At 73.6% G+C, this 108,305-nt stretch carries 94 protein-coding genes, 2 tRNA genes, 2 pseudogenes and 1 riboswitch (1 of these 99 running past the window's edge); of the genes and pseudogenes, 33 read left to right on the top strand and 65 right to left on the bottom strand.

Annotated elements, in window-relative coordinates:
• The 7 genes from ACZ5D2_RS08560 to ACZ5D2_RS08590 all read right to left on the bottom strand — a co-directional run.
• Nucleotides 1-188 carry the start of a GTP-binding protein gene (locus ACZ5D2_RS08560; RefSeq protein WP_266843863.1) on the bottom strand. Its footprint begins 418 nt before the window's first position, so the window shows 188 of its 606 coding nt (coding positions 1-188); it begins with the start codon at nucleotides 186-188; its stop codon lies off the left edge, out of view.
• Nucleotides 166-585, bottom strand: a complete 420-nt coding sequence (locus tag ACZ5D2_RS08565; protein WP_468928194.1) for a DUF742 domain-containing protein — start codon at nucleotides 583-585, stop codon at nucleotides 166-168. Before ACZ5D2_RS08565 ends, ACZ5D2_RS08560 begins: the two co-directional genes overlap by 23 nt.
• The gene (locus tag ACZ5D2_RS08570) at nucleotides 582-1,019 is read right to left on the bottom strand and encodes a roadblock/LC7 domain-containing protein (protein WP_371675704.1); all 438 of its coding nucleotides are present in this window, start codon (nucleotides 1,017-1,019) and stop codon (nucleotides 582-584) included. The genes ACZ5D2_RS08565 and ACZ5D2_RS08570 overlap by 4 nt, the downstream gene beginning before the upstream one ends.
• 47 nt (nucleotides 1,020-1,066) lie before the next feature.
• Nucleotides 1,067-2,869, bottom strand: a complete 1,803-nt coding sequence (locus ACZ5D2_RS08575; RefSeq protein WP_468928197.1) for a sensor histidine kinase — start codon at nucleotides 2,867-2,869, stop codon at nucleotides 1,067-1,069.
• A gap of 275 nt (nucleotides 2,870-3,144) precedes the next feature.
• Entirely contained in the window at nucleotides 3,145-4,356 is a 1,212-nt protein-coding gene (locus ACZ5D2_RS08580; protein WP_371675706.1) for an MBL fold metallo-hydrolase, read from the bottom strand.
• A gap of 261 nt (nucleotides 4,357-4,617) precedes the next feature.
• A complete protein-coding gene (locus tag ACZ5D2_RS08585; RefSeq protein ID WP_371675707.1) occupies nucleotides 4,618-5,403 on the bottom strand; it encodes an SGNH/GDSL hydrolase family protein in 786 nt (261 codons plus the stop codon).
• 163 nt (nucleotides 5,404-5,566) lie between these two features.
• Nucleotides 5,567-6,586 (bottom strand): M23 family metallopeptidase, encoded by a 1,020-nt coding sequence (locus tag ACZ5D2_RS08590; protein ID WP_468928200.1) that lies wholly within the window; start codon nucleotides 6,584-6,586, stop codon nucleotides 5,567-5,569.
• A gap of 2 nt (nucleotides 6,587-6,588) precedes the next feature.
• A riboswitch (cyclic di-AMP (ydaO/yuaA leader) is annotated at nucleotides 6,589-6,755 on the bottom strand.
• Between the two features lie 316 nt (nucleotides 6,756-7,071).
• On the opposite strand from ACZ5D2_RS08590, the gene ACZ5D2_RS08595 reads away from it, so the two are divergent.
• Nucleotides 7,072-7,893 (top strand): tyrosine-protein phosphatase, encoded by an 822-nt coding sequence (locus ACZ5D2_RS08595; protein WP_468928202.1) that lies wholly within the window; start codon nucleotides 7,072-7,074, stop codon nucleotides 7,891-7,893.
• 110 nt (nucleotides 7,894-8,003) lie between these two features.
• Here ACZ5D2_RS08595 and ACZ5D2_RS08600 read toward each other — a convergent pair whose 3' ends face one another.
• From ACZ5D2_RS08600 to ACZ5D2_RS08670, 15 genes are all read right to left on the bottom strand, one after another.
• On the bottom strand, nucleotides 8,004-9,407 hold the full coding sequence (locus tag ACZ5D2_RS08600; RefSeq protein ID WP_371675710.1) for an aspartate aminotransferase family protein: 1,404 nt from the start codon (nucleotides 9,405-9,407) through the stop codon (nucleotides 8,004-8,006).
• Nucleotides 9,404-10,435 (bottom strand): adenosyl-hopene transferase HpnH, encoded by a 1,032-nt coding sequence (gene hpnH, locus ACZ5D2_RS08605; RefSeq protein WP_468928204.1) that lies wholly within the window; start codon nucleotides 10,433-10,435, stop codon nucleotides 9,404-9,406. The genes ACZ5D2_RS08600 and hpnH overlap by 4 nt, the downstream gene beginning before the upstream one ends.
• 5 nt (nucleotides 10,436-10,440) lie before the next feature.
• Complete coding sequence (locus ACZ5D2_RS08610; RefSeq protein ID WP_468928206.1) at nucleotides 10,441-11,085, bottom strand: phosphorylase family protein; 645 nt, start codon at nucleotides 11,083-11,085, stop codon at nucleotides 10,441-10,443.
• On the bottom strand, nucleotides 11,085-13,163 hold the full coding sequence (shc, locus tag ACZ5D2_RS08615; RefSeq protein ID WP_371675712.1) for a squalene--hopene cyclase: 2,079 nt from the start codon (nucleotides 13,161-13,163) through the stop codon (nucleotides 11,085-11,087). The genes ACZ5D2_RS08610 and shc overlap by 1 nt, the downstream gene beginning before the upstream one ends.
• Before the next feature lie 117 nt (nucleotides 13,164-13,280).
• Complete coding sequence (locus tag ACZ5D2_RS08620; RefSeq protein WP_371675713.1) at nucleotides 13,281-14,375, bottom strand: polyprenyl synthetase family protein; 1,095 nt, start codon at nucleotides 14,373-14,375, stop codon at nucleotides 13,281-13,283.
• A 56-nt stretch (nucleotides 14,376-14,431) separates the two neighbouring features.
• Complete coding sequence (gene hpnE, locus ACZ5D2_RS08625) at nucleotides 14,432-15,847, bottom strand: hydroxysqualene dehydroxylase HpnE (protein ID WP_468928209.1); 1,416 nt, start codon at nucleotides 15,845-15,847, stop codon at nucleotides 14,432-14,434.
• 256 nt (nucleotides 15,848-16,103) lie between these two features.
• Nucleotides 16,104-17,075, bottom strand: coding sequence for a presqualene diphosphate synthase HpnD (hpnD, locus tag ACZ5D2_RS08630; protein ID WP_468928210.1), 972 nt, complete (start codon nucleotides 17,073-17,075; stop codon nucleotides 16,104-16,106).
• Nucleotides 17,072-17,995: a squalene synthase HpnC gene (hpnC, locus tag ACZ5D2_RS08635; RefSeq protein WP_468928291.1), complete on the bottom strand. Its 924-nt coding sequence runs from the start codon at nucleotides 17,993-17,995 to the stop codon at nucleotides 17,072-17,074. The genes hpnD and hpnC overlap by 4 nt, the downstream gene beginning before the upstream one ends.
• Before the next feature lie 370 nt (nucleotides 17,996-18,365).
• The gene (locus ACZ5D2_RS08640) at nucleotides 18,366-19,148 is read right to left on the bottom strand and encodes an ABC transporter ATP-binding protein (RefSeq protein WP_266843843.1); all 783 of its coding nucleotides are present in this window, start codon (nucleotides 19,146-19,148) and stop codon (nucleotides 18,366-18,368) included.
• Nucleotides 19,141-20,070 carry an ABC transporter permease gene (locus ACZ5D2_RS08645; RefSeq protein WP_266843841.1) on the bottom strand — a complete coding sequence of 310 codons (930 nt, stop codon included), beginning with the start codon at nucleotides 20,068-20,070 and terminating at the stop codon, nucleotides 19,141-19,143. Before ACZ5D2_RS08645 ends, ACZ5D2_RS08640 begins: the two co-directional genes overlap by 8 nt.
• Before the next feature lie 96 nt (nucleotides 20,071-20,166).
• Nucleotides 20,167-21,039, bottom strand: a complete 873-nt coding sequence (locus ACZ5D2_RS08650) for a glycosyltransferase family 2 protein (RefSeq protein WP_371681108.1) — start codon at nucleotides 21,037-21,039, stop codon at nucleotides 20,167-20,169.
• Between the two features lie 8 nt (nucleotides 21,040-21,047).
• The gene (locus tag ACZ5D2_RS08655; RefSeq protein WP_468928213.1) at nucleotides 21,048-21,827 is read right to left on the bottom strand and encodes a CDP-alcohol phosphatidyltransferase family protein; all 780 of its coding nucleotides are present in this window, start codon (nucleotides 21,825-21,827) and stop codon (nucleotides 21,048-21,050) included.
• On the bottom strand, nucleotides 21,805-22,866 hold the full coding sequence (locus ACZ5D2_RS08660) for an iron-containing alcohol dehydrogenase family protein (protein ID WP_371675717.1): 1,062 nt from the start codon (nucleotides 22,864-22,866) through the stop codon (nucleotides 21,805-21,807). Before ACZ5D2_RS08660 ends, ACZ5D2_RS08655 begins: the two co-directional genes overlap by 23 nt.
• Complete coding sequence (locus tag ACZ5D2_RS08665) at nucleotides 22,854-23,606, bottom strand: phosphocholine cytidylyltransferase family protein (RefSeq protein ID WP_371675718.1); 753 nt, start codon at nucleotides 23,604-23,606, stop codon at nucleotides 22,854-22,856. Before ACZ5D2_RS08665 ends, ACZ5D2_RS08660 begins: the two co-directional genes overlap by 13 nt.
• Nucleotides 23,603-25,384, bottom strand: coding sequence for a DUF5941 domain-containing protein (locus ACZ5D2_RS08670; protein ID WP_371681109.1), 1,782 nt, complete (start codon nucleotides 25,382-25,384; stop codon nucleotides 23,603-23,605). Before ACZ5D2_RS08670 ends, ACZ5D2_RS08665 begins: the two co-directional genes overlap by 4 nt.
• A gap of 461 nt (nucleotides 25,385-25,845) precedes the next feature.
• Here ACZ5D2_RS08670 and ACZ5D2_RS08675 point away from each other — a divergent pair, with 461 nt between their 5' ends.
• On the top strand, nucleotides 25,846-27,093 hold the full coding sequence (locus ACZ5D2_RS08675) for a GNAT family N-acetyltransferase (RefSeq protein ID WP_371681110.1): 1,248 nt from the start codon (nucleotides 25,846-25,848) through the stop codon (nucleotides 27,091-27,093).
• 136 nt (nucleotides 27,094-27,229) lie between these two features.
• A complete protein-coding gene (gene idi / locus ACZ5D2_RS08680; protein WP_371675719.1) occupies nucleotides 27,230-27,829 on the top strand; it encodes an isopentenyl-diphosphate Delta-isomerase in 600 nt (199 codons plus the stop codon).
• Nucleotides 27,830-27,900: 71 nt separating this feature from the next.
• On the opposite strand, the gene ACZ5D2_RS08685 is transcribed toward idi, so the two are convergent.
• Complete coding sequence (locus ACZ5D2_RS08685; RefSeq protein ID WP_371675720.1) at nucleotides 27,901-28,431, bottom strand: ATP-binding protein; 531 nt, start codon at nucleotides 28,429-28,431, stop codon at nucleotides 27,901-27,903.
• Between the two features lie 283 nt (nucleotides 28,432-28,714).
• Between ACZ5D2_RS08685 and ACZ5D2_RS08690 the strand changes: the two genes are divergently transcribed.
• Complete coding sequence (locus tag ACZ5D2_RS08690; RefSeq protein ID WP_468928217.1) at nucleotides 28,715-29,461, top strand: enoyl-CoA hydratase/isomerase family protein; 747 nt, start codon at nucleotides 28,715-28,717, stop codon at nucleotides 29,459-29,461.
• A gap of 54 nt (nucleotides 29,462-29,515) precedes the next feature.
• Here ACZ5D2_RS08690 and ACZ5D2_RS08695 read toward each other — a convergent pair whose 3' ends face one another.
• Both ACZ5D2_RS08695 and ACZ5D2_RS08700 read right to left on the bottom strand, forming a co-directional pair.
• Nucleotides 29,516-30,139 carry a DJ-1/PfpI family protein gene (locus ACZ5D2_RS08695; protein ID WP_468928218.1) on the bottom strand — a complete coding sequence of 208 codons (624 nt, stop codon included), beginning with the start codon at nucleotides 30,137-30,139 and terminating at the stop codon, nucleotides 29,516-29,518.
• 275 nt (nucleotides 30,140-30,414) lie between these two features.
• Entirely contained in the window at nucleotides 30,415-31,377 is a 963-nt protein-coding gene (locus tag ACZ5D2_RS08700; protein WP_371675725.1) for a GlxA family transcriptional regulator, read from the bottom strand.
• Between the two features lie 112 nt (nucleotides 31,378-31,489).
• Here ACZ5D2_RS08700 and ACZ5D2_RS08705 point away from each other — a divergent pair, with 112 nt between their 5' ends.
• The gene (locus tag ACZ5D2_RS08705; protein ID WP_371675726.1) at nucleotides 31,490-33,127 is read left to right on the top strand and encodes an ABC-F family ATP-binding cassette domain-containing protein; all 1,638 of its coding nucleotides are present in this window, start codon (nucleotides 31,490-31,492) and stop codon (nucleotides 33,125-33,127) included.
• 99 nt (nucleotides 33,128-33,226) lie between these two features.
• Here ACZ5D2_RS08705 and ACZ5D2_RS08710 read toward each other — a convergent pair whose 3' ends face one another.
• The 7 genes from ACZ5D2_RS08710 to ACZ5D2_RS08740 form a co-directional block, all read right to left on the bottom strand.
• A complete protein-coding gene (locus ACZ5D2_RS08710; RefSeq protein ID WP_371675727.1) occupies nucleotides 33,227-34,669 on the bottom strand; it encodes an amidohydrolase family protein in 1,443 nt (480 codons plus the stop codon).
• A gap of 178 nt (nucleotides 34,670-34,847) precedes the next feature.
• Nucleotides 34,848-35,402: a hypothetical protein gene (locus ACZ5D2_RS08715; protein WP_371675728.1), complete on the bottom strand. Its 555-nt coding sequence runs from the start codon at nucleotides 35,400-35,402 to the stop codon at nucleotides 34,848-34,850.
• A gap of 12 nt (nucleotides 35,403-35,414) precedes the next feature.
• Nucleotides 35,415-36,194, bottom strand: a complete 780-nt coding sequence (locus ACZ5D2_RS08720) for an SDR family NAD(P)-dependent oxidoreductase (RefSeq protein WP_371675729.1) — start codon at nucleotides 36,192-36,194, stop codon at nucleotides 35,415-35,417.
• 7 nt (nucleotides 36,195-36,201) lie between these two features.
• Entirely contained in the window at nucleotides 36,202-37,398 is a 1,197-nt protein-coding gene (locus tag ACZ5D2_RS08725) for an MAB_1171c family putative transporter (RefSeq protein WP_371675730.1), read from the bottom strand.
• Entirely contained in the window at nucleotides 37,388-37,840 is a 453-nt protein-coding gene (locus ACZ5D2_RS08730; protein ID WP_371675731.1) for a M78 family metallopeptidase domain-containing protein, read from the bottom strand. The genes ACZ5D2_RS08725 and ACZ5D2_RS08730 overlap by 11 nt, the downstream gene beginning before the upstream one ends.
• A 314-nt stretch (nucleotides 37,841-38,154) precedes the next feature.
• Complete coding sequence (locus ACZ5D2_RS08735; protein ID WP_371675732.1) at nucleotides 38,155-40,647, bottom strand: Tex family protein; 2,493 nt, start codon at nucleotides 40,645-40,647, stop codon at nucleotides 38,155-38,157.
• A gap of 78 nt (nucleotides 40,648-40,725) precedes the next feature.
• Nucleotides 40,726-41,589, bottom strand: a complete 864-nt coding sequence (locus ACZ5D2_RS08740; protein WP_468928224.1) for an SCO6745 family protein — start codon at nucleotides 41,587-41,589, stop codon at nucleotides 40,726-40,728.
• A gap of 593 nt (nucleotides 41,590-42,182) precedes the next feature.
• Here ACZ5D2_RS08740 and ACZ5D2_RS08745 point away from each other — a divergent pair.
• Nucleotides 42,183-43,691, top strand: coding sequence for a M1 family metallopeptidase (locus ACZ5D2_RS08745; RefSeq protein ID WP_371675734.1), 1,509 nt, complete (start codon nucleotides 42,183-42,185; stop codon nucleotides 43,689-43,691).
• 31 nt (nucleotides 43,692-43,722) lie between these two features.
• Here ACZ5D2_RS08745 and ACZ5D2_RS08750 read toward each other — a convergent pair whose 3' ends face one another.
• Nucleotides 43,723-44,607 (bottom strand): oxygenase MpaB family protein, encoded by an 885-nt coding sequence (locus ACZ5D2_RS08750; protein WP_468928226.1) that lies wholly within the window; start codon nucleotides 44,605-44,607, stop codon nucleotides 43,723-43,725.
• 195 nt (nucleotides 44,608-44,802) lie between these two features.
• Between ACZ5D2_RS08750 and sph the strand changes: the two genes are divergently transcribed.
• Together sph and ACZ5D2_RS08760 are read left to right on the top strand one after the other, a co-directional pair.
• Nucleotides 44,803-45,792 carry a sphingomyelin phosphodiesterase gene (gene sph / locus ACZ5D2_RS08755; RefSeq protein ID WP_371681112.1) on the top strand — a complete coding sequence of 330 codons (990 nt, stop codon included), beginning with the start codon at nucleotides 44,803-44,805 and terminating at the stop codon, nucleotides 45,790-45,792.
• Nucleotides 45,793-45,867: 75 nt separating this feature from the next.
• Nucleotides 45,868-46,533, top strand: coding sequence for an HAD family hydrolase (locus ACZ5D2_RS08760; RefSeq protein WP_030224780.1), 666 nt, complete (start codon nucleotides 45,868-45,870; stop codon nucleotides 46,531-46,533).
• Here ACZ5D2_RS08760 and ACZ5D2_RS08765 read toward each other — a convergent pair.
• On the bottom strand, nucleotides 46,514-47,737 hold the full coding sequence (locus tag ACZ5D2_RS08765) for a transcriptional regulator (protein ID WP_468928228.1): 1,224 nt from the start codon (nucleotides 47,735-47,737) through the stop codon (nucleotides 46,514-46,516). The genes ACZ5D2_RS08760 and ACZ5D2_RS08765 overlap by 20 nt on opposite strands.
• A 192-nt stretch (nucleotides 47,738-47,929) precedes the next feature.
• Here ACZ5D2_RS08765 and ACZ5D2_RS08770 point away from each other — a divergent pair, with 192 nt between their 5' ends.
• From ACZ5D2_RS08770 to ACZ5D2_RS08780, 3 genes are all read left to right on the top strand, one after another.
• A complete protein-coding gene (locus tag ACZ5D2_RS08770; RefSeq protein WP_468928230.1) occupies nucleotides 47,930-48,253 on the top strand; it encodes a DUF6415 family natural product biosynthesis protein in 324 nt (107 codons plus the stop codon).
• 165 nt (nucleotides 48,254-48,418) lie between these two features.
• Entirely contained in the window at nucleotides 48,419-48,562 is a 144-nt protein-coding gene (locus ACZ5D2_RS08775) for a hypothetical protein (RefSeq protein WP_371675738.1), read from the top strand.
• Nucleotides 48,563-48,567: 5 nt separating this feature from the next.
• A complete protein-coding gene (locus tag ACZ5D2_RS08780; RefSeq protein WP_468928233.1) occupies nucleotides 48,568-48,900 on the top strand; it encodes a glycine-rich domain-containing protein in 333 nt (110 codons plus the stop codon).
• 379 nt (nucleotides 48,901-49,279) lie between these two features.
• On the opposite strand, the gene ACZ5D2_RS08785 is transcribed toward ACZ5D2_RS08780, so the two are convergent.
• A complete protein-coding gene (locus tag ACZ5D2_RS08785) occupies nucleotides 49,280-51,007 on the bottom strand; it encodes an ankyrin repeat domain-containing protein (RefSeq protein WP_468928234.1) in 1,728 nt (575 codons plus the stop codon).
• A 214-nt stretch (nucleotides 51,008-51,221) separates the two neighbouring features.
• Between ACZ5D2_RS08785 and ACZ5D2_RS08790 the strand changes: the two genes are divergently transcribed.
• Nucleotides 51,222-51,704 (top strand): hypothetical protein, encoded by a 483-nt coding sequence (locus ACZ5D2_RS08790; protein WP_468928236.1) that lies wholly within the window; start codon nucleotides 51,222-51,224, stop codon nucleotides 51,702-51,704.
• Here the strand turns inward: ACZ5D2_RS08790 and ACZ5D2_RS08795 are convergent.
• The 5 genes from ACZ5D2_RS08795 to ACZ5D2_RS08815 form a co-directional block, all read right to left on the bottom strand.
• Nucleotides 51,701-53,695 carry a hypothetical protein gene (locus ACZ5D2_RS08795; RefSeq protein WP_468928237.1) on the bottom strand — a complete coding sequence of 665 codons (1,995 nt, stop codon included), beginning with the start codon at nucleotides 53,693-53,695 and terminating at the stop codon, nucleotides 51,701-51,703. The genes ACZ5D2_RS08790 and ACZ5D2_RS08795 overlap by 4 nt on opposite strands.
• A 10-nt stretch (nucleotides 53,696-53,705) precedes the next feature.
• Complete coding sequence (locus tag ACZ5D2_RS08800; RefSeq protein ID WP_468928238.1) at nucleotides 53,706-54,044, bottom strand: helix-turn-helix domain-containing protein; 339 nt, start codon at nucleotides 54,042-54,044, stop codon at nucleotides 53,706-53,708.
• A 3-nt stretch (nucleotides 54,045-54,047) separates the two neighbouring features.
• Nucleotides 54,048-54,923: a tyrosine-type recombinase/integrase gene (locus ACZ5D2_RS08805; RefSeq protein ID WP_468928241.1), complete on the bottom strand. Its 876-nt coding sequence runs from the start codon at nucleotides 54,921-54,923 to the stop codon at nucleotides 54,048-54,050.
• Nucleotides 54,924-54,956: 33 nt separating this feature from the next.
• Nucleotides 54,957-55,118 (bottom strand): hypothetical protein, encoded by a 162-nt coding sequence (locus ACZ5D2_RS08810; RefSeq protein WP_468928243.1) that lies wholly within the window; start codon nucleotides 55,116-55,118, stop codon nucleotides 54,957-54,959.
• Nucleotides 55,119-55,393: 275 nt separating this feature from the next.
• On the bottom strand, nucleotides 55,394-57,232 hold the full coding sequence (locus tag ACZ5D2_RS08815) for an AMP-dependent synthetase/ligase (RefSeq protein WP_468928245.1): 1,839 nt from the start codon (nucleotides 57,230-57,232) through the stop codon (nucleotides 55,394-55,396).
• 85 nt (nucleotides 57,233-57,317) lie between these two features.
• On the opposite strand from ACZ5D2_RS08815, the gene ACZ5D2_RS08820 reads away from it, so the two are divergent.
• Both ACZ5D2_RS08820 and ACZ5D2_RS08825 read left to right on the top strand, forming a co-directional pair.
• Nucleotides 57,318-58,046: a MerR family transcriptional regulator gene (locus ACZ5D2_RS08820; RefSeq protein ID WP_371675742.1), complete on the top strand. Its 729-nt coding sequence runs from the start codon at nucleotides 57,318-57,320 to the stop codon at nucleotides 58,044-58,046.
• Between the two features lie 10 nt (nucleotides 58,047-58,056).
• On the top strand, nucleotides 58,057-58,725 hold the full coding sequence (locus ACZ5D2_RS08825; RefSeq protein ID WP_371675743.1) for a maltokinase N-terminal cap-like domain-containing protein: 669 nt from the start codon (nucleotides 58,057-58,059) through the stop codon (nucleotides 58,723-58,725).
• Nucleotides 58,726-58,774: 49 nt separating this feature from the next.
• Here ACZ5D2_RS08825 and ACZ5D2_RS08830 read toward each other — a convergent pair whose 3' ends face one another.
• The 6 genes from ACZ5D2_RS08830 to ACZ5D2_RS08855 form a co-directional block, all read right to left on the bottom strand.
• Nucleotides 58,775-60,946, bottom strand: a complete 2,172-nt coding sequence (locus ACZ5D2_RS08830; protein ID WP_371675744.1) for a 3-hydroxyacyl-CoA dehydrogenase NAD-binding domain-containing protein — start codon at nucleotides 60,944-60,946, stop codon at nucleotides 58,775-58,777.
• Between the two features lie 194 nt (nucleotides 60,947-61,140).
• On the bottom strand, nucleotides 61,141-62,355 hold the full coding sequence (locus tag ACZ5D2_RS08835; RefSeq protein ID WP_371675745.1) for an acetyl-CoA C-acetyltransferase: 1,215 nt from the start codon (nucleotides 62,353-62,355) through the stop codon (nucleotides 61,141-61,143).
• Between the two features lie 27 nt (nucleotides 62,356-62,382).
• The gene (locus ACZ5D2_RS08840) at nucleotides 62,383-63,525 is read right to left on the bottom strand and encodes an acyl-CoA dehydrogenase family protein (RefSeq protein WP_468928249.1); all 1,143 of its coding nucleotides are present in this window, start codon (nucleotides 63,523-63,525) and stop codon (nucleotides 62,383-62,385) included.
• 13 nt (nucleotides 63,526-63,538) lie between these two features.
• Nucleotides 63,539-64,564: an LLM class F420-dependent oxidoreductase gene (locus ACZ5D2_RS08845; protein WP_468928251.1), complete on the bottom strand. Its 1,026-nt coding sequence runs from the start codon at nucleotides 64,562-64,564 to the stop codon at nucleotides 63,539-63,541.
• Nucleotides 64,564-65,721 (bottom strand): CaiB/BaiF CoA transferase family protein, encoded by a 1,158-nt coding sequence (locus ACZ5D2_RS08850; RefSeq protein ID WP_371675749.1) that lies wholly within the window; start codon nucleotides 65,719-65,721, stop codon nucleotides 64,564-64,566. The genes ACZ5D2_RS08845 and ACZ5D2_RS08850 overlap by 1 nt, the downstream gene beginning before the upstream one ends.
• Before the next feature lie 114 nt (nucleotides 65,722-65,835).
• Entirely contained in the window at nucleotides 65,836-66,243 is a 408-nt protein-coding gene (locus ACZ5D2_RS08855) for an MmcQ/YjbR family DNA-binding protein (protein WP_371675750.1), read from the bottom strand.
• A gap of 106 nt (nucleotides 66,244-66,349) precedes the next feature.
• Here ACZ5D2_RS08855 and ACZ5D2_RS08860 point away from each other — a divergent pair, with 106 nt between their 5' ends.
• The gene (locus ACZ5D2_RS08860) at nucleotides 66,350-67,549 is read left to right on the top strand and encodes a saccharopine dehydrogenase family protein (protein ID WP_371675751.1); all 1,200 of its coding nucleotides are present in this window, start codon (nucleotides 66,350-66,352) and stop codon (nucleotides 67,547-67,549) included.
• Between the two features lie 93 nt (nucleotides 67,550-67,642).
• Here the strand turns inward: ACZ5D2_RS08860 and ACZ5D2_RS08865 are convergent, their stop codons facing one another.
• Nucleotides 67,643-68,320: an endonuclease V gene (locus ACZ5D2_RS08865; RefSeq protein ID WP_371675752.1), complete on the bottom strand. Its 678-nt coding sequence runs from the start codon at nucleotides 68,318-68,320 to the stop codon at nucleotides 67,643-67,645.
• A 25-nt stretch (nucleotides 68,321-68,345) separates the two neighbouring features.
• Between ACZ5D2_RS08865 and ACZ5D2_RS08870 the strand changes: the two genes are divergently transcribed.
• Complete coding sequence (locus ACZ5D2_RS08870; protein ID WP_371675753.1) at nucleotides 68,346-68,645, top strand: YciI family protein; 300 nt, start codon at nucleotides 68,346-68,348, stop codon at nucleotides 68,643-68,645.
• A 134-nt stretch (nucleotides 68,646-68,779) separates the two neighbouring features.
• The gene (locus ACZ5D2_RS08875; RefSeq protein WP_371675755.1) at nucleotides 68,780-69,274 is read left to right on the top strand and encodes a GNAT family N-acetyltransferase; all 495 of its coding nucleotides are present in this window, start codon (nucleotides 68,780-68,782) and stop codon (nucleotides 69,272-69,274) included.
• Here ACZ5D2_RS08875 and ACZ5D2_RS08880 read toward each other — a convergent pair.
• Nucleotides 69,255-70,340, bottom strand: a complete 1,086-nt coding sequence (locus ACZ5D2_RS08880; RefSeq protein ID WP_468928255.1) for a WD40/YVTN/BNR-like repeat-containing protein — start codon at nucleotides 70,338-70,340, stop codon at nucleotides 69,255-69,257. The two genes, ACZ5D2_RS08875 and ACZ5D2_RS08880, sit on opposite strands and share 20 nt — an antisense overlap.
• 95 nt (nucleotides 70,341-70,435) lie before the next feature.
• On the opposite strand from ACZ5D2_RS08880, the pseudogene ACZ5D2_RS08885 reads away from it, so the two are divergent.
• The 5 genes and pseudogenes from ACZ5D2_RS08885 to ACZ5D2_RS08905 all read left to right on the top strand — a co-directional run bounded on the left by ACZ5D2_RS08885 (nucleotide 70,436) and on the right by ACZ5D2_RS08905 (nucleotide 75,288).
• Nucleotides 70,436-70,848: pseudogene (locus ACZ5D2_RS08885) on the top strand ((4Fe-4S)-binding protein).
• 179 nt (nucleotides 70,849-71,027) lie between these two features.
• Nucleotides 71,028-71,444, top strand: a complete 417-nt coding sequence (ssgD, locus tag ACZ5D2_RS08890) for a spore wall synthesis regulator SsgD (RefSeq protein WP_468928256.1) — start codon at nucleotides 71,028-71,030, stop codon at nucleotides 71,442-71,444.
• Between the two features lie 256 nt (nucleotides 71,445-71,700).
• Nucleotides 71,701-73,341, top strand: a complete 1,641-nt coding sequence (locus ACZ5D2_RS08895; RefSeq protein ID WP_371675759.1) for an ABC-F family ATP-binding cassette domain-containing protein — start codon at nucleotides 71,701-71,703, stop codon at nucleotides 73,339-73,341.
• A 458-nt stretch (nucleotides 73,342-73,799) separates the two neighbouring features.
• On the top strand, nucleotides 73,800-74,150 hold the full coding sequence (locus tag ACZ5D2_RS08900; protein WP_468928258.1) for a hypothetical protein: 351 nt from the start codon (nucleotides 73,800-73,802) through the stop codon (nucleotides 74,148-74,150).
• Between the two features lie 166 nt (nucleotides 74,151-74,316).
• Nucleotides 74,317-75,288, top strand: a complete 972-nt coding sequence (locus ACZ5D2_RS08905) for an acyl-ACP desaturase (RefSeq protein ID WP_371675761.1) — start codon at nucleotides 74,317-74,319, stop codon at nucleotides 75,286-75,288.
• 117 nt (nucleotides 75,289-75,405) lie between these two features.
• On the opposite strand, the gene ACZ5D2_RS08910 is transcribed toward ACZ5D2_RS08905, so the two are convergent.
• From ACZ5D2_RS08910 to ligD, 3 genes are all read right to left on the bottom strand, one after another.
• Nucleotides 75,406-75,648: a WhiB family transcriptional regulator gene (locus ACZ5D2_RS08910; RefSeq protein WP_030224819.1), complete on the bottom strand. Its 243-nt coding sequence runs from the start codon at nucleotides 75,646-75,648 to the stop codon at nucleotides 75,406-75,408.
• A 46-nt stretch (nucleotides 75,649-75,694) separates the two neighbouring features.
• Entirely contained in the window at nucleotides 75,695-76,177 is a 483-nt protein-coding gene (locus ACZ5D2_RS08915; protein WP_285540583.1) for an HAD domain-containing protein, read from the bottom strand.
• Between the two features lie 262 nt (nucleotides 76,178-76,439).
• Nucleotides 76,440-77,459, bottom strand: coding sequence for a non-homologous end-joining DNA ligase (gene ligD / locus ACZ5D2_RS08920; protein WP_280913484.1), 1,020 nt, complete (start codon nucleotides 77,457-77,459; stop codon nucleotides 76,440-76,442).
• A 75-nt stretch (nucleotides 77,460-77,534) separates the two neighbouring features.
• Here ligD and ACZ5D2_RS08925 point away from each other — a divergent pair, with 75 nt between their 5' ends.
• Nucleotides 77,535-78,602: an ATP-dependent DNA ligase gene (locus ACZ5D2_RS08925; RefSeq protein ID WP_371675762.1), complete on the top strand. Its 1,068-nt coding sequence runs from the start codon at nucleotides 77,535-77,537 to the stop codon at nucleotides 78,600-78,602.
• A gap of 158 nt (nucleotides 78,603-78,760) precedes the next feature.
• Here the strand turns inward: ACZ5D2_RS08925 and ACZ5D2_RS08930 are convergent, their stop codons facing one another.
• On the bottom strand, nucleotides 78,761-80,233 hold the full coding sequence (locus ACZ5D2_RS08930; RefSeq protein WP_371675763.1) for an NAD(P)/FAD-dependent oxidoreductase: 1,473 nt from the start codon (nucleotides 80,231-80,233) through the stop codon (nucleotides 78,761-78,763).
• 162 nt (nucleotides 80,234-80,395) lie between these two features.
• On the opposite strand from ACZ5D2_RS08930, the gene ACZ5D2_RS08935 reads away from it, so the two are divergent.
• Nucleotides 80,396-80,971 carry a nucleotide triphosphate diphosphatase NUDT15 gene (locus ACZ5D2_RS08935; protein ID WP_468928261.1) on the top strand — a complete coding sequence of 192 codons (576 nt, stop codon included), beginning with the start codon at nucleotides 80,396-80,398 and terminating at the stop codon, nucleotides 80,969-80,971.
• On the opposite strand, the gene ACZ5D2_RS08940 is transcribed toward ACZ5D2_RS08935, so the two are convergent.
• The 4 genes from ACZ5D2_RS08940 to ACZ5D2_RS08955 form a co-directional block, all read right to left on the bottom strand.
• Nucleotides 80,937-81,599, bottom strand: a complete 663-nt coding sequence (locus tag ACZ5D2_RS08940; protein ID WP_468928263.1) for a GOLPH3/VPS74 family protein — start codon at nucleotides 81,597-81,599, stop codon at nucleotides 80,937-80,939. The genes ACZ5D2_RS08935 and ACZ5D2_RS08940 overlap by 35 nt on opposite strands.
• 80 nt (nucleotides 81,600-81,679) lie before the next feature.
• Nucleotides 81,680-83,740, bottom strand: a complete 2,061-nt coding sequence (locus tag ACZ5D2_RS08945; protein WP_468928265.1) for an MDR family MFS transporter — start codon at nucleotides 83,738-83,740, stop codon at nucleotides 81,680-81,682.
• 123 nt (nucleotides 83,741-83,863) lie between these two features.
• Nucleotides 83,864-85,219 (bottom strand): 6-phospho-beta-glucosidase, encoded by a 1,356-nt coding sequence (locus tag ACZ5D2_RS08950; RefSeq protein ID WP_371675766.1) that lies wholly within the window; start codon nucleotides 85,217-85,219, stop codon nucleotides 83,864-83,866.
• 199 nt (nucleotides 85,220-85,418) lie between these two features.
• Nucleotides 85,419-86,291: an MmyB family transcriptional regulator gene (locus ACZ5D2_RS08955; RefSeq protein ID WP_371675767.1), complete on the bottom strand. Its 873-nt coding sequence runs from the start codon at nucleotides 86,289-86,291 to the stop codon at nucleotides 85,419-85,421.
• Between the two features lie 334 nt (nucleotides 86,292-86,625).
• On the opposite strand from ACZ5D2_RS08955, the gene ACZ5D2_RS08960 reads away from it, so the two are divergent.
• The 3 genes from ACZ5D2_RS08960 to ACZ5D2_RS08970 all read left to right on the top strand — a co-directional run bounded on the left by ACZ5D2_RS08960 (nucleotide 86,626) and on the right by ACZ5D2_RS08970 (nucleotide 89,094).
• Nucleotides 86,626-87,294 (top strand): helix-turn-helix domain-containing protein, encoded by a 669-nt coding sequence (locus tag ACZ5D2_RS08960; protein ID WP_030234847.1) that lies wholly within the window; start codon nucleotides 86,626-86,628, stop codon nucleotides 87,292-87,294.
• Between the two features lie 64 nt (nucleotides 87,295-87,358).
• Entirely contained in the window at nucleotides 87,359-87,916 is a 558-nt protein-coding gene (locus tag ACZ5D2_RS08965) for a toxin-antitoxin system, toxin component (RefSeq protein ID WP_371675768.1), read from the top strand.
• Nucleotides 87,913-89,094 (top strand): MAB_1171c family putative transporter, encoded by a 1,182-nt coding sequence (locus tag ACZ5D2_RS08970; protein WP_371675769.1) that lies wholly within the window; start codon nucleotides 87,913-87,915, stop codon nucleotides 89,092-89,094. The genes ACZ5D2_RS08965 and ACZ5D2_RS08970 overlap by 4 nt, the downstream gene beginning before the upstream one ends.
• A 43-nt stretch (nucleotides 89,095-89,137) precedes the next feature.
• Here the strand turns inward: ACZ5D2_RS08970 and ACZ5D2_RS08975 are convergent, their stop codons facing one another.
• The 3 genes from ACZ5D2_RS08975 to ACZ5D2_RS08985 form a co-directional block, all read right to left on the bottom strand.
• On the bottom strand, nucleotides 89,138-89,914 hold the full coding sequence (locus tag ACZ5D2_RS08975; RefSeq protein ID WP_356223592.1) for a bestrophin-like domain: 777 nt from the start codon (nucleotides 89,912-89,914) through the stop codon (nucleotides 89,138-89,140).
• A 42-nt stretch (nucleotides 89,915-89,956) separates the two neighbouring features.
• On the bottom strand, nucleotides 89,957-90,550 hold the full coding sequence (locus tag ACZ5D2_RS08980) for a hypothetical protein (RefSeq protein ID WP_468928269.1): 594 nt from the start codon (nucleotides 90,548-90,550) through the stop codon (nucleotides 89,957-89,959).
• A gap of 394 nt (nucleotides 90,551-90,944) precedes the next feature.
• Nucleotides 90,945-91,451 (bottom strand): MarR family transcriptional regulator, encoded by a 507-nt coding sequence (locus ACZ5D2_RS08985; protein ID WP_371675771.1) that lies wholly within the window; start codon nucleotides 91,449-91,451, stop codon nucleotides 90,945-90,947.
• A gap of 307 nt (nucleotides 91,452-91,758) precedes the next feature.
• Between ACZ5D2_RS08985 and ACZ5D2_RS08990 the strand changes: the two genes are divergently transcribed.
• From ACZ5D2_RS08990 to ACZ5D2_RS09000, 3 genes are read left to right on the top strand one after another with little or no spacing between them, the layout of a single operon-like run.
• A complete protein-coding gene (locus ACZ5D2_RS08990) occupies nucleotides 91,759-92,403 on the top strand; it encodes a dihydrofolate reductase family protein (RefSeq protein ID WP_371675772.1) in 645 nt (214 codons plus the stop codon).
• A gap of 51 nt (nucleotides 92,404-92,454) precedes the next feature.
• The gene (locus tag ACZ5D2_RS08995) at nucleotides 92,455-93,759 is read left to right on the top strand and encodes a sensor histidine kinase (protein ID WP_371675773.1); all 1,305 of its coding nucleotides are present in this window, start codon (nucleotides 92,455-92,457) and stop codon (nucleotides 93,757-93,759) included.
• Nucleotides 93,747-94,409, top strand: a complete 663-nt coding sequence (locus tag ACZ5D2_RS09000) for a response regulator (protein ID WP_371675774.1) — start codon at nucleotides 93,747-93,749, stop codon at nucleotides 94,407-94,409. Before ACZ5D2_RS08995 ends, ACZ5D2_RS09000 begins: the two co-directional genes overlap by 13 nt.
• A 35-nt stretch (nucleotides 94,410-94,444) precedes the next feature.
• On the opposite strand, the gene ACZ5D2_RS09005 is transcribed toward ACZ5D2_RS09000, so the two are convergent.
• From ACZ5D2_RS09005 to ACZ5D2_RS09020, 4 genes are all read right to left on the bottom strand, one after another.
• Complete coding sequence (locus ACZ5D2_RS09005) at nucleotides 94,445-94,861, bottom strand: hypothetical protein (protein WP_468928272.1); 417 nt, start codon at nucleotides 94,859-94,861, stop codon at nucleotides 94,445-94,447.
• 130 nt (nucleotides 94,862-94,991) lie between these two features.
• Nucleotides 94,992-96,245, bottom strand: coding sequence for a glycosyltransferase 87 family protein (locus ACZ5D2_RS09010; RefSeq protein ID WP_468928274.1), 1,254 nt, complete (start codon nucleotides 96,243-96,245; stop codon nucleotides 94,992-94,994).
• A gap of 198 nt (nucleotides 96,246-96,443) precedes the next feature.
• The gene (gene metG / locus ACZ5D2_RS09015) at nucleotides 96,444-98,159 is read right to left on the bottom strand and encodes a methionine--tRNA ligase (RefSeq protein ID WP_371675777.1); all 1,716 of its coding nucleotides are present in this window, start codon (nucleotides 98,157-98,159) and stop codon (nucleotides 96,444-96,446) included.
• Nucleotides 98,160-98,592: 433 nt separating this feature from the next.
• Complete coding sequence (locus ACZ5D2_RS09020; RefSeq protein ID WP_468928276.1) at nucleotides 98,593-100,644, bottom strand: hypothetical protein; 2,052 nt, start codon at nucleotides 100,642-100,644, stop codon at nucleotides 98,593-98,595.
• Nucleotides 100,645-100,880: 236 nt separating this feature from the next.
• Between ACZ5D2_RS09020 and ACZ5D2_RS09025 the strand changes: the two genes are divergently transcribed.
• The 3 genes and pseudogenes from ACZ5D2_RS09025 to ACZ5D2_RS09035 all read left to right on the top strand — a co-directional run bounded on the left by ACZ5D2_RS09025 (nucleotide 100,881) and on the right by ACZ5D2_RS09035 (nucleotide 107,470).
• Nucleotides 100,881-101,483 (top strand): RNA polymerase sigma factor, encoded by a 603-nt coding sequence (locus ACZ5D2_RS09025; RefSeq protein ID WP_468928278.1) that lies wholly within the window; start codon nucleotides 100,881-100,883, stop codon nucleotides 101,481-101,483.
• An 800-nt stretch (nucleotides 101,484-102,283) separates the two neighbouring features.
• Nucleotides 102,284-103,003 (top strand): annotated as a pseudogene (locus ACZ5D2_RS09030) (IclR family transcriptional regulator domain-containing protein); the annotation flags it as partial.
• 501 nt (nucleotides 103,004-103,504) lie between these two features.
• A complete protein-coding gene (locus ACZ5D2_RS09035; RefSeq protein ID WP_468928280.1) occupies nucleotides 103,505-107,470 on the top strand; it encodes an AAA domain-containing protein in 3,966 nt (1,321 codons plus the stop codon).
• Nucleotides 107,471-107,615: 145 nt separating this feature from the next.
• Here ACZ5D2_RS09035 and ACZ5D2_RS09040 read toward each other — a convergent pair.
• Together ACZ5D2_RS09040 and ACZ5D2_RS09045 are read right to left on the bottom strand one after the other, a co-directional pair.
• Nucleotides 107,616-107,700, bottom strand: a tRNA-Leu gene (locus ACZ5D2_RS09040).
• Nucleotides 107,701-107,933: 233 nt separating this feature from the next.
• Nucleotides 107,934-108,021: transfer RNA gene (locus ACZ5D2_RS09045), tRNA-Leu, on the bottom strand.
• Nucleotides 108,022-108,305: the final 284 nt, after the last annotated feature.

Consider the following 108,305-nt stretch of genomic DNA (forward strand, 5'->3'; position numbering starts at 1 on the left):
TTCGCCTCCACCCCGTCGAGCGGGTCGCTGCCCTCGCCCACCCCGCTCAGCACCTCCTCCGTGCACAGCGGCTCGATCTCGCTGACCGCGCCCACGAAGGTGGTCTTCCCCGCCCCGAACCCGCCCGCGACCAGGATCTTCAGGGTCGCGGGCGGGGCGGGGGCGTCACAGTCGCCGGCGTAGGCCATCGAGCACCGCCCGGAGCAGGGTCTGGTCGTCGTCGGCGAAGGAATCCCCGCCGGGGAACCGGGGCGCCCGCACCGAGACGGCCCCGTGCTGCGTCAGATCGGACAGCAGCACCTTCACCACCACCGCCGGGAGCCGCAGCTGCCCGGCCACCTCGGCGACGGTCACCCCGGCCGCGCCCGCGCAGATCCGCAGCGCGAGGGTGTGCTCGGCGCCGAGCGGAACGCGCGGACGGACCCCGGTCGCGGTCACCATCGACAGCAGGTCGAGGTGGACGGCCGCCCGGGTGCGCCCGCCGCTGGCGGTGTACGGGCGCATCACCCGGCCCGCCGAATCGTCCAGCCACGGCGTGTCGCGCGCCGCACCGGATCCCCGTTCCCCCCGTGCCCAGACCCTCATCGCTCCGCGTCGACGGCGTGCGCGGGCCGGCGCGGCGGGGCCGCCAGGTACGGGCGGACGCTCTTGACCAGCATCGCCATCTCGTAGCCGAGGACGCCCGCGTCCGCCTCCCGGTCCGCGAGCACCGCCAGGCAGGTCCCGGACCCGGCCGCCGAGACGAACACCAGTGCCGTGTCCAGCTCGACCACCACCTGCCGGACCTCGGCCCCGTCCCCGAACCGGGATCCGGCGCTGCGCCCCAGCGAGTACAGCCCGGAGGCCAGGGCGGCCATGTGGTCGGCGCTGTCCGGGTCCAGTCCGTGTACGCAGGTGACGAGCCCGTCCGCGGTGAGCAGGACCGCGCTGCGCGTGTACGGCACGCGTTGGACCAGGCCGCCGAGCAGCCAGTCGAGGTCCGCGAGGCTGCCTGTCTTCGTCGCCGCTTCTCCGGCCATGGGGGTGTGCTCCTTGCTGGGGTGAGGGTCCGGGCCGGGGGCCCGGTTCATGCCTGCTGCTCCGACTGGGCGAGGCCGAAGCCGCGCTGGAAGGCCGCCATCAGGCCGGGGTCGTGCACGGGTTGCTCGGTTTCGGGTGCCCGGCGCGGGACGGGGGTCCCGCGCAGCTGGGGCGCGAGGTGGTGCTGGGCACGGCGCCGGGGCAGCGCCGGCCGCTCCGCCTCGGCGGGGGCGGGGGCGGCCGGCTGCGGCCGGGGTGCCGGTGCGGGCGACACGGCCGGGGCCGGTACGACCGCGTTCCCGGCCTCCGACGGCACCGCGGGCGACAGCCGTACGGGTACGGGTACCGGCGCGGGCTCCGCCGCTCCGGCCGGGGCGGGCGCGTCGGGGGTGACGGCCGCGCCGGGGGGCGGCGGTACGGAAGCGGGCACCGGCCCGCCCGCGGGGTGCTCCGGCACGGAGGGCGTCGCCTGCGCCCACCACCCGCCGGGCCCCCGCTCCGGCTCGGGATCCCGCTCCGGCTCGGGCCCCCGCTCCTGCCGGGAGCCCGGCACGCGCACGCGTACGGGTTCCAGCGGAGGCACCGCGCCGCCCTCGCCGGTCCCCCAGGAGGTGGCCCTCGACCCGTCCAGCGCGTCGGCACCGCTCGGCGCGTCCGCGCCCAGCAGCCCCTGGGGCAGCACCAGTACGGCGAGCACCCCGCCGTAGATGTTGGACTTCAGCTCGACGGCGATGCCGTGGCGGCGGGCCAGCGCCGAGACCACGAACAGCCCGATCCGCCCGTCGGCCAGCAGGTGCCGCACGCTGACCTGGTCGGGGTCCCCCAGCAGGGCGTTCATGCGGTGCTGCTCCCCGGCGGGCATGCCCAGTCCGCGGTCCTCGACCTCGACCGCGATCCCGGCGGTGACCCGCTCCGCCCGCACCACGACGTCGGTGTCGGGGGCGGAGAACACCGTGGCGTTCTCGACGAGTTCGGCCAGCAGGTGCACCACGTCGGCGACGGCGTGTCCGCGCACCGTGCCGCCCGCCGGCGGCACCACCTTGACCCGCGTGTACTGCTCGACCTCGGCCACCGAGGAACGCAGCACCTCGCTCAGGTCGATCGGCCGGGTCCACTGGCGCCGCGAGGCGGCCCCGCCGAGCACGGCGAGGTTCTCGGCGTGCCGACGGATCCGGGTGGCGAGGTGGTCGACGTGGAAGAGCTCCCTGAGCAGGTCGGGGTCCTCGACCGTGTCCTCCAGCTCGTCGAGGAGGGAGATCTCGCGGTGCACGAGCGACTGAAGCCGGCGCGCGAGGTTGACGAAGACCTCCACCTTGCGGTCGCTGTCGCTCGGGGCGGCCGGGACGGCGAGCCGCACCAGGGTCGCGTGCGCCTGTTCGCGGGCGCCGCGCAGCTCCTGCGCGAGCAGCCAGAACTCGTCCACCCCGGCCGGATCGGCGGCCGGCGGCGGACCGTTCGGCCCCCCGCGCACGGGCCGTCCCGGACTCTCCCCCCGCTCCAGCCGCTCGGCGGCCGTCCGCAGCTCCTGGCGGCCCCGCACGCTGGAGCGGCGCAGGGCCTCGCAGCGGTCGCCCACGGCCTTGGCCGCCCGCTGCGCCCCGAGCAGGGCGCAGGCGAGGGCGCCGACGACGAGCAGGGCGCAGCCCGTGAGAACGGGCCACAGCCGGGCGTCGCGCTCCCCGGCGCCCCCGCCGAGCTGGAGGGTGAAGATGACCGCGGCGGTGCCGCTGAGCCCGGCGGCGAGCGTGGGCAGTACGGCGGCGCGCAGCAGCTGGGGGCGTATCTGCCGGCCGGGTCCGGTGACGGCGTGTCTCGACGGGGCGTGGCGGGCGGCGCGGAATCCGGACATCGGCGTCCTCGGTACGTGGGGCCCGGCCACCGGCGGTCCCGGGCCCGGTATTGATCACCGGATACCCACGCTAGACCGCACGCTCCCGCCCCTGACGCCCGGTTGGGGAACTTCGGCGGGCTGCTTCCCGCTCCCGACGGAGCGCTCGTACGGGAGCCCGAATGCGCCGGGAGCGCGTACCCCGGCTCGGCCGGGGGGCGTGCGCCGCCCGGCCCGCGCTCCCCACGAACCCGGGGGCACGGGCGTCCCACCGGGCCCCCGGGCCCCACCGTCCGTTACGACCCCACGGCCTCCGGCTCGCCCTGTCCGGCCGGTGCCGGGGCGACGGGGGCCTCCGCGGGCCGCGCCCGTACGGGGGTGGCCGTCACCGGGGCCGGGGGCGCGGCCACGAAGGGGCGCCACCAGGCCTGGTCCGGGGCGTCGGCCGCACCCGGTTCGAAGGGCTGGCCCGGGATCGGCAGGGCGACGGCCGCCCCGGCCGCCTCCGCGGCGGCGACGGTCCCCTCGCCGGGCTCGTCCCACGGGTGCGGGGCCAGGTTGAAGGTGCCCCAGTGGATCGGCAGCATCGTCCCGTGCGGGAGTCCGCCCTGGAGGTCGAGGTGGGCCCGGATCCCCTCCGCGGGGGTCATGTGGATGTCCGGCCAGTACTCGGAGTAGGCGCCGATCTGGATCATCGTCGCGTCGAAGGGGCCGTGCGCGGCGCCGATCTCCCCGAAACCGGGGAAGTAGCCGGTGTCCCCGCTGTGGAAGATCCGGTGTTCCCCGCCCGTCACGACCCAGGAGGCCCAGAGGGTGAACTGCTGGTTGCGCAGCCCGCGACCGCAGAAGTGGCGGGCCGGGGTGGCCGTGAGGGAGAGCCCGGCGACCTCGGTCGTCTCGTTCCAGTCGAGCTCGCGCAGCCGGTCCGGTGCCACGCCCCAGCGCTCCAGGTGCGCGCCGACGCCGAGCGGGACGGCGAAGACGGTGTCCGTGCCGGCCAGTGCCTTGATGGTGGGCAGGTCGAGGTGGTCGTAGTGGTCGTGGGAGATCACCACGACGTCGACCTCGCCGAGGGAGGCCAGCGGCACGGGGACCGGGTGCAGCCGCTTGGGTCCGGCGAAGGGGAAGGGGGAGCAGCGCTCGCCCCAGACCGGGTCGAAGAGCACCCTGCGCCCGTCGATCTCGGCGAGCACGCTGGAATGCCCCATCCAGGTCAGGCGCAGCCCGCTGACCGGCGGTTTCGCCAGCTCGGCGAGGGTGGTGGGGTACACCGGGACGGGGGCGCCCGGGTTGCGCCGTACCCGCTGCTCCTTGTGGAAGTAGATCTTGGCGAACTCGACCATCGACCCGGAGGGCCTGGTCCGTGCGCCCACGGGGTTCTGGAAGACGCCGTCGGCGAAGTTCGGCGAGCGCAGGATCCGCTCCAGCCGTGCGCCGGAGGGGTCCGCGCCGAAGGCTTCGGGCCGCAGGGCGCGCAGCCGGGGACGCAGGGGAAGGGAGCCGGTCAAGGCGCCTCCTGGGAAAGGTGCAGGACGGTGGGACGGTCGTACGACTACGACCATCCCAACGCGCACCGGCCCCCGAGGATTCCGCGTACGGCCCGCGTGTCGGCCGGATCTCCCGGCCGGCCTCCCCCCGGCGCCCGCGCGGGCCTCCGGCGCCGGTCTCCCGTGCCGGCCTCCGGCGCCGGTCTCCCGGCGGGCGCCCCGGGCGGCCCTTCCCCGGCGGGGGAGCCCGCCGGGCCCCGTCGGTCAAAGCGGCGACCGGCCCTAGAGCGGCAGCAGGTCCGGCCGCTTGGCCTCGACGTGGTCGCCGGAGGACTCCCCGCGCAGCCGGCGGCCGATCCAGGGCACGAGGTGCTCGCGCGCCCACTGGATGTTGTCCCGGGTGACGTCCACCGACCCGCGCGGCGGGGTGGGCGGCCACGGCTGGTCCGGGTCGGCGGGGATCTCGTAGCCGAGGACCTGTGCGGCGCGGAGCGCGACACGGGTGTGGCCCTCGGGCGAGAGGTGCAGCCGGTCGCCGTCCCAGGCCCGGCGGTCCTGCACCGACTTCAGCGACCAGAGGTCGAGGACCGGGCAGTCGTAGCGGTCGGCGATGGCGCGTACGTGCGCGCTGTACGTCGCGACCTTGCCCCGCAGGTGCTTGAGGACGGGGACGCCCCGGGTGTCGAAGCCGGTGGTGATCATGACGAGGCCGACGGCCCCGGTGAGGTCGGCCACCGCCGCCTCGAACCGCTCCGCCACGTCGTCCGGGTCACTGCCCGGCCGGATGATGTCGTTGCCACCCGCGCAGAAGGTGACCAGGTCCGGAGCGAGGTCCTTGGCTCTGGGCACCTGTTCGGCCACGATCTGGTCGAGGAGCTTGCCCCGCACCGCGAGGTTCGCGTACCGGAAGTCGTGCTCGTCGCGCTGATCGGCCAACAGGACGGCGAGCCGGTCCGCCCAGCCGAGATACGAATCCCCGGGTCCCGGGTCCCCCACGCCTTCGGTGAAGCTGTCCCCGATCGCCGCGTACGAGCCGATGGTCTTGAGTGTCGTCTTCGTCGCTGCCACGGGACGACATCCTTCACCCCCGTCACCAACCTACGCCAACGTAATGAGGGGTTGACGGACCGTGATCTATACCACGCGGGGGATAAGGAATAAGTACACGTGGGGCCGGGACCCCCCTCAGGTCCCGGCCCCACGCGCGTCCGTGCCGCTGCCGCGGCTCCCGTCAGACGTTCACGCCCTTGGAGCGGAGGTAGGCCAGCGGGTCGATGTCCGAGCCGTAGGACGGGCCGGTGCGGATCTCGAAGTGGAGGTGCGGGCCGGTCACGTTGCCGGTGGCGCCGGAGAGGCCGATGCGCTGTCCGGCGGTGACGCTCTGGCCCACCGAGACGGACAGCTGGGAGAGGTGGCCGTACTGGGAGTACTTGCCGTCGGCGTGGCGGATGACCACCTCGTTGCCGTACGCACCTCCCCAGCCTGCGGAAACCACGGTGCCCGCGCCCACCGCCCTGACGGTGGTGCCGGTGCTCGCGACGAAGTCGACGCCGGTGTGGTAGCCGGAGGACCACATGGTGCCGCTCTGGTGGTACGGCGTGGAGGTGCCGCCGTCGACCGGGGCGACGAAACCGGAGCCGTTCGCGGGGGCCGCGGAACCGGCCGCGGCCGCGGGCGCGGAAGGCGCCGGGCTCTGGGCGGGGGTCTTGGCCGCCGGTCCGCGCGAGGTGCCGGACCGCGGTGCGGGGGTCGCGTCGGCGGTGTCCCCGCCGGTCGCGCCGGCGGCGGAGGGGGCCTCGTCGGCCGCCTGAGTCCCGCTGGAGGATCCCTCGGCCGCGGCCTCAGGAGCCTTCGGCGCGGGGGTCCCGGCGTGGCCGTCCAGGGTCAGCTTGAGGCCCGGGTGGATGAGGGAGGGGTTCGCGCCGACGGCCTCGCGGTTGTCCGCGTAGAGCCGCTCCCAGCCGCCCTGGAGGTGACGCTCGGCGGCGATCTTCGACAGGTAGTCGCCCGGCACGACGGTGTAGACGGCCGGGGCGGCGGAGGGGGCGGAGACCGGAGCGGAGGCCGGAGCGGAGACGGGGGCCCGGAGGGCCTGGGGCACCTGCGCGGGCGTCGCGGCCGGGGTGGCGGCGTGGGCACCGGCGGCGACCGTCAGCGGCAGCGCGAGGGCGGCGCCACCGGTGCCGGCCACGGCGAGACCGCGGGATATGGAACGGGACTTCGGACGGCGGTGCTTACCCTTTGCGGGCATGGCGAATTCCTCTCCGGCGCCTGCGAGGTGAGCTGTCGGGTTCGGACTGGAGATGTCCGGCCGCACCCGTGGAACACGCGTACGACTTCACCCCGAGCTGCCCGGAAGTGATCCGGAACGGCGACTTACCTGGTTCCCCCGCTCCTGCCGCGCGCGTCGATGGTCGGGTGCGGTTCCCGGGCGGCGGCAGGATGAGGCGGTCCACCCGGATCGATCGCGAAGGTAATCCAGCGGGAGTGCGCACAACAAGCCGTGAATTCCCTGACGGAATAGCAGGCATGAAGGATCAACGGAATTCCCGTCACCCTCCGTCCATTCCCGTGCGACAACAGCCGCCCTGGCAAGGGAATTCGGATTTCGCGATCAGGCACGGACGGTCACCGTATGATCTGGCTCACGGGGCCTGGCGCGATCTCGCCTCCACGTATGGCAAGTTGTTCCCAACCAGAGCAATTCGGACACGCAGGACACGCGGAGGAACGCACGTGACCCAGCAGATACCCCAGCCCCCGCCGAGCGGCCCGGAGCCGGAGCCCGCCCTCTCCGGGGTGCGCAATTTCCGTGACGTGGGCGGCCTGTCGACCGCCGACGGACGGAGGGTCAGGCCGGGACGACTGTTCCGAAGCGGACATCTCGCACATGCGACCGAAACCGATACGGAATTCCTCGAATCGCTCGGACTGCACACCGTCTTCGACTTCCGCAACGGAGCCGACCAGGCCCTGGAGGGCCCGGACGTCGAGCTGGCGGGCGTGCGCAACGTGAACATCCCGCTGTCGGATCCGGCCGACGGACGGGAGTTCTGGAAGATGGTCCGCGACGGGGACCTCGCCCGGCTCCGCACCGTCCTGGGCGACGGCAAGGCGGCCACCCGCATGAGGGACTCGTACCGGACGATCATCCGCACCCGCACCGCCGAGCACAGCCGGGTGGTGCACGCGCTCGCCGAGGACAGCGTCCCGGCGCTGATGCACTGCGCCGCGGGCAAGGACCGCGCGGGACTGTCGATCGCCGTCACCCTGCTCGCCCTGGGCGTCGGGCGCGAGGCGATCGTGGCCGACTACCTGGAGTCCAACGCCCCGCACAACCGCTACCGCGTCCGGCGCGGCAGCGACGCGCCCGAGGCCCGCTCCCCCGAGGTCATGGAGCTGCTGGCCCCGCTCTTCGAAGCGCGCGCCGAGTACCTGCTCGCGGCGTTCGACACCATCGACGGCCAGTGGGGCGGGGTGGAGGCCTACCTCGCCGAGGGACTCGACCTCGCGCCCGCCACGCTGGACCGGCTGCGCGACCGGCTCCTCGTCGACTGAGGCCCGGCTGAGGCCCGGCGGGGGCCGCGGCGGGGGCGCACGGGGGCGGGGGGCGTACGGGCCGCGCGGGGGGCCCGTACGGGGTCCCCGCACGGCCCCCCGCCGCGCCCTCAGCGGTTGCCGACCGCCTGCTTGACCAGGGTCCTGCCGAAGTCCCACATCAGGCCGCCCCCGCCGTGCGCTTCGTCCATGACCTCACGGAACGCCCCGACGAACCGGTCCACGTCCCCTTCGTCCACGATCAGCGGCGGGATGAGCTTGATGACCTCCAGGTGGTCGCCGGAGACCTGGGTCAGGATCCGGTGCCGGTTCAGCAGGGGCACCACCACCATCTGCGCGAACAGGCCCTTGCGGGCCGCCTGGAGCACGGCCCAGCGGCTGCGCAGCCCCAGGGAGGACGGCCGGCCGAACTCGATGCCGATCATCAGGCCGCGCCCCCGCACCTCGTGCAGCAGCTCGTACTCGTCCACCAGCGCCGCGAGCCGCCCGCGCAGCAGGTCGCCCATGGCGCGGGCGTTGGCCACCACCTGCTCGTCCTCCATCACCGCGAGGACCGCCAGCCCGGCCGCCATCGCCTGCGCGTTGGAGCCGAAGCTGGCGGAGTGCACCAGCACCCGGTCCATGGAGGAGTAGACCTTCTGGAAGATCCAGTCCTTGCCGAGGGTCGCCCCGACGGGGACGTAGCCGCCGGAGAGGGCCTTGGCCACGCACACCAGGTCCGGTTCCACGCCCGGCTCGTGCTGGTACGCGTAGAAATCGCCCGTCCGGCCGAGCCCGGTCTGGACCTCGTCCGCGATGAGCAGCGCCTTGTGGCGGTGCAGCAGTTCCTGCGCGGCGCGCAGGTACCCGGGCGGGGCCGCGAGCACGCCCTTGCCCTGGACCGGCTCGACGATCAGGGCGGCGACGTCCCCGCGCCGGAGCTCCGCCTCCAGGGCGTCCAGGTCCCCCATCGCGATCTTCGTATCGGGCAGCAGCGGCGCGAAACCGTCGCGGAAGCCGCCCTCCCCGTTGACCGACAGCGAGCCCGTGGTGAGCCCGTGGAAGGCGTGGTCGCAGTAGAGGATCCTGGGCCGGCCGGTGGCGTAGCGGGCGAACTTCAGGGCGGTCTCGACGGCCTCGGTGCCGCTGTTCCCGAAGAAGACCCGGTCCAGGTGGGGGCTGTGCCCGAGGAGCTTCTCGGCCAGCAGTCCGGGCAGCGGCTGGCAGTCGAAGCGGGTCAGGTCGGCGAGCTGGGCGTCCAGCACGTCGTGCAGGGCCCGGCGCACGACGGGGTGGTGCCGGCCCAGGCCCATCACGCCGAACCCGGCCAGCATGTCGAGGTAGTCGTTGCCCTCGTCGTCCCAGAAGTGGGCGCCCTCGGCCCGTACGTAGACCTTGTCGAAGCCGATGGTGCGCAGCATCCGGGGCAGCTGGTGGTTGAGGTGGCGGGTGTGCAGCTCGTACCGCTCCCCGCCGCGCTCGGCCAGCAGCGCGGCGAGGTCGAAGCCCCCGCCCCCTCCGGGCGCGGACGTCATGCCGAGCCGGCCCGGTTGCCGCCGATCGTCTCCCGGGCCGCGCGCAGGGACTCCTTGAGGGATCCCATCGTGGCGAGGACGGCGGTGGGCTCGTAGCCGCAGTGCGCCATGCAGTTCGCGCAGCGCGGGTCCTTGCCGCGGCCGTACTTGCTCCAGTCGGTGTCCTCGATCAGCTCCCGGTACGTGGGCACGTAGCCGTCGCTCATCAGGTAGCAGGGCCGCTGCCAGCCGAAGAGGGAGTAATTCGGAATGGCCCAGGCGGTGCAGGGGAAATCCGCCTTGCCTTCGAGGAAGTCGAGGAAGAGCGGGGAGTGGTTGAGCCGCCAGCGCAGCCGGTTGCCTCCGGCGAAGGCCTTCTTGAAGAGTTCTCTGGTCTGTTCGACACCCAGGAAGTGTTCCTGGTCGGGGGCCTTTTCGTAGGCATAGGCGGGCGAGATCATCATTTCGTCGACCTTGAGGTCGTCGTTGAGGTAGTTCAGCACCTCGATGATCGTCTGGGGTGTGTCGGTGTTGAAGAAGGTGGAGTTGGTGGTGACCCGGAATCCGCGGCGCTTGGCCTCCTTGATGGCCGCCACGGCTTCGTCGAAGACGCCTTCCTTGGCCACGGATTCGTCGTGGCGTTCGCGCAGCCCGTCGATGTGGACGGCGAAGGCGAAATACGGGGAGGGGGTGAACTTCTCGATCTTCTTGCGGAGCAGCATCGCGTTGGTGCAGAGGAATACATACTTCCGCCTGGCCACGAGCTGCCGCACGATCTCGTCGATCTGCGGGTGCATCAGGGGCTCGCCGCCCGCGATGGACACCATCGGGGCGCCGGACTCCAGGACGGCGCCGACCGCCTGGGCGACGGGCATGCGCTGCTTGAGCACCCCCGCCGGATGCTGGATCTTCCCGCACCCCTCACAGGCCAGGTTGCACGCGTAGAGCGGCTCCAGCTCGACGATCAGCGGGAACTTCTCGCGCTTGCGGAGCTTCTGTTCGAGAAGATAGGTCCCGACCCTGATGGACTGTCGCAACGGCATGGCCATCTGGCTCACCTCCTGGGGAGCAGCAACGAACGGTGCCAGTCATGGAACGCGGGCCGTACGGCACGCAGCACGCGGAAGGCCGATATTCCACCGCGCACCGTGCCGATACGGACGAGCTCGTGCTCCGGAGCGTCCACGATCACCCGGACGGCCGCAAGGGGACGGTCGGCGCCCCCGTGTGCGGTCCACAGGGTGGCCGCGGACTCCATGTCGACCGCGATGGCACCGGTGGCGCGCAGCTGCGCGCGCTCCTGCCCGCGGACGACGTGGTCGGATCCGGTCAGTGCGCCGAGGTGCACGGTCCGGCCGGGCACCGCCCGGGCCAGTGCCTCGGCGAGGAGGGCGGTGCCGGTGCAGGCGACCGCCCCGCGCGGGTCCCGGGTCTCCTCGGCGACGACCAGGTCGCCGGGGTGCATCCCGGGGACGAGGCCGGCGCAGAAGCCGGTCGCCAGGACGGCGGCCCGCTCCATGCCCGGCCGCCCCAGGGCGCGGGTGAGGGCGCGCTCGGCCGCGCGCGGGCCCATGCCGGTGCGCAGCAGCGCCCCGTCCGGTGCGCCGCCGCGGCCCGCGCTGCGCAGGGCCGCCTGCTCGATGCGCAGGGCGCAGGCGATCAGCAGCGGGGGCCGGGGCGGTGGCGCTCCGGCGGCCATCAGGACCCTCCGGCCGGCCGGTGGGCCCCGGCCGTGCGCGGACCGTCCGGGCCGAACGGTTCTCCGTGGAGGTAGCGGCCCAGCGCGGTGAGCGGGAACACCTGCCGGTAGAGGTGGTAGTTGATGGAGAAGTCCCAGGGGAAGCCGGTGCCGGTGAAGTACGGCTCGTCCCAGGTCCCGTCCGGGCGCTGGGTCCCGACCAGGTACGCCAGTCCCCGCTCGACGGCACCGCCGTCGCGCTCCCCCGCCGACAGCAGCGCCATCAGCGCCCAGGCGGTCTGGGAGGCGGTGGAGGCGCCCTTGCCGGCCCATGACCGGTCCTGGTAGGAGCGCTGGTCCTCGCCCCAGCCGCCGTCCTCGTTCTGTACGGATTCCAGCCAGCGCACGGCCCGCCGGACCGCGGGGTGCGAGGGGGCGATGCCGGCGGCGGTGAGGGCCGGGACCACCGAGCCCGTCCCGTAGACGTAGTTGGTGCCCCAGCGCCCGAACCAGGCGCCGTCCGGCTCCTGTTCGGCGAGCAGCCAGGCGATGCCGCGTCGGGTGCGGGGGTCGGCGGCCTTGCCCTCGAAGGCGAGCATCTCGACGACGTGGGCGGTGACGTCGGCCGAGGGCGGGTCGATGACCTCGCCGAAGTCGCAGAAGGGCAGCCGGTTGGGGAAGGGGCTGGTGTTGTCGGCGTCGAAGGCGCCCCAGGCGCCGTTCTTCGACTGCATGCCGAGGTTCCAGGACACCCCGCGGGCGATGGCGGCCTCGACCTTCGCCGGTTCGGGGTGGTGGATGCGGCGCAGGGCCAGGACGACCTCGGCGGTGTCGTCGATGTCCGGGTAGTTGTCGTTGTGGAACTCGAAGGCCCAGCCGCCCGGTTCGAGCCCGGGGCGGCGCACGGCCCAGTCGCCGCTGCGCCGGATCTCCTCGCCGAGCATCCAGTCGGCGGCCTTGACCAGGGCGGGGTGGTCGGGGCGCACCCCGGCGTCGGCGAGGGCGATCGCGGCGAGGCAGGTGTCCCACACCGGGGACTGGCAGGCCTCGATCATCCGGGCGCCGTCCTCGCGCCAGACCGCGAACCGGTCGAGGGACTCCAGTCCGGCCCGCATCACCGGGTGCCCCAGGTCGTAGCCGAGCAGGTGCAGGGCGATGACGGAGTACACCGCGGGTGGCTGGATCCCGCCCCAGCAGCCGTCGTTCTCCTGGCGCTCGACGATCCAGCGGCCGGCGGCCGTCATGGCGGCCTTGCGCAGCCGGCCCGGGGCGAACCGCCGGTAGACGTGCAGGGCCTTGTCCATCCGCTGGAAGGCCCCTTCCCAGGTGGCCAGCGGAGCGGTCGGCCTGGCCGGGAAGGGGGTGCGCGCGTCGGTGTGCAGCTCGTCGAGCGCGAAGGGGGCCGGGCGGACGGGCCGCAGGGCCGAGACGACGGTGAGCGGGACGATGGTCTGGCGGGCCCAGCAGCCGAAGTCGTAGATGTTCAGGGGCGCCCAGGAGGGCAGGAAGACCAGCTCGGGCGGGAGTTCGGGCAGGTGGTCCCAGTTCCACCAGCCGAACAGGGCGAGCCAGATCCGGGTGAACACCCGGGCGGCGGCGATCCCCCCGCGGGCCCGGATCCAGGCCGAGGCGCGGGCCATGTGCGGGGCTCCGGGGTCGTCCCCGGCGAGGCGCAGGGCGACGTACGCCTCGATGGTGGCGGAGAGTTCGGGCGGCCCGCCGTGGAAGGTGGCCCACGTCCCGTCCTCTCGCTGTTCACCCCGGATGAAGAGGGCGGCGGCGCGCGTGGTGGCCTCGTCCCGGATGCCGAGGAACTGCCGCAGCAGCAGGTCCTCGGCATCCATGGTGACGTTGGTCTCCAGGTCGCCCTTCCACCACCCGGCCGGGTCCTGGCGCTCCAGCAGCGCGCGGACGGCCTTGTCGGTGGCCTCCTGGACACCGCGCGGCGGGCCGCCGGGCCCGCCCCGGGCTCCGGGCGGCCCCGCGGGCGCGCCCGCCGGCGCGGCGGGCGGCGGGGCGGCCGTCGCGGCCGTCCCGCCCTCGTGTTCCGGATCCGCACCGCGGGCCATCGCACCGGCGCCGTCGGTCGTCGCTGTCATGGCTTCCCCTTAGAACAGTGTCCTCTGCTGTGCTGGGGTCTGCCGTCGGCCGGTGCGCTCTAGCAGGTGGCGGCGCCGGCCGGCGACTCGCGCTTCATATCCGCTGCCGGGTGGCGATCACCTCTTGCGCACGACGACGAAGTCGGCGAGGGCGACGAGCTGGTCCCGTACCCGCTGCGGCATGTTCACGTCGTCCAGGGCGCGGATCGCCACCGCGTGCTGGCGCCGGGCCTCGTCGGCGGTCCACTGGCGGCCGCCCGCCGCCTCGATGAGCGCGGCGCGGTGGGCGAACTCCTCCTCGGAGAAGTTCTCGAAGTCGTTGCTCTTGGCGTCGGCGGCGAGCAGCTGCGCGAGTTCCTCGCAGGCGGGTCCGCCGGCCGCGAGGGCGGCGACCACGGGCAGGGACTTCTTGCGCTGGCGCAGGTCGCTCCAGGTCTGCTTGCCGGTGGCGTCCGGGTCGCCCCAGATGCCGAGGAGGTCGTCGACGGCCTGGAAGGCGAGGCCGAGGTGGTAGCCGTACTCCTCCAGCTTGTCGGCGGTGCGGTCGTCGGCGCCGCCCAGGACGGCGCCGATGGAGACCGCGCAGGCGAGCAGGGCGCCCGTCTTGTTGCCCTCCATCTCCAGGCACTCCTCGACGCTGACGCTCTCGCGGTGCTCGTAGGAGATGTCCTGGGCCTGGCCGTCGATGAGCTTGCGGCTGGCGGTGGTCAGACGGCGGGCCGCGCGGCCCGCCTCGACGGTGCCCAGCTCCAGCAGGACCTCGTTGGCGAGGGCGAAGAGGGCGTCGCCGACGAGGATCGCCAGCGCCGGTCCGTGGACCTTCCAGACCGTGTCGCGGTGGCGGCGCTGTTCGTCGCCGTCCATCAGGTCGTCGTGCAGCAGCGAGAAGTTGTGGACGAGCTCCACGGCGACGGCGCCCGGGATGCCGACCTCCGCGGAGGCACCGGCGGCTTCGGCGGAGAGCAGGGCGAGGGCGGGCCGGACGGCCTTGCCCCCGTCGCCGTCCGCCGGGTTGCCCTGGGCGTCGATCCAGCCGAAGTGGTAGGCGGCGACCGTGTCCATGGGCGCCGCGAGCCGGTCTACGGCGGCGCGGAGCACGGGGGTCGACAGCGTGCGGCCGCGTTCCAGGAGGGCGAGCGTGTCCGCCTGCTCCCCGCCGGCCGTGCCCACACTGGCAGCCGTGTTCTCGACAGCCGGGTTCCCCGGGTTCACTGGCTCTCCTCTGGTTCCTGTACGTGCTGTGCCGGTTGTGCTGGTGGTCGTGGTCGTCATGCCGCCTCCCACGGAGGACGTCCGGCGGGGCGGCCCAGGGCGCTGAGTGCCTCCCGTGCCGCACCGGTGCCGCTGCGGACCGCGCTCTCCATGGTCGCGGGCCAGCCGGTGGCGGTCCACGCACCGGCGAGGTAGAGGCCCGGCGTGTCGGTCCGGTTGCCGGGGCGCAGCCGGCCGACGCCCGGACTCGGGGCGAAGGTGGCGGTGCGTTCCCGGGTGACGAAGAAGTCGCGCACCTTCGCGCCGCGGGCGGCGGGCAGCAGCCGCTCCAGCTCCGGCAGGTACTTGGCGCGCAGGACGGACACCGGTTCGTCGATGTCGTCCTGGGCCGCCGACTGGGACAGGGCCAGGTACTGGCCGCCGTCGGTGAGGCCGGAGGCGTCGGTGCGGTCGAAGACCCACTGGACGGGGGAGCCCAGGGCCGCGAAGAAGGGCTGCCTGAGCACCTTGCGGTCGTAGACGACGTGGACGTTGAGGATGGGCGCGGTGCCGATGTCGAGGAGCTTGTCCGGGTCGGCCAGCGCCCCCGGCGGCAGCAGCCCGTGGGCCTCGCGCTGCGGGACGGCGAGGACGACGGTGCCCGCCGCGAGGGACTCCTCCTCGGTGTCGACCCGCCAGTTCCCGTCGTCCGTACGGGAGACGCAGGTGACCCGGGTGCGCAGTTCGGTGCGCACGTCGGCGGCGTCGAGGGCCTTGCGGGCGAGGGTGTCGTGGAGGTCGCCGAGCGGGACGCGGGCCCAGCCGATGTCGGCGGCGCCGCTCTCGGAGAGCAGGCCGGTCTTGAAGACCATGGCGGCCAGGCCCAGCGAGGACTGGTCGGCGGTGGCGTTGAGGGTGGCGATGCCGACGAGGTCCCAGAGGGCCTCGACGGTGCGCGGGGACTGGCCGTAGCGGGCGAGCCAGGTGGCGAAGTCCAGGCCGTCGAGCGCCGGGTCGGCCGGGTCGAGGCGGCGCAGGGCGAGGGCGGCGCGTCCCACGGCCGCCCGCTCGGCGAGCGAGAGGTGCGGGTAGGTGGCCAGGGAGGCTGCCAGGTGCAGGGGGACGGGCAGGGCGCTGCGGCGCAGCCGGCCCAGGCGGGGTCCCCGGGGGTGGGCGACGTCGAGGACGGGGACGTCGAGCCGGTCCTGGACCGGGGCGAGGTCCGCGCCGCCGATGCGCTCCAGGAACCACCGGTAGGCCGTGCAGCAGCGCAGGTAGACGTGCTGGCCGTTGTCGACGGTCAGCTCGCCGCGCTTGAAGGAGAACGCGAGGCCGCCGAGCCTGGGGCGGCTTTCGAGCAGGGTGACCCGCAGTCCGGCGTCGGCGAGCCGGAGCGCGGCGGTGACTCCGGCGAGTCCGCCGCCGACGACGACGGCGTGCCGGCCGGCGTCCTGGCCGGCGTCCCGCCGCGCGCTCTGGTCGGCCGTGCTCATGCGTCCTCCCCCGTGGTGCGGTGGCCCTGGCGGGCGGTGGGGGCGGGCATGCCTCGGTGCGCCGCGGCCCGGCGCGGACCACGGCCTCCGCCCGCCCGGAGAGACGCCGCGACGGCTGCCGGGGTTGCCCGGCCGTCGGCCGGATCCGCCGCGGGGCGGGCCGCGGCCCGCCGGGGGGCCGGGTGGCCTGCGGCCGTGCGGGCGCCCCGGGGCCGGCGGGCGGCCGGGGCCGGGGCGGGGGTCCTCGTGCGCCGCATCAGACGCGCCTGCGCGTGCTCTGGCGGGAGATGGTGCGGGCGTCGAGGCCCGACAGGCCGCGCACGGCGACGTACGCCTTCTCGTGGGTCGGCAGCGAGACGCGTCCGCGCAGCACGGCTTCGGGCTCGCGCTCGATGCGGTCCAGGAGGCGGCGGTAGATGCCGGCCATCGCGGCCACGCAGGCGCCGCTGCGCCGGTCGAGCATCGGCAGCAGCCGGTAGCCCTCGACGAACAGGGCCCGCGCGCGCCGTACTTCGTGGTGGACGAGGCCGGCGAAGTCGGCTCCGGCGGGGGCCCGGTCGCCGTGGAAGCCTTCGGAGCAGCCGAACTTGGCGAGGTCCTCGGCGGGGAGGTAGGTGCGGCCGTTGGCCGCGTCCTCGCGAACGTCCCGCAGGATGTTGGTGAGTTGCAGGGCCAGGCCCAGGGTGTCGGCGTATTCGTCGGCGCGGGCGGCTTCGGACGCGCCGAGGCCGCCGGTGTGCACGGTGCCGAAGACGCCGAGGGAGAGCCGTCCGATGGCCCCGGCCACGCAGCGGCAGTAGGCCTTGAGGTCGTCCCAGGTCTCGTACTCCTCGCCGCGGACGTCCATCAGGACCCCGTCGATGAGTTCGTCGAGGCCGCCGAGGGGGATCGGGAAGCGCCGCGCGGCGTGGGCGAGGGCGACGGCGACGGGGTCGGTGTCGTCCTCGTCGACCTCCTCGGCCCGGATCCGGCCGAGCAGGGCGCGGGTCTCCTCCAGCCGTACGAGCTTGGCCTCGGGCGGGAGCGTGCCGTCGCCGATGTCGTCGACGCGCCGCGAGAAGGCGTACAGCGCCGACATCGCGTGCCGCTTGTCGGTGGGCAGCAGCCGGATGCCGTACGCGAAGTTGCGCGCCTGTGTTCCGGTGACGGCCTCGCAGTAGCTGTAGGCCGCGAGGACCGGAGCGGACGGAGCGGACGCGTGTGTGGGGCCCTCCACGTTCGGGCTCACCCCTTTCTCGGCGCTGTGCGCAGGACGGCGGCCACCTCGCGGAGCAGGAGGCTCCGGGTGGGCTTGGGCGGGCCGGGGAGCACGTCGAAGCCTGCGGCCGAAATCGCCCGCAGGGCGGCGCGCCCTCCTCCCACGAACCCCGCGAGCAACAGCCGTAGCCTGCCGTGCACGCTACCCACGAGGGGGGTGCCTTCATTCAGGAGTTCGCGTGCGCGTTCGCTTTCGAATGCGACCAGGGAGCGTACGGACGCTCCGGCGGACGGGGTCCGCAGGTCGTTCTCGGTGACGTGGAAGCGGCGCATGTCCTGCGCGGGGAGATAGATCCGGTCGCGGCCGAGGTCCTCGGCGACGTCCTGGAGGTGTTCGGCGATCTGCAGCGCGGTGCAGACGGCGTCGGAGCGGCGGATCCGCTCGGGGGTCGCGGTACCGGTCAGGGCGAGCACGAGGCGGCCCACGGGATTGGCGGAGAGCTCGCAGTAGGCGAGGAGGTCCGCGTACGTCGCGTACCGCGTGACGTGCTGGTCCCGGCGGTTGGCGTCGATGAGCCCGAGGAAGGGCTCGGGGGTGAGGCCGTGGTCGCGCACGACGGGGCGCAGGGCCAGCAGCAGGGGGTGGCGGGGCGGGCCGTCGGCGGAGCCGAAGACGCGCAGCAGGTCGGCCTCGAAGGCGTCGAGCATGGCGGGGCGGTCGTCCACCGCGGCCGGGTCGAGGCCCAGGAGCACGGCGTCGCGGCCGCCGGGGGCGAGGTCGCCGTCGCCGATGTCGTCGACGAGGCGGGCGTAGCCGTAGACCGCCGTCAGGCCCTCGCGCCAGGCGCGGGGCAGGAAGGCGGGGGCGACGGGGAAGTTCTCCGCCGCGGCCTTGGCGAGGGTGGCGCGGGCGTGGGGGTCGAGGACGGCGCCGGAGGTGCCGGGCCGGATGCCGGGCCCGGCGGTCACCGCCCGCCGCCCGCGGCGGGGACGGCCACTGCGCCTGGGGACCGCAGAATTCCCATAGCCATTGCCGTCACGTCTCCCGTTCTACACTGCCGACCCAAGTCATCCTATTTCGGACACGCCGCCGAAGTTTACCCGGGAGTATCCAGGGAGAACCAGTTGTGGGGAATCGTCCCCTCTTGGCGCGATTGAGAACTGGTCCAGCTTACGCTGTACAACGCCGCGGGGGCCTATCGGGTGTTCACGGCACCCCGGAATGTCGGCCCCCGGCCGGATCCCGCCGCACGGCGAGGCCCCCGGCGCGCGGAGCGACGGGGGCCTGCGACGGCCGGATCCGGCGGGCCGGAGCCCTCGGTCAGTGGCTGGTGGCCTTCTCGTAGGCCGAGACGACTTCCTCCGTGGGCCCGTCCATCAGGAGTTCGCCCTTCTCCAGCCACAACACCCGGCTGCAGGTGTCGCGGATGGAGTTGTTGTTGTGGCTCACCAGGAAGACCGTGCCGGCCTTCTCCCGCAGTTCGCGGATGCGCGCCTCGGAACGGACCTGGAACTTGCGGTCACCGGTGGCGAGGGCCTCGTCGATCATGAGGACGTCGTGGTCCTTGGCGGCCGCGATCGAGAAGCGCAGGCGCGCCGCCATGCCCGAGGAGTAGGTGCGCATGGGAAGGGAGATGAAGTCCCCCTTCTCGTTGATCCCCGAGAAGTCGACGATGTCCTCGTAGCGCTCCTTGATCTGCTCGCGGGTCATGCCCATCGCGAGACCGCCGAGGACCACGTTGCGCTCGCCCGTGAGGTCGTTCATCAGGGCGGCGTTCACGCCCAGCAGCGAGGGCTGGCCGTCGGTGTAGACCTTGCCGGACTCGCAGGGCAGCAGGCCCGCGATGGCGCGCAGCAGGGTGGACTTGCCGGAGCCGTTGGAGCCGATGACGCCGATGGCCTCGCCGCGGTACGCCGTGAAGGAGACCCCGCGCACGGCGTGGACCCGGCGGACGCCCGGGGAGTCGCCCTTGCCGCGGCGGAGTATCTTGCTCAGCGCCGCGGTGGCGCTGCCCTTGCCGGAGCTGCCGGTGTTGACGCGGTACACGATGTGCACCTCGTCGGCGATGACGGTGGGCACGAGGCCCCGGGTGATCTCAGCCACGGCCGTAACGCTCCTCAGCCTTCCAGAAGTACACGAAGCCGCCGGCGCCGATGAGGACGGCCCAGCCGACCGCGAAGAGCCAGACGTGGGGCGGCAGGTTGGACGCGCCGTAGTCCTCGATCAGGGAGAAGCGGACGAGGTCCATGTAGATCGCCGCGGGGTTCCACTGGAGGACGTCCGCGATCCAGGCCGGCTTGTCCTTCAGCATCGTGCCGATCGAGAACATCACGCCCGAGGCGTACATCCACGTGCGGGTGAGGAAGGGCATCAGCTGCGCGAGGTCGGGGGTCTTGGACCCCATCCGCGCGAAGACCAGCGCGAGGCCGGTGTTGAAGACGAACTGCAGGGCCAGCGTAGGGACGACGAGCAGCCAGGACAGCTGCGGGTAGTTCCCGAAGGCGACCGCGACGATGACCACGACGATCATCGAGTACAGCAGCTGCTGGAGCTGCTGCATGGAGAAGGAGATCGGCAGCGAGGCGCGCGGGAAGTGCAGCGCGCGCACCAGGCCGAGGTTGGTGGGGATCGCCCGGACGCCCGCCATCAGCGAGTTCTGGGTGAAGGTGAAGACGAAGATGCCCATCACCAGGAAGGGGATGTACACCCCCTTCTCCATGCCCCGGCCCGCGTTCAGGATGAGGCCGAAGATCAGGTAGTAGACGAGCGCGTTGAGCAGGGGGGTCGCCACCTGCCAGATCTGGCCGAGCTTCGCCTGGCTGTACTGCGCCACCAGCTTGGCCCGGGAGAAGGCCATGATGAAGTGGCGCCGGCCCCAGAGCTGCCGCACGTATCCGCCCAGGCTGGGCCGAGCGCCACTGACCGACAGGCCGTACTTCCTGGCGAGCTCGGCGGGGCTCAGGCCCGCGTCGTCGGACGGCGGCTTGCTCGTGGCGAGGGCGCCGTCGTGGGTTGTGTCACTCACAAGTTGAAACTTTCCGTCTTCAAGATGCGGCAGGAGGGGCATCGGGGCTGGAGCGCCGGACCCGGGATGGGGCCCATGCTCCCAGACGTGAGCTTGTCAGATGACAGGCGGTCGGCCCAGCCGGGTCAGCTTCCAGACCGTACGCCACCTCATGGGGCGCCGGGGACCACAGGGTGTGGTCCAGCCCTCCTTGAACCCGCCGAACCAGGCCTTGAGCGCCGGCGCCGAGGGCCTGCGCACGAGCGTCAGCGCGAGCCAGACGCCCAGGTAGACCGGGACCAGCGGGGCGGGCAGGTTGCGGCGGGCGAGCCACACCCGGTTACGGGCCACCATACGGTGGTAGACCGCGTGCCGGGACGGGGCGGTGGTCGGGTGCAGCAGCACCATGTCCGCGCGGTAGTCGATCAGCCACCCGGCGTCGAGCGCCCGCCAGGCAAGGTCGGTCTCCTCGTGCGCGTAGAAGAACTCCCCGGGCAGGGTTCCGACCTGCTGGAACACCGTCGTGCGGACGGCGTTGGCGCCGCCCAGGAAGGTGGTCACGCGGGAGGAACGCATCGGGTCCGAGGCGCGCAGCCGGGGCACGTGACGGCGCTGGGTGGCGCCGGTGTCCGGGTCGGCGATGCGGAAGCTGACGATCCCCAGCTCCGGGTCCTCGGCGAAGGCCTGCCGGCACAGCTCGGCGGTGTCGCTCCGCTCCAGCAGCCCGTCGTCGTCGAGGAAGAGCAGGACGTCCACGTCGGCGCCACCGGGGCCGAAGGCCTCGATGCCGACGTTGCGGCCGCCCGGGATGCCCAGGTTCTCGGGCAGCTCGACGGTGCGCACGCCCTCGGGCAGGCCGGTGACCGGCACTCCCTGGCCGACGACGACGACCTCGACGGGGTCGCCGTCCTGGCGGGCCACCGACTCCAGCAGCGCCTTGAGCTCGTCGGGGCGGTTGCCCATGGTGATGATCACGGCGCCCAGCCGCATCGGCGCGGTCACTTGAGCCTGCTGGAGGCCAGGATCGACACCAGGTGCAGCACGGTCTGGAGCAGCGCGATGCCGGCCAGGACGGCCACGCCGAGCCGGGAGACGAACAGGTCGCCGCGGACCTGGTCCAGGACGGCCAGCACCAGGATGAGCAGGGAGGCCTCGATGCCCAGCACCAGGCGGTGGAACTTGAGCGCGGAGGCGGCCCGGCGGGCCAGGGCCATGCCGGAGGAGCGGGGCTCGGAGGCGGCCTCCTTGACCGGCTCCTTGCCCGTCTGGTGGCGGGCGACGCCGACCAGGTCGGTCTCGGCCTTGATCAGGATCGCGCCGAGCGCCGCGAGGGTGCCCAGGAAGGCCCACAGCCAGTCGATGCGCCCGCTGCCCCACAGGTCGCTGGCGCGCAGGCCGAAGCCGACCAGGACGGCCGCGTCGCACAGGTAGGCGCCGACCCGGTCCAGGTAGACCCCGGCGAGCGAGTACTGCTTCTTCCAGCGGGCGACCTCGCCGTCGACGCAGTCGAGCAGCAGGTACAGCTGGACCATGACCACGCCGAGGACGGCGCCCCAGATGCCGGGCACCAGGAGGGCGGGCGCGGCGAGGACACCGGCGAGGGTCATCACGTAGGTCAGCTGGTTGGGCGTGACCTTGGTGGCGACCAGGAGACGGGTGATGCGCAGGGAGATCTCGCGCATGTACAGGCGGCCGCCCCAGTGCTCGCCACTGCGCCGGTCCTTGACGCCCGGCGGGTGAACGACGGGCCGGAGTTCAGCTACGGATGGTCTGGGCATAGTCGGCGTAAGCGTCCCTGATCTCGGCTGCGGACAGGTTGAGGTGCTCCAGGATGGTGAAGCGTCCCGGGCGGGTCTGGGGGGCGTAGTCGACGGCCGCGACGAACTCGTCCACGCTGAACCCGATCTCCTCGGGCAGCACGGGCAGCCCGTGGCGGCGCAGGACCTCGGTGAACAGCCCGGACTGCTCGGCGGCGCCGCGCAGGTGCATGGCGAAGGCGGCGCCGATGCCGACCTGCTCGCCGTGGAGGGCGGAGCGTCCCGGGTAGAGCAGGTCGAAGGCGTGGCTGATCTCGTGGCAGGCGCCGGACGAGGGCCGGGTGTCGCCGCTGATCGACATGGCGATGCCGGAGAGCACGAGGCCCTCGGAGAGCACGGTGAGGAACTCGTCGTCCCCGCATCCGCCGGGGTGGCGCAGGACCGACTCGCCCGCCGTGCGGGCCATGGCGGCGGCGAGGCCGTCGACGGCCTCGCCGGTGATCGCGTGCGAGAGCTCCCAGTCGGCGATGGCCGAGATGTTGGAGATCGCGTCGCCGATGCCCGCGCGGATGAACCGCACCGGGGCGTCCTTGATCACATCGAGGTCGATCACCATGGCGATCGGCGTGGGCACGCCGTAGGAGCCGCGCCCGTTGTCGTTGTCCAGGATGGACACCGGGGAGCAGATCCCGTCGTGCGACAGGTTGGTGGCGACGGCCACCATGGGCAGGCCGACCCGCGCCGCGGCGTACTTCGCCACGTCGATGATCTTGCCGCCGCCCAGGCCCACGACGGCGTCGTAGCGGCGGCCCTTTATGTCGTCGGCCAGCTTGACCGCGGAGTCGATGGTGCCGTCGACGACCGGGTACCAGTCGGCGTGCGGCAGGACGGGCTCCAGCTTGGCGCGCAGCGCCTGGCCGGAGCCCCCGCTGATCGCCATGGCGAGCTTGCCGGACGCGGAGATGCGCTGGTCGGCCAGGAGGCCGGCCAGGTCGTCCATCGCCCCTCGGCTGATGTCGACGACAACGGGCGAGGGGATCAGCCGCGTCAGTACCGGCATGCGATCGTCCGGCCCTTGGCGAGGTCGTCGTGGTTGTCGATCTCGACCCACGCGACGTCTCCGATGGGGGCGACGTCGATGGTGAAGCCGTCGTTGACGAGCTGCTGGTAGCCGTCCTCGTAGTAGAGGTCGGGGTCCCGCTCGAAGGTGGTCTTCAGCGCCTCGGCGAGCTGCTCGGCGGCCTCGGGCTCGATGAGGGTGACACCGATGTACTCGCCCGTCGCGTCGGCCGGGTCCATCAGCTTGGTGATCTTGCGCACGCCCTGACCGTCGGCGGTGACGACCTTCATCTCCTCGTCGGCCAGGTTCTTGACCGTGTCGAGGGCCAGGATGATCTTCTGGCCGTTGCCGCGGGCGGCGAGGAGGGTCTTCTCGACGGAGACCGGGTGGACGGTGTCGCCGTTGGCGAGGATCACGCCCTGCTTCAGGACGTCACGCGCGCACCACAGGGAGTAGGCGTTGTTCCACTCCTCGGCCTTGTCGTTGTCGATCAGCGTGATCTTGACGCCGTACTTGGCCTCCAGCGCCTCGCGGCGCTCGTAGACGGCCTCCTTGCGGTAGCCGACGACGACGGCGACCTCGGTGAGGCCGACCTCGGCGAAGTTGCCCAGGGTCAGGTCGAGGACCGTCAGGCTCTCCTCCTGCCCCTCGGGGCCGACCGGCACGAGGGCCTTGGGCAGGGTGTCGGTGTAGGGACGCAGGCGGCGTCCGGCACCGGCAGCGAGTACAAGGCCGATCATGCTGGTTCTCCTTCGTCATGTACGGCGGGTGCTCCGGAGGAGACCCAGAAGCGGATGCTCTCCACGAGCACCACCAGAGCCACGAACACGGCCGTGACCGTGAGCGCGACGGGGAAGTCCGCTGCGCGCGACGCCAGGACGGCGGCCAGCACCGCGGTGAGCAGCACCCGGCCCTCGTGCCCGCCGATCGTCCGCACCAGCCAGTGCGGGGGCGCGCCGGTGCCACCGCGGATGCGGTAGACCGTGTCGTAGTGATGGTAGGCGACCGCCGCGATCAGGCCGAATGCCGCCGGCAGCGCCCCGGGGACGTCCGCCTTGACGGCGAGGACCAGGACGGTGGTGTATTCGGCGGCCCGGAACAGCGGCGGCAGCAGCCAGTCCAGGGCCCCCTTGAGCGGCCGGGCGACGGCGGCGCCGCTCAGCATCGCGTACAACAGGGCCACCGAGACGAGGCTCACGCTCCCGAAGGGCTCGAAGAACGCGGTACCGACGAGGGCGAGCGCGGCGATGACCATGACGGGCAGCCACAGCGGCGCCGCGGGGCGGCCCGCGTGGCGGGCGATCAGCTCGGCGAGCGGCCCCGAGTCGGTGAGGTCCAGGAGCGCCCGGGCGGCCCGGTCGGTGCGCCGCGCCTTGCGGGTCAGGGAGCGCAGGACGCGGCCGGCGGTGGTGTAGAGGGCGCCGAAGGCGCAGCCGACCAGCAGGGCGTAGAAGACGATGCGCGGGGTGGTGAAGGCGGTCAGGACCGCGATCATGGCCCAGCGCTCACCGATCGGCAGGATGATCATCCTGCGGACCCAGACCGTCCAGCCGACGCTGTCGAGCCGCCCGGACAGGGCGGCCGTCGGACTGGTGTTGGCGGTGGCGTCGTGGTTGGCCTCGTTGAAGGCGAAGTCGACGACGTGCCGGCAGGTCATGAGGATCATCGCGCCGAGCGCGAGGGCCCACACGTCGTCGCCGTTCCTGGCGGAGCCGAGCGCGAGGCCCGCGTAGAAGGAGTACTCCTTCGCGCGGTCGAAGGTCGCGTCGAGCCAGGCGCCCATCGTCGAGTACTGGAGCGAGTAGCGGGCGAGCTGCCCGTCGGTGCAGTCCAGGACGAAGGAGACGAGCAGCAGGACGCCGGCCACGACGTAGCCCCAGCGGTCGCCGGTGGCCGCGCAGCCCGCCGCTATCAGGGCGGTGACCAGCGAGGCCGTGGTGACCTGGTTCGGGGTGAGGCCGCGGCGCGCGCACCAGCGGGCGATGTAGCGCGAGTACGGGCTGATGCAGAAGGTGGTGAAGAAGCCGTCGCGGGACTTCACGGCGGTGCGCAGCCGCACGGCTTCGTCGTCCACGGCGGCGACGGCGGCGACGGCCTCGGCGCGCTCCGCGTCGGTGCCGGGCACGGCGGCGACCAGGGTCCCGAGCTCGGGCCGCTGGACGGTGGTCCCGTCGGCCTCGACGGCGGCGGCGAGCCGGTCGGCGTAGGGGCCGCCGCCCGCGGGCGCGAGGGCCGCGGCCCGGTCGAGGGCGGCGCGGGCCCCGGGCTGCACGGTGAAAGCGCCGGTCACGGCGCAGGCGTCGAAGCGCGGGTCGGTCAGCGCGAGGCGCAGCGCGTGCGGGTGCCCGACGAAGGCGCTGTCGACGACGGCGACCCGCCGGTCGGCGGGTACGTCGGCCAGCGCGGCGGCGGTGCCTTCGGGACCGGTGACCGGGCGGACGTCGAACCCGAGCGACCGGAGCTCGTCTTCAAGCGGTGATCCGGGGACCGGCAGGCCGGTGAGGATGACGGTCGACAGACGGACTCACTCCTTGCAGCGAACTTCTCGACGGGGCGCCCGGTGGGGCGGCGCGGCACGTCGGCAGAGGCTATCGGATGAATGGAACGCCGTATTCATCAGCCTTTCGGCCCCCCTCAGGGGGCTTTGGCCTCGGATGTTAGGGTGGTCGGCGGCGTGTACGAATCCCGTGAGCACGTCCCGGAACGAGGAAAGAGGTGGACTGATGACCGTCGCAGTGGTCGCTGCCGAGCGCGGCGAACTCCGGTACGTCCCCGTTTCCTCCCTCCGGGCTTCCGGCCGGGCCTGAGCACACCGTTCGGTCCCGTCGGCCGGAGCCCCCTGTCCAAGGGCTCACGTTGACCGACCACACCGACCACACCCACATCTGCGACAGCACCGCCGCCAACGGCTCCCCCTCCGCCGCCCCCGGCTCCCCCTCCGCCGACTCCGGTCCCGACGGGGCCTTCCTCGCGGCCTTCATGGAGCTGCACCACGGCCTGCCCCGGCAGTCCCCCGGCTCCGACGCCACCACCCGCCACCTGCTGTCCCTGTGCGGACCGCTGCCCGAGCGGCCTCGCGTCCTGGACCTGGGCTGCGGTCCCGGCCGCAGCGCGCTGCTGCTCGCCGCCGAGGCGGGCGGGCCCGCCGGGGCCGGTTTCGCCGAGGTGACCGCCGTCGACCTCCACGAACCGTTCCTCGCCGAACTGCGCGCCGCCGCGGAGGCCCGCGGCCTCGGCGGCCGTGTCGAGGCGGTCCGGGCGGACATGGGCGCGCTCCCGTACGGGGACGGCTCCTTCGACCTCGTGTGGGCCGAGGGATCCGCCTACTGCATCGGCTTCGACCGGGCGCTCGCCGAGTGGAAGCGGCTGCTGGCACCCGGCGGCACCCTGGTGCTGACCGAGTGCGAGTGGACCGCCGAGGAGCCTTCCGCCGGAGCGCGGGCCTTCTGGGACCCGCAGTGCGCGCTGCGGTCCGCCGCCCGCAACACCGCCGCCGCCCAGGCGGCCGGGTACCGGGTGCTGGGGACCCGCCTGCAGCCGGACTCCGACTGGGCCGAGTACTACGGTCCGCTCACCGTCCGGGCCCGGACGGCGCGGGCCTCGACCCCGGCGGCCGGGGCCGCGCTGGCCGCCACGCGCGAGGAGATCGCCGTACGGGAGCGGCACGGCCACGAGTACGGCTACCGGGGCTACGTCCTGACCCCGGTGACCGCGGGGGACGGGGACCGCTGGCCGGCCCGGCCGGAGACCGCGGCGCAGGCGGCGGCCGTGCGGGCCGTCAACCTGGCGGCCTTCGACACCCCGCTGGAGGCTGATCTCGTGGACGCGCTGCGCGCCGACGGCGCCTGGCTGCCGGGGCTCTCCTACGTGGCCGTGCGTCCCGACGGCTCGGTGGCGGCGCACGCGCTGCTGACCCGTTGCACGGTGGACGGCGTACCGGCGCTGGCGCTCGCGCCGGTGGCCACCGATCCCCCGGCGCAGCGGTCGGGCGCCGGCAGCGCGGTCGTCCGGGCCCTGCTCGCGGCGGCCCGGGAGCGGGGAGAGTCGCTGGTCCTGGTCCTCGGGCATCCCGCGTACTACGCGCGCTTCGGGTTCGTGCCGGCCTCGCTCTTCGGGATCCGGGCCCCCTTCGAGGTGCCCGACGAGGCGATGATGGCGCTGGTCCTCGACGGTTCCGTGCCGGTGCCGAAGGGAACCATCCGCTACCCGGCCCCGTTCGGGATCTGACGGCGCGGCTCACCTGTCCGTCCCCCGCCGGGTGCCTAGCACGCGGCGGGGGGCGGACATGCGCTGATCTCCGAAGTGGGGACAAGACTCTTTTGTACGGCAGACTGAAGGCCGGAGTCCGAAGCGAAGGATGGGTATGCCGACCACACCAGCCACCGACGCCAACAGTGCGTCCGCCGGCACCGGAACTCAGGAATCGATCATGCTCGAACTGGTCGACGAGTCCGGCAACACCATCGGCACGGCGGAGAAGCTCTCCGCCCATCAGGCGCCCGGCCTGCTGCACCGGGCGTTCTCCGTGTTCCTCTTCGACGAGCGGGGCCGGCTGCTGCTCCAGCAGCGCGCCCTCGGGAAGTACCACTCCCCCGGCGTCTGGTCGAACACCTGTTGCGGCCACCCGTACCCCGGCGAGTCCCCGTTCGCGGCGGCGGCCCGGCGGACCCACGAGGAGCTGGGGCTGTCGCCCTCGCTGCTCGCCGAGGCGGGGACGGTGCGCTACAACCACCCGGACCCCGCGTCCGGGCTGGTCGAGCAGGAGTACAACCACCTGTTCGTGGGACTGGCGCAGGCGGCGCCGGATCCGGATCCGGAGGAGGTCGGCGACACGGCCTTCGTCACGGCCGAGGAGCTGGTGAAGCGGCATGCCGAGGCGCCGTTCTCGGCCTGGTTCATGACGGTCCTGGACGCGGCCCGGCCCGCGATCCGCGAGCTGACGGGCGATGCGGCGGGCTGGTAGCCGCGGCTCCCTCCGGCCGGGCCCGCGTACCGGCTCCGGCTCTTTCGCGAGCTCGTCCAGGGCGTGCTCGCTCAGAGCTCGGGGGCCGGTGCGGTGAGCGGCAGGGCGGCCCAGATCACCTTGCCTCCGGTCGAGGTGTGCTCGACGTCGCAGACCCCGCCGGCCTCCCGCGTGACCTCGCGGACCAGCAGGAGGCCCCGGCCGCCGGTCTGGCCGAAGTCGGCCTCCAGCGCCTTGGGCCGGTACGGGTGGTTGTCCTCGACGGCCACCCGTACCCATTCCCGGCCCACCGCCACCTCGACGGCGACCTCGGGGGAGAGCAGGGCCGCGTGCCGGACCGAGTTCGTCACCAGTTCGGAGACGATCAGCAGCAGGGAGTACACCAGGTCCTGCGGCGCCGGCACCCCCTGGCGGCCGAGCAGGTCGCGGACCGCACGACGGGCCTGCGGAACGGATTCTTCTACGGCCGGCGCGGTGAAGCGCCACACCCCCTCGTATGCGAGGGGGTCCGCCGGAGCCGGCGCCTCCCCCTCCCCGGCTGGCGGGACGCTCCCGCTGTCGTTCATCTTCCGGCCCCCGTCTTCGCGCTCGATCGTCTCCACGTGCCAAGAGTGGGGACGCGGCTGGTCCGGACCTCGTCGCTGACCAGAAGTCAGCGCCTATCGGACACTTTTTGACCGGTGGCGTATGACAGAGTCAGTTGTTCGACCGTTCTTGATCCGACGCGGAGTCCCGCGCAGCCGTCTCCCGCACCCCGTCCACCGCGCCCTGCCCGTGGCCCCGTCGCCCTCCCCGACCAGGACGGGAACGCGCCGCGCGCCCGTCACACCCGGGTACGGACTCCCCTTGATCGCAGCATCGGCCGACCGGGATAGCATCCGGCGCATGGACGCAGCCCTCCGCACCACCGTCGCCGGCGGCGTGGCCACCGTCGTCATCTCGCACCCGGCCAAGCGCAACGCCATGACCGCCGCGATGTGGCGGGCCCTGCCGGAGCTGCTGCCGCGGCTCGCGGCGGACCCGGACGTCCGGGTCCTGGTGCTGACCGGGGACGGTCCGACCTTCTGCGCCGGCGCCGACATCTCCTCCCTCACGGGTGACGACGATCCGCAGGCCCTGTCGGTCGCCGCGGAGGAGGCCCTGGCCGCCTTCCCGAAGCCGACCGTGGCGGCGGTCCGGGGCTTCTGCGTGGGCGGCGGCAGCCAGCTGGCTGCCGCGTGCGACCTGCGGTTCGCCGAGGAGGGCGCCTCCTTCGGGGTGACCCCGGCGAAGCTGGGCATCGTCTACCCGGCCTCCTCGACCCGCCGGCTGGCTTCCGTGGTCGGGCCGGCCTGGGCCAAGTACCTGCTGTTCTCGGCGGAGTTGATCGGCGCGGAGCAGGCGCTGCGGGCCGGTTTCCTGCACGAGCTGCTGCCGGCCGGGCAACTGGACAAGCGGGTGGCCGAGTTCGCCCGGATCCTCACCACCCGCTCGTGGCTGACGCAGGCGGCGGCGAAGGAGTTCGCGGACGGCCGCACCGACCGGGACGCGTACTGGGCGGACCGGGCGGCGGTGAGCGGCGACACCGCGGAGGGCGTCGCCGCCTTCCTGGAGCGACGGGCACCACGCTTCGACCGGCCGCCGGCGGACTAGGCCGCCTCTTCCGGATCCTGCCGGGCCCGCGGCACCCGGCCCCGACGACGGGGCTCAGCGCGCGGCGTGGCGCAGCCGGGTGACGATTGCGGCCGGGGCCTTGTCCGGGGACCCGGCGTCGTAGGGCGGCTGCGGGTCGTACTCGCACATCAGCTGCACGGTCTGGGCGTACTCGTCCCCGGCGATCCGGCCGAGCAGGCCGAGGCCCATGTCGATGCCGGAGGACACCCCGGCGGCGGTGACGTACTTCCCGTCGTAGACCACCCGCTCGCCGGTGGGCCGGGCGCCGAAGGGGGTCAGACGGTCGAGGTAGAGCCAGTGCGAGGTGGCCCGGCGCCCGTCCAGCAGCCCGGCGGCGGCGAGCAGGAGCGAGCCGGTGCAGACGGACGTGGTCCAGGTGGTGGTGGCGTCCACGGCGCGCAGCCAGTCGAGGACGGCGGGGTTCTTCATCTCCTCCTCGGGGTGCGGCCCCCCGGGCACGACGACGACGTCGGGCCGGGTGACCTCGTCGAGCGCCTTGTCGGCGACGAGCGCGAGCGACCCGTTGTCGGTGCGTACGGGTCCGGGCCGCTCCGAGACGAACACGGTTTCGGCGCCCTGGAGCCGGCCGAGGGTGTCGAAGGGGCCGATGGCGTCGAGTGCGGTGAATCGGTCGTAGAGCAGTACGGCGATCTGCATGGCTCCTCCGGAGCGGTCGGTGATCGGCCCCGCCGGGAAACCCCCGTCGGAACCACCCCCGGGCGGCGCCCGGGGGGACGGAGCCGCACCCGGGGTGAGCGGGCACGGCCAGGATGGACGGACACGCCCCGTCAGGCCGGGTACGACCCGTGCGGCCGGGGACCGCCCGGGTGATCGGGATCCCGGTGATCGGGATCGCGGTGGCTTGGGTCGCGGTGATCGGGATCGCGGTGGCCAGGATCGCGGTGGCCTGGGTCGCGGTGGCCTGGGTCGTCCTACCGGGGGCCGAAGCGGCGGCGGTATTCCGCCGGGGGCTGACCCAGGTGGCGGACGAAGGCGCGGCGCAGCGCCTCCGGGGTCCGGTAGCCGCAGGCCCGCGCGACCTGCGCGACCCCCTCCCCGCCCTCCTCCAGCAGCCTGCGCGCGTGCTCCACCCGCACCCGCTCCACGTACCGCCCCGGCGTCACCCCCGTCTCCGCCTGGAAGGCCCGCGCGAAGTGCCGCGGCGACAGCGCGGCCCGCGCCGCGAGCGCCTCCACGCTCAGGTCGCCGCCCGGGTGCTCGGTGATCCACTGCTGCACGTCCCGCAGCGGCTCCCGGCGCGCCGTCTGGGCGGCCAGCTGCGCGCTGAACTGCGCCTGGTTCCCCGGCCGGCGCAGGAACACCACCAGGTGGCGGGCGATCAGCAGCGCCACGTCCCGCCCGAGGTCCTCCTCCACCAGTGCCAGCGCCAGGTCGATCCCGGCGGTGACCCCGGCGGAGGTGGAGACCGGGCCGTCGCGTACGTAGATGGGGTCCGGTTCCACCGACACCCTGGGGTAGTCCCGCGCCATCTGCTCGCAGGAGTACCAGTGCGTCGTCGCCCGGCGGCCGTCGAGCAGCCCGGCCTCGGCCAGCAGCAGTCCGCCGGTGCAGACCGACACCAGCCGCTGCGCGCGTCCCCCGTACGCGCGCAGCCAGTCCGTGAGCCGGGGCTCGAAATCGCCCCGGTACCGGCCCCCCGGCACCAGCAGGGTGGTGCCGGGGCCCGGCCGGGCGCCCTCCAGGTCCCCGTCCGGGACCAGGGTCAGCCCGCTGTCGGTCCGGACCGGCGCCCCGCCCGGGGACACCGTCCGGATCGCGTACCCGCCCCGGCCGCCCGGACACCGCGCGGCCCCGGCGAACACCTCGACCGGCCCGGTGACGTCCAGGCTCTGGACGCCGTCGTAGAGGACGACCAGCACGTTTCGCAACGACATGCATCCATGGTGTGATCCGGCTCCGATGGCCGCAATGACGGGGATCCCACCTATCCGGACATCACCCGGCGGCGGCGGGCCCGCCCCGGCGCGCGGATAGGATCGGGGCATCATGACTGCAACCCTCGTCGCCAAGGACCTCACCGCCGCGCACGGTGAGCGCACGCTCTTCGCCGGCCTCGACCTCGTCGTCGCGCCCGGCGATGTCATCGGACTCGTCGGTGTCAACGGCGCCGGGAAGTCGACCCTGCTGCGGATGCTCGCCGGGCTGGACACCCCGGAGACCGGTGAGCTGCGGCTCTCCCCGCCCGGCGCGGCCGTCGGACACCTCCCGCAGGAGCCCGAGCGGCGCCCCGGCGAGTCGGTGCGCGAGTTCCTGGCCCGCCGTACCGGCGTCGCCGCCGCGCAGGCCGCTCTCGACGAGGCGACGCAGGGCCTGGTCGACGGTACCCCGGGCGCGGACGACGCGTACGCGGACACCCTTGACCGCTGGCTGAACCTGGGCGGCGCCGATCTCGACGAGCGGGCCCAGGAGGTCGCGGACGAGCTGGGCCTCGCCGTGAGTCTGGACCTGCCGATGGCCGCCCTGTCCGGTGGCCAGGCGGCCCGCGCCGGGCTGGCCTCGCTGCTCCTGTCCCGCTACGACGTGTTCCTCCTCGACGAGCCCACCAACGACCTGGACCTGGCCGGTCTGGAGCGGCTGGAGCAGTTCGTGAAGGGGCTGCGCGCGGGCACGGTCGTGATCAGCCACGACCGCGAGTTCCTGACCCGGACGGTCACCAAGGTCCTCGAACTCGACCTGGCGCAGCAGCAGATCAACCTCTACGGCGGCGGCTACGAGTCCTACCTGGAGGAGCGGGAACGGGCGCGCGGTCACGCCCGCGAGGAGTTCGAGGAGTACGCGGGCAAGAAGGCCGCCCTGGAGGGCCGGGCCCAGATGCAGCGCAACTGGATGGACAAGGGCGTGCGCAACGCCCGCCGCAAGTCGAGCGACAACGACAAGATCGGCAAGAACCTGCGCGGCGAGTCCAGCGAGAAGCAGGCCGCCAAGGCCCGCCAGACGCAGCGGGCGATCGAGCGCCTGGAGGTCGTCGACGAGCCGCGCAAGGAGTGGGAGCTGCGCATGGAGATCGCGGCGGCCCCGCGCTCCGGCTCGGTCGTCGCCACCCTACGCGAGGCGGCCGTCAAGCGGGGGGACTTCACGTTCGGCCCGGCCAGCCTGCAGATCGACTGGGCGGACCGGGTGGCGATCACCGGGGCCAACGGCGCCGGCAAGTCCACCCTGCTCGCGGTGCTGCTCGCACGGCTCGCCCCGGACTCGGGCTCCGCCACCCTCGGTTCGGGGGTGCTGGTCGGCGAAGTGGACCAGGCCCGCGGGCTGTTCCTCGGTGACGAGCCGCTGCTGGAGGCCTTCTGCGCGGCGGTCCCGGACACCGAGCCGGCGGAAGTGCGCACGCTGCTGGCGAAGTTCGGCCTGAAGGCCGCGCACGTGCTGCGCCCGGCGGCCACCCTCTCCCCGGGCGAGCGGACCCGGGCGGCGCTGGCGCTGCTCCAGGGCCGCGGGGTGAACCTCCTCGTCCTGGACGAGCCGACGAACCACCTCGACCTGCCGGCGATCGAGCAGCTGGAATCGGCCCTGGAGTCCTACGAGGGCACCCTGCTGCTGGTCACCCACGACCGCCGCATGCTCGACGCCGTCCACGTGACCCGCCGCCTGGAGGTCGCGGACGGCAAGGTCACCGAGCTCTAGGCCGGCCCTTCCGGATCTTGCCGGTCAGGCCGGGCGGCGCGGGTCGGGCACGATCCTGAAGAGAGGGCCTGGGCGGCGGGCCGCCCGGGCCGGACGCCGTCAGGCGGAGGCCCGGATGCGGGTGGCGGCGGCTTCGGCCTCGCGGACCACGCGGGCGGTGTCGACGTCCACGAGGCGGCCGTCGAGCTTCAGTGGCCGGCCGTCGACGAACACGGAGTCGACGTTCTCGGGGCGTCCGTTGAAGACGATCTGGCCGACCCAGTCGAAGCGGGGGGCGAAGTTGAGGGCGGCCGGGTCGAGGACGACCAGGTCGGCCCTCTTGCCGGGGGTGAGCGAGCCCACCCGGTCGGCGATGCCGAGGGCTTCCGCGCCGCCCAGAGTGGCCATCCGCAGGACGTCCTCGACCTGGGGGAAGACCCCGGCGTCGGTGGAGCGGGCCCGCTGGAGGCCGATGGCGGCCTTCATCAGGGCGTGGAAGTCCGAGGTGTCGTTGGTGCCGCCGTCCAGGCCGAGGGCGACCTTGACACCCCTCCTCCGCAGGCCGGGCAGCGGCATGATGCCGGAGGCCAGGCGCATGTTGCTGAGCGGACAGTGGACGGCCCGCACGTCGTGGGCCGCGAGCGCGGCGATCTCGTCCTCCGTGAGGTGGATCGCGTGGTTGACCAGGAGGCGCGGGCCCAGCGCGCCGATGTCCGCGAGGACCCCGAGCGGATCGTCGGCCCGCTGCTCGGGGCGTTCGAGGACGTGGGAGTTGAGCATGACGCCCAGCTCCCGGGCGGTTTCCCAGTGGGCCTGGTTGAGGCCGGCGAGGGAGCGTGCCGCGTGGGTGGCGACCTGGAAGGAGCCGAGCGGTACGGGGTCCACGAGTTCCCTCTTCACCCGGGCGGCCACTTCCCCGTCGGGCCTGGGCGGGAACATCGCGTACGTGAACCGGACACCGGTGCCCGCCAGGGCCCGTACGTAGCTCTCGACCAGGTCGTCCGCGAAGATGTCCACCCAGTCGACCAGGGTGGTCACCCCGCTCTGCACGGCGTCGAGGGCGGCGAGCCGGACGAAGCTGTGCAGGGCGGCGGGGGTGAGCCTGGCGCGCTGGCCGTCGGTACACCTCCGGAACCAGCCGAACAGGTCGCCGTCGGTGCAGCCGCCCCGGATGGAGGCCTGCCACAGGTGCGTGTGCGCGTCCACGAAGCCCGGCATCACCAGCTTCCCCGACACGTCCCGGACCCGGGCGTCCGCCGGAGCCCGCAGGCCCCGGCCGACGGCGGCGACGGCACCGCCCCGGACCAGCACGTCGGCGTCCTCCAGCATGCCCAGCGGGCCCGTCCCGGCGGCCGGGTCCATGGTGAGCACCAGGGCCGCCCCGCGGAGCAGGACCGTGCGCGGGGCGGCGGCGTGGGGCGTGGCGGGCCGAGCCGGCGCCGGGTCGGTCGTCGTACGCGGGGTGGCACCGAGCAGGAGCGGGGCGGAGGCGGCCACGCCGAGACCGGCGAGGAGCGTGCGGCGGCCGGGCGCCGGGGGCGTGGTGGGGGCTGCTGGCTGCATGGAGTGGTACCTCCCGGGACGAATGGCGGAAGGCCCGCCCGGGGCAGCGCCGTGACGCGGCGTCAGCCGGGGCGGGAGGTTGCCCGTACCATGCCCGGCGAACGGGATGTCGATAGCCGTTGGTGGAATTATTTTTCCGCTGGAGCCGTGTGGATGCCGTGGGCGGGCCACCTTCCGGTTAGGGTCGCGCGCCGCCCGGACCCCGCGCGGGGCGGTCGGCGATCTCCATGGCCCAGGCCCGGAAGGCCGCCCTGTCCCCCGGCGGGATCCGGAGGTGGCCGGGGGCCAGGGATCCCGCCGCGGCGGCGAGGAGGTCGTCGAGGCCGAGGGCGTGCCATTCCCAGAGCATGTGGTTGTAGGCGCGCATCAGCGGCTCGACCCGCTCGCGGATGCCCGCCACCTCGGCGCGCCCCACGCCGGCCCGGTCCAGCCGGTCCAGGGTCGCGGCCTCCTCCTCCGCAGTGAACCAGGTGTCCAGGAACGGGTCCAGGAGATCGCCCCACACGTCCGGCCTGCGCCGCAGCGGGATCCCGTTGCGGGCGCAGAAGCGCTCCAGCTCGGTGGCCCGGCCGGCCGGGACGAAGACGGTCTCCCCCGAGTGGGTGCGCAGCTCCGGCGGCGAGGCCTCGGGGTCGGCGTCCCTGACGGCAGCCGCGGCGAGCGTGCTTCCCGGGAGCCGGGCGTCCGCGGGGAGCAGGATGTGGTCGTCGGCGAAGTCGGGGTCACCGGCCACGGCGTCGTCCTCTCAGGCCCGGTCAGCCGGGGCGTTGCGCTTGCGGGGCATCCTGCGGGCCACGAAACCGCGCGGGAGGTGGCGGGCCGCGAGGGCGTACGCCTGGTAGTGCCGGCCGGTGATGCTGACCGGCCGGCGGCGGGCCAGGTCCCGCAGGGCCTTGGCCACGACCGCCTCCGGCTCCAGCCACACCGCGTCGCGCAGGGCGCTGACGTCCATCCCGGCGCGCTCCTGGAACTCGGTACGGGTGAAGCCCGGGACCACGGCCAGCACCCGGACCCCGTAGGGCTCCATGTCCACCCGCAGGGATTCGCTGAAGGCGGTGACCCAGGCCTTCGCCGCCCCGTACGTGCCGGTCGGGAGGAGTCCCGCGACGGAGGCGATGTTGAGCACGGCGCCCCGGCGGCGCTCGCGCAGGCCGGGCAGCAGGGCGTGGGTGAGCCGGAGCGGGACCTTGACCAGCAGGTCCAGCATCCGTTCCTCGTCCTCGACCGGGTTGTACGGGAAGGGCGCGGGCAGTCCGAAGCCGGCGTTGTTGACCAGCATGTCCACGGGCCGGGCCGGATCGGCGAGCCGTCCCTCGACGGTGGCGCACTGCTCCGGGTCCAGCAGGTCGGCGGGCAGCACCTCGCAGGCGGCCCCGAACTCCCGGCGCAGGCCGTCGGCCACGGATTCCAGGCGGGCCTTGTCGCGGGCGACGAGGACGAGGTCGCAGCCCTTGGCGGCGAAGCCGCGCGCGAAGGCCGCGCCCAGGCCGGCGCTGGCTCCGGTGATCAGAACGGTGGTGCTCAAGGGTGCGTCACTTCCTGTGCGGATCGGTGGTGAAGGCGGTGGTCTCGGGGGAGGCGTAGGCGCGGGCGACGTCGACCAGGAACCTGGCCTCGTCCTCCAGTCCGCCGCCCTCCTCGAAGGTCTGCATCGCGGCCGGGAGTTCCAGGGCCGTGGCCCGGCCGGGCTGTCCGGAGCCACCGGCGAGCTTCGCCCGTCGCGCCTCCTTCAGTACGCAGGCCAGCGCGGCGGCCGTGAGCCGCTGTTCGGGGACCAGGCTCCCGGCGACGTGGCGGCGGGCCCGTTCCGGCAGGCCCGGGGGCACGTACTCCCCGAGGATCAGGATCGCGTCGCGGGTCTCGATGACCTTGCGGTAGACCAGCAGGTTGCGCGGTACGGGCGGCCAGAGCAGCTCCAGGACCCGGCCGGTCCGGGGCTCGGAGAGGACGACGTGCGGGACGGCCTGGACCAGCTCCCGCCACAGGGGCCACAGCCGCCAGGCGATGACGGTGTCGGCGGTGGTGCGGCGCAGCGTGAACAGGGTGGGCACCACGATCGCGGCGGCGCGCAGCAGGCCGTGCAGGTTCATCATCAGCGGCAGGGCGGGCATCGCCCAGGTGCTGCCGAACAGGGCCTTGAGCAGGTACGCGAACCAGAACAGGCCGGCCAGTGCGGTGCCCAGCCCGAACAGCCGCAGCCCGGCCGCCAGGCCCCGGCTCTCGGCGCGCCGGCCGTAGCGCCAGCAGACGTACACGCAGACGGTGTTGGCGATGAGGTGGGCGGAGATCATGACGAGCCAGTACGCGAGCGAGGGCACGGGCGGTCCGGCGGGCGGGATGGTGTGCGTGCCGTGGCCGGGCGCGGCGCCGTCCAGGGCCACGAGGACGCCCAGCCAGAGGGCGGTGCCGGCCCAGGCGGCGAGCTGGAGCCTGCGGCCGCGGGTGGCGGCGGCGACGAAGTAGAGCACGGTGCCCGCCGACAGCACGCCGATGAGGTTGCGGACGAGGCCGACGGCGTGTGCGTAGCCGGGTTCCCGGCTCGTGGCGTAGGTGACGACGGCGGGCAGGTTCAGGGTCATCGCGGCGGCCGCGGTGGCGACCGCGAACCACAGTCCGCGCTGCTGCGGGGAGCGCAGGGCGCCGGGGGCGCGCAGCAGGACGGCGGCCCACAGGCACACCACGCTGGGGACGGCGAGCCAGTCGCCGAGGGCGGCGAGGTCAGCTGCCATCGCGCGGGCCCCGCTCGTACCCCATGGCGGATTCCAGGCGGGCGAGGGCTCCCCGGGGTGCGGGGGTCGTGCGCGGGTGGCCGGCGCCCGCGGTGCGGATGCGGATCATGCTCGCGAGCATCTCCGCCTCCTGCTCCTGGCGGGTGGTGTAGTTGGTGCGGCCGAGGACCACGGGGGCCCGGCCGTCGGTCTCCCGGCCTTCCAGGGAGTGGTGGCCGAAGAGGATGTGGCCGAGCTCGTGGAGCACGATGTGCTCCCGGTGCAGGGGGGTGGTGTGCGCCTCGTAGAAGACGTAGTCCACGGTCTCGGTTCCCACCCACAGTCCGCAGACGCCGGATTCGGCGGCCTCCGGGGGCAGCGGGTGCAGCCGGATCGGGCGGCCGCGCTGTTCGGCGATGCGTGCGCACAGGGTGTCCAGGGAGAACGGGCGCGTCAGGTCCATGTGACCGAGAATCGTCTCGCACCGTTTGCGCAGGCTGGGGTTCCGGTGCGGCATGTGTTCCCTCTTCGGACCCTTTCTCGGGCAGCGTCGATAGGCGTGGGGGGTGGGCATCGACATGGCGTCCTGTGCCTTGAGGCGGCCTCGGGAGGGCGGTTCCCGAGGCCGGAAATGCGGAAGCCCGTCCGCGGGTGACGAACGGGCGTTCCACCATGCCTACAGATCAACTACGGGGATTGGCAAGGCGCGTTCCCCGGTGAGGTACCTATCCGGCCACTCTTGCCGGTCTGCCGGAGCCATTCCTTCCGATCGCGGTCCTACGAGCGCCCCCGACGGTCGTCCGGGCCGGTGAGACCGGCGCGGCGCAGGGCGTCGGCCATGGCGCTGTTGGCGGGGGCGGGCGCGCCGGAACGCTGACCGCCGCCCTGGCCGCCCTGCGGCCGGCTTCCCTGGCCGCTCTGGCCGCGCCGGCCCTGGCCCTCGCCCTGCCGCTGGCCCTGGCCCAGGCCCTGCTTCTGTCCCTGGCCCTCGCCCTGCCGCTGGCTCTGGCCCTGGCCGCGCTGCTGCGGGGGCCGGCCACCGCCGCGGCGCTCCTGGCGTTCCTCACGGGGGCGGGGGGTGCCCGCCGTCCGCTCGGCCTCGTCCTCCAGCCGCAGCGTGAGCGAGATCCGCTTGCGGGGGATGTCCACGTCCATGACCTTGACCCGGACGATGTCGCCCGGCTTCACGACGTCCCGCGGGTCCTTGACGAAGGTCTTCGACAGGGCCGACACGTGCGCCAGCCCGTCCTGGTGGACGCCGATGTCGATGAAGGCGCCGAAGGCGGCCACATTGGTGACCACCCCTTCCAGGATCATCCCGGGAGCCAGGTCGCCGATCTTCTCCACGCCCTCCTTGAAGGTGGCCGTCTTGAAGGCGGGGCGCGGGTCGCGGCCCGGCTTCTCCAGCTCGCGCAGGATGTCGCCGATGGTCGGCAGGCCGAAGGCCTCCGTGACGAACTGCTCCGGCCGCAGGGACCGCAGGACGGTGGAGTTGCCGATCAGGGCGGCCACCTCGGCGCCCGCCGTCTTGCCCATCGCCCGGACCACGGGGTAGGCCTCGGGGTGCACGCTGGAGGAGTCCAGCGGGTCGTCCCCGTCACGGATGCGCAGGAAGCCCGCGCACTGCTCGTACGCCTTCGGGCCCAGGCGGGCCACGTCCTTGAGGCCCCGGCGGCTGCGGAAGGGGCCGTTGGCGTCGCGGTGGGCCACGATGTTCTCGGCGAGGGTGCCGCTGATGCCCGACACGCGGGAGAGCAGCGGCGCGGAGGCGGTGTTCACGTCCACGCCGACGCCGTTCACGCAGTCCTCGACGACCGCGTCGAGGGAGCGGGACAGCTTCATCTCGGACAGGTCGTGCTGGTACTGGCCCACTCCGATCGACTTCGGGTCGATCTTGACCAGTTCGGCGAGCGGGTCCTGGAGGCGGCGGGCGATGGACACCGCACCGCGCAACGACACGTCCATGCCGGGGAGTTCCTGCGAGGCGAAGGCGGAGGCGGAGTACACGGAGGCGCCCGCCTCGGAGACCATCACCTTGGTGAGCCCCAGCTCCGGGTGACGGGCGATGAGGTCCCCGGCCAGCTTGTCGGTCTCGCGGGAGGCCGTGCCGTTGCCGATGGCGACCAGCTCGACCGCGTGCTCCTTCGCGAGGCGGGCCAGGGTGGCGAGGGAGGCGTCCCACTTGTTGGCGGGAACGTGCGGGTGGATCACGTCCGTGGCCACGACCTTGCCGGTCGCGTCGACGACGGCCACCTTGACGCCGGTGCGGAAGCCCGGGTCCAGGCCGAGGGTGGCGCGGGTCCCGGCCGGTGCGGCGAGCAGCAGGTCGCGCAGGTTGGCGGCGAAGACCCGTACGGCCTCGTCCTCGGCGGCGGCGCGCAGCCGCGTGCGCAGGTCGATGCCCAGGTGGACCTGGATCTTGGTGCGCCAGGCCCAGCGGACGGTGTCGGCCAGCCACTTGTCGCCGGGGCGGTCGCGGTCGGCGACGCCGAAGCGGCGGGCGATCAGGCCCTCGTACGTGGACGGGCCGGGGGTGTCGGCCGGCGGCTCGGGCTCCAGGTCGAGGGTGAGCACGTCCTCCTTCTCGCCGCGGAGCATGGCGAGGACCCGGTGGGAGGGGAGGGCGGTGAAGGGCTCGGCGAAGTCGAAGTAGTCGGCGAACTTCGCGCCGGCCTCCTCCTGGCCGTCGCGGACCTTCGCGGCGAGCCGGCCGCGGGTCCACATGCGCTCGCGCAGGTCGCCGATCAGGTCGGCGTCCTCTGCGAACTTCTCGGTGAGGACGGCGCGGGCGCCCTCCAGGGCGGCCGCCGCGTCGGCGACGCCCCTGTCGGCGTCGACGAACGCCGCGGCGGCCACCGCCGGTTCGACGGAGGGGTCCGCCAGCAGGCCCTCGGCCAGCGGCTCCAGGCCGGCCTCGCGGGCGATCTGGGCCTTGGTGCGGCGCTTGGGCTTGAAGGGCAGGTAGATGTCCTCCAGCCGGGCCTTGGTGTCGGCCGCGTGGATCCGGGCCTCCAGTTCGGCGTCGAGCTTGCCCTGCTCGCGCACGGAGTCGAGGATCGCCGTGCGGCGGTCCTCCAGTTCGCGCAGGTAGCGCAGCCGCTCCTCCAGGGTGCGCAGCTGGGCGTCGTCGAGCATCTCGGTCGCTTCCTTGCGGTAGCGAGCGATGAAGGGCACGGTGGAGCCGCCGTCGAGCAGCTCGACGGCGGCCTTGACCTGCCGTTCCCGTACGCCGAGCTCCTCGGCGATCCTGCCTTCGATGGACATCGTCACTGTGCGGTCCCGCCTGCCTTCGTTTGCGTGGAAGGCTGCCAATTGTGGCAGGTGGCGGTGACGGACGGCGGGAGCCCCTCAGGCCTTTCCGGTGAGGTCGCGCGGGAAGGCGCCCGCGCCGACGGCCCGGCGGACGAATCCGCCGCCCAGTTCGTGGAGCCGGGCGAGGCCGTCCGCGCCGAGGTGCTCGTACGGGGCCGCGTCGAGGCGGTCGGTCTCGGCCTCCAGCCGCTCGCGCAGGGCGGTGCCCTCGTCGGTGAGCTCGCCGTCGGCGTCGAGGACCCCGCGGGCGCGCAGCCGGGCGGCCGCGGCGTCGAGGTCGTCCTGCTCCCAGCCCCGGATGGCCTTGTCCCACTTCGGGGTCATGCCGCGGCCGGTCGCGGCGTGGCTGACCAGGGCCTCCACGGGGTCGAGGCCGGTGAGGAGCAGCGCGGCCACGTGACCGTCGCCCCGGTGCTCGCGCAGCAGGGTGGTGGCGTGCCACAGGCGCAGGTGCGGCTCCTCGGGGACGGGGAGGTCGGCGTGGGCGGCGTAGAGGGTGCGGCCGGAGCGGATGCAGCCCTCCGTGGCGCGCATCGCGAGGTCGGCGGCTTCGGCGAGTTCGGGGGAGGCGATGGCCTCGGGGCCGAGGAGGCGGCGCAGGGTGGTGTCGGCGGCGCGCAGCCGGGCGGCGAGGGCCTGCTCCGGGGTGATGGTGTCCCAGACCGCGGGGAGGTGCGCGGTGACGTAGTCGTGGCGGTAGTTGTAGAAGGTCGCGGTCACCGCTCCGGGTCCGACGGCGCCCAGGGCGGCGGAGCGGCTGGCGAGGTTGACGGCGACCCGGTGGGTGACGCCGAGGGCCGCGAACTCGGTGGTGAGGTCGGGCGAGAAGTAGATCGTGGCGTGCAGGGGGTTGATCGCGGCGTGCCAGCAGTGCCGGGCGGCGTGCGGAGGAAGCGTCATGCGCCGCAGGTTACCGACTGCTCAGTATGCGGGGTACCCCCCGGCCCCCGCCCACCGGGGCGCGGGGTGCCCCCGGGCCCCCGCGCCGACGGGATGCACGGCAGCACCGGGGCGGTCGGCGGGGGCTACCCGACGCCGAGCCCGCCGAGCCCTGCCGTGCCGTGCCGTGCCGTGAGCGCGCGGCAACCGGTTCGCCCTCGACCGGGGTCGACTGCCGAAATTCGGCCAATGTGTTCCCGGCCGGTGACGGTACGACAGGAGCGGTCGGCCGACCGGAAGTCGCCCCCGGGCACACCCCCGGCCGCCTCCGCCGGCCGGGGCGGCCTGGTGCGCGTGCCCCCGTACCAGACCGCACCGGGGCGGCGCCGGACCGTTCGACGAGCTCCCGCCATCCGTGTGGCGGAGCCCCCACCGTGTCCGGATTTCGATGTACCGGTGCCCGTCCGGCCGGGCCATCGGCCACGGCTTCCTTGCGGCCGGATGGCGATCGTGTGACACCAGGGGCCATGGACATGACCTGAGCGGCCAGGGGTGAATACGGTCGGACGACCAGACCCGAACCGATCTGCCTCCCCTACCCCTTGGAGCTCTTCGTGCACCGCAAAGTCATCGCCCCGAGCGTGCTCGCCGCCTCCCTGCTGCTGGTGATCCCGGCGTCGGCGGCCAGTGCCGGTCCGGGTGCCCCGGGTATCGGCGACTCGTACTACCCGGCCAGCGGGAACGGCGGGTACGACGTCTCCCACTACGACCTGCGCCTGCAGTACCAGCCGAAGACCGATCTCCTGGAGGGCACGGCCACCCTCCTGGCCACCGCCAAGCAGGACCTGTCCCGCTTCAACCTGGACTTCGGCCTCAAGGTCAGCGAGATCCGAGTCAACGGCGTCAAGGCGAAGTTCGCCACCTCCGGGACCCAGGAGCTGGAGGTCACCCCGGCCCAGCCGCTGCAGAAGGGGAAGGAGGCCTCCGTCGTCGTCAAGTACTCCGGCAAGCCCTCGGAGTACAAGGTCGACGGCTGGTCCGCCTGGCAGCGCACCCCGGACGGCGGCATCGCCGCGCAGGAGCCCGACTCGGCGGCCTGGTGGTTCCCGAGCAACGACCACCCGCTGGACAAGGCCACCTTCGACGTCTCGGTCAACGTCCCGGACGGCACCCAGGCCATCAGCAACGGCGTGCTCCAGTCGCAGAGCTCCCGGCTGGGCTGGACCCGGTACAACTGGCGTTCCAACAAGCCGCAGGCCACCTACCTGGCCACCCTCGCGGTCGGCAAGTTCGACATCACCACCGACAAGACCGCGAGCGGCCTGCCCGTCCTGAACGCGTACAGCAAGGACCTCGGCGACAACGCGGGCGCGGCGCGCGCGAGCGTGGAGCGGACCACCGAGGTCGCGGAGTGGCTGGAGGGGGTCTTCGGCCCGTACCCGTTCAACGCGCTCGGCGGCTACGTCCCGAACGTGCCCTCCGGTTTCGCGCTGGAGACGCAGACGCGGCCGTTCTACAGCCCGCGCCAGTTCGCCAACGGGGCGAACGTCTCGGTGGTCGTGCACGAGCTGGCCCACCAGTGGTACGGCGACAGCGTGTCGGTCGACAACTGGAAGGACATCTGGGTCAACGAGGGCTTCGCCCGCTACAGCCAGTGGCTGTGGTCGGAGAAGGAGGGCGAGGGCACCGCGCAGGAGCTCGCCGACTGGACGTACGCCTCCCGTCCGGCCGAGGACCCGTTCTGGCAGGTCAAGCCGGGTGACCCGGGTGCGGAGAACCAGTTCCACGGGGCCGTGTACGACCGTGGTGCCATCGCGATCCAGGCGCTGCGCAACGAGATCGGCGACGAGAAGTTCTTCCAGATCCTCAAGGGCTGGCCGACCGAGCGCGCCTACGGGAACGCCAAGGTCGGGGACTTCGTCCGGTACGCGGAGAAGATCTCGGGCAAGCCGCTCGCCCAGCTCTTCGAGACCTGGCTGTACACCCCGGGCAAGCCCGCCTTCGCCCCGCCGACCGCGGCAGCCAAGGGTGCGGGCGCCCGTACCCAGGCCCCGGCCAAGCCCGCCGCGGAGCCGAAGTCCTGGAAGAAGATCGCCGCGACGAACAACCTCCACGAGCACTGATCCGGCCCGCGGACGAGCGCGCCGGTGCCCCTCAGCGGGTGCCGGCGCGCCGTCGTGCGCGGGCGGTGCGGGCCAGCGGCAGGTAGCGCAGCCGCTCGGGCAGCAACGGTACGAGGATCCGCAGGGCCGTGCTCATCCGCCGCAGCGCGCGCTCCTGGGCGGGGGTCCACTCCAGGCCGAGGACGGCCCGCGCGTCGGGCGGCATGTACCCGACGGTGACGAAGGCCCGGAAACGCAGGTACGCGGTGCGCAGCAGCGGCCAGGTGACCCGCAGCAGCAGCCGCAGGGCCGGGGAGGCGACCTCGGGGCGGGGCAGGTCGGTGTCGGTGGCGAGCAGTTCGCGGGCCACTTTGGTGGGCTCGATCTCCTCGGCCAGCATCCGCCGGTAGTACGGCCAGAACTCCTCGACCGTCTGGGGCATGTCCCGGTCGCGGAGCCCGAGGATCCGGCCCACCTGGAGCCACTCGCGGTAGAGCAGGCGCTCCTGGGCGGGGGTGATGCGGCGGAAGAGGTACCGGCCGGAGTGCAGGGCCACGGGGAAGCCGGTGGCGTGCACCCAGGCGTAGCAGGCCGGGTCGAGGGAGTGGTAGCGGCGCCCCCGGGTGTCGGTGCCCCGGATCTCCTTGTGCAGCCGGCGCACCCGGCGGCCCTCCGCGGCGGCCTCGTCCCCGCCGTACACCCACAGCTGGACGGAGCGCAGGGAGCGCTCGCCGCGTCCCCAGGGGTCGGTGCGGAAGACGGAGTACTGGTCGACGCCGGCGCCGACGGCCGGGTGGGCGACCTGGAGGGTGAAGGCGGCGGGCAGGGTCAGCAGGGACCGGATGTCCCCGGCGGTGGTCCACAGCACCCCGCCGGGCGGGGGCGGCTCGGGGTCGCTCCGAGGGCCCGCGGCCGTTTCCCTGGCGTGTGTGGTCATCCGTGTTCCCCCGGCATTCGTGCGTGGTTCTTCCTCCAGTATCGCCGCCGCGGGGCCGGCGGCCCGCCCGCCCGCACCCGGCCCCACGTTGTCGTGGCCCGGACAGAAAGTCTTGTCGCAGGTGTTACCCCGAAGTAACCGCGGCTGCTTGGATGACGGCGTCGATCTTCCCCCGCAGGAATGACGGAGACCTTCATGCTGCACACCTCGCACCGCCGCACCCGGGCCGCCGCCACGGCCGTCGCGGCGATCGCCGCCGGCACGCTGGCCCTCACCACCGCCCCCGCGGCCACCGCCGCCGAGACCGGCGCGACCCCCCGGCTCAGCGTCCTGACGTACAACACGTTCCTGATGAGCAAGAACCTGTACCCGAACTGGGGCCAGGACCACCGGGCTTCGGAGATCCCCAAGGCCTCCTTCTTCCAGGGGCACGACGTGGTGGTCCTCCAGGAGGCCTTCGACAACGGCGCCTCGGACGCCCTGAAGGCGGACGCGGCCGCGCAGTACCCGTACCAGACCCCCGTCGTGGGCCGCAGCAAGAGCGGCTGGGACGCGACGGGCGGCTCCTACTCCTCCACCACCCCGGAGGACGGCGGCGTCACGGTCCTGAGCAAGTGGCCGATCGTCCGCAAGGAGCAGGTGGTCTACAAGGACGCCTGCGGCGCCGACTGGTGGTCCAACAAGGGCTTCGCCTACGTGGTGCTGGACGTCAACGGCACCAGGGTGCACGTGGTCGGCACCCACGCCCAGTCCACCGACCCGGGCTGCGGCGCGGGCGAGGCGGCGGAGATGCGCGCCCGGCAGTTCCGGGCGATCGACGCCTTCCTGGACGCCAAGAACATCCCGGCGGCCGAGCAGGTGATAGTGACCGGCGACATGAACGTCGACTCGCGCAGCCCCGAGTACGCGAGCATGCTCGCCAACGCCGACCTGGCCGGCGCCGACAGCCGCACGGGTCACCCGTACTCCTTCGACACGGCGCTCAACTCGATCGCGAACTACCGCTACCCGACGGACCCCCGCGAGGACCTGGACTACGTCCTGTACCGCAAGGGCAACGCCCGCCCGGCGAACTGGAACAACAACGTGGTCAAGGAGCAGTCGGCCCCCTGGACGGTCTCCAGCTGGGGCACCTCCTACACCTACAGCAACCTCTCGGACCACTACCCGCTCATCGGCTCCTGACCCCGAAGCCCCCTCGCGCCTCCGGGCGGGAGGGGGCTCTGTCGAGCGTCCGGGGCCGTCACTAGGCTGGCCCGCATGACGATTCGCGCTGTGGTCTTCGACGTCGGTGAGTGCCTGGTGGACGAGACCCGGGAGTACGGCACCTGGGCGGACTGGCTCGGCGTCCCGAGGCACACGTTCGCGGCCGTGTTCGGGGCGGTCATCGCCCAGGGACGCGACTACCGGGATGTGTTCCAGGAGTTCCGGCCGGGATTCGACCTCACCGAGCAGCGCGAAGCGCGGGCCGCCGCCGGCAAGCCCGAGTGGTTCGGCGAGGACGACCTCTACCCCGACGTGCGGCCCACCCTCGCCCGGCTCCGTGCGGACGGCCTGTGGCTCGCCATCGCAGGGAACCAGACGGTTCGCGCCGGCGGGCTGCTGCGCGAGCTGTTCACGAAGGACGTGGACCTGATCGGCACCTCGGATGACTGGGGCGCCTCGAAGCCGGACCCCGAGTTCTTCGAGCGCGTCGCCGCCGTCGTCCCGGCCGAGCCGTCGGAGATCCTCTACGTCGGTGACCGGGTCGACAACGACCTGCGCCCCGGCGCCGCCGCGGGAATGCACACCGCGCTCGTCCGGCGGGGCCCGTGGGCCACGATCCAGTGGGACAGCGTCGAGGCCCGCGAGCTGCCGACCTTCCGCATCGAGAGTCTCGCCGAACTGTCGCCCCGGATCGCCGAGTTCAACACGCGAGAGCGCTGACCACCGCACCCCAGCCGTACAGCCGGTCATCGAGGTCGCGGACGTACTGCTCGTGCTCCCACGGGCCGAGCGCGCGCCGCACCTCGCGGACCCGCTCCAGTCCGGTGGCATACCAGTGTGCCTCCAGCAGTTCCAGCGCGCGAAGGGCGTACTGCGCCGCCTCCTCCGGATTCCTGGCAGCAGCCTCGACCGCGCCGAGGTCGCCGAGGATGACCGTGCGCTGCTTGTCAGCGTCCCCGGGAAGCTCGTCGAGCACGTGCAGCAGCGTCTCGCGGGCTTGCGGCAGGTGTCCGGCGGTCAGTTGGACGTTGCCCTTGAAGGCGGCGAGCCGGATCGAACTGAACCAGTCCATCCACTCGGGGGTCGGCTGGCCGGCAGTGTCCTCGACGACGGTCTCGCCGTGCGCGATGAGGTTGAGGGCGGCCCGCGTGTCTCCGCAGCGGGTGGCGCACTCGGCCTCTACGGCGTCGAGCCAGGCGATGACGTGGCCGTTGGCCTGCCCGCGGCGCGCGTAGGTGCGGGCTGCGGTCATGCGCTCCGTCGCCGCGGTGCGCTGCCCAGCCCACCCGGGAATGAAGGCCATGTGGGCGAGGATCGCAGCACCGAGCAGCGCATCGTCGGCCTCTCCGGCCGCCTGGAGTGCACGAACCCAGGTGTCGCCGGCACGATCGGGTTCGCGAAGGTCGAAGAACTCGATGCGGCCCGCCAGAAGCCAGCTCTCCGCGAGGGCGGCGGCAAGGGTCTGTCGGGTACGGCCTGTGGTCGCGTCGAGGAGTTGTCCGCCGAGGGTGGCGTGCGCGGCGGCGGCCGGGTGCAGCATCGCCGGGGCGACGGTCCAGTACAGCCGGCGATGAGCGCGGGTGACCGCGAGGAAGTCGACCCCGGCGGTGGCGGGCTGTGGTGCGCTGGACGTACGGAGTGGGCCTCGGTTCGCGGGCGCGATGAGGCTGGCGGTGACCTGAGGCCCGGTGCCGGGAGGCACGTTGAAGCCGAGTTCGTCGAGGGGCAGGCCGAGTAGGTCGACGAGGGCTTGCCGTACTTCTGGGTTCGGAAGGGGCGGATTCGCACCCTCGTAGCGGCGAGCCTGCCGTAGTCCGATGTGGAATCCGCGGGCCGCGAGGGCATCCACGAGTTCCTGCTGGGTCCGGTAGCCGGCGGCTTGGCGGGCTGCTTTGAACCGGGCGTTTCCGGTAGGTCGGCTCATTCCAACTCCCATAGTACGTAGGTGTCCTGACCTACTGTCTCAGGGAGCCCTCTTGACTGCCAGAGTTCACGGAAAAGGGACCCCAAAGCCCTATCAGAGGACCACAAAAGGCCGCTCCAAGGTCCTCGTAATGGGACTTCTACGGGTGCATGGTGTCTCTCACCACCCGCTGATGACGGTAGGGAGCACCCCATGAATTCCGGCGAAGCACAGATCGAGAAGCTCATCGGGCAGGCACTGGCCCCCTACTCGCAACGGCCGGGCGCCGAGGGCGTCGCCCGTCTCACCGCCGACTTGGTCGCGAGCGGGCAGGCCCTGCACGCCCTGGTCTCCGCCACCCCACACGGCCGGCGGACGGAGCGCGCCCACGCGGCCCTCACCGAGTGGTCGTACTTCGTCGACGCCGGCCCGACGGGGCGGGGTGACCACGCGGCCTGGAACCACGCGCGTGTCCTGGCCCGCATCCTGCGGAACATGCTCGCGGCTGTCGATCAACAGTCGAGCCGGGTTCGGTGACCGAGCGCCTGCGGCAACTGCTGTACGTCGTGATCCTGCTCGGCGCCCTGGCCGTCATCGTCGTCGGTACCCGCTGATCCCGGCCGCGGGCGCCACGAGCCCCACACCCTTGGCGCCCGCGGCCGGTCACACACCCGCATCCCGTCCAACCGAAAGGACAGCAGCATGACCACGCCCACCGCCCTGAAGCCGTTCGCCCACCACCTCCTCTCTGAGGAAGCGTTCGCCCGGGTGGTGTCCACCTCGTACAGCGCGACAACGACGGCGTCGAGGAGGCACTCGCCGTCCACATCGTCGAGGAGGCTCTGAAGTTCGTGGCCGCCGCGACCCGGGCCACGGGACGGCACCTGCGACCGTCCAAGCTGGTCGACCTCGGATGGCACGCCCTCATCCTCCACACGGCCATGTACCGGGAGCTGGGCACGGCGGGCGGCCGCTTCGTCGACCACCGCCCGGAGGGCCCGGACACGTTGCGGCGCGACGCCGACACGCCGACCCACACGATGGACGCGATCAGGGAGGCCGGCTACGAGCCGGACGCGTACCTGTGGGGGCTCCTGGCCGACACGGAGATCCACGCCGGGGACTGCATGCACAGCGAGTGCACGGAGGGTGGATCCGCCTGCGCCGCCCCGCCCGCGGCCTGACCCGCGTGGCCCGATCCCACTACAGTCGCCTACGTTCCGGAAGGAAGGAGTTGCGGTGAGTGAAGGTTCCCAAGGGCCCCGCGTGTGGGTCGATCCTCGGTTCCGTGAAGTAGTGGCCACCTGGGGTTCGCACCAGGTTGTGAGACGTCCCGGAGGGCGTCCACGCCGCGTTTGCCCGCATGGATCCGGGGTGACTCTGATGGTGGATCTCGAAACGGCCGCGCCTCGGAACGTCGAGTGCGGCGCGTGCTTCTCGCCGGAGGGCTGAGTCATCGAACGCCGCCCCGGCCGACAGTCCCCCTGTCGGCCGGGGTTCCCCGGTGCAGTGCGGACCGGGTCGGGAGTTGCCCCGCGCGGGCACCCCTCGGCGGACGTGGGCTCAGTCGCGCAACGGGCTGTCCGTGGGGAGTTCCACCCAACGGCGCGGCGGGCCGAGCAGGGGGCCCGGGTCGGTGATGGGCAGGCCCGCGCGGTCGCAGGCGTAGGCGAGGGAGCCCGTCCCGTACATGTCCCCGTACGGGCCCCACTGCCAGAAGCGGTGCAGCCAGAACTCCTCCGGCGAGTCCGCCCGGGCAATGAGGCCGATCTCCTCGTGGTGCACGGCGCCGCCGTCCACGGACAGGGACCCGAACGTGCCGCCCTTCGGGTTGAAGTAGACCCCGTACGCGCGTCCGCCCGGCGACACCGCGGCCAGGACGGCGGGCGAGGCCGCCAGGTGCCCGCCCGGATGCGTCAGGAGGCAGCCGTCCGGCACCCCGCTCACCCCGAGGAACCACCCGGCCTGCGGGCCGTACGGGTCGAAGCCGTCGGGGCCCGTCCCGTACGGTCCGGGCTCCGCGTCCAGGTCCAGGACCGGGACGCGGGCCGGGTCGGCCCCCAGCCGGCGGATCACCTCCTCCTCGTCCACCCCGGCGACGAAGGCGACCGCGAGCCCCTCGGTGTGCACGCCCCGGAACACCCGGGCCTGCTCGTCGGCCGCCCGCTGCGCCGCCACCCGCTCGGGGTCCGGGCGCACCGCACCCGGCAGGTCCGCGAAGAGCGGGGCCAGCTCGGTGGTGAGCGCGAGGCTCCCGGGCGAGCGGCCCGCGACGCGGGGCGTCCAGGCGTCGGCCCCGGCCGCCAGCAGTGCCGCGGCGTTGTCGGCCCGGCCGCGGGCCACCGCCTCCCAGAGCGGCGTCCTGCCCTCCTCGTCGAGCGCGTCGACGTCCCCGGCCAGGCGGGCCAGTTCGGTGACCGACTCCTCGGCGCCCCGCCCGGCCACCCGGTGCAGCGGCCTCTCCACGGGGTCCTGCGGGTCCGCCCCGGCGGCGAGCCGGGAGCGGATCAGCTCCGGGTCACCCCAGCCGTCGTACCCCATCCCCTGCCAGTCGGCACGGCCGGCGATGGGCGCGGGCCGGAGAGCGGTGGGGTGGGGCTTGGGCTGGGGGTCCGATGGAGCCCGGGAACAGGAGGGGGCGGCTTCGGCGCCGAGGGACCCCGGGTGCTCCCCGTCCCGCACGGCGGCCTGCGGCTGGCGTCCGGGCCAGACCTCGACCACCCCGGCGGCCGCGGCCCGCAGCCTCGTGGCGTCGAAGACGGTCCGCGTCTCGGGGACGCCCTCGGCGGGCCATTCGGTCACCAGGAGCAGCTCGCCGTCCGGCGGCAGTTGCGACAGGTGCAGGTCCACCCGCTGGTGGAAGGTGCCGCCGGAACCGCCGAGCGCGGTGAGGACGGGTCTGGGCCCCGCGTCCGTGGGCGGGGGCGCCGGCCAGGCCGCCCCGTCCAGGGTGGTGACGCGGCGCCCGTCCGCCAGCAGCAGGCCGAAGCGCAGCCCGTCGGCGCCGGGCCGGGGGTGGCCCGGCCCGCGGAGGCCGTCCCGGGCGACGCGGCGCCGGAACACCTCGACCCCGATCACCAGCGACCGGGGCCACACCTCCCAGCCGGTCAGCACGATCCGGGTGTCGGGCCCGGACCCCACCACCACGGTCTGCGGGATCCGGGCCGGGACGAACCAGTCCGAGGGCGGATGGCCCTCGACCGCCGGTGGTTCGTAGGCACCGAGGTGCCATTCCTCCGGTTCGGCCGCCCGTGGCGGGTCCGGCACGATCAGCCCTTCGAAGAAGCTCATGGGCCGATCGTGGCACCCGCCACTGACAACCGGTCAGGAACCGTGCCGGCGCCCGCCCGGGGCGCCGGCACGAAACCAGCGGGTTCGCAGAATCTGGTGGTAGTCGTGGCAGGAAATCGCTGGCGGGTCGTGGGTTCTGTAGTGAGAGGCCCTCGGGTTCGTGCGCGACGCGTCGGGCAAGATGAGGCTCCAATCGGTTGGGGAGGGGGCTGGGGTGGGTTACGTATTGCAGGCGGTGATCGCAGGGGACGAGCTGCTGAGTGCCGCGGCACGGGACGTTCTGGGAGCCCGAGTGGCGCCCCTTCGGCAGGGCCTGTCGCTGATGCCGATGACGGATGAGGTCTTCGACGGCGTCACGGACGGCAGCTCCTCAGGGGATCTTGGGTTTTGGCGGCTGCCGGGTGGCTTCGATCGACTGCTCGCTCAGTGGTCGGTCTCAGGGCCGGTTGCCTATGTGGAGGCCGAGTACTTCGGTGGCGTCGGCGAGCAACGAGCCGCCGTCTGGGCTGACGGGGCACTGGTGCTGGGGCCGCTGGATGTCCCAGCGAAGAAGTGGTTCTCCCGAACAGTCAGCCCGATTTCCCAGGCCCTGGGGCGGCTGGGCGCGCGAAGGAGCCTGGGTGAGGACGAGTTCGAGGCCGTGGGGCTGGACCGCCACCGTGACAACGAAGGATGGATCTCGTCCAGCGTCCGCTAGGCCTGCGTGGGATCGATGGTGAAGCGCTCGGGATGGGCGGCGCGGACGTAGTAGATCGCGGTGTGGGAGGTGATTCCGAACAGGCGCATCAGCCGGATCGGGTCCGCGGTCTCGCGGGCCTCGTCGAGGAATCGGTCCTGTCGAAGTTGTGTGGGATTGATCCCGATCCGGTCCCGCAAGGTCTGGAAGTTGGAGGCGGTGACCGCGGGCCGGTCGACGTGCATGGCCGTGATGGGGCTGACGAACAGGTAGGGGTTGGTGCTGTGCGGCCACCGGTGGTGACGTTCGACCAGCCAGTCCTTGACGAGCCGGAGAGCGAACTCGTCCAGGCAGACCTCGTGGTCGGCCCTGTGGGGTCTGCGGATCCGCAGGCGTCCGGTCGATCGGTTGAGTTCGTCGATGCGGATTTCTGCGACCTGCTTGGGGCGGATGGCATAGACGGCGATCAGGACGAGGGCGAGTTTGTCCTTGGTGCCAGGAACATGGTCCAGGAGCCCCCTGAGCCGGTCCGAAGGGATAGCGCGGGGGACTCTGACGGGTGCCTTGAGGTGCACGTTCCGCGCTGGGTCTCGGAAGATTCGGCGCTCGCGCCGCAAGGCTCTGAAGAGCGACCGCAGCCCTGTGAAGTAGGAGTAGTTGACGGCTGCTGTCTTCGCCTCCTTCTCGGTGACTTCGTTGAGCGAGGCGAAGTGGTTCCAGGTGTCCAGGACGGCCACGACGTTGAGCATGTAGCCGCGGACCGTGTTCCAGGGCATGGGCGGGGAGGGCCGTTTGCCGTTGCCCCGGAGCACCGCCACCCAGGCCTGGAGGTCTGCCTGGAACTGCGGCGGCGCCTGCGCCGTCCAGCGATGAACGGATGCTTCGTCGGCTCCGATCGCTTGTGAGTCCAGGGCCAGAAGGCCCGTGGTCTGGAGGAACCCGGCGACATGGACGGCGTTGTAGTACGGAGTCATGCGTCCGACCGCGTAAACGTCGCGTTCGAGGATCGGGGTCTGGGTTCCGAGCCAGCCCAGCAGCACGCGCAGGGTGCGAAGGCTCTTCTTGCGGGTCGCGGAGGTCCACGACTGGGCTCGGGCGAGCTGGTCGAGTTCGTCGACGATCGCCTGTGCCGCGGGGCTGATCTTCAGCAGCCCGGGGTCCTGGAGCTTCTTCCAGTCCCGTGCCGGAACGGGGAAGAGTCCAAGCTGGGCGGGATCGACCAGGTGCTCGGGCCAGTAGCGGCGGGCCGCCCTGGCCTGCTGGGCCTGGTGGCGGCGTGCAATGTTGAGGTCGCGGCCGATCTTGTTCGTGTAGATGTCGATCTCGCCGCCGAACCAGAGCTGGTCCGGAACAGGTGCGCCGGCCAGGGACTGCTCCAACTGGACGACGCGGCAGCGCCGACAGCGTCCCAGGGACAGCGGGAGGATGCGGTGGCAGCGCCGGCACTCACCCCGCTCGTTGAACTTCCGCCAGTTCTTGCAGGCTGAGCACAGTCTCGACGTGGTGCCGGACCAGGACAGGCAGTGCTCACAGCTGACGGGAGGCTGGTGGGGGTGGAGGGCGAGATGCCAGCTGTTGGGGCGCCGGCTCAGGAGCCGCGTGCGGCGCAACAGCTCAACCACCGGCCCGCGCAGTTGCGGGAGTTGCGCGATATCCTGCTCGCGCACCAGGGTCTGGCCCGGTTCCCGGCCGGCGAGCGCGCGACGGACCATGTGAAGAGCGAGCCTTTCCCACGCATCGCTCAGCTCCCGCTCGGACGCCATCTGCGTGATCGCCGCAGAGAGAGCCGGCAGTTCCACGAAAGCGCGGTCCGCGATCCGGTGTGCGTGCTCCACGGTCAGTGTCCGGGGCGGGGCCGGCCAGGCCAGCTGGCCTGGCACCTGCACCGGGCAGACCCGTTGATCATCCCGGACGGCAGGCACCCTTGGTTCCGGTGACCACGGGCGCCAGTGGGAATGGGGAATGGGCAGCTCATCGGTGAAGCGGAAGACCACCTGGCGCCAGTGCGTCATGTCGGGGATCTCAGTTGGGCGGCAGTCCGCGCAGGCCGCAGCCGGCGCCGGGAACGGGCCGGACCGCCGGGCCGTGATCGGGCCTGGCCCCCGCCACCTGGCGTTCACCCTGCTCCCGGGAGGCGAGGTAGGACTCCGGCTCGGCCTGCATCAGGTCAGCGACCGTGCAGTCCAGCGCCGCACAGATCTTGTCCAGGTCCTCCAGCCGGACCGTGACCGGCTTGCCGCTCCACAAGGCCGCAACCTTGCTCAGGGAGGGAGTGAATCCCACCCCGGCGAGGACTGTCTGCAGCTGCGTCGGCCGCCAGATGTCGCGCTGGGCGGCGACCATCCGCAGATTCCACTTCATCGTTCATGCCTCCATGCTCAGCCGGCGCACCGCCCGGCGTGCTGACTGCAGGGCGGCCAGCTCCGGGTCCGCCTGAACGGTCGAGAGATACCCGACCGTAGTGCTGGCCCAGATACGACCAAGGACCTTCTGGACATCCCAGAGCGCCATGCCGCTCTCATAAAGATGAGTCGCCCGCGCATGCCTCAGCAGATGAGGGATCAGGCAGGTCACCGGCCCCGGAAGGTAGAGCTCGCCGGCAGTCCTGAGCGCCTTGCGGAACGCGTCGGGCTGCACCGGCATACCCACGGCGATATTCATGGCAGCCAGGGCCTGCGGCCGCCGCTCGGAAGGGAACAGCGGCGCGGCCGGGTCCGAGACGTCGTCGCTGAACAAGCCGCGGATCTCTTCGATGTACCACCACAGCAGCTCGCGTCCCTCCGCGAACAGGTAGGCCTGCCTCTCGCGCTTGCCCGACCCGCCGGCCCCCTTGCCCTGGACGACGAACCGGCCCCACTGCCCCAGCTCCCAGTGAATGTCCCCGAGACGGACCGCGCACAACTCGCTCGCACGGACTCCCGAGACATAAGCGATCTTGGCCATCACGTAGTCCCGTACGGCCACCTGGTACTTGCGCGCCGTCGGCAGCGACGCCCGCCACTTGGTGAAGCACTCCGTCAGCGCTCGTTGCGACGGCGGGATCCGCAGTCCGAAGTCACCACGGTGAACCGGCCTGTTGAAGGAATCGACCGGCGACTCGACAACCGCACCGAACCTCCGGGCGATCTCCCCGGCATAGCGCTGCTCCAGGAACGCGAAGTAGCTGTCGACCTTGACCAGCTTGCTCCGCACCGTCGAACGGGCCCGCCGACGTTGTTGCCCGGCATAGAACCGGTCCACATGCCGCGGCGTGAGCCGCCACGGCACCAGGTCCTAGAAGGAACACAGCTCCATCACCGGCCTGACCAGCTTCTCCAAGGTGGTGGGAGCCAGTCCGGCGACGTCCCGGGCCCACAGATACTCGGAGACCGTGTCCAGGTAGAAGCCCTGCTCATCGACGGCATGTGTCTGCGCGGCAGCCCGGCGCTGCAGCACCTGCACGTCCGCCAGGCCGCTGCCCCCCGGGCCGCCGGGGCCTTGCGCATCTCCGTCCTCCGGCTGCCCAGTGAGCAACGTCAGACGGCGGCGACTTCCTGAATCCCGCATAGCCCCGCAAGTTACGGGCCGAACTCGCAGAATCTGCCAGTAACTCGGGAAACTCAACACGGACGGATGACAACCGCCAAGAAGGCCCTCACCTCCCCACTTGCCCTGATCCCCGTACAAGAAGCCATGACGAACCCGCGTGGACTCCAGTTGGGCCCCGCGTGCTACCGCGGGGGCTCGGGCGGGGCCTCGTAGAGCTCCTCGATCAGGGGGCCGTACTTCTCCCGGACCACCCGTCGGCGCAGTTTCAGCGAGGGGGTCAGTTCCCCGGTCCGCGGGCCCCACTCCTCGGCGAGCAGCCGGTACCGCTTGATCTGCTCGGTGCGGTTAAGCCGGGCGTTGGCGGCGGCCACCGCGCGGGCCGTCTCCTCCAGGACGGCCGGGTGTTCGGCGAGCTCGGCCAGGGAGGCGGTCCCGATCCCCCGGGCGGCCGCCCAGGCCGGGGCCAGTTCGGGGTCCAGGACCAGGAGGGCGACCAGGTAGGAGCGGCCGTCGCCGTGGACGAGGGCCTGGCCGATCAGCGGGTGCTCCTTGACGGTGTTCTCCACCAGGGCCGGGGAGACGTTCTTGCCCGTCGAGGTGATGATCAGTTCCTTCTTGCGGTCGGTCAGCCACAGGAAGCCGTCCTCGTCGAGCCGGCCCACGTCCCCGGTGGGGAACCAGCCCTCGGCGTCGTGGGCGCTCTCGACCGTCCCGTCCGGGCGCAGATAGCCGTCGAAGACGGTGGCCCCGCGGGTGAGGATCTCCCCGTCCTCGGCGATCCTCAGCTCCAGCCCCTCGATGGGGCGGCCGACCGAGCCCAGCCGGAAGGCGTCCCGCCTGTTGACGGTGCACACGCCGGAGGTCTCGGTCAGCCCCCACGCGTCCATGATCGTGATCCCCCAGCCCGCCCAGAAGCGGACCACGTCGATCGGCATCGGCGCGGTGGCGCTGGCCGTCCACACGAGCCGGTCCAGTCCGGCCATCCGGAGCAACGGGTCCAGCACCCGCTCCTTCGCCTCGGCGTACGAGGCTTCGAGCGCGGCCGGCACCTCCTCGCCGCGCTCCCGGTGGCCGGCCCTGGCGCGCGCCAGGGCGCCGGCCCCCTCGATGGCCCGCTGCTGCTCGTCGGGCAGCCCGGCCAGGACGGCCTTGACGCCGGCGGCGAGCTTCTCCCAGACCCGGGGGACCCCGAAGAACTGCACGGGGTGGCGTTCGCGGACCGCGGCGGCCACGGCGGTGGGGTCGGCGACGAGCCGGACGTGGGCCGCCCGCAGCAGCGGCAGGTAGATGCCGAGGATCCGTTCGGCGATGTGCGCGAAGGGCAGGTAGCAGAGGTGCTCGGCGTGTTCGGGCAGGTCCGTGTCGCGGTCGAGCCGCACCGACTGGAGCATGATGTTGCGATGGGTCAGCCGCACGCCCTTGGGGTCGCCGGTGGTGCCCGAGGTGTAGACCACCGTCAGCGGGTCCTCGGGGCGGGTCTCGCGCCAGCCCTTCTCGAAGGCGTCGGCCCGGTGCAGCCGGGTGCCGCTCGCCCGCACGGACGCGTACGCGGTGTGTGGGCCCGTCTCGGCGGCCTCGGCCACCACCAGCCGCTCCAGGGGCGCCGTGGGGTCCCTCAGCAGCGGCTCCCAGCGGGGCAGCTCGCCGGCGCCCTCGACGACCGCCACCCGGGCCCGGCTGTGGCGCGCTATGTGGGCGATCTGCTCGGGCGCCGAGGTTCCGTAGACGGTGACGGGGACGGCGCCGAGGTGGACGAGCGCCAGGTCGCTGAGCCAGTGTTCGGGCCGGTTGCCCATCATCAGCAGGACGTGTTCGCCGCGCTCGACGCCGAGGGCCGCGTAGCCCGCGGCGAGGACGGCGACCTCGTGGCGGACCTCGCTCCAGGTGAGGGTGCGCCAGTCGGCGGCCCCCTCGCGCCAGGAGAGGGCGGGCAGCTCGCCGTGTTCGGCGGCGTTGCGGACCAGCAGGGCGGGCAGGGTGAGCTCTTCGGGTCGTCCGGGCAGTCGCAGGTTCGTGGTCATGGGCAGCTCCTGGCCGTTTCACATCGTTGGTGCGACAGCAATACTGTTGAACCCAAGCTGTGGAGCAGAGAGCGAGGAGCGGACGATGGCCGACCGGGCGACCGAGCCGATGCTCACCGTGGACGAACTGGCGTCCCGGGCCGGTGTCACCGTCCGCACGGTACGGTTCTACAGCACGCGCGGGCTTTTGCCCCCTCCCGTGATCGGCCCCCGTCGGGTGGGCCACTACGGACCGGAGCACCTGTCGCGGCTGGCGCTCATCGAGGAACTCCAGCACCAGGGCATGACCCTGTCGGCGATCCAGCGCTACCTGGACGCCCTCCCCGACGACCTGAGCGCGCACGATCTGGCCATCCACCGGGCGCTGGTGGCCACCTGGGCCCCGGACGCGGCGCGGGAGTTCTCGCGGGCGGAGCTGGAGAAGCGGGCCGGGCGGAGCCTGTCGGACACCGACCTGGGCAGGCTCGCCGCGATGAACGTGCTCGCGGAGGCGGGCGAGGGGTTCCGGGTGGACGTGGGGCTGTTGCGGCTCGGGGTCGCGCTGCTGGACGTGCCGATCGCGCACGGAACGATCCTCGCGGCCCGTACGGTGCTGATGGAGCACGCGCGAACTGCGGCGCACGAACTGACCGCCCTGTTCCGGGACGAGGTGTGGGGACCGTTCACCGAGGGCGAGAGCGATCCGGAGCGGGTGGAGTCGATGAAGGCGCTGTCGGCGCACATGCAGCCGATGGTGGTGCAGGCCCTGGTGACGGCGTTCCAGCGCTCCCTGAAGGCGGAATTGCGGGCGGCGTTCGCCCCGGAGGGAGGGTAGGTTCGCGGCCATGGCAGTCATCCACCGCACCACGCTGACCCCGACCAAGCTCGAACTCCTCGCCGACTGGCTCCCCTTGAGGCCCTGGTACCGGGGCACCGGGGACGTCTCACGGCTCGCCCGCGCGGGCGGGTTCCGCCTCGACGACCCCGAGGGCGAGGTGGGCGTCGAGTTCATGGTCGTCACCGACGCCTCCGGGGACGGGCCGGTCGCCTACCTGGTCCCGCTCACCTACCGCGGGATGCCGCTGGACGGCGCCGGGGACGGTCTGGTCGGCACGCTCGAACACGGGGTGCTGGGCAAGCGCTGGGTCTACGACGGCGCCCACGACCTCGTCCTGGTCGAACAGTTGCTGGCACTGCTGGCGGGCCACGCTGCGGCGCAGGCTCAGAGCGAGAGCGACACCCCCGACCCGACGGTGGAGGTCCTGGCCGGGCGGACGGGCGTGCCGGCGCCGCTGGCCGGGCCGGGCAAGATCACCGATACCGCCGACTCCACCGTCATCGGGGTGGGACGGGCGGGCGAACCGGGTCCTCTCTTCGACCTCACGCTGTCCCGGGTGCTGCGTCCCGGCTCCGCCGCCGACGGGGTCCTCGGCCAGGTACTGGCCGGCTGGACCGCGCCGGACGGCTCCGCCGCGCGCGGGGTGTTCGCGTTCCTGAGCGACGCCGGCCGCTGAGCCGCGGGGCATCCCGGGCCCGCTCACGGGCGGGCCCGGGACGGCCCGGTCAGTCGCTGTACGTCTCGCCCCGCTCGGCCTTGGCCACGAGGGAGGCGGGCGGGGTGAAGCGCTCGCCGTAGCTGGCGGCCAGCTCGCGGGCGCGGGCGACGAAGCCCGCCGGGCCGCCCTCGTAGCCGTTGATGTACTGGATCACGCCGCCGGTCCAGGCCGGGAAGCCGATGCCCATGATGGAGCCGATGTTGGCGTCGGCGATCGAGGTGAGCACGCCCTCGTCGAGGCAGCGGACGGTGTCCAGCGCCTCGGCGAAGAGCATCCGCTCCTTCATGTCCTCGAAGGGGATGCTGGCGTCCGGCTTGGCGAAGTGCTCGCGCAGGCCGGGCCAGATCCGGGTCCGCCGGCCCGACTCGTCGTACTCGTAGAAGCCGCCGCCGCCGCTGCGGCCGGGGCGGCCGAACTCGTCCACCATCCGGTCGATGACGGTGTCGGCGGGGTGTTCGGTCCAGGTGCGGCCCTCGGCCTCGAAGGCCTTGCGGGTCTCGTTGCGGATCTTGCGCGGCAGGGTGAGGGTGAGCTCGTCCATCAGCGAGAGCACCTTGGCCGGGTACCCGGCCTGGGCGGCGGCCTGCTCGACGGAGGCGGGCTCCACGCCCTCGCCGACCATGGCCACGCCCTCGTTGATGAACTGGCCGATGACGCGCGAGGTGAAGAAGCCGCGCGAGTCGTTGACCACGATCGGGGTCTTGTTGATCTGACGGACCAGGTCGAAGGCGCGGGCGATGGCCTCGTCGCCGGTGCGCTCGCCCTTGATGATCTCGACGAGGGGCATCTTGTCGACGGGCGAGAAGAAGTGCAGGCCGATGAAGTCGGCGGGACGCTTCACGCCCTCCGCGAGCCCGGAGATCGGCAGGGTGGAGGTGTTGGAGCAGAGCAGCGCGTCGGGGGCGATGACGTCCTGGACCTCCTGGAACACCCTGTGCTTGAGGGCGGTGTCCTCGAAGACGGCCTCGATGACGGCGTCGCAGCCCGCCAGGTCGGCGGCGTCGGCGGTCGGGGTGATCCGGGCCAGCAGCTCGGCCCGCTTGGCCTCGGTGGTGCGGCCCCGGGAGAGCGCCTTGTCGAGGAGCTTCTCGGAGTACGCCTTGCCCTTGGCGGCGGCCTCGGCGGTGACGTCCTTGAGGACCACCTCGATGCCCGCGCGGGCGCAGGAGTAGGCGATGCCCGCGCCCATCATGCCGGCGCCGAGGACGGCGACCCGGTTGACCTTGCGGGGCTCGACGCCCTGCGGGCGGCTGCGGCCGGCGTTGACGGCCTGGAGGTCGAAGAAGAACGCCTGGATCATGTTCTTGGCGGTCTGGCCGGTGACCAGCTCGGTGAAGTACCGTGCCTCGATGGTCAGCGCGGTCTCGAAGTCCACCTGCGCGCCTTCGACGGCGCAGGCCAGGATGTTGCGGGGCGCCGGGTACGGGGCACCGTTCAGCTGCTTCTTGAGGTTGGCCGGGAAGGCCGGGAGGTTGGCGGCGAAGCGCGGGTTGGACGGGGTGCCGCCGGGGATCTTGTAGCCGGGTACGTCCCACGGCTGCTTCGACTCGGGGTTGGCGTCGATGAAGGCGCGGGCCTTGGCGAGCATCTCCTCGGGGGTGGCGGCCAGCTCGTGCACGAGGCCGTTGTCGAGGGCGCGCTGCGGGGTGTACTGGGTGCCCTGGAGCAGGACCTTGAGCAGGGCGTCGGCGATGCCCATCAGGCGGACGGTACGGGTGACGCCGCCGCCGGCCGGGAGCAGGCCGAGGGTGACCTCGGGCAGGCCGATCTTGGAGCCGGGCGCGTCGAGGGCGATCCGGTGGTGGGAGGCGAGGCAGATCTCGTAACCGCCGCCGAGGGCGGCGCCGTTGATCGCGGCGACCACGGGCACGCCGAGGGTCTCGATGCGGCGCAGCGAGCGCTTGATGGCGGTGCCGGTCTCGAAGGCGAGGCCCGCGTCCTCTGGGCGCAGCCGGATCATGTCCTTGAGGTCGCCGCCGGCGAAGAAGGTCTTCTTCGCGGAGGTGTAGACGATGCCCCGGATGGAGTCCTTCTCGGCCTCGGCGCGGTCGGCGATCGCCGCGATGGAGTCCTTGAAGGCCTGGTTCATGGTGTTGGCGGACTGGTCCGGGTCGTCGAGGACCAGCGTGACGATGCCGGTCTCGTCCTGTTCCCAGCGGATGGTGCGGGTCTCGGTCATGGGGTGGGTCTCTCCGTGGAAGTCTGGTTCGGCGGGGCCGGGCGGAAGGGGCCGGGCCCGGAGGAGGCCGGGAGGGTCCGGCTCGGGCGCACCGCGCGGCGGTCGGGCCCGGTGGCCGGGCCTTCGCCGCGCCGTGCTGCTGGGTCGTCCGGTTCGGATCCCGGCGGCGCGGGCGGGGCGGGATCCGGGAGGGACTAGAGGCGTTCGACGATGGTGGCGACGCCCATGCCGCCGCCGACGCAGAGGGTGACGAGCCCGTAGCGCTTGTCCTGGCGCTCCAGTTCGTCGACGACGGTGCCGAGGATCATGGCACCGGTGGCGCCGAGCGGGTGGCCGAGCGCGATGGCGCCGCCGTTGACGTTGACCTTGTCGAGGGACAGGCCCATGTCCTTGACGAAGCGCAGCACGACGCCGGCGAAGGCCTCGTTGATCTCGACGAGGTCGATGTCGTCGATGGTGAGCCCGGCCTTGGCGAGGGCCTTGCGGGTGGCCGGGGCCGGGCCGGTGAGCATGATGGTGGGCTCGGATCCGGAGACGGCCGCCGAGACGATCCGGGCGCGCGGGCGCAGGCCGTGGCGTTCGCCGGCCTCGCGGGACCCGATGGCGACGAGGGAGGCGCCGTCGACGATGCCGGAGGAGTTGCCCGCGTGGTGGACGTGGTCGATCTTCTCCACCCAGTGGTACTTCTGCAGCGCGACGGCGTCGAAGCCGCCGAGGTCGCCGATGTCGGCGAAGGAGGGCTTCAGCTTGGCGAGGGTGTCGGCGGTGGTTCCCGGGCGGACGAACTCGTCGTGGTCCAGGACCACGAGGCCGTTGCGGTCGGTGACCGGCACGACCGACCCGGCGAAGCGGCCGTCCTTGATGGCCGTCGCGGCGCGCTCCTGGGAGAGGGCGGCGTACTCGTCGACGTCCCGGCGGGAGAAGCCCTCGATGGTGGCGATCAGGTCGGCGCCGATGCCCTGCGGGACGAAGTTGACGTCCCAGTTCGTCATCGGGTCGTTGAACCAGGCGCCGCCGTCGGAGGCCATCGGGACCCGGGACATGGACTCCACGCCGCCCGCGAGGACCAGGTCCTCCCAGCCGGAGCGGACCTTGGCGGCGGCCAGGTTGACGGCTTCCAGGCCGGAGGCACAGAAGCGGTTCTCCTGGACGCCCGCCACGGTGTCCGGGAGGCCGGCGGCGATGGCCGCGACGCGTGCGATGTCGGAGCCCTGGTCGCCGACGGGGCCGACGACGCCGAGCACGATGTCGTCGATGCCGGCGGGGTCCAGGCCGGGGTTGCGCTCGCGCAGGGCGTGGATGAGGCCGACGACCAGGTCGATCGGCTTGGTGCCGTGCAGGGCGCCGTTGGCCTTGCCGCGTCCGCGCGGCGTGCGGATCGCGTCGTACACGTACGCTTCGGTGCTCACTGGTCAAGCCTTTCTGAAGGTCCGGCGTCAGCCGAGGAGGGAGCGGCCGATGATCTCTTTCATGATCTCGGTCGTGCCGCCGTAGATGGTCTGGATGCGGCCGTCGGTGAAGGCACGGGCGACCCGGTATTCGCTCATGTAGCCGTACCCGCCGTGCAGTTGCAGGCAACGGTCGGCGACGCGCTTCTGGAGTTCCGTGGCCCACCACTTGGCCATCGAGGCGTGGACGTGGTCCAGTTCGCCGTTCGCGTGGTCGGTGATGCAGCGGTCGAGGAAGGCCCGGGTGACCGCGCACTCGGTGGCCATCTCCGCTATCTCGAAGCGGATGTGCTGGAGCTTGGCGAGGGGCCTGCCGAAGGCCTCGCGCTCCTTCACGTACTGCGTGGTGATCTCCACCAGGTGTTCGGCGGCGGCGATCGCGGCCATCGCGATGCCCATGCGCTCCTGCGCGAGGTTGGTCATCAGGTGGACGAAGGCGCCGTTCTGCTCGCCGAGCAGGTTCTCCTTGGGGACGCGCACGTCGTGGAAGAAGAGTTCGGCGGTGTCCTGCGCCTTCTGGCCGATCTTGTCGAGGTTGCGGCCGCGCTCGAAACCCTCCGTGCCGCGCTCGACGACCAGCAGGGACAGGCCGTGGGCCCCGCCCTCGGGGGTGGTCTTGGCGACCACGATCACCAGGTCGGCGAGGATGCCGTTGGAGATGAAGGTCTTGGAGCCGTTGAGCAGCCAGTGGTCGCCCCGGTCCTCGGCGGTGGTGCGGATCCCCTGGAGGTCGCTGCCCGCGCCCGGCTCGGTCATCGCGATCGCGGTGATGGTCTCGCCGGAGCAGAAGCCGGGGAGCCAGCGCCCCTTCTGCTCCTCGGTCGCCAGCGAGGTGAGGTAGGGGCCGATGATGTCGTTGTGCAGGCCGATGGCGAGGCCGGGGGCCCCGGCCCGGGTGAACTCCTCGGCGATCACGGCCGCGTAGCGGAAGTCGGGGTTGCCGCCGCCCCCGTACTCCTCGGGCACGGCGAGGCCGAGGAGGCCCTGGCGGCCCGCGGCCCGCCAGGCCTCGCGGCTGACGATGCCGTCCTTCTCCCACTGGTCGTAGTGCGGCAGCACCTCCTTGTTCAGGAAGGTGCGGACGGTCTCGCGGAACGCCTCGTGGTCGGCGTCGAAGATACGGCGTTGCATCGGTCCGGTCCCCCTAGAGCCAGCTCTTGACGGTTTCGATCAGCCGGGCCGGCTCGGGGCCGACGGGCGTGACGTTGAGCATGGTGACGCCCGCCTCCCGGAACGCCTCGACGCGCTCGCGCACGTAGCCCTCGGGCCCGCACAGGGTCATGAGCTCGCAGAACTCGTCCGGGACGGCGGCAGCGGCGTCGCGCTTGCGTCCGGCGAGGTAGAGCTCCTGGATCCTGCGGGCCTCCTCGCCGTACCCGTAGGCGACGGCGAGGTCGTTGTAGAAGTTCTTTCCGGGCGCGCCCATGCCGCCGACGTACAGGGCGATCTGCGGGCGCGCGAGGTCCCGCGCGGCGGCCGCGTCCTCGCCGATGGCCAGCAGGCCGCCCGCCACCGTCTGGAGCGGACCCAGTTCCGGCGGCCTCCTGGCCGTCCCCTCGGCGAGCGGGCCGCCCCACACCGCGGCGGCCTTCTCCGGGATGAAGAGGGTGGGCAGCCAGCCGTCCGCGATCTCGGCGGTCATCCGCACGTTGGCCGGGCCGAGCGAGGCGATGTAGACGGGAACGGCGGAGCGCACCGGCCGGGTGAGGATCTTCAGGGGTTTGCCGAGCCCGCTGCCCATCGACGCCGGCAGCGGCATGTCGGTGATGCCGTGGTGGTCGATCGTCTCGCGGCGCCACACGCGCCGGCACAGCTCGACGGTCTCCCGGGTCCGGCCGAGCGGCCTGTCGTACGGCTTCCCGTGCCAGCCCTCGACCACCTGCGGCCCGGAGGCGCCGAGGCCGAGCAGCGCCCGGCCGCCGGAGACCGCGTCCAGTCCGGCGGCGGTCTGGGCGATGAGCGCCGGGGTGCGGGAGTACACGTTGAGGATGGCCGAGCCGATCTTCATCCGCTCGGTGCGGGCCGCCAGGTACCCCATGATGGTCGGGGAGTCGAAGCCCCAGGCCTCGGCCACCCACACGGCGTCGAGCCCGGCGGCCTCCAGCGCCACGGCCTCGTCGGCGGCCTTGCGGGGATCGCCCGCGTAGTCGAGCAGCATGGACAGTTCCATCAGGCGTCCTCGCCCTTCCCGGTTCCGGTTTCCGTCGCTGTTCCCGTCAGGCCCGGCACGTCCCAGTCCCGGGCCACCGCCGCGGTGTCGGCGCCCGGCAGGGCGGGGCCCGCGGTGACGGCCGCCGGGGTCGCGGAGAACCGGGGCGCGGGGGCGGGCTGGGTGATCCCGCCGAAGTCGGTGAAGGTGGCGCGGGCGGCGAGGTGCGGGTGGTGCGGCGCCTCGCGCAGGGAGAGCACGGGGGCCACGCAGGCGTCGGTGCCCTCGAAGACCTCGGTCCACTCGGCGCGGGTACGGGTCCTGAAGCGGGCGGCGACGGCCTCGCGCAGCGCGCCCCAGCGGGCCGGGTCCTTGCGGGCGTCGGCCTGGTCCCCGATGCCGAGGAGTTCCACGAAGGTGTCGTAGAACTGCTGCTCCAGCGCGCCGACCGCCATGTAGCGGCCGTCGGAGGTCTCGTAGGTGCCGTAGAAGGGGCAGCCGCCGTCGAGGAGGTTGGCTCCGCGCCGGTCCTGCCAGCCGCCGGCCGCGACCATCCCGTGGATCATGGCGGTGAGGTGCGCGGTGCCGTCGACGATCGCGGCGTCCACCACCTGGCCGGTGCCGCCGGGGGTGCGGGCGTGCTGGAGGGCGGCGAGGACGCCGATGACGAGGTAGAGGGAGCCGCCCGCGTAGTCGCCGACCAGGTTGGCGGGTACCGCCGGGGGCCCGTCCGGGTCGCCGATCATGCCGAGGGCGCCGGTGACGGCGATGTACGCGATGTCGTGCCCGGCGGCGTGGGCGAGCGGGCCCTCCTGGCCCCACCCGGTCATCCGGCCGTAGACCAGCTTCGGGTTGCGGGCGTGGCAGTCGGCCGGGCCGACGCCGAGCCGCTCGGCGACCCCGGGGCGGAAGCCCTCGATCAGTACGTCGGCCCGTTCGACCAGCTCCAGCACGCGGGCGGGGCCGTCGGCGGACTTGAGGTCGAGCACGACGGAGCGCTTGCCCCGGTTGGTGATGTCGTAGGCCGGGTCGATGCCCAGGGCGCCGCCGCCGGGCCGGTCCACGCGCACCACGTCCGCGCCGAGGTCGGCGAGGACCATCGCGGCGAACGGCCCCGGTCCGATGCCGGCCAGTTCGACGACGCGTACTCCCGCGAGCGGGCCTGCTGTCACTGCCATCGAGCCCCCAGCATCCTGGTGTGCGCGTCCGCGGCGCCTGCGCATACGTGTGACACAACTGATGTAACACCAGCGATGCTAGGAACGTGTTCCACGCAGCACAAGAGCAAGCGCTTAGTCGATTTCCCGTGTGGCCGGTTCCGGGCTCCGGGCGTCCAGTTCCCTGACGTGCCGCTTGAGGGCGACGGTCCGGTAGCTCTCCTCCACCCATTCGCACAGCACCTCGGCCGACGGGGCCCCCTTCTCCCCCAGCGGTACGGACACCCAGCCCGCCCTGCCGAGCCCGTACCCGGTGGGCGCCGCCCCGGGAGCGGTCATCGCGTGCCCGTGCAGGGCCTCGTCCTTCAGCTTCACGGAGAGGCCGGGCGGCCCGGGGCCGTCAGCGTTCCCCAGGAAGACGAAGATCTTCTTGTTGACCTTCACCACACCGTCCTCGGGCCCCCAGGGATGCTCCTCCACCGCCTCGGGCAGCCCTAGGGCAAACGCGCGCACCTTCTCCCACTTGCGCACCGCAGCCTTCATCGACGCTCCTCCTCACCGCCGGTCACACCGGCCCGTCACCCGCTCGCACGGGCGGCCGACCCCCACGCTAGCCTCAGCCACCGATACCAGCTGGGAGGAGCGGTTCATGAACGAGCACGTCCGGCGGAGCCGACCGCAACGGGCCTACGACATCGTCCTCTTCGGCGCCACCGGGTTCGTCGGGGCACTGACGGCCGAGTACCTCGCGCTGCACGCCCCGGCCGGTCTGCGGTGGGCGCTGGCCGGCCGCGACCTCGGCAAGCTGGAACGGCTGCGCGAACGGCTGGCCGCCCTCGACCCGGCGTGCGCCCGCCTGCCGCTGGTGCGGGCCGACGCCGCCGACACCGGCGCCCTGCGCGAACTCGCCGCCTCCACCGCGGTGCTGGCCACCACGGTGGGCCCGTACATCTGGTACGGGGCCGGGCTGGTCGCGGCCTGCGCCGAGGAGGGCACCGACTACGTGGACCTCACCGGGGAGCCGGAGTTCGTCGACCGGATGTACGTCGCGCACGACGCGCGGGCCCGGGAGACGGGGGCGCGCCTGGTGCACGCCTGCGGGTTCGACTCGATCCCGGCCGACCTGGGGGCGTACTTCACGGTGCGCCGGCTGCCCGCCGGGGTGCCCCTGCGGGTGGACGGCTTCGTCCGCTCCAACGCGCTGTTCTCCGGCGGTACGCTCGCTTCCGCCCTGACCGCGCTGGGGCGGGGCCCGCAGACCCTGGCCGCCGCGCGCGCCCGCGGACTGCACCAGCCGCGGCTGCCGGACCGCCGGGTACGGGGTCCCGTGGGCGCCCCGCGCTTCAGCCGGGAGACCGGGACCTGGGCCCTGCCGCTGCCCACCCTGGACCCGGCCGTCGTGGCCCGGTCGGCGGCGGCCCTGGAGCGGTACGGGCCGGACTTCCGCTACCGGCACTACGCCTCCGTGCGCCACCTCCCGGTCGCCATCGGCGGGACGGCGGCCATGGGCGCGACGGTGGCCCTGGCGCAGGTCCCGGCCGCCCGGCGGTGGCTGATGGGCCGCTGGGAGCCGGGCAGCGGGCCCGACGCGCAGCGCCGCGCTCGCAGCTGGTTCACGCTCCGGTTCGTCGGCGGGGGCGGCGGGCGGCGGGTCTTCACCGAGGTGTCTGGCGGGGACCCCGGCTACGGGGAGACCGCCAAGATGCTGGCCGAGTCCGCGCTCTGCCTGGCCCAGGACGCCCTGCCGGAGCGGGCCGGCCAGCTCACCACGGCGGTGGCGATGGGCGACGCCCTGCTGGACCGGCTCCAGAAGGCGGGGATCCGCTTCCGGGTGGCCGACGCGCGCTGACGCACCGTCCGGCCCCGGCCCCGGCCCCGGCCCGGCCCCGGCCCCGGCCCCGGGACATCGGCCGGCGTGTGTCCGGCGCCCGGCGACCGGCCGTCAGGAGGCCTCGCGCAGGGCGCGCCGGCACAGCGAGTCGGCGCGCCGGGTGGTCTCGGGGATCCGGTACGCGGGGCTCAGGGCGAGGGCGTGGGCGCAGGCGTTGTCCAGCGAGACCCGGTGGCCCACGGACACGTACACCGGCTTGACCCCGTCCCGGGTGCGCAGCGCCCGCCCGACGACGGCGCCGTCGGGTGCCAGGAGCGCGGAGGAGTCGCCGCGCCGGGCGCCCGGTTCCACGTAGGTGAACGTGAACGGGTTCTTGGCGACGCCCATGCTCGGCAGCCCGGTGACCACCCCGAGGTGGCAGGCGAGGCCGAAGCCGCGGGGGTGGGCGAGGCCGTAGCCGTCGCAGACGACGAGGTCCGGGACGACCGCGAGGGCGTCGAGGGCGGCCAGTACGGTCGGCAGTTCGCGGAAGGCCAGCAGCCCGGGTACGTACGGGAAGCTCACGTGCCCGACGGCGGTCGCCTCACCCACCGGCTCCAGGGTGGCGGCGTCGAGGACGACGGCCGCGGCGGCGACCAGGTCGCGCTCGTCGTCGTAGGCCACGTCCACTCCGGCGATCAGTCCCCGGCCGGGGAGCGGGCCGGGCTCGTCGAGCACGACCCGGTCGCGGAGTTCGTCCTGTATCGCGCGGGCCTCGACCTCGTCGGCGGGGGTCTTCACAGTCGTCATGGAGTGCGAGAGTAGCCTGGCGATCATGTTCGTCATGGAGCTCACCTACACCGCGCCCGTCGAGTCCGTCGAGGAAGAGATGGACGCCCACATCGCCTGGCTGGACGGGTACTACGCGTCCGGCGTCTTCCTCGCCTCGGGCCGCAAGGTCCCGCGCGAGGGCGGGATCATCCTGGCCGCGGGCGTCTCCCGCGCCGAGGTCGAGCAGATCGCGGCCGAGGACCCCTTCACGGTGGCGGGCGTCTGCTCCTACCGCATCACCGAGTTCATCGCCACGAAGACCTCTTCCGACCTGGCCGCGGTCCGCGAGACCCTGCCCGCCTGACGCTCCCCGCCCGCCCTCCCGCCACCCGGCCCGAGCCCGTCCGCCCGGCCGGCGGCGGGACGGTCCGGCGTGTGCGCCGACCGGTGAGGGCGGTTCGTTCCCGCACCACTCCCCGACGTACCGGAGGTACCGCCGTGCAGCCCCGTCCCGCCGAAGTCGCCGACATCCCCGAACTGATACGCCTGCGCGCCGTCGCACTGGACTCCCTCGGGACCGACCCCGGCCCCGGCGACGCACCCTGGCGGAAGGCCGCCGACGGCTGGTTCCGGGAGCGGCTGACCGGCCGGTCCGACGTGTACTGCATGGTCGTCGGCGGCGCTCCGGGCGAGCCCCTGCTGGCCGGCGGGATGGCCTGGGTCACGTACCACCTGCCGAACCCCGGACGGCCCGACGGACGGCGCGGCTACCTCGACGGGATCGTCACGGACACCGCCGCGCGCGGGCGGGGCCACGGCCGCCGGATCGTCGACGCCCTCGTCGGCCGGCTCGGCGACCTGGGCATCCACCACGTGCAGCTGCACGCGAGCGCCGACGGGGAGCCCGTCTACCGGGCCGCCGGGTTCACCGCCGGCCGCTACCCGGGCATGGACCTGTTCATCAAGGACCCGCTCACCGGCCCGGCGTCCTGAGCACCTCCAGCCGGGCCACCCGCCCCTTCTCCCCCGCCGCCCAGCAGCCGCCGTCGGCCGTGCAGTCCACGGTGTCGTAGGACCCCGCGTCCAGGGTCCGCCAGGTGCGGCCCGCGTCCGTGGTGACGTCCGTGCCCGTCGGGCCCACCGCCAGCGCGGTCGAGCGGCCGTACGGGAACCAGGCCGCGCCCGAGCGGTAGGCGGGCGGCGGGGTGGCCGCCCGGCTCCAGCCCCGGCCCGCGTCGGCGGTGCGGGCGGCGGCCTGCGGCGAAGCCTGGCCGGCGCGGTAGTCGCCGCCGACCGCGAGGCCCGTCGTACGGTCGCGGAAGGCCAGGGCGAAGACCCCGCGGGCCGGGTCGCCGGCCGGGACGGTGGAGTCGGCGGCCCGCCAGGTCAGCCCCCGGTCCGGGGAATGCAGCACCCGGGCGACCGGGCCACCGCCGGTGGCCAGCCAGACGTCGCGCGGCCCGGAGGCCACCAGGCACTGCCCGCTCGCCGCGAAGGCGGCCTCGCCCGGCAGGGCCGCCGGCATTCCCGTGTCCGGCAGCACCCGCCAGCTGCGGCCGCCGTCGTCCGTGGCCAGGATGCGGAACTTCCCGTCCACCGGGTCGCTCATCGCCAGTCCGTGCCGGGCGTCGAGGAAGGTGAGGCAGTCGTAGAAGGCCCGTGGATCGGGGTTGCGGAAGGTCTCGGTCCAGGTGGCGCCGCCGTCCTCGGTGCGCAGCACCCGCGAGGCCTCGCCCTCGCCGATGGACAGGGCGACCGCCCGCCGCGCGTCGAAGGCCTCGATGTCGCGCAGCTCCAGCCCCTCGGCGACCGCCCCCGGCGGTGACACGTCCTGCCAGCTGCGGCCGCCGTCGCCGGTGCGCAGGACGGTCCCCTTGGTGCCGGCCACCCAGGCCGTGGTGCGGCTGACGGCCGCGAGCCCGCGGAACCGGGCGTCCTTGCCGGTCGCCTTCAGTGCCCAGCCGGCGCCCCGTAATCCGGCACCGGGGCCGTCTCCCGCTCCGGTGTCCGCCTGCGCCGGCGCGACGGCCAGCCCCACCAGCAGGGCTGCCGCGCACATGCCAACTCCCAGAAGTCTCATGGCGCGGGAAGCTAACGCACCCCACATCCGCCGTCCAGGGTGCGTCGGGAGCCGCACGTTCCTACTGTGGGGCCATGCCCTCCAAAGGACCGAAGGCCTACGAAGGCAAGAGCGTCACCGTCACCTACGACTCCGGGCGGTGCCTGCACGCGGCGGAGTGCGTCCGCGGCCTGCCCGAGGTGTTCGACACCGGTCGGCGCCCGTGGATCGATCCCGACGGGTCCGGGCCGGAGCGGGTCGCCGAGGTGATCCGGCGCTGCCCGTCGGGCGCGCTCCAGTACCTGCTGTCCGGGGCCCGGCGGAGGAGGGGGACCGGCCGACCAGCGTCACGCGGTCCCCCGACGGCCAGTTGGTGCTGCGCGGGGAACTCAGCGTGACCACCCCGGACGGTCGTGCGCACCGGGAGACCCGGGTGGTCCTTTGCGCCTGTGGAGTGAGCGGTAACCAGCCTTATTGCGATCACTCCGGGGCTTGCGGCGCCGACTGATCACCCTGCATCCAGGCTGTTCCCGCCCTCACTCTGTGCGATCACACAGGGGAGATCAGGCCAGTCGGTGACACAGCTCACGTCATCCGCCGTGCACGGATTTGCCGATTCCGGCGTCTATCCGGTTGCCGGGTCCCACCCCACAGCCCGGCCGCAGATCCGCTGCAAGGGAGTGAGCCTTGATCACTGTCATCGAGCAGGCCGTGCAGGCCCGTCTGGTCGCCACCGCGCCGAAGGTCGAGACCGTGCCCGTCACCCTCTGCTACGACCGCGCGGATCCCTTCGCCGTCCGCATGGCCTTCCCCGCCCCGGCCACGCTGGAGGGCGTCGAGGTCTCGTGGACCTTCGCCCGCGAGCTGCTGACCTCCGGCCTCCATCACCCGGCCGGCTGCGGTGACGTGCGCGTGCGGCCGTACGACGGGGACCGGACGACGGTGGAGTTCCACGCGCCGGAGGGCGTCGCGATCGTGCTGATGCTGACGGCCGAACTCCAGCGGTTCCTGGAACGGGCCTCCGCCGTGGTGCCGCCGGGGCTGGAGCACATGTACCTCGACATGGACCAGAGCCTGGACGAGCTGATGCGGGGCTCCTGCTGATCCTCCCCCGTCCGTTCGAACCCGGGCCGTTGCCCGTGGACCGCGCCCGCCCGGCGCGGTCCACGGGGAGCGGCCCCAATTCGTTTGCGGACGCCCGCGGCCGTCCGTACCGTCGTGAACGCCCCATCCCCGCCGAAACGGAGTAGGACGTTGCTCTTCTGAGGTCCGAGACACCGACCGCCACCACATCCCTGTGACCGACACGTCGGCTGTCTCCCCGCGTTGCACTCACCACTCACGCAACCTGGAGGCCTCCATGAGTCACCCCTCTGCCTTTCTCTCCTGCTCCGCCCTGTCCTTCGACTGGCCCGACGGAACCCCCGTCTTCGACGGGTTCCAGCTGGCCGTCGGCCCCGGCCGCACCGGCCTGATCGGGCTCAACGGGTGCGGGAAGTCCACCCTGTTGAAGCTCGCCGCCGGCGAACTGACCCCGTCCGGTGGGCGGATCTCCGTCGCCGGGACCCTCGGCCACCTCCCTCAGGACGCCACCCTCGACACCGCCCTGCGCGTGGACGAGGCGCTCGGCATCCGCGCCACCCGCACCGCGCTGCACTCCATCGAGGCGGGCGAGGCCACCGAGGCGAACTTCGCCGCCGTGGGCGACGACTGGGACGTGGAGGAGCGCGCCCTGGCCACGCTCGACCAGCTCGGGCTCGCCCGGATCGGCCTGGACCGCACCGTCGGCGAACTGTCGGGCGGCGAGTGCGTCCTGCTGCGGCTCGCGGCGCTGCTGCTCGCCCGTCCGGACGTGCTGCTGCTCGACGAACCGACGAACAACCTGGACCTGAGGGCCCGGCAGCGCCTGTACGCGGCCGTCGAGTCCTGGTCCGGGGTGATGGTCCTGGTCAGCCACGACCGGGAGTTGCTGGAGCGGGTCGACCAGATCGCCGACCTGCACGACGGCGAAGTCCACTGGTACGGCGGCAACTTCAGCGCGTACGAGCGGATGCTCGCCACGGAACAGGAGGCGGCCGAGCGGACGGTCCGGGCCGCCGAGGCCGACGTACAGCGCCAGAAGCGCGAACTGTCCGACGCCCACCTCAAATTGGCGCGGCGCAAGCGGTACGGCCAGAAGATGTACGACACCAAGCGTGAGCCGAAGATCGTCATGGGTGCCCGCAAACGCGCCGCCCAGGAATCGGCCGGCAAGCACCGGATCCTGCACACCGAGCGGCTGGCGGACGCCCGCGAGCGGCTGGACCAGGCGGCGGAAGCGGTCCGCGACGACGCCGAGATCCGCATCGAGCTCCCCGCCACCGAGGTGCCGCCGGGCCGTCGGGTCCTCACCCTGAGCGATCTGCGGCTCGCGCACGGGGCCTCGGTGCCGGGCGAGTGGGAGGTGCGCGGACCGGAGCGGATCGCCCTGGTCGGCGGCAACGGCTCGGGCAAGACCACCCTGCTGCGGACCGTCGCGGGGCTGCTGCCTCCGGTGTCCGGCGAGGCGGTCACGCACGTACCGGCGCGCTTCCTGCCGCAGCGGCTCGACGTGCTGGACGACGACCGCTCGGTCGTTCAGAACGTGGCGCGGTTCGCCCCGCAGGCCACGGACAACCAGATCCGGGCGCGGCTGGCGCACTTCCTGTTCCGGGGCGCCCGGGCGGACCGGGCGGCCGGCACCCTCTCGGGCGGCGAACGCTTCCGGGCGACGCTGGCGGCGCTGCTGCTGGCGGAGCCGGCTCCCAGGCTGCTGATGCTGGACGAACCGACGAACAACCTCGACCTGGCGAGCGTCCGGCAGCTCGCCGGCGCCCTGGAGGCGTACGAGGGCGCCCTGGTGGTGGCGAGCCACGACGTGCCGTTCCTGGAGTCCATCGGCATCACGCGATGGCTGCTGCTCGACGGCACGCTGCGCCCCACCAGCGCCGAGGAGGTCAGGGAGTCCCGATGGCCCGGGTGAACCCCGACCGGGCCGCCGAACCGACGGACGGACCACCGGGTCCCCGGCCCCCGGCCCCCGGTCCTCAGCCGCCGGGGCCGGGCTCTGCGACCCGGCGCCGGGGCCGGGGGCTGAGGCCCGGGGACCACGGGCTGCGGCCCGGAGCCTGCGGCCGGGGGCCGGGGTGAGACCCGGGGACCGGGGGCCGGAGGCCCGGAGGCACGGGGCCGGACCGCGCGGGGCCGGGGCCGGACCGCGCGGGGCCGGGGCCGGACCGCGCGGGGCCGGGGCCGGACCGCGCGGGGCCGGACCGCAGGGCGCTCGCGGAGCAGCCGCGTTGCGCGGCCGGGCCGGGAGCGCCCGGCGTCGGGCATTCCGTTCACGGTCGGCGGCTTCCCTGGAGCCGGTGATTCCCTCGCGTGAGCCGTCGCGGCGATCGGCCCGACGGCCCGTGCGGTCCGACGCCGCGCGATTCGCACATGAAGCCGTCGCGCCACCGCGGCCCGGCGGAGCGCCCGCGCCCGCCGGCCCTGCCCGCCGCCGACTCGCGCGACGCCGTCCGCGCCACCGCCCCGGGACCCCCGAACGCTCGTCCCGACCGACGCGTGGACCCGAAGGGCACGCGTACGACCACCACCGCCGCGGGCCCCGCGCGGGCCGGCGCCCCGCTCGGCGGGAGCGCGGACCGTTTCCGCTCCGGCCGGGAGGGCAACGTCTCGGCCCACATCGGAACCACGGGCTCCGAGAACCGCGGCACCGGTCCGCCCGAAGTGCTCCGCGCGCCGCTCCCGACCGTCAAAGCGGAAGCCACCGACCACCTTCTGGCGTGAATCTCACCTTTCTGAAGCCCCGAAAGACCCTCGCAAACTGCGCAAATAACCGGACGTAACCGGACATACCGACGCGTGGGGCTTGGCTGGCCTTGATGTCGCGCTTAACCTACGACTCCGTAGGCTACGGAACCGTAGGTAATTCGCTTTGTCCCCAGGAGCACCCGTGACGATCACCTCTCCCCACCTCGGCAGCTCGGAGGCGTGGACCGACGCCAAGCTGCTGTACGCGCTGGAAGAGGTGGTCGAGAAGGAGCTCAACCGCCATCTGAAGGTCACCAAGGACTGGATGCCCCACGAGTACGTCCCGTGGAGCGACGGCCGCAACTTCCCCGGCTTCTTCGAGGACGGCGAGGCCTGGGACCCCCAGCAGTCCAAGGTCACCGACATCGGCAAGATCGCGCTGGTCGTCAACCTGCTGACCGAGGACAACCTCCCCAGCTACCACCACGAGATCGCGAGCCTTTTCGGCCGCAACGGCGCGTGGGGCACCTGGGTGCACCGCTGGACCGCCGAGGAGGGCCGCCACGGCATCGTGATGCGCGACTACCTGCTGGCCTCGCGCGCCGTGGACCCGGACAAGCTGGAAGCGTTCCGGATGCAGCACATGTCGGAGGGCTTCGAGTCCGACAACAGCCACTCGATGCTGCACTCGGTGGCCTACGTCGCCTTCCAGGAGCTCGCGACGCGCATCTCGCACCGCAACACCGGCCACCAGTCCGGTGACCCGGTCTGCGACCGGATGCTGGCACGCATCGCGCAGGACGAGAACCTGCACATGATCTTCTACCGCAACCTGCTGGGCGCCGCCTTCGAGATCGCCCCGGACCTGACGATGCAGGCCGTGCGGGACGTGGTCGTGAACTTCCGGATGCCCGGACACGGCATGCCCGGCTTCGAGCGGATGGCCGCGCAGATGGCGATCGGCGGGGTCTACAACCTGCGGATCCACCACGATGACGTGCTGAGCCCCGTGATCCGCTTCCTCAAGATCATGGACATCGACGGGCTGGGCCCCGAGGGCCAGAAGGCGCAGGAGGAGCTCGGGCTCTTCATGAACGGGCTGGACTCCGAGGCCCGCAAGTTCGACGAGCGCCTGGCCGCCCGCGCCGCGCGCCTGGCCGCCCGCAAGGGCTGACCGACACCGACGGCGGGCCCCTGAGGGGCCCCGGTCCGTACGCCCGTACGTGGTGAAGCCCCGGCAGGAGGACCTGCCGGGGCTTCACCACGTACGGGGCCGGACCGCGGGCGGCGCTCAGCGACGCGGGCGCAGGGCCTGCCGTTCCGTCTCCGAGAGGCCGCCCCAGACGCCGAACCGCTCGTCGTTGGCCAGGGCGTACTCCAGGCACGCCGCCCGCCCCTCACACGCCCCGCACAGCCGCTTCGCGTCCCGGAGCGAGGAACCGGGCTCCGGGAAGAAGAAGGCCGGGCCCGTCTGGGCGCACAGCGCGAGGTCGTACCAGGCGGGGGCGGTGGTGGCAGTGGTGTTCATCGACATGCCGCCGATCCTGCTGCGCCCCGATGGACGTCCGATCAACAGCTCATCAACAGCAGGTCAGCCACTGAGCGAGGGCGTCGAAGTCCGCGGGCGTGAGACCCGAACGGGGATCGACCCGGTGCAGCAGCGCGGGCGCCGGGTGACGGTCGGCGGCCCAGGCCCGGTCGGCGGCGGTGATCTCGTCGTCCACCCAGACGAAGGGGCGCCCCTGCGCGCGGGCGAGGAGCGGACGGGTCTTCCAGTGGAGGCCGCCGCGCCCCTCGTCCTCCGTGGGCTCCGGCCAGTCGACCACCGGCAGCCGCGGCAGCCCGATCCGCGGGGCGATGGTCTCGTTGGCCTCCTCGCCCCAGGTCGTGGCCCACACCAGCTCGCAGGGCAGCGCCAGCAGCCGGGCCCCGTGGCCCGGATCCAGCCGTCCCAGCAACGGATGACCGGCCGTGGCGGCCACGGGATGGCCCGTTCCCCCGAAGGGGATCAGGGGCCCGTCGACATCCAGGAAGAGCAGCGGCCGCGCATCGAAGGTCCTCACGGGCCCGAGCCTAGTGCGGCGACCGGAAGAAGCCACCGGGTTCCGGGTCTCGGGCGTGGTGCACCGCGGGACGGAGCGGCCCGGTGTCCGGCTACGGGACGAGGACGAGCCGGCCGCGCAGCCCGCCCCGCTCCAGACGCCGGTGCGCGCGGACGGCCTCCGACAGGCGCAACGTGCCGGCCACCCGAGGAACGGCCGTGACGGAAGGAGAAGGAGGCACTTCGAAGTGCGTATCGCACCCCGACGTAAGCGGACCGGCGGCTCAGTCCTCGTGCTTCGCCCGGCTCGGCTGCACCCGCTTGGGCTCGCCCGGCATCTTGGGATGGTCCGGAGGATAGGGCAGGTCGCCCAGCCCGTGCTCGTGCTCGTCCCGCGCGGCGAGTTCCAGCACGGCCTCCAGGCCGAAGGCGTGCTCGTCCATGTCGGCGTGCAGGTCGCCCAGTTCGGCGAAGCGCGCCGGCATGGTCACGATGTCGAAGTCGCGCGGTTCCGCGTCGTCCACCTCGTCCCAGCGCAGCGGCGCGGAGACCGGTGCGTGCGGGCGGGGGCGGACGGAGTACGCCGAGGCGATGGTCCGGTCGCGGGCGGTCTGGTTGTAGTCGACGAAGATGCGCTCGCCGCGCTCCTCCTTCCACCAGGCGGTGGTGACCTGTTCGGGCATCCGCCGTTCGAGCTCCCGCCCCAGGGCGATCGCGCACCGGCGTACCTCGGTGAAGGTCCAGCGCGGGGCGATGGGCACGAAGACGTGCAGCCCGCGCCCGCCCGAGGTCTTGGGCCAGCCGCGCAGACCCAGTTCGTCCAGCAGCGCCCGCAGTTCGTGGGCGGCGGCCACCGCGTGGTGGTAGTCGGTGCCCGGCTGCGGATCGAGGTCGATGCGCAGTTCATCCGGTCGGTCGGTGTCCGCGCGGCGCACCGGCCAGGGGTGGAAGGTGAGGCAGCCCAGGTTGGCGGCCCACAGGACGGCGGCCGGCTCGGTCGGGCAGATCTCGTCGGCGGTGCGCCCGCTGGGGAAGGAGATGTGGGCGGTCGGGATCCAGTCGGGGAGGTTCTTCGGGGCGCGCTTCTGGAAGAAGGACTCGCCCTCCACCCCGTCCGGGTACCGCTCCAGGGTGGTGGGGCGGTCGCGCAGCGCGCGGGTGATCCCGTCCGCCACGGCCAGGTAGTACTCGGCGACGTCCCTCTTGGTGAGGCCGCGCTCGGGGAAGTACACCTTGTCCGGACTGGACAGCCGTACCGCCCGCCCGCCGGCGTCGAGCTCGATCGCACCACCCGCAGCACCCATGAGCGCCACGGTAGGCGGGCCCGGCCGGGCGCGCACACCGGGCGGGTCCGCACGTACGACCGCAGAATCGAGGACATGGATCTGCCGGTGATGCCCCCCGTGAAGCCCATGCTCGCCAAGTCCGTGGCGAAGATCCCGCCCGGAATGCAGTACGAGGCGAAGTGGGACGGTTTCCGCGCCATCGTGCACCGCGACGGCGAGGAGCTGGAGATCGGCAGCCGCACGGGAAAGACCCTGACCCGGTACTTCCCGGAGCTGGTGGCGGCCCTCAAGGAGAACCTGCCGCCCCGTTGCGTGGTGGACGGGGAGATCGTGATCGTGCAGGGCGGGCGGCTCGACTTCGAGCGGCTCACGGAGCGGATCCATCCCGCCGCGTCCCGCGTGAAACTGCTCGCCGAGACCACCCCGGCCAGTTTCGTGGCCTTCGACCTGCTCGCCCTCGACGACGTGTCGCTCCTGGACACCCCGCTCGGTGACCGCCGTACCGCCCTGGTCAACGCCCTTTCCACCGCTCGGCCCCCCGTGCACCTCGCGCCCGCGACCACCGACCCCGCGCTCGCGCGGGAGTGGTTCGAGCGGTTCGAAGGCGCCGGACTCGACGGGGTCGTCGCGAAGCCCCTCGACCTCCCCTACCGGCCCGACGCCCGCCTGATGTTCAAGATCAAGCACGAGCGTACGGCGGACGTCGTCCTCGCGGGTTTTCGCTTCCACAAGAGCGGTCCGATTGTCGGATCGCTGCTCCTGGGCCTGTACGACGACCGGGGCGGGCTCCAGCACGTGGGGGTCTGCGCCGCCTTCCCGATGAAGCGCCGGGCGGAGCTGGTCGAGGAGCTGGATCCCCTGCGCATGCCCGACCCGGCGGGGCACCCCTGGGCGGCGTGGGCCGAGGAATCGGCGCACGAGAGCGCCCGGCTGCCGGGCGCGCAGAGCCGGTGGACCGGCAAGAAGGACCTGTCCTGGGTCCCCCTGCGCCCCGAGCGGGTCTGCGAGGTGAAGTACGACCACATGGAGGGCGACCGCTTCCGCCACACCGCACAGTTCGCCCGCTGGCGGCCCGACCGCACCCCGGAGAGCTGTACGTACGCGCAGCTGGAGGAGGTCGTCGGCTACGACCTCGCCGAGGTGCTGGGCACCGGAGGCTGACCGGCCCGGCGCCGCCGCGGGAGCCGCGCGGCCGTGAGGGCCGCAGAGGCAGGAGGGGCCTCAGGGACCACAGAGGCTGCAGAGGCTGCAGAGGCTGCAGAGGAGCCTGAGGGGTCTGAGAGGCGTCGCGGGGGCGTCGCAGGGGCCGCGCGCGGAGGTCAGCCGGCCGTCAGCTTCTCCCACTCGGCCCGGTCCGGCCCCACCGCGTTCGGGGCGTAATCCGGCCGGGCCGCGAGCCAGCGGGTGACGCGGGCCCGGATCAGGGGGTGCGCGTAGGCCCGTTCGGGCGGGTCGACGAGGTGGCGGACCCTGGCCCGGGCCCGCATCACCTCCGGGTCCTCCAGTGCGCATTCGAACAGCGCGGCCGCCTCCCGTGCCGTTCCGGTCCGGGAGGCCCGGGTCGCGAAGCGGTCCCCGATGGCCGCGTCGGCGACGACCTGGAAGTCGAACCAGGGCTTGATCGTACGGACGGCCCAGTCGTGGTATTCGGCGGCGAAGCGGTCGGACCCGGCCTCCAGGTGCACGGTCCGCGCCACCCGGTGCGCGGCCCACAGGGCGAGGGAGGTCCCCTGTCCCAGGGTCGGGTTGGTGTGCGTAAGGGCGTCCCCGACGGGCACCAGCCCGCTCACCACCGGGCCCCTCTGGTCGGCGAAGGCGCTCCACCGGTTGTCCAGGCCCGCGGTGGCCAGGACCCCCGACAACGGAGCGGCGCCCAGCCCCAGCCAGGCCTCGCCGGGCGGGAAGGACCGGGCCGCCGCCTCGAAGACGGCCGGTTCGCGCAGCGCCGAGCGGGTGGGGTCCTCGGTGTGGACGAACAGGGTCACGGCGAAGGTGCCGTTGTCGGCCGGGAACACGGCGCAGCCCGCGAAGCCCCCGCCGGTCACCGTCCACGGCCTGCGCGGCCCGTCCTCCATCCCGGCGGGCAGCCGGTACCAGCGGCAGAAGTACGCGAGGCCGGTGCGGTGCCGCTCGACGGTGCCGGGGCGGCAGCCCGCCGCGGCCAGCCACCGTTCGACGCCGCCCCGCCGGCCGCCGGCGTCCACGACGAGGTCCCCCTCGTACGCGCCGCCGGCCGTGGTCACCCCGGTCACCCGTATCCCCGCCCCCGCCCCCGTCCCCGCCCCCGTGGAGAGCCCCGTCCCGTACGCCGGTGCCCGCACCGCATCCGACAGGGCCGTCGCCGCGGACCCGGATACGGCCGTCAGCCCCGAGACCGGCTCCCCGTAGCGCACCACCGCCCCCGGCTCGGACCGCAGCGCGGTGGCCAGGGCGCTCTCCAGCACGATCCGGCGCGCCTGGAGCATGATCAGGTCCTCGTCGCCCGGCCGGGCCGGCGGGCGCACGTCGAACCAGTCCAGCTCGTGCCGCTCGCGCGCGCCGAGCCGGAGCATCTCCGCGTGTACGTCGGGCAGTTCGGCGACCAGCACCTTGCGGGCGGCACCGAGCAGGGCGTGCGGCTGGGCGGCCTGGGGGACGGCCGGGCGGCGCCAGCCGAAGAAGTCCCGGTCCAGGGCGGTACCGGGAGCACGGGTGTCCCGCTCGAACAGCTCGACGGTGTGCCCCCGACGGGCGGCGAGCAGTGCGGCCGCCAGTCCCGCCACCCCTCCGCCGATGACCAGCATGTGTGCCATTGCGCCCCCTGAGCCGACGGACCGTACGACGATCGGACCGCCCAGAGCCTGCACGGACAGCCCCTGACCGAAACCCGTACAGATGTCCGATTCCGTGCGCTCGTCGGCTTACGGGCCGGGCCGGGTTTGACAAACGATCGGGCGCCACCGGCAAATGGAGCCATGGCTACCGAAGAGCGGGCCGCCGCGAAGGCTCCGGCCGTACGGGCCGTCCCCCGACCCAACGCCGTGGTGGGCGTCGGGCTGATCGTCCTCGGCCCCGACGGCCGGCTGCTGCTCGGTCAGGCGCACGACGGCCGGTGGGAACTGCCGGGCGGCAAGGTCGATCCCGGGGAGGGCTTCGAGCAGGCCGCCGCGCGGGAGCTCGCCGAGGAAACCGCCCTGCGGGCCGCGCCCGGGGCCATCGAGGTGCTCGCGGTGCAGATCGACGCGGGCTCCGGCCTGACCAGGCTGACGGCCGCCGCCCTCACCCGGTCCGCCGAGGGCAGCCCCACCGTCACCGAGCCGCACAAGATCGCGCGTTGGCAGTGGTTCGCCCCGGCCTCGATCCCCTCCGCCCTCTACCCGCCGACGGCCGCCGTGCTGCGCAGCTGGCGCCCGGACCTCCCGATGCTGCCGCACGTGCCCTCGTACGACTACCCGACCGGCCCGGCCCCGACGGCCCCGACGGCCCCGCGGACCACCGCTTGGGACACCCCGCCGCTCAGACCGCCGCGGAGGCGGCCATCACCACCGTGACGGCGGCCACCGCGGCCTGCATGTCCCGGATGGCCGCGCGGACGCCCTCGCCCGCCCACTGCCCGGCGGCTATCTCCCCCATCCGCGGCGCCACCTGCCGGGCCGGCCGGCCCGGGAAGGCGAGCCGGTGCAGCTTGGCCGTGTGCAGCAGGGCGATGAGACCGGCCGTACGCCCGTCGGGGTCGGCGCCGTCCAGGACCACGGCCCCGAGCCGGTCCCTCAGCTCGCGCTCCGCGGTGGCGTCGGCCTCGGGGTAGCGGCGCTGTGGGAACACCCCGAGCACCTTGTGCACCTCCGACCCGACGATGCCCCGCTCACAGAGGCCGTCCAGCGCGGCACCGACCGCCTTGGCGTGGTCCTTCGTCAGCCAGTCCGTCACCCGCCGCTTGCTGCGGCCCCGCAGCCAGGACTCGATCATCAGGATCCGGCCGTCCAGCAGCCGCACCCCGGTGGGGGCGGTACTGCGCAGTTCCAGGTACTTGCCGGTCACCGAGACCCGCTCCGCCATGACCAGTTCGAGGAGTATGCCCCCCGCGGCGGCCCAGCCCGCCGCCTGCCGCTGACCCGCCGCCCCGGACACCCCGTCCAGGGACAGCAGCACGACCTCTTCCGCCAGTGTGATCGCCATGAGCGGTACCCCCCGCCTTGCCCGTACGCGACGCCCTTCGCCGGGAAGGACGACCGGCGACCGCCGCGAGTTCCCCGGCACTACCCCCGCTGGACCAGCCGTGGCGCGAAATTGCCGTCGCGCAGGTCCTCCGCGAGCAGCCGCTTCGCGATCGCGTCTGCCGCCACCCTCAGTTCCGCGCTGCGCGGCCGTCCCCGGTCCTTCTCCAACTGGTCGCCGAGCCACTGCGCCCACGCGGCGGAGATCACCCCCGCCTCCCGCTCCCCGCCCGAGGTCAGCGCGAAGTAGCCGTTGTGCCGCGCCAGGTAGCCCTCCTCGGTCATCCGGTCGAAGACCGGCAGCAGCACCTCGGGCGGGACCGACCGGCGCGCCGCGATCAGGCCGAGCCCGGCGTGGCCGACCGTCCGGGTCAGCAGGTCCACCTGCATCACGGCCCATGCGCCCGCGATGTCCAGCCGCGTGTCGGAGCCCTCGACGATCGCGCGCGCCGTGTCCTGCCCCATCCCCCTCACGATCTGGCCCACGGCCAGCTCCAGCAGTTTGGCCGAATCCCCCGAGGCCGTGGCCGGCGAGGCGAAGCCGTCGCCCATGTCCGTGGACGCGGCCCGCGCGGTGTCGCGCAGGTGGACCTCCTTGAGGAACAGCGCGACGACGAAGCCGACCAGCGCCACCGGCACGGTCCACAGGAACACCGTCTGCAGCGCCTCGGTGTACGCGTCGACGATCGGGCCGGCCGCCGCCGGGTCGAGCCCGTGCACCCCCTGCGGGCTCTGGGCCGCCGCCGCCAGCGCCGCCGGACCGGCCCCGGTGGCGCGGGCGGCCTCCGCCACGCCCGCCTTCAGCGCCGGCTCCAGGCTGTTGGCGTAGATGGTCCCGAAGACCGCGGTCCCGAAGCAGCTGCCGAGCGTACGGAAGAAGGTGACGCCGGACGTGGCGGTGCCGAGGTCGGCGTAGTCGACGGTGTTCTGCACCGCGATCGTGAGCACCTGCATGCACAGGCCGATGCCGACGCCGAGGACGAACATGTACAGGGATTCCAGCCAGGCGCCGGTCTGCGGCCCCATCCGCGACAGCAGGTACAGGCCGACGGCCATGACCGCGCTGCCCACGATCGGGAAGATCCGGTAGTGGCCCGTCTTGCTGGTGACGTTGCCGCTGAAGACCGACGCGATGAGCAGGCCGATGACGAGCGGCAGGGTCCGTACGCCCGAGACGGTGGCCGAATCCCCGTCCACGTACTGGAGGTAGGTGGGCAGGAAGGTCATCGCGCCGAGCATGGCGAAGCCGACGATGAAGCTCAGCACCGAGCAGACCGTGAAGACGGGGTTGCGGAACAGCCGCATCGGCAGCATCGGTTCGGCGGCCCGGGTCTCCACCAGGCAGAACAGCGCCAGGGCCAGCGCGCCCCCCGCGAACAGGCCGATGATGACCGGGGAGTTCCAGGCGTACTCGTTCCCGCCCCAGCTGGTGGCCAGGATCAGCGCGCTCGCGCCGGCCGCGACGAGCGCGATGCCCAGGTAGTCGATCACGGGCCGCCCGGCGGCCCGCACCGAGGGGATGGTCCGGGCGGCCGCCACGACCACCAGGATCGCGATCGGGACGTTGACGTAGAAGGCCCAGCGCCAGCTCAGGTGGTCGGTGAAGAATCCGCCGAGCAGCGGCCCGATCACCGTCGCGACGCCGAAGACGGCACCGATCGCGCCCTGGTACTTGCCCCGTTCGCGCAGCGGCACCACGTCGGCGATCAGCGCCATCGAGGTGACCATCAGGCCGCCGGCGCCGACGCCCTGCACGCCCCGCCACAGGATGAGCAGGGTCATGTTGGAGGCGAGGCCGCACAGGAAGGAGCCGGTGATGAAGACGATGGCGGAGACCTGGAAGACGAGCTTGCGTCCGAAGAGGTCGCCGAACTTTCCCACCAGCACCGTCGCGACGGTCTCCGCGAGCAGGTACGAGGTCACCACCCACGACATGTGGGCCGCACCGCCCAGGTCCGCGACGATGGTCGGCAGGGCGGTGCCCACGATCGTCTGGTCGAGCGCGGCCAGCAGCACGCCCAGCATGATCGTGCCGAAGACGACGTTGCGCCTGCGCCGGTCGAGCACGGGGGGCGCCCCGGCCGGGGCGGGAGCAGTGGTCACTCTCGCACTGTCACAGCGGACCGCCGCCCCCGCATGCCGCAAGCCGCCGTACGGGTGGGCCGCCCGCGCGCGAACCCCGGCCGCGGCCCCGCCCTCGCCCCGCCCCGTTCCCCCTCCCCGGCGTCAGCGCAGGTAGCCGAGCCCCGGGTGCTCCGTCGCGTATCCGTCCAGCAGCCGCCGGGCCACGGTCACGGAGTCCACCAGCGGGTGCAGGGCGAAGGCCTTGACGGCATCGGCCCGCGCACCGCTCGCCGCGGCGGCGAGGACCTCCCGCTCGGCGGCCTTCACCGAGGTCACGAGCCCCACCGCGTGCAGCGGCAGCGGGTCCACGGCGACCGGGTGGGCCCCGTTGGCGTCGACCAGGCAGGGCACCTCGATCACGGCGTCCGCGTCGAGCACCGACAGGGTGCCGCGGTTGCGGACGTTGAGGATCAGGGTGGCCCGCTCGTCCCGGGCGATGGCCCGCATCAGGGCGAGGGCCACCTTCTCGTAGCCGCCGGACTCCAGGTCGCTCTCCTCGCGCTCCCCCACGCCCGCCACCTCGCGGTTCTCGGACATGTACGTGGCCTCGCGCTCGGCCCGGGTCCGGTCCCAGGCGGCGAGCGCCGACCCGGGCGGCCCGTCCGGCCGTCCGGTCTCGGCGTAGAAGGCGCGCTGCTGGTCGCGCAGGAAGGCGCCGCGCGTCCGCTCGGCCTCCTGGTACGCCCGCACGGTGTCGCGGTTGAAGTAGTAGTAGTGGAGGTATTCGTTGGGGATCGCGCCGAGGGAGCGCAGCCAGTCGGCCCCGAAGAGGCGGCCCTCCTCGAAGGACTCCAGGGCCTTGTCGTCGGCCAGCAGCCGGGGCAGCTCGTCCCGGCCGCCCACCCGCAGGCCGCGCACCCATCCGAGGTGGTTGAGGCCGACGTAGTCGATCCAGGCGTCCTGGGGCCGGGCGCCGAGCAGCCGGGCGATCCTGCGGCCGAGCCCGACCGGGGAGTCGCAGATCCCGATGACGCGGTCACCGAGCACCTCGGCCATGGCCTCGGTGACCACCCCGGCGGGGTTGGTGAAGTTGATGACCCAGGCCTCCGGGGCCGCGCGGGCGATCCTGCGGGCGATCTCGCGCACCACGGGAACGGTCCGCAGCCCGTACGCGATCCCGCCGGCGCCGACCGTCTCCTGGCCCAGCACGCCCTCGGCCAGGGCGATCCGCTCGTCGGCGGCCCGGCCCTCCAGTCCGCCGACCCGGATGGCGGAGAAGACGAAGTCGGCCCCGCGCAGGGCCTCGTCGAGGTCCCCGGTGGCGGTGACGGCCGGGGCGTCCGCCGCGCCCGTCGCCGCGGCCTGGTCGGCGAGCACCCGGGCCATGGCGGTGAGCCGGCCGGGATCCTCGTCGTACAGCGTCACGTGGGACACCCGGCCCTCGCCGCGGTCCCCCAGGAGTGCTCCGTAGACGAGCGGGACGCGGAATCCGCCCCCGCCGAGGATGGTCAACCGCACGCCCCTACCGCCCTTCCGCCGTCACGACCGGTGCCACGGACCACGACCGCGCGCCGGGCGGGAGTCCGCCCCCGGCGCCGCAGCGGATGCCACGATCCGTGACATCCGCGCGATGACGCCGATCGTGGCATCCGCCCGGCGGCACCCCCGCCGGGGGTCCCGCGGCACACGCTTCAGGGCACCAGTGTCCCCCGCCCGCTCAGTCCACCGGCGACGGCACGGCCCGCAGGCGGGCCCCCTGCTGCTGCGGGAAGCCGGTGACACCGCGCACCGGACCCGTCCGCAGGCCCTGCGGGGCGGAGAGCACCAGGGTGATCCGGGTGAGTCCCATGCCCTCCAGCATTCGGCTGGATTCCGCCACCATGCGGCACCGCACCACGCCCTGTCCGGGGTCGGGATGACGGACCGTCCGGACGGCGCCGTCCTGTTCCGCGGCCGCTTCGCCGTGGGCGCTCAGCCAGTGCGGGACCCCGTACCGGTAGGCGGCCTCCATGAACGGGTCACGGGCCACCTCCTGACGGATGCTCCGCAGCCCCTCGTCGTCCGGGGCCGCGCCGAGCGCGGTGGCGAACTGCGCCAGCAGCGGTACGCACCAGGCCGGTTCGTGGTCCTCCAGCACGGCCGCGGCGTCCGGGTGGAAGAGCACGAAGCGCAGGAAGTTGTCGTCCGGCAGGGCCGTCGGATGCGGCCTGACCGACTGGAACAGCCGGTCGAAGGCCGAATTGGTGAGGGCCACGTCCCACCGGTGGTCCACCAGGAAGGACGGGTAGGGGACGGCCTCCATGAGGGCCGCGTAGTCGCACAGGTAGTCGCGCTGGGCCGGATCCTGCGGCAGCCGGTTCTCCTCGGCCGCGCGCCAGGTGGGCGGCGGGTCCCGGTCGACCATGACCCGGAAGAGCCAGAAGCACTGCCGCTCGCTCATCTCCAAGGCCTCGGCCAGGGCGAGGAGTTTGCGGTCCGTCCATTCCTTGACGAGCCCGCGCTCCCAGTTCCCGTACGCCCGCACACTGATGCGCAGTCGCGACGCGAGGTCTTCCTGGCTCAGGCCCAGTTCCTCGCGACGCTGGCGCAAAATCTCCTTGCGCCGCTCCGACCGCACTGCGCCACGGGCGGACTCCTCGCCCGCCAGGCGTTCCTCACCGGCTCGGACGAGGCCATCAGACGGGCCCACCGCTGCGAGATGTGGCACCGAGAGCTCCCCCTCCTCACGGTCTGGATCTTCATTTCCGTGTGGCGATCCTGCTACCGACTTCATTCGAGTGTCAACTATTGTGGCAATTCCAGCCTTGCGACAGCTCATTCCCGCCACAGCTGTGGCAAGTTCTAGCTCTCCCAAAACAAACCGGATAGATTCCCTGAGGCCGACCACGTGCCCACTGACCTCGCGCGATCTAGGAGAACCACTGGTGACAGACGGCTTCCCGGCTCCCGTCGCGGTGGCCAACGCGCCCCTGGCAGCGACCGTCACGCGGGTCGCCGAACTCGCGAATAAATTGGGCCGCGCCCGGAACCAGGTCTTCGACCTCCGGCGGCTCTCGGAAGCCTCCGGGGTCCCCGCCGACGTGATCAAGACCCTGCTCGACGGGCGCCCGGCCGGCGAACCCGATCTCCAGGCGCGTTTCCTCCAGCGCCTGGACCTGCTCCGGCGGACCCGGGTGAAGCCCAACGGGCGCCGCTACACCCAGCAGGAGATCGCGGACGGCGCCGGAATGTCGCGGCAGCAGGCCGGCGCCCTGATCAACGGCGACCGCCGCCCCACCATGGAGCACTGTGACGCCATCCAGCGCTTCTTCGGGGTGCACGCGGGCTTCCTCACCGCCCACGACGCCGACGCCCTCACCGACGCGCTCCAGCGGACCGAGCAGCAGCTGCTCCAGGACTTCGCGGGCCGCGAGCGGCAGCCCGTACCGGCCGAGACCGCTTCGGCGGGCGATCCGCTGGCAAGACTCCTGCAGAACCACGGCGTACGCGGCATCGCGTGGCGGGCCGCCCAACTGCCCAGCGACAAGCACCGGGACAAGGTGACCGAATGGCTGGACATGCTTCTCGAAAGCGTCAAACCGAACGAATCATGACCCAGTCGAAAGTCTGGATCTGATCCTTGAGTCCTGGTCCGGATCCGCGCCGACGGGGAGAACGGTGAGCATAGGCAGAGCACAGCGGCGTTTGTGCGGGGAGCTGGTGGCCGGCATCAAGCTGCCCGCCCCCGTGGAGCCCCTGGACCTCTACGCCGCCCTCTGCGAGGGCATGAGCCGGCACCGCGCCCGCCCGGTGGAGTTCCGCATGGCCGCCTTCCCGCAGGGCACGGCCAGCGGCCTCTGGCTCGACATGGCGGACCGCGATCTGGTGGTCATCGAGGAACGCACCGCACCCGACCACCAGCTGGTGATCCTGGGCCACGAGCTGTGGCACATGAAGGCCGGCCACTGCAGCCACCACGTCGACGGCGCCGCCGTCGCCGCCCGGCTCCTGGCCGACGGCGCCGACCTCGGCGAGACGGTCCGCAGCGTCGCGGCGCGCACCCGGGCCGACGTCCAGGAGGAGACGGACGCCGAGACCTTCGGGCTCCTGCTGGGCAGCAGGTGCCGCACCTGGCTCGCCGGCTCCTCCGGCCTGCGGGCCCCGGCCCAGCGCGACGAACTGGCGGGCCGCATCGAAACCTCCCTCGGCTACCGGGGGCACAGGAACGACCGTTGAACGGACAGGACTACTACATCCCGGCAGCCGCGATGGCGGTCTCCCTCGTCTGCAAGCTGCCGGCCCTGCGCGCACACTGGCGCGATCCGCTCCTGAGGTCCGTCTGCGTACTGCTGGTCCTGGCCACCGCGGTGTTCACCTTCGCCGCCCCGCCCACCATCGAAGCCGTCAACCGCTGGACCGGGATCCCCAACTTCTCCGCCCCGCTGGTGTACTGCCTGATGACGGCCTTCAGCGCCTCGTGCCTGGTGCTGATGTTCAACTGGCGCGGCGGACCGCCGCAGGAGATCCGGCGCACCTCGGCGCGCCTGATCATGGGCTACTCCGTCGTGGTCGTCGCGATCGTGGTGTTCTTCCTCCTCGGCGAGGCGTCCGTCGAGCGGCTGCGCGACTTCGACACGTACTACGCCAACACCCCGTACGTCCGCCTGGTGATCGTCTCCTACCTGCTGGCGCACAGCGTGGCCGCCGCGACCATGGTCGCCATGTGCTGGCGCTGGTCGGTCCAGGTCCACGGCTGGCTCAGGGCCGGGTTGGTGATCATCGTGTCCGGGTACTCCATCAGCCTCACCTACGACGCCACCAAGCTGTCCGCGGTCTGCGCGCGCTGGGCCGGTCACGACCTGGACTTCCTGAGCACCTACGTGGCCCCGCCCCTGGCCTCCACCGCGGCGCTGGTCAGCGCGGTGGGCTTCGTGCTGCCCCTGGTCTGCCAGCGGGTGTCGGACAGCTGGCAGACCTGGACCACGTACCGGCGCCTGGGCGCGCTGTGGCGCGAGGTGCGCAGCACCGCCCCCGGCGGCAGTCCCTGCGTGCGGATGTCCTGGTGGTCCCCGGCCGAGATCCGGGTGATCCAGCGGGAGTCCGACATCCACGACGGGTTCCTGCGGCTCGGCCCCAGCTTCGACCGCCGCCACCGCGACTCCGCCTACGAGCGGGCGCGCGCGGCCGGCGCGGACGAGGAGACCGCCCGGGCCGTCGCGGACGCGGCGATGGTGGCGGCCGCCGTCCGGACGAGCTCCGCCGCCCCCGGGGGGACGGCGGACGGCGGGACGGACGGGGACCGGGTGCTGGTGACGGCCGACGGTCCGCGCGACCTCGTCCGCATCTCCGACGCCCTGCGGCACTCCCCGCTGGTGGCCGCGGCCCGGCACCGGGCGGCCCCGGCCGGGGGCTGACCCGGGCCGGGACCGCGCGGGAGCCCCCCGGTGTACGAACCCCTCAGCGGGAGGCGGTCACCGTGACGGCCGGGAACAGGTCCTGGAAGGGCCCCGCGGAATCGGTCCCGTCCCGCCCGTACGGGGCGTCGAAGCTCCAGACCATGAAGAGCAGGAACACGATCAGCGCGCTGAAGAGGCCCGCCAGCAGCAGTTCCCGGCCGGAGCGCCGGATCTGCAGGGTGAAGATCAGCCCGATGGTGACGAGGCCGCCGACCACCAGCCCGACCCAGACCACGCTCGGCAGGGTGGACTCGTCGCTCTGGGTGCGCGAGTGGCGGGCGTCATCGGCGGCCGCGATGTGGTCGAGCAGCGGCTGGTAGGCCTGTGCCTGCAGCTCGTTCGCGGGGCTCTGGTGGGTGACGTCGCCGCGCAGCTTCCCGAGCAGTTGCGCCCCCTCGTCGGAGGCGCCCTGCCCGGAGACCAGCCGCGGCCAGTCCACGTTGACCGTGTGGGAGACGTACGCGTCCACCTCGCCGCGGATCCGGTCGCGGACGGGCGCCGGGTAGACGTCGGCGCGCTGGGTGACCTCGTAGAGGGACTGCGCCTCGCGGCGCACGCTGTCCTCCGCCCCGCCGCGCGCCTCCCAGACTCCCGCGATGGCCAGACCCAGGACGATCGCGTAGACCACGCCGACCATCATCGTCATGTACTCGATGACGTCAGGGGTTTCGCTGGTGTCCTCGTCGGCCGCGACCCGGCGGTGCCGGATCGCGGTGATGGCGAGGACGACGGCGCAGACGAGCGCCATGGCGATGGCCAGGACCAGCCATTCGGACACGAGAAATCTCCCGTTCGTGGGTGCGTGGGTGCATGGGGTGCGTCAGCCGCGGCTCTTGGAGCGGGGGCGCAGCGCGGCGGCCGCGAGCACGGCCGGGGTGGTGACCACCACCATGAGCATCATCGTGCTCAGGCCGTTCGGGCCGCGCCGCTCCAGGGCCGCGGAACGGTACGGGCGCACGTGGAAGGCGCGCGCGGGCGTGGCGGCCCTCACCGTAGGCGGGGCGGGAGCCGCCGCGGGGACCGGCTCCGGTCCGGGTCCGGGCGCCGGCGGAGCCGGGGGCGGCTGCGCCGGGGCGTCCGGCACCGGGACGTCGGGCGCGGGCGTCCCCGGAAGGCCGGGGGCCTCCCCGGGGTGGTGCACGGTGGGCCGCTGCACGCCGGGCAGGGTCACCCGCACGGAGGGAACGGCCACGGGCGGCCCCGGCACCTCGGGCGGCGGCGGGCCGGGCGGGCGCACCACGGGCGGCTCCGGATGCCCGCCCGGCACGCACACGTCCACCCGCGCCCCGTGGCCGTGACCGTGGCCGTGGCCGTGGCCGTGGCCGTCGGTTTCGCCCGCGACCGCCACGTGGCCGTGCAGGGGGCAGAGCACCGCCACCAGACCCGCCCCGGCGAAGTACTGCCAAGCCGTCACCGCGCTCCTCCCGATTCGGCAGCCGATATGAGGGTTACGGCTGAAGAAACGATCAAGGCGCCGGTTCGACACGCGGCAGAAAGGTCAAGATCCGCCCTCGGAGGGTGACTTCGGGACGGCGGGAAGGACGCGGGGTCGCCTGATCGCCCGTCAGGCCGGTCCCGGAGGCCCCGGTCGGTCGGATCCGCCCCACGGGCGCAGGCGCGGGCCCCGCGGGCGCGGGCGCAAGCCCCGCGGGCGCAAGCCCCGCGGGCGCAAGCCCCGCGGGCGCAAGCCCCGCGGGCGCAAGCCCCGCGGGCGCAAGCCGGCCTCCGGGTCGGCCCACCGGTCCTGCCCGACCCGTCCGCCCACCCGTCGGCCCACAGCTCGGCCCCGGCAGGCCACCGGCGGGGAGTCAGGCCCCGTCCGCGCGCTCCACGTTGGCGATCATCGTGCGCAGCACCCGGAGCGCGGCGACGTACTCCTCGTCGGCGATGCCCTCGTGGACCACCGCGCGCAGTTCGGTCACCACGGCCCTCACCCGCGCCCTGGCCGCCTCGCCCGCCCCGGTGAGGTACAGCCGCTGCCCGGCGTCGACGCACAGCCATCCCCGGTGCACGAGCCGGTCGACGACCCGGGCGATCTCGTCCGGCCCGTCCGCGAGCGGCGTCAGCTGGACGACGGCCTCCGTGCGGGTGGGAGCCGCCGGGCCGCCGTGGACGCGGTTGAGCACCCAGTACTCGGGCTGGGTGACGTCGATCCGGGCCAGGGCGTCGCGCAGGTGACGGGTGACCTTCGCGTGGGCCAGGCCGCTCCAGTAGCCGATGGGCTGGGTGGCCAGGGCCTCGTCGGTCGCGGCCGGGTCTGCGGGGGCCTGGTCTGCGGGGGCCTGGTCTGCGGCCGGGCGCGTCGCGGATGTCATGGCCCCCACGCTAGCCGCCGCAGTCGGCGCGGCCCTCGGGTCGCGCCGGAGCCCCGTCCCGGGTTGCGCCCCGGTACGCGCACCCGCGTCGGGGACCCCCGACACGAGGATCCGCAGGGCGGCCTCCGAGCGCGAGTCGGCCTCCGCCGCGCACGCGATGAGGGTCCGGTCAGGGGTTCCCGAACCGCCCGAACCTCATGAGTCCGGACACCGCGTGGCCCGGTTTCCGATCGGTCACGGACGCGGCGATGAGTTTTCCCCGCCCGGAGAGTCTCACTGCCGTCGTCCGACAACACAGGAGGAACGCGTGGCTCAGCTCTTGAGGGTCCAGAACTTCAACGTCTCGACCGACGGCATCGGTGCCGGCGAGGATCAGAGCTTCGAGAATCCGTTCGGCCATGTCGATCCCGGGAGGCTGTTCGCCTGGGCCGGCGCCACGGCGAGCTGGCCCATGCGTACGGATCCCGGGGGCAGCCGGGGCCTCGACGACCACTTCACGCGGGACTACGCGGTCAACATCGGTGCCGAGATCATGGGCCGCAACAAGTTCGGGCCCCAGCGCGGGCCCTGGAACGACCACGAGTGGCGCGGCTGGTGGGGGGACGAGCCCCCGTTCCGCACCCCCGTGTTCGTCATGACCCACCACCGGCGTCCGTCGTTCTCGCTCTGCGACACCACCTTCCACTTCGTCGACGGCGACCCGGCCACGGTCCTGGAGCAGGCGCGGGAGGCGGCCCGGGGCAAGGACGTCCGACTCGGCGGCGGGGTCACGACCGTCCGGGCGTTCCTCGACGCCGACCTCGTCGACACCCTGCACGTGGCGGTCTCGCCGGTGAAGCTCGGGTCCGGACTGCGGCTGTGGGAATCACCCGATGAACTGCTCGACCGGTTCCACCTGGAGGTCGTGCCCAGCCCGAGCGGCGTCACGCACCACCTGTTCTGGCGCAGGTGACCGTTCCCCGGGCCCGTCGGCCCGCGCGCCACAGCGCTTAGGCTGGGGCGCATGTCCGGTGCCACCACCCCGCTCCCCGCTCCTCCGGTGGCCGTGTGGGCGGTGGGGCGGCGGCCGTGGCGGTTCCTGCGGTCCTGGTGGCCGTGGCGGTGCTGGGCGTACCTGGGCAGCGGGTTCCCCCTCGGGTACGCGGTACTGGTCGCCCTGGTGCTGCTCGTGGGCCTCGGGGTGGTGCTGGCGGTCGCCGGGGTCGGACTCCTGCTGCTGCTCGCCGCCGTCGCCGGTGCCGTGCCGCTGGCCGAGCTGGAGCGGCGCAGGCTCCGGTGGGTCGAGCCCGCTCCCGTCGCCGATCCGCACACCTCGCTCGCCGGGGCCGGCGCCGCCGCCTGGCTGCGCACCCGGCTGCGGGAACGGGCCACCTGGCGGGAGTTGGGCTACGCCGCCCTGCTGGGGGCCGTGTTCGGCGCGGCCGGTTTCGGGGTGCTGGCGCTGGTGGCGTTCTCGCTGCTCCTCGTGGTGTCACCGGTCGTCGTGTGGGCGCTGGCCCCGGAGCCGGTGATGCTGATACCCGGCCGGGCCGTGACGGGGCCCCTGGAGGCGCTGGGCGGGACGGCCGCCGGGCTGGCGGGGCTGGTGCTCGCGGCGTACGCGGGGGCGCTGATCGCCGGGGCGCAGGTGAAGACGGCCCGGCTGCTGCTCGGGCCGCGCGAGGAGGACGGCCGGGTGCTGGAGCTGACCCGGTCGCGGGTCCGGCTGGTGGAGGCCTTCGAGGCGGAACGGCGGCGCATCGAACGGGACCTGCACGACGGCGCCCAGCAACAACTGGTCGCCCTCAGCATGACCCTGGGCCTCGCGGAGCTGCGGCTGCGCGGGATCCCGGACGCGGCGGAGGCCACGGCCCTGGTCGGCCGGGGGCGCGCCGAGGCGAAGCTGGCGCTGGAGCAGCTGCGGGACCTGGTGCGCGGCATCCACCCCCAGGTGCTGACCGACCACGGCCTGGCGGCGGCCGTCGCCGAGGTGGCGCTGCGCCATCCCGTCCCGGTCACGGTGGACCTCGGCGGCCTGCCGCGGCTGCCCGAACCCGTGGAGACGACCGCCTACTTCACCGTCACCGAGGCCCTCGCCAACGCCGCCAAGCACAGCGGCGCGGCGCACGTCGGCGTCGCCGGTAGGGTCGAGGGGGACCGGCTCACTCTCACCATCACGGACGACGGCCGCGGCGGGGCCGATCCCGGCGCGGGAGCGGGCCTGGCGGGTCTCGCGGACAGGGTGGCGATGTTGCAGGGCAGGCTGACGGTGTCCAGTCCGGTGGGCGGTCCGACGGAACTGCGCGTGGAGGTCCCGTGCTCCGTGTGATCCTCGCGGAGGACTCCGTGCTGCTGCGTGCCGGCCTGACCGAACTGCTGGCCCTCGGCGGCCACCGGGTCCTCGCCGCCGTGGGCGACGCCCCCGCCCTCCTGGAGGCGGTGGAGGCCGAGCGGCCCGACGTGGTCGTCACGGACGTCCGGATGCCGCCCGGACTGAGCGACGAGGGGCTGCGGGCCGCGCTCGAACTGCGCTCCCGGGACGCCTCGTTGCCGGTCCTGGTGCTCTCCCAGTACGTGGCGACGGCGTACGCGGCCCAGCTGTTCACCGGCGCGTCGGCGGCCGGGCTGGGCTACCTGCTCAAGGACCGGGTCGGCGAGGTGACCGAGTTCCTCGACGCCCTGGAACGGGTCCACGGCGGCCAGACGGTCATCGACCCGGAGGTGGTGCGCGTCCTGCTCGCGCGGCCATCGGCCCCGGACCGTCCGCTGGCCCGCCTCACCCCCCGCGAGCGCGAGGTGCTCGCGCTGATGGCCGAGGGGCTCAACAACCAGGCCCTGGCGGCCCGCCTGTTCATCACCGAGGCCTCCGTCGTCAAGCACGCGGGCAGCATCTTCACGAAGCTGGACCTGGACCCGACGGAGGGCAACCGCCGCGTCCTGGCGGTCCTGGCCCACCTGCGCGGGCTGGAGGCCGCATAGGGGACCGGGCCGCCGCGCGGCCCGCCCCGGTCGCCTCAGTCGAACGGGTCGATCTCGACGTGCCCCGGGGAGGCCGAGCAGACCTGCCACGTCTCGCCCGTGCGGTGCAGGTCGAGGGAGTGGGCGACGGCGGGGCCGTCGCCGGGCCTGAGGTCGATGTTGACCGTGGCCTCTCCGCCGCCCTCGGTGGAGGAGATGATCCGGTGCCCGAACCGCGCTCCGTGACGGCGCAGTTCCGCCGCCGGGTCGGCCGTGCCCGCGCAGGCGCCCGGGGGTGCGGCGCCGCCCGCGCCGACGGTGTCCAGGTACGCGTCCACGGCACGGTGCAGCGGGCTGCGGGCGGGATCGCCCGCCCGCACCGCCGCCGTCACCCCGACGGTGGTCGCCGCCAGGATCAGCAGCACGCCCCGGACGAGCACCCTGCCGGTGCGGACCGGCCGTCCTGCGAACACGATGCCTCCGTGGGCCCGCCGAGAAGTCCTTGTCCCCTGGGGGACGCCGTACGGCCCGCAGCCGTTCCCCGGCGAGCGGTGCGGCCTCGGGGCGCCGCAGGTGGAACCGCGCGGTCCGCCCACGCCGGGGTCACCGTGCGCGCAGCGTTCCCCCGGAGCGCCCGGCCCCCTCGCCGGCGGCCGATGAGCGGGCCACGACCCGCGAGGGGCCGCCGGTGGCCGGCGGGGTTGCGCAGCGCGCCCACACCACGAGCAGCAGCGGCAGTGCCAGGTAGCCGAAGCGGCCCGCCGGGGCCAGCAGGAAGGCCAGGGTCAGCCCCAGCGCGAGCCGGTCGGCGGCGGCGACGACCGTGCGCGGCGGGCGCGCCCACAGGGAGAGCGCCACCCCCAGTCCGGCCAGGGCCAGCAGGGCCACCGTCGCGTACCAGCCCCACGGTCCGAGTCCGGCGAGCAGGTGCCCCGGCAGGGGACTGCTCGCCGGGGTCGGCACGTCCGCCCGGCCCGTCGGGAAGGCGAAGACCTGCCGCCACAGTTCCGCCGGCTGGAGCAGCACCCCCGGGAGCACCAGCACCGCCGTGCCGGACACCGCCACCGCCGCGCAGCGCACCGCCGCCCGCGGGCCGCGACAGGCCCCGAGCACGGCGACGGCCACCGCCACCGCGGGCAGCGCGGTCCACTTCATGGCACACGCCGCCGCGAGCGCCGCCCCGGCCACCGCCGGACGGCCGGAGACGGCCGCCGCGAGCGCCAGGCAGCACAGCCCCGCCAGCGGCAGGTCCACCCCGCTCACCACCAGCGGAAGGGCCACCACCGGAGAGGCCACCAGCAGCGGGAGCAGCGGCGAGGGGCGACTGCCGAGCATCCGGCGGCCGGCCCACAGGGAGGTGAACAGGGCCGCCGCGCACCACATCCGGGCGTCGCCGAGGAGGCGGACCGCCCAGCCGTCGCCGCCGCCCAGCAGGGCGCGGGGGAGGCCGAGGAGGGCCGTGCCGGGCAGGTAGGGGGTGTACTCCTCGACTCCGGAGGGCCGGTCCACGTAGAGGCGGCCGGAATCCAGCAGGAGCCGCCCGGACCGTTCGATCACCCCCACCTCCGACTGGCCCTGACCGGTGAGGACCAGGTACAGCAGCGGCAGGACGACGGCTCCGGTCAGGGCCGCGGCCAGCGCCGAGCGCGGGCGGCCCACGGCGGTGGCCCCGGCGGCCACCAGGTATCCCGCGGCCGCGCAGCAGCCCCACAGCCGGTGCGGGCCGAGCGGGGAGAACAGGGGGAACGCCAGCGCCCAGACGGCCGCGAGCAGCCAGCCTGCGGTCCACCGGGCGGTGGACGAGGCGGGCAGGAGACGGGGGGCCACGGGCGGGCGCGGGCGGGCGGAAGGGGTCATGGACCCATTCCAGCCGCGCGGCCCCCCTCGGGTCTGCACGCCCAGGCGGAGCCTTCGTGGTGGGGTTTTCCCTACCCCGGCGGGTCCCGGGCCGGATCCCTCGCCCCGGCCGGGCCCGCGGGCCGCGGCCGCCGTGCACGCCGAAGGGCGCGACCTCGGCGGGTCGCGCCCTTCGGGGAGCCGTTGGCGGCGGGGCCGTCAGGCCTCCGGGGAACCGCCGAAGCGCTCGCGGTAGGACTCCAGGTCCTCCTCGGTGATCCTCGCGAAGAGCACCGGCGGCACGGTGAACGGGGTCCCGGCCGGGACCGCGTCCAGCGCCTTGGCCTGCTCCGGGGTCACCCACACCGCCGTGTCGTCCGCGAGGTCGAACGCGGAGCGCATGGCGCGCGCGGAGGCCGGGATGAAGGGCTCGGAGACCACCGAGTAGAGGTGGATGAGGTTCATCGCGGTGCGCAGGGTGAGGGCCGCGCCCTCCAGGTCGGTCTTGACCTCCAGCCAGGGGGCCTTCTCGTCGAGGTACGCGTTCCCGGCCGACCACAGGGCGCGCAGCGCGGCCGCCGCCTTGCGGTACTGGAGGGCCTCCATGTGGCCCTCGTACTCGGCGAGGAGCTCGGCGATCTGCTCGCCCAGCTTGGCCTCGGCCGCACCGGCGGCGGTGCCCGCGGGGACCTCGTCGCCGAACTTCTTGCGGGAGAAGGTCAGCACCCGGTTGACGAAGTTGCCGAGGGTGCCGCCGAGGTCCTTGTTGACCGTGGCGGCGAAGTGCTCCCACGTGAACGACGAGTCGTCCGACTCGGGCGCGTTCGCGATGAGGAAGTAGCGCCAGAAGTCGGCCGGGAGGATCTCCAGCGCCTGGTCGGTGAAGACGCCGCGCTTCTGCGAGGTGGAGAACTTGCCGCCGTAGTACGTCAGCCAGTTGAAGGCCTTGACGTAGTCGACCTTCTTCCACGGCTCGCGGGTGGCCAGCTGCGTGGCGGGGAACATCACCGTGTGGAACGGGACGTTGTCCTTCGCCATGAACTGGGTGTAGCGGACGTCCTCGGCCTCGTACCACCAGGCCTTGTAGTCGCGGTTCGCCGGGTCCAGGTCGGCCCACTCCTTGGTGGCGCCGATGTACTCGATCGGGGCGTCGAACCAGACGTAGAAGACCTTGCCCTCGGCGGCCAGTTCGGGCCACGTGTCGGCGGGCACCGGGACGCCCCAGTCGAGGTCACGGGTGATGGCGCGGTCGTGCAGGCCCTCGGTCAGCCACTTGCGGGCGATGGAGGAGGCGAGCTGCGGCCACTCCTCCTCGTGCTCGGCGACCCAGGCCTCGACCTCGTGCTGGAGCGCGGACTGGCGCAGGAACAGGTGCTTGGTCTCGCGGACCTCCAGCTCGGTGGAGCCGGAGATGGCCGAGCGGGGCTCGATCAGGTCCGTGGGGTCCAGGACGCGGGTGCAGTTCTCGCACTGGTCGCCGCGGGCCTTGTCGTAACCGCAGTGCGGGCAGGTGCCCTCGACGTAGCGGTCCGGCAGGAAGCGGCCGTCGACCGGCGAGTAGACCTGCCGGATCGCCCGCTCCTCGATGAAGCCGTTCTCCTGGAGCCTGCGCGCGAAGTGCTGGGTGATCTCGCGGTTCTGCTCGGAGGAGCTGCGGCCGAAGTAGTCGAAGGACAGCTCGAAGCCGTCGTAGACCGCCTTCTGGGCGTCGTGCGCCTGCGCGCAGAACTCGGCGACCGAGATCCCGGCCTCCTTGGCGGCGAGTTCGGCGGGGGTGCCGTGCTCGTCGGTGGCGCAGATGTACAGGACGTCGTGGCCGCGCTGGCGGAGGTACCGGGAGTACACATCCGCCGGAAGCATCGACCCGACCATGTTGCCCAGGTGCTTGATCCCGTTGATGTAGGGAAGCGCGCTGGTGATCAGGTGTCGAGCCATCCTCGGATGCTCCATTCGTTTCATTTGTACGGGTTCATGCGTAACGGCGTGCCGTGACGGATTGTGATGCGGTTCATCGTATCGAACCGCCGAAAGGGCACGCGCCCGCATTTCGTCCGGGTGGACGTGACGCAAAAACAGCGAGGGCGGTGACCTCTCCGTCACGGCCCTCGCAATGGGCCCATGCTACAGCCGCGGTACGGGGCCCCCGACCGGTGTCCGGGGGACGGGCACCCCGCGCCGGGCGGCGCCCGCCCGGCCGCGCCGGGTGCCGCTTCCGAGCCCGCCGGGTGCGGCGTCCGCCCCCGCCGGGTGCCGCCGGCGGCCCCTCAGTCGCGGCCGCCCGCCCCTCCGTCGAGGGCGGTGATCCGGGCGCCGCCGGTGAGCCGGCCCGTCAGGGAGACGGGGGCGCCCTCGGGTCCGGCGGGGGCGGTCAGGCTGCGGCCGTTCGCCTCCGCCCGGACGGCGCGCCGCTCGCGGTGATGGCGGCGACCTCGCGGCTCCCCGCGGCGAGCTGGTACCAGCGGCCCGCCGGGGAACGCCACCGGGTGCCCACGAGGAGGTGCTGGCCGAAGCGGCCGCAGGCGGCCGTGGACCGCGCCCGGACCACCTCCTGAGGGGGCCCGGCGGGCGGGCGCAGCCGTACGAGGACGTCGCCGGGGCCGGCCCAGCCGGAGGCCCGGGTACAGCTCCAGGTGGCCCGGCCCGCGCCGTCGGGGAGTTCGGTTTCGGCGAAGTCCCAGACGTTCACGGCCCGGACGCCGCCGCCGCTCAGCTCGCGCAGCCCGCAGGCGCCCGGAGCCCAGGCGGCGCGGGCGGCCGGGCCGGTGGCCTCGCGGGGCTGCCGGGCGGGCACGGCGGCGGGGCCGTCGGGGAGCGGGGTGTGGGTGAGGTGGACGGGGGTGAGCCCGCCCAGGTCGGCCAGGACGAAGGAGTGCTTCTCGACGATGCGCCGGGAGGACGTCAGTTCGAGCGCGGGCCAGGCGTCGCAGGCCCCGGTGCCACGGGGGACGGCGGCCGGGGCCGTGACCCCGTCGGCGGCCACGGCCAGGGGCCGGGCCGGGTCCCCGGCGCGGAGCAGGTCGACGGTGGCGGCGGTGGCGATCCAGGGCGCGAGCAGGTAGCGCGCGGCCGGGCCGGCCCGGTCCCGGGTCAGGGCGAGGGCGGCCGCGGTGGTGACGCCCGCCTCGTCGGTACGGGCGAAGTCGAGGGTGCGCGGGCCGCGCGGGCCGCGCGGGGTCTCGGTGTAGCGCACCACGCGGTCGCCGTCGAGCAGGACCACGACCACCGTCGCGGGGCCGGGCCCGTCCCCCGGCCCCGCGACGGCGGCCGCTCCTCCGGGCGCCTCCGCTGCGGTCGCCCCGGCCGTCGACGCCGCCGCCGCGCCCGCCGCCACACCCGTCCCCCGCTCCGCGCCGGGCACGTTCCCGGCGTACAGCAGCTGGGGCGGGTGCCCCGGCGGATCGGTCGGGGTGCCGGGCGCGGCCGTCGTCCGGACCCCGCCGGGCCGGGCCGCCCAGGCGCCCAGGGCCCGGGTGAGCAGGGCCCGGTCGCCGGTCCGGGCGCCCCGGGCGGGCCAGGCGGTGAAGTCCACGCGGGCGGTGTCGGCCCAGGCCCCGGCCGGGACCCTGCCCAGCCGGGCGGGGTCGAGCACCCCGGCGGCGACCGGTCCGGCCGACGGCGCCGCTTCGGTGCGCGGGGGCGAGGAGTCGGCCGCGAGGACCCCGTAGACCAGGGCCGGCACGGCCGCCGCGGCCCACCCGGCACGGACCCCACGACGGCGGCGCAGCAGGTCGGTGGGGCGGGCGCTGACCACGCTGGCGTCGAACTCCGGGTTCCGCAGGGCCGGCAGGAGCGTTTCCCCCACGGGTACGGCCAGCGCCTCGCGCACGGCGTCCGCCGCTCCGGCCGCGCCCGCGGACCCGGCCGCGCCCGCCGCGCCCAGCACCCGGGCGACCGCCTCCTCGGGCAGTCCGTCGATCCGGTGCAGGACGAAGGCGGCCCGGACCGGGCCGGGCGCCTCCCCCAGCAGCCGGGCCGCCTCGTCGATGCCGCCCGCCGGGGGCCACAGCCGCAGCCCCCACACGAAGGGCGGGGTGAGCGGCCGGCCGGTCCGGGCCAGGAGGCGGCGGGCCCGCCCGGTGGGGGCGAGGACGGCGCGCAGGACGCGTACGCGCAGCTCCTCCAGGGGCCCGCCGGGGCTGTCGGGGCCGCCCGGTCCGCCGGGGTCGCGGCCGCCGGGCCCTCGGGGCAGGGCGTGCTGGACGGCGCGGTGCGCGAGGAGGACCCGGGTGTGCCGGCCCAGGGAGGGCGGGAGGGTCACGTAGGCGAGGCGGACCAGCCGGGGGTACTGCTCGACGAGTAGCGCCTCGGCCCGTTCGAGGGCCGTCCGCCCCGGGGGCGCGGGCGGCGCCGGGTACGGAGGGGACACGGGCTCGGCCGGCCGGCCGGGCTGCCCGGAGCCGGAACGCGGTGTTGTGGCCACGGTCGGACAAACGAGTGAATCATGGGATGGTCACACGCCGTGTCCGCGGCGGGCGCCCGCCGCACGTCCGCCCCGCGCTCCGGCATATGCGTACGCACTGGCCGGACCGCCGATCGGTCGATATCGATCACCAATCGATCATCACCAAACGTAATATTTCCAGGTTTCTTCTCTGCGCCCTCCGAGTGCGCCCGCGCTGCTTCCATGGACCCGCACAGGGGATGAGGTGGGGAACGGTGAGCGATGGCGGACCGGAGGAGTCCGGCGGGGCCGTGGGACTGCCCAGCCGCAGGCGGCAGCCGACGCCCATGAGCCAGTGGGATCCGACCGCGCGCCTGTCGTACTGGGCCTTCCACGCCAACCGGCGGCCCGCGTACATGCGCTTCGCGTACCTCCAGCTCGGCTCCGACACGGCCGCCGAGGACGCCGTGGACGCCACCTTCGAATCGATCATGAACGAGTGGCTCCCCATGCTGCACATGGACCGGCTCGACGCCTACGCCTGGACCGTCCTCAAGCAGCGGATCGTCGACTGGCAGCGGCGCCGCGACCCCCGCCACCACCGGCCCGAGCCGATGGACACCAGCGCCTTCGAGGCGGCCCTCAAGGAGGCCCACGCCGATCAGTACGAGGTGCTCACCGACACCATCCGCTTCTACTCGGCGGTCTCCCGCCTCGCCGAGCGCCAGCGGGACGCCGTGATGCTGCGGTACGGACTCCAGTGCACCCCCGGCGAGGCCGCCTCCGTGATGGGCGTCGACGAGGCCACCGTCCGCTCCCAGCTCGGCCAGGCCCACCGCCGCCTCGCCCGGCTCCTCGACGCGTCCGCCGGATCATGAGGCCACGCGAGACCGACGCCGACGGCGCCCCCGCGGGATCCCCGCGCGCGCTGGCCGAGTTCCTGGCACGGGCGGGCGTGCGCGACCGCTACCCGCACTACGACCTCGGCGCGGCCGAGTCCCGGCTGCTGCGCGCCCCGCGCGCCCCCGGCGCGACCGCGGCGACGGTCAGGAACCGGCGCCGCCCCTTCGGGTGGAGCGACCCGGCCCGGGACTGCCCCCTCGACTCCGAACGGGCGCGCCGGGACCTCAAGGCCGCCTGCCTCGCCGTGGTCTGCGACCCGCGCGCCGCGCACGACCTCGGGCGCTTCACCGACGGCCGGCACAGCGACCTGCCCGGGGCGGTGGTCTTCGGCTGTCTGCTGCACCTCGCGGGGCTGCGCGAGGGCTCCCGCTTCTGGTGGCAGTTCGCCGCGGGCTCCGGCAGCCCCCGCACCGCCCCCGCCGCGTACTGCCTCTTCCTCGACCACTCCCGCCGCGGCGAACACCACGACGCCCGGCTCTGGGCACGGGAGCTGGGGCGGCGGGGATTCCGCCCCGGCGGCCGCCGCGAGCTGCGCGAGGTACGGCTGTGCGCCCAGGCGGCCGTCCTGCGCTACGTGGACCAGCCCGACGACCCCGACCTGGGCCCGGTGCCGCTGCCCCGGGCGGGGCTGCCCGCGGTGCTCGCCGCGTTCCTGCCGCCGCCCCCGTCCCCGCCCCCGGCGCGCGGGCCCGGCCCCGGACCCGGCCCGCTGCGGCACCCCGCGCTGACGTCGGCCGCGCGGGGGACGGTCGTCCAGACCGGCACGGGCGGGGCCCTGGCGGAGGCACGGCGCGCACTGGCCGTCGTACGGGTCCTGGAGCGGCACCCCCTGGGGGTGCGGACCGCCCGGCTCGCACGCGACTCCGGCCTGACCGAGGCGGCGCTGCGCCCGCTCCTGGCCATGCTGTGCGAGGAGCAGTACGCGTACCGGCCGGGCGCGGGGGTGTACGCGCGCGGCCCGGCCCTGGACCGGCTCGCCGCCCCCGGCGGCAGGGGCCTGGCGGGGCAGCTCCAGCGCACCCTCGCCCTGGCCCGCGACAGCGCGGGCGCCGCCGTGTACCTCAGCCGGTACGCGGAGGGCGAGGTCCGGATCACCCAGATGGCGGACGGGCCGGGGGCTCCGCCGGTGCGGGAGTGGGTGGACTTCCGGGCGGCCGCGCACGCCAGCGCGGTCGGCAAGTGCCTGCTGACCCAGCTGGGCCACCGGGACCGGGCCGACCACGTGGCCCGCCACCGCCCGGCCCGGCTGACGGCGCGGACGATCACCGACAGCCGGACCCTGTTCGGCGCCCTGGACGCGGTGGCTCCGGGCGCTCCCGTCTTCGACCTGCGCGAGTACTCCCCCGGGGTCGTCTGCGCGGCGGTGCCGATCGCCACCGGCGGCGCCGCGGGGAGCCTGGCGCTCTCGCTGCCGGCGAGCCACGCGCACCGGCTGCGCTCCGCGACCGAGGCCCTGCGCCGCAAGGCCGTACCCATCCTCCTGGCCCTCCTCCTGTCCGGCGCCATCCCCCCCGACCCCACCCCTGACGCCACCCCGGTTCCCGCCCCCGCGACCGCTCCGGATCCCCCGCCCGCCCGCTCCGCCGCCCCGCACGCGCCGGCCACCCCGCCCGGCCCGGCCTCCGCCACCCGCATGACCCCGGAGACCCTGCGCCTGCTGGGCCGTCTCTTCCGCACCCCACTCACCCGAGCCACCGCACCGGAGGGCCCCCACCTGGTCAGCGACCCCGCGACGGCGGCGGCCTACCTCTTCGAGGCCGACGCCCCACCGGACCCCGACCATCCCCGCCTCGCCCTCCCCCGCACCTTCACCCAGGTCACCCCGGGCACCCTCCCCGCCCCGAACGGCCTGGTGGTCCTCCACATGTGATCCCTCCTCCACGACAGCGACCGGCGAGCTTGCCGGGACCCGGTCGGCCGGGGTCCGGTAGATTCGATCAACAGCCGATCGGCGAGAGAAGCGGCCGGGTGCCGCGCACGTCACAGGGGGCGGGGAGTGCGGAGCCGACAGGGGCAGGACCACCGCCGGGAAGCGCTGCTGGAATGCTGGCGCGCCATCGAGCTGTTCGGTCCGCCCGGCATCCCGGCATTACCCCGACGGCGTCCCGCCGCACGGTCCGGGCCGCGGAGCGAGTACGTCGTCGACCTGACGCCGCTGCCCGGACGTGTGACGCCGCAGCTGCCGTGGGACGCCGACCATCCGGATACGGGCGCGCGACGTGCACCGGCCGGCCGGATGTGGCGGCACGAAATCTACTGCGGCGTCTTCGATCTGGAGCTGCTCCGCCAGGCGATGATCGCCGTACTGCCCGCGGGGACCGATCCGGATCCCGGTGTGCCGCAGTCCGAGCTGACGCTGCCGGGCCAGAGCGCGATGTTCGCCTTGGTCGTGGACGATGAGGGGCGACCGGTGGAGGACACGTCCGTGATCTCCGCCTGCGCCTGGGCGACCGGCCGCCTCTTCGATCCGGGACCCTCCGCACCCGGTTGGCTGGACGGCTTCGAGGACCTCGACGAGGCGTTCGGCGCGGCGATCGACGAGCTGACGGCCACCGCGATCCCCTACGGCTCCGCCGCCCCCGACCCCGGCACGGCGTACGAGCGGCGGCCCGGCTCCGGCCATGGGCCGGGAACCACGGCCGGGGCCGACCGCGTGAGCTGGCAGCGCCTGCTCGGCGAGATCCTGGGCGGCGCCGCCGTCGGCGCGGTCGGGGCCCTGTTCGGCGAGGTCGCCGGCGCCGCCCTGCAGGGCGCGGCCGAGCCCCTGGTGCGCCGCGCCGCCGACTGGGCCGCGGCCCGCCGACCTGCCGGGGACCAAGCGGAATCCGAGCATCCGGACGATGGCGGGAGCATTCCCGAGCGGGCACCGGCCGGCTCCGCGGACGTGTTCGAGGCGTACGGGGGCGACTCCGGTCCCCGTGCGCTCGGGTTCGCCGATCTCGTCGCCCTGACCGCGCAGATCGCCGACCTGTGCGGGGTGCAGGACCGTCTGCGGCCCCGGGTGGTCCGGGTACGGAGCAGGCTGGTCCCCCGGCCTCGGGACCCACGGGCGAAGGCGGCCGCGGCGGCGCCTTTCCTGAACAGCCTGCTCCCTCCCGACCTCGCGCGCGTGGCCGAAGCTGTCGGCAAGGGGATCGGACCGGCTCTGGGCGCGTATCTGTCCGAGCACGATGCCGTTGCCGCGGGGATGCGGACCGATGTGCGCCGGGAGCGCGGAGCCGTCCTGGCCGGGGTGGATCCGGAGCTGGTTCCGACCGGGCGGTGGCCCGCACCGGCGGATCGCCCGCTCGCGCTGAGCCAGCAGTTCGCGGTCGACCGGATGCTCGCCGACCGCGCGGGCACCGAGGGCGGGCTGTTCTCCGTGAACGGCCCGCCCGGCACGGGCAAGACGACGATGTTGCGCGACCTGGTCGCCGCACTGGTGGTCGAGCGGGCGGCGGTGCTGGCCACGTTCGACCGGCCCGGACAGGCATTCACCGGTCCGGCGTGGCGGGGTAAGGACCGCCAGGGCAGGCACGCGCGGTTCGTGTCGCGGCTCGACCCCCGGCTGACCGGGTTCGAGATCGTGGTCGCCTCCTCCAACAACGGCGCGGTCGAGAACATCACCGCCGAACTGCCCGGCATCGGCGCGCTCGGTGAGCACTGGCACGGCGGCCCCGACCATTTCTCCGACCTCGCCTCCGCCCTCCTCGGCGGCCCCGCGTGGGGGTTGGTCGCGGCGGTGCTCGGCAACAAGACCAACCGCAAGGAGTTCGGCGACCGGTTCTGGTGGGGGCGGCTGCCCAAGAAGGAGGCCGACGCCCGGTCCGCGGCGGGGCTGCCACCGCTGCGCGGCATGCAGTTCGTCCTGAGCGACTGGATCCCGCCGAGGACCGCGCCCGGCAGCCGCCCCTCCGCCCCGGCGGACCGGGACGCCGCGGCCGGGCCCGCCGAGCCCGTGCCGTCGTGGACCGCCGCCGTAGCCGCCTTCCGCACCGCCCGGGCCGAGGTCGAGCGGCTGCGTGTCGGGCGTGCCCGGCTGGCCTCGGCGCTGGCGGCCGTCGAGTCCCCGGCGGCCGCGCAGCGTATCGCGGACCTGGAAGCCGCCGTCCCCCGCGCAGACCAGCAGGTCACCGCCGCGACGGCCGCCCTGGAACGGGCCGCCGCCGCCACCGGGGCAGCACGGAATGCCACCGCCGCGGCCGAGGCCGGACACCGAACGGCCACCGCGCACGTACCACGGGCCCGGCAGGAGCTGGCCGCCGCCCGTGCGGACCTGTCGGCCGCCCGTGAGCTGGCCGCACACCACCGCGAGTACGTCACCGCGCTCACTGCCCACCGGGACGCTCCACCTGCCGTCGAACGGGGCCTGCGCGCCGGGCTGCGGCGCCTGCTGCAGAGCTCCGCCGACCGGCAGGCGGCCGAATCGCGGCAGGAACGCGCCGACGCCGAGCTCGCGCGATCGCTCGTCCAGCAGCGCGCTTCCCTCGACAGCTCCCTGGAGCAGGTCGCCGCCGCCGTACGCGCCGAGTCCCTGGCCGCGGGCCGGAGCTCCTGGGCCGCCACCACCGTCGACGAAGCGGCCGCCGTCCTCACCACGGCCCTCGCACACGAACGGACCGCGCACGCCCGGCAGGCCGCGGCGGACACCGTGCTGCGGCGGGCCCGGCAGGCCGCCGAGGCGGTCCGCCACGATCTGCGGGCCGCCGTGACCGAGCTCGACGGACGCCACCACGAGCTGAGGCAGGCGGCTCGGACGCTCCCCTCACTGCCCCTCGGCTGGCGGCACCTCGACGAAGCCGACCAGGAACTCGGCTCCCCCTGGTCCGACGAGGCGTGGTCCACCGCGCGCAGTGACCTGTTCCTGCGCGCTCTCGACCTGCACCGAGCCTTCGTGGCCGGGGCCGCCAAGAAGGTCCGGGGCAATCTCCAGGTCCTCGTGGAGCTGATGGCCGGGACGAACGGGCCGCTGCCGGACGAAGAGGTCGAGCACGCCTGGCAGACCCTCTTCCTCCTGGTCCCCGTCGTCTCCACCACGTTCTCCTCCGTCGGCAGCATGTTCGCGCGCCTCGGCCGGGAGTCGATCGGCTGGCTGCTCGTCGACGAGGCCGGGCAGGCCACCCCGCAGGCCGCCGTGGGCGCGCTGTGGCGGGCCCGCCGTGCCGTGCTGGTCGGCGATCCGCTCCAGCTGGAGCCCGTGGTCACCATGCCCACGGCTCTGCAGCGCCGGCTGCTGCGCGCCTACGGCGTCGACGAACGGTGGCTGCCCTCGGCCACCTCGGCCCAGGCCGTGGCCGACCGGACCAACCGCTACGGCACCTACCTGCCGACCCCCGACGGGGACGACGAGCACGTCTGGGTGGGTTCACCGTTGCGCGTCCACCGCCGCTGCGAGGAACCGATGTTCAGCGTCAGCAATGAGGTCGCGTACGGCGGCCTCATGGTCTACGGCACCGGGCAACAGGCGTTCCCCGACGGGGAACGGGACGGTCTGCTGCCCAGCCGCTGGCTGAACACCGATGACCCCGCCCGCCCGGCCGACGCCCCGTGGGGCGAACGCGACCGCCGTGCCTTCGAATTCGTCCTCGACCTCTTGGACCGGCACGGGGTGGGTGTCGAGCGCCTACGCGTCATCGCCCCGTTCCGGGCCCTGGTCGCCGAGTGCAAGAGGGTCTGCGCCGGCCGTGAAGGCTGGACCGCCGAGCTCCTCGACGAACGCTGCGCCACCGTCCACCGGGCACAGGGCAAGGAAGCCGACGTCGTCATCCTCGTGCTCGGCGGTGGCCGCCCCGGAGCCCGCGCGTGGGCGGCGCGCACCCCGCATCTGCTCAACGTCGCCGCGAGCCGTGCCAAGCGCCGCCTCTACGTCATCGGTGAGCGCGGTTTGTGGGCCCCGCTCCGCCATTTCGATGTCCTGGCCGACGAACTGGCGGAATTCGACCACGTCCGCGACCGCACGACCTGGCCGCCGGAGGGCGACTGACCGCAGCCGGGTCCGGCCCGGCGTGGGCACGCGGGTGACCAGTCCAAACGCCCGGCCGCACCCGACCGGTTCACCACAGACGAAAGAGCCGGCCAGAGCGACGTCGCGTCGCTCTGGCCGGCTCTTTCAGGTCGTCCGACCACGGTGTCCGAGGGGGGACTTGAACCCCCACGCCCGATAAAGGGCACTAGCACCTCAAGCTAGCGCGTCTGCCATTCCGCCACCCGGACCGGGTGATGCCTCCGCAGGGTGATCCCCGCAGCGACACGGACCACCTTATCAAGCGCTGAGAGCACTGCTGACCAGGGCTTTCCCTCCTGGATCGCGCGCCCTCCCGCCGGTGCGGGCGTCTGCGCTTCGGCGTCGGCGGGATCGATCGCGGGGTTGGCCGCGGGTTCTTCGCGGGATTGGCCGCGCCGTCGCCCGGAAACACAAAAGAACCCCACCGGAGTGGGGTTCCTGCTGGTGTCCGAGGGGGGACTTGAACCCCCACGCCCGATAAAGGGCACTAGCACCTCAAGCTAGCGCGTCTGCCATTCCGCCACCCGGACTAGGTGGTCGGCCCCGGTTTCCCGCGGCGACATGGACAACAATAGCAAAGGATCGGCGGGGCTCCGACCACTTATCCGGGCGGCGGAACGGCAGACGCGCCGCGCTGACCTGCGGGCATGCGTGGGCGGGGGTGGCGAGACGGGGCGTCTCGGTGGTTGCGCGCGGCCCGGCCCGTCGCCGTGCGGGGCGGGTGCGCGGGGGGGGCGGCCCGGGGGGGGGGGGGAGGGGGGGGGGGACGAGGGGGGGCCGGGGGAGGGGGGGGGTGGAAGGGAAACGAGAAGCT

The sequence above is a fragment of the Streptomyces sp. NPDC031479 genome (assembly GCF_055581065.1).

Bases quoted from the DNA above. Each gene is read 5' to 3' on its own strand.
- ACZ5D2_RS08565 (WP_468928194.1), bottom strand. From the start codon at position 585: ATGAGGGTCTGGGCACGGGGGGAACGGGGATCCGGTGCGGCGCGCGAC.
- ACZ5D2_RS08570 (WP_371675704.1), bottom strand. From the start codon at position 1,019: ATGGCCGGAGAAGCGGCGACGAAGACAGGCAGCCTCGCGGACCTCGAC.
- ACZ5D2_RS08575 (WP_468928197.1), bottom strand. From the start codon at position 2,869: ATGTCCGGATTCCGCGCCGCCCGCCACGCCCCGTCGAGACACGCCGTC.
- ACZ5D2_RS08590 (WP_468928200.1), bottom strand. From the start codon at position 6,586: ATGCCCGCAAAGGGTAAGCACCGCCGTCCGAAGTCCCGTTCCATATCC.
- ACZ5D2_RS08600 (WP_371675710.1), bottom strand. From the start codon at position 9,407: ATGACGTCCGCGCCCGGAGGGGGCGGGGGCTTCGACCTCGCCGCGCTG.
- hpnH (WP_468928204.1), bottom strand. From the start codon at position 10,435: ATGGCCATGCCGTTGCGACAGTCCATCAGGGTCGGGACCTATCTTCTC.
- ACZ5D2_RS08610 (WP_468928206.1), bottom strand. From the start codon at position 11,085: ATGGCCGCCGGAGCGCCACCGCCCCGGCCCCCGCTGCTGATCGCCTGC.
- shc (WP_371675712.1), bottom strand. From the start codon at position 13,163: ATGACAGCGACGACCGACGGCGCCGGTGCGATGGCCCGCGGTGCGGAT.
- hpnE (WP_468928209.1), bottom strand. From the start codon at position 15,847: ATGAGCACGGCCGACCAGAGCGCGCGGCGGGACGCCGGCCAGGACGCC.
- ACZ5D2_RS08650 (WP_371681108.1), bottom strand. From the start codon at position 21,039: ATGCGGCTGGGCGCCGTGATCATCACCATGGGCAACCGCCCCGACGAG.
- ACZ5D2_RS08655 (WP_468928213.1), bottom strand. From the start codon at position 21,827: ATGCCCAGACCATCCGTAGCTGAACTCCGGCCCGTCGTTCACCCGCCG.
- ACZ5D2_RS08660 (WP_371675717.1), bottom strand. From the start codon at position 22,866: ATGCCGGTACTGACGCGGCTGATCCCCTCGCCCGTTGTCGTCGACATC.
- ACZ5D2_RS08665 (WP_371675718.1), bottom strand. From the start codon at position 23,606: ATGATCGGCCTTGTACTCGCTGCCGGTGCCGGACGCCGCCTGCGTCCC.
- ACZ5D2_RS08675 (WP_371681110.1), top strand. From the start codon at position 25,846: ATGGAGCTGCACCACGGCCTGCCCCGGCAGTCCCCCGGCTCCGACGCC.
- idi (WP_371675719.1), top strand. From the start codon at position 27,230: ATGCCGACCACACCAGCCACCGACGCCAACAGTGCGTCCGCCGGCACC.
- ACZ5D2_RS08690 (WP_468928217.1), top strand. From the start codon at position 28,715: ATGGACGCAGCCCTCCGCACCACCGTCGCCGGCGGCGTGGCCACCGTC.
- ACZ5D2_RS08695 (WP_468928218.1), bottom strand. From the start codon at position 30,139: ATGCAGATCGCCGTACTGCTCTACGACCGATTCACCGCACTCGACGCC.
- ACZ5D2_RS08700 (WP_371675725.1), bottom strand. From the start codon at position 31,377: ATGTCGTTGCGAAACGTGCTGGTCGTCCTCTACGACGGCGTCCAGAGC.
- ACZ5D2_RS08705 (WP_371675726.1), top strand. From the start codon at position 31,490: ATGACTGCAACCCTCGTCGCCAAGGACCTCACCGCCGCGCACGGTGAG.
- ACZ5D2_RS08710 (WP_371675727.1), bottom strand. From the start codon at position 34,669: ATGCAGCCAGCAGCCCCCACCACGCCCCCGGCGCCCGGCCGCCGCACG.
- ACZ5D2_RS08725 (WP_371675730.1), bottom strand. From the start codon at position 37,398: ATGGCAGCTGACCTCGCCGCCCTCGGCGACTGGCTCGCCGTCCCCAGC.
- ACZ5D2_RS08730 (WP_371675731.1), bottom strand. From the start codon at position 37,840: ATGGACCTGACGCGCCCGTTCTCCCTGGACACCCTGTGCGCACGCATC.
- ACZ5D2_RS08740 (WP_468928224.1), bottom strand. From the start codon at position 41,589: ATGACGCTTCCTCCGCACGCCGCCCGGCACTGCTGGCACGCCGCGATC.
- ACZ5D2_RS08750 (WP_468928226.1), bottom strand. From the start codon at position 44,607: ATGACCACACACGCCAGGGAAACGGCCGCGGGCCCTCGGAGCGACCCC.
- sph (WP_371681112.1), top strand. From the start codon at position 44,803: ATGCTGCACACCTCGCACCGCCGCACCCGGGCCGCCGCCACGGCCGTC.
- ACZ5D2_RS08760 (WP_030224780.1), top strand. From the start codon at position 45,868: ATGACGATTCGCGCTGTGGTCTTCGACGTCGGTGAGTGCCTGGTGGAC.
- ACZ5D2_RS08765 (WP_468928228.1), bottom strand. From the start codon at position 47,737: ATGAGCCGACCTACCGGAAACGCCCGGTTCAAAGCAGCCCGCCAAGCC.
- ACZ5D2_RS08770 (WP_468928230.1), top strand. From the start codon at position 47,930: ATGAATTCCGGCGAAGCACAGATCGAGAAGCTCATCGGGCAGGCACTG.
- ACZ5D2_RS08775 (WP_371675738.1), top strand. From the start codon at position 48,419: ATGACCACGCCCACCGCCCTGAAGCCGTTCGCCCACCACCTCCTCTCT.
- ACZ5D2_RS08785 (WP_468928234.1), bottom strand. From the start codon at position 51,007: ATGAGCTTCTTCGAAGGGCTGATCGTGCCGGACCCGCCACGGGCGGCC.
- ACZ5D2_RS08795 (WP_468928237.1), bottom strand. From the start codon at position 53,695: ATGACGCACTGGCGCCAGGTGGTCTTCCGCTTCACCGATGAGCTGCCC.
- ACZ5D2_RS08800 (WP_468928238.1), bottom strand. From the start codon at position 54,044: ATGAAGTGGAATCTGCGGATGGTCGCCGCCCAGCGCGACATCTGGCGG.
- ACZ5D2_RS08815 (WP_468928245.1), bottom strand. From the start codon at position 57,232: ATGACCACGAACCTGCGACTGCCCGGACGACCCGAAGAGCTCACCCTG.
- ACZ5D2_RS08820 (WP_371675742.1), top strand. From the start codon at position 57,318: ATGGCCGACCGGGCGACCGAGCCGATGCTCACCGTGGACGAACTGGCG.
- ACZ5D2_RS08825 (WP_371675743.1), top strand. From the start codon at position 58,057: ATGGCAGTCATCCACCGCACCACGCTGACCCCGACCAAGCTCGAACTC.
- ACZ5D2_RS08830 (WP_371675744.1), bottom strand. From the start codon at position 60,946: ATGACCGAGACCCGCACCATCCGCTGGGAACAGGACGAGACCGGCATC.
- ACZ5D2_RS08840 (WP_468928249.1), bottom strand. From the start codon at position 63,525: ATGCAACGCCGTATCTTCGACGCCGACCACGAGGCGTTCCGCGAGACC.
- ACZ5D2_RS08845 (WP_468928251.1), bottom strand. From the start codon at position 64,564: ATGGAACTGTCCATGCTGCTCGACTACGCGGGCGATCCCCGCAAGGCC.
- ACZ5D2_RS08850 (WP_371675749.1), bottom strand. From the start codon at position 65,721: ATGGCAGTGACAGCAGGCCCGCTCGCGGGAGTACGCGTCGTCGAACTG.
- ACZ5D2_RS08855 (WP_371675750.1), bottom strand. From the start codon at position 66,243: ATGAAGGCTGCGGTGCGCAAGTGGGAGAAGGTGCGCGCGTTTGCCCTA.
- ACZ5D2_RS08860 (WP_371675751.1), top strand. From the start codon at position 66,350: ATGAACGAGCACGTCCGGCGGAGCCGACCGCAACGGGCCTACGACATC.
- ACZ5D2_RS08865 (WP_371675752.1), bottom strand. From the start codon at position 68,320: ATGACGACTGTGAAGACCCCCGCCGACGAGGTCGAGGCCCGCGCGATA.
- ACZ5D2_RS08870 (WP_371675753.1), top strand. From the start codon at position 68,346: ATGTTCGTCATGGAGCTCACCTACACCGCGCCCGTCGAGTCCGTCGAG.
- ACZ5D2_RS08880 (WP_468928255.1), bottom strand. From the start codon at position 70,340: ATGTGCGCGGCAGCCCTGCTGGTGGGGCTGGCCGTCGCGCCGGCGCAG.
- ACZ5D2_RS08895 (WP_371675759.1), top strand. From the start codon at position 71,701: ATGAGTCACCCCTCTGCCTTTCTCTCCTGCTCCGCCCTGTCCTTCGAC.
- ACZ5D2_RS08900 (WP_468928258.1), top strand. From the start codon at position 73,800: ATGAAGCCGTCGCGCCACCGCGGCCCGGCGGAGCGCCCGCGCCCGCCG.
- ACZ5D2_RS08910 (WP_030224819.1), bottom strand. From the start codon at position 75,648: ATGTCGATGAACACCACTGCCACCACCGCCCCCGCCTGGTACGACCTC.
- ligD (WP_280913484.1), bottom strand. From the start codon at position 77,459: ATGGGTGCTGCGGGTGGTGCGATCGAGCTCGACGCCGGCGGGCGGGCG.
- ACZ5D2_RS08925 (WP_371675762.1), top strand. From the start codon at position 77,535: ATGGATCTGCCGGTGATGCCCCCCGTGAAGCCCATGCTCGCCAAGTCC.
- ACZ5D2_RS08930 (WP_371675763.1), bottom strand. From the start codon at position 80,233: ATGGCACACATGCTGGTCATCGGCGGAGGGGTGGCGGGACTGGCGGCC.
- ACZ5D2_RS08935 (WP_468928261.1), top strand. From the start codon at position 80,396: ATGGCTACCGAAGAGCGGGCCGCCGCGAAGGCTCCGGCCGTACGGGCC.
- ACZ5D2_RS08940 (WP_468928263.1), bottom strand. From the start codon at position 81,599: ATGGCGATCACACTGGCGGAAGAGGTCGTGCTGCTGTCCCTGGACGGG.
- ACZ5D2_RS08985 (WP_371675771.1), bottom strand. From the start codon at position 91,451: ATGACATCCGCGACGCGCCCGGCCGCAGACCAGGCCCCCGCAGACCAG.
- ACZ5D2_RS08995 (WP_371675773.1), top strand. From the start codon at position 92,455: ATGTCCGGTGCCACCACCCCGCTCCCCGCTCCTCCGGTGGCCGTGTGG.
- ACZ5D2_RS09010 (WP_468928274.1), bottom strand. From the start codon at position 96,245: ATGACCCCTTCCGCCCGCCCGCGCCCGCCCGTGGCCCCCCGTCTCCTG.
- metG (WP_371675777.1), bottom strand. From the start codon at position 98,159: ATGGCTCGACACCTGATCACCAGCGCGCTTCCCTACATCAACGGGATC.